General features: G+C 61.5%; 108 protein-coding genes and 1 pseudogene (1 of these 109 running past the window's edge). 60 read left to right on the forward strand and 49 right to left on the reverse strand.

Translation table 11 applies throughout. The features are described from left to right. Genes dnaA through gyrB form a run of 4 tightly spaced genes read left to right on the forward strand, consistent with a single transcriptional unit; the run spans position 1 to position 6206 of the window. The gene (gene dnaA, locus PverR02_RS00005; protein ID WP_026140277.1) at positions 1-1518 is read left to right on the forward strand and encodes a chromosomal replication initiator protein DnaA; all 1518 of its coding nucleotides are present in this window, start codon (positions 1-3) and stop codon (positions 1516-1518) included. Between the two features lie 38 nt (positions 1519-1556). Beyond that, entirely contained in the window at positions 1557-2660 is a 1104-nt protein-coding gene (gene dnaN, locus PverR02_RS00010; protein WP_017848945.1) for a DNA polymerase III subunit beta, read from the forward strand. A 20-nt stretch (positions 2661-2680) separates the two neighbouring features. Further along, complete coding sequence (gene recF, locus PverR02_RS00015; protein WP_010565854.1) at positions 2681-3784, forward strand: DNA replication/repair protein RecF; 1104 nt, start codon at positions 2681-2683, stop codon at positions 3782-3784. Positions 3785-3788: 4 nt separating this feature from the next. Further along, on the forward strand, positions 3789-6206 hold the full coding sequence (gyrB, locus tag PverR02_RS00020; RefSeq protein ID WP_017848946.1) for a DNA topoisomerase (ATP-hydrolyzing) subunit B: 2418 nt from the start codon (positions 3789-3791) through the stop codon (positions 6204-6206). A 139-nt stretch (positions 6207-6345) separates the two neighbouring features. Here the strand turns inward: gyrB and norW are convergent, their stop codons facing one another. Further along, positions 6346-7479, reverse strand: a complete 1134-nt coding sequence (gene norW / locus PverR02_RS00025) for an NADH:flavorubredoxin reductase NorW (RefSeq protein WP_079442531.1) — start codon at positions 7477-7479, stop codon at positions 6346-6348. Beyond that, positions 7476-8918: an anaerobic nitric oxide reductase flavorubredoxin gene (gene norV, locus PverR02_RS00030; RefSeq protein WP_079442532.1), complete on the reverse strand. Its 1443-nt coding sequence runs from the start codon at positions 8916-8918 to the stop codon at positions 7476-7478. The genes norW and norV overlap by 4 nt, the downstream gene beginning before the upstream one ends. A 160-nt stretch (positions 8919-9078) precedes the next feature. Between norV and norR the strand changes: the two genes are divergently transcribed. After that, positions 9079-10602, forward strand: coding sequence for a nitric oxide reductase transcriptional regulator NorR (norR, locus tag PverR02_RS00035; protein WP_079442533.1), 1524 nt, complete (start codon positions 9079-9081; stop codon positions 10600-10602). Positions 10603-10687: 85 nt separating this feature from the next. Here the strand turns inward: norR and PverR02_RS00040 are convergent, their stop codons facing one another. After that, on the reverse strand, positions 10688-11890 hold the full coding sequence (locus PverR02_RS00040; RefSeq protein ID WP_057004921.1) for a cytochrome P450: 1203 nt from the start codon (positions 11888-11890) through the stop codon (positions 10688-10690). A 200-nt stretch (positions 11891-12090) separates the two neighbouring features. On the opposite strand from PverR02_RS00040, the gene PverR02_RS00045 reads away from it, so the two are divergent. From PverR02_RS00045 to PverR02_RS00060, 4 genes are all read left to right on the forward strand, one after another. Continuing rightward, complete coding sequence (locus PverR02_RS00045) at positions 12091-12438, forward strand: hypothetical protein (RefSeq protein WP_017848951.1); 348 nt, start codon at positions 12091-12093, stop codon at positions 12436-12438. A gap of 414 nt (positions 12439-12852) precedes the next feature. Then, entirely contained in the window at positions 12853-13203 is a 351-nt protein-coding gene (locus PverR02_RS00050; RefSeq protein WP_046381569.1) for a hypothetical protein, read from the forward strand. Between the two features lie 283 nt (positions 13204-13486). Then, positions 13487-14260, forward strand: coding sequence for an SDR family oxidoreductase (locus tag PverR02_RS00055; RefSeq protein ID WP_057004922.1), 774 nt, complete (start codon positions 13487-13489; stop codon positions 14258-14260). Between the two features lie 115 nt (positions 14261-14375). Then, positions 14376-15305, forward strand: coding sequence for a LysR family transcriptional regulator (locus tag PverR02_RS00060; RefSeq protein ID WP_079442534.1), 930 nt, complete (start codon positions 14376-14378; stop codon positions 15303-15305). A 32-nt stretch (positions 15306-15337) separates the two neighbouring features. Here the strand turns inward: PverR02_RS00060 and PverR02_RS00065 are convergent, their stop codons facing one another. Next, complete coding sequence (locus tag PverR02_RS00065; protein WP_017848955.1) at positions 15338-16060, reverse strand: response regulator transcription factor; 723 nt, start codon at positions 16058-16060, stop codon at positions 15338-15340. A gap of 437 nt (positions 16061-16497) precedes the next feature. Between PverR02_RS00065 and PverR02_RS00070 the strand changes: the two genes are divergently transcribed. Next, positions 16498-18771: a CHASE2 domain-containing protein gene (locus PverR02_RS00070; RefSeq protein ID WP_079442535.1), complete on the forward strand. Its 2274-nt coding sequence runs from the start codon at positions 16498-16500 to the stop codon at positions 18769-18771. A gap of 182 nt (positions 18772-18953) precedes the next feature. On the opposite strand, the gene PverR02_RS00075 is transcribed toward PverR02_RS00070, so the two are convergent. The 4 genes from PverR02_RS00075 to glyQ all read right to left on the reverse strand — a co-directional run bounded on the left by PverR02_RS00075 (position 18954) and on the right by glyQ (position 23350). Beyond that, positions 18954-19724, reverse strand: coding sequence for a lysophospholipid acyltransferase family protein (locus tag PverR02_RS00075; protein ID WP_046381565.1), 771 nt, complete (start codon positions 19722-19724; stop codon positions 18954-18956). Positions 19725-19806: 82 nt separating this feature from the next. After that, the gene (gene gmhB / locus PverR02_RS00080) at positions 19807-20346 is read right to left on the reverse strand and encodes a D-glycero-beta-D-manno-heptose 1,7-bisphosphate 7-phosphatase (RefSeq protein ID WP_174630492.1); all 540 of its coding nucleotides are present in this window, start codon (positions 20344-20346) and stop codon (positions 19807-19809) included. Then, on the reverse strand, positions 20346-22400 hold the full coding sequence (glyS, locus tag PverR02_RS00085) for a glycine--tRNA ligase subunit beta (RefSeq protein WP_079442536.1): 2055 nt from the start codon (positions 22398-22400) through the stop codon (positions 20346-20348). The genes gmhB and glyS overlap by 1 nt, the downstream gene beginning before the upstream one ends. Further along, positions 22397-23350: a glycine--tRNA ligase subunit alpha gene (gene glyQ, locus PverR02_RS00090; protein ID WP_003213601.1), complete on the reverse strand. Its 954-nt coding sequence runs from the start codon at positions 23348-23350 to the stop codon at positions 22397-22399. Before glyQ ends, glyS begins: the two co-directional genes overlap by 4 nt. A gap of 81 nt (positions 23351-23431) precedes the next feature. Here glyQ and PverR02_RS00095 point away from each other — a divergent pair, with 81 nt between their 5' ends. Both PverR02_RS00095 and PverR02_RS00100 read left to right on the forward strand, forming a co-directional pair. Beyond that, positions 23432-23989, forward strand: a complete 558-nt coding sequence (locus PverR02_RS00095; protein WP_017848961.1) for a DNA-3-methyladenine glycosylase I — start codon at positions 23432-23434, stop codon at positions 23987-23989. Positions 23990-24029: 40 nt separating this feature from the next. Then, positions 24030-24917 (forward strand): lysophospholipid acyltransferase, encoded by an 888-nt coding sequence (locus PverR02_RS00100; protein WP_079442537.1) that lies wholly within the window; start codon positions 24030-24032, stop codon positions 24915-24917. Positions 24918-25040: 123 nt separating this feature from the next. Here the strand turns inward: PverR02_RS00100 and PverR02_RS00105 are convergent, their stop codons facing one another. The 5 genes from PverR02_RS00105 to def all read right to left on the reverse strand — a co-directional run bounded on the left by PverR02_RS00105 (position 25041) and on the right by def (position 29604). After that, complete coding sequence (locus PverR02_RS00105; RefSeq protein WP_079442538.1) at positions 25041-25352, reverse strand: tetratricopeptide repeat protein; 312 nt, start codon at positions 25350-25352, stop codon at positions 25041-25043. 19 nt (positions 25353-25371) lie between these two features. Then, positions 25372-26745, reverse strand: coding sequence for a Trk system potassium transporter TrkA (gene trkA, locus PverR02_RS00110; protein ID WP_017848964.1), 1374 nt, complete (start codon positions 26743-26745; stop codon positions 25372-25374). A gap of 22 nt (positions 26746-26767) precedes the next feature. Next, positions 26768-28078: a 16S rRNA (cytosine(967)-C(5))-methyltransferase RsmB gene (rsmB, locus tag PverR02_RS00115; RefSeq protein WP_079442539.1), complete on the reverse strand. Its 1311-nt coding sequence runs from the start codon at positions 28076-28078 to the stop codon at positions 26768-26770. Next, on the reverse strand, positions 28075-29028 hold the full coding sequence (fmt, locus tag PverR02_RS00120) for a methionyl-tRNA formyltransferase (RefSeq protein ID WP_079442540.1): 954 nt from the start codon (positions 29026-29028) through the stop codon (positions 28075-28077). The genes rsmB and fmt overlap by 4 nt, the downstream gene beginning before the upstream one ends. Before the next feature lie 69 nt (positions 29029-29097). Then, positions 29098-29604 (reverse strand): peptide deformylase, encoded by a 507-nt coding sequence (gene def, locus PverR02_RS00125; protein WP_017848967.1) that lies wholly within the window; start codon positions 29602-29604, stop codon positions 29098-29100. Between the two features lie 135 nt (positions 29605-29739). Here def and PverR02_RS00130 point away from each other — a divergent pair, with 135 nt between their 5' ends. The 3 genes from PverR02_RS00130 (at position 29740) to PverR02_RS00140 (ending at position 32286) form a co-directional block, all read left to right on the forward strand. Then, positions 29740-30516 (forward strand): hypothetical protein, encoded by a 777-nt coding sequence (locus PverR02_RS00130; RefSeq protein WP_057004926.1) that lies wholly within the window; start codon positions 29740-29742, stop codon positions 30514-30516. A gap of 63 nt (positions 30517-30579) precedes the next feature. Then, positions 30580-31674 carry a DNA-processing protein DprA gene (gene dprA, locus PverR02_RS00135; RefSeq protein ID WP_057004927.1) on the forward strand — a complete coding sequence of 365 codons (1095 nt, stop codon included), beginning with the start codon at positions 30580-30582 and terminating at the stop codon, positions 31672-31674. A 54-nt stretch (positions 31675-31728) separates the two neighbouring features. Then, positions 31729-32286 carry an L-threonylcarbamoyladenylate synthase gene (locus PverR02_RS00140; protein WP_079442541.1) on the forward strand — a complete coding sequence of 186 codons (558 nt, stop codon included), beginning with the start codon at positions 31729-31731 and terminating at the stop codon, positions 32284-32286. Positions 32287-32339: 53 nt separating this feature from the next. On the opposite strand, the gene PverR02_RS00145 is transcribed toward PverR02_RS00140, so the two are convergent. Next, a complete protein-coding gene (locus PverR02_RS00145; RefSeq protein WP_079442542.1) occupies positions 32340-33317 on the reverse strand; it encodes an NADPH:quinone reductase in 978 nt (325 codons plus the stop codon). 160 nt (positions 33318-33477) lie between these two features. On the opposite strand from PverR02_RS00145, the gene hemF reads away from it, so the two are divergent. Beyond that, on the forward strand, positions 33478-34410 hold the full coding sequence (gene hemF, locus PverR02_RS00150) for an oxygen-dependent coproporphyrinogen oxidase (protein WP_079442543.1): 933 nt from the start codon (positions 33478-33480) through the stop codon (positions 34408-34410). Further along, positions 34410-35228, forward strand: coding sequence for a shikimate dehydrogenase (gene aroE, locus PverR02_RS00155; RefSeq protein ID WP_079442544.1), 819 nt, complete (start codon positions 34410-34412; stop codon positions 35226-35228). The genes hemF and aroE overlap by 1 nt, the downstream gene beginning before the upstream one ends. Positions 35229-35280: 52 nt before the next feature. Here aroE and PverR02_RS00160 read toward each other — a convergent pair whose 3' ends face one another. From PverR02_RS00160 to betC, 3 genes are all read right to left on the reverse strand, one after another. Then, positions 35281-36849 (reverse strand): SulP family inorganic anion transporter, encoded by a 1569-nt coding sequence (locus PverR02_RS00160; protein WP_057004929.1) that lies wholly within the window; start codon positions 36847-36849, stop codon positions 35281-35283. A gap of 160 nt (positions 36850-37009) precedes the next feature. Continuing rightward, positions 37010-37933: a choline ABC transporter substrate-binding protein gene (choX, locus tag PverR02_RS00165; protein WP_079442545.1), complete on the reverse strand. Its 924-nt coding sequence runs from the start codon at positions 37931-37933 to the stop codon at positions 37010-37012. Between the two features lie 15 nt (positions 37934-37948). Continuing rightward, entirely contained in the window at positions 37949-39463 is a 1515-nt protein-coding gene (gene betC / locus PverR02_RS00170) for a choline-sulfatase (RefSeq protein ID WP_079442546.1), read from the reverse strand. A 103-nt stretch (positions 39464-39566) separates the two neighbouring features. Between betC and PverR02_RS00175 the strand changes: the two genes are divergently transcribed. The 6 genes and pseudogenes from PverR02_RS00175 to PverR02_RS00200 all read left to right on the forward strand — a co-directional run bounded on the left by PverR02_RS00175 (position 39567) and on the right by PverR02_RS00200 (position 45033). Continuing rightward, positions 39567-40517, forward strand: a complete 951-nt coding sequence (locus PverR02_RS00175) for a choline sulfate utilization transcriptional regulator (protein WP_079442547.1) — start codon at positions 39567-39569, stop codon at positions 40515-40517. Between the two features lie 3 nt (positions 40518-40520). Continuing rightward, positions 40521-40598: pseudogene (locus PverR02_RS00180) on the forward strand (DOPA 4,5-dioxygenase family protein); the annotation flags it as partial. A gap of 176 nt (positions 40599-40774) precedes the next feature. After that, positions 40775-41734 (forward strand): 2-dehydro-3-deoxygalactonokinase, encoded by a 960-nt coding sequence (locus PverR02_RS00185; RefSeq protein WP_079442548.1) that lies wholly within the window; start codon positions 40775-40777, stop codon positions 41732-41734. Between the two features lies 1 nt (position 41735). Next, a complete protein-coding gene (locus PverR02_RS00190; protein ID WP_017848979.1) occupies positions 41736-42356 on the forward strand; it encodes a 2-dehydro-3-deoxy-6-phosphogalactonate aldolase in 621 nt (206 codons plus the stop codon). Between the two features lie 48 nt (positions 42357-42404). Next, positions 42405-43553, forward strand: a complete 1149-nt coding sequence (gene dgoD, locus PverR02_RS00195) for a galactonate dehydratase (RefSeq protein ID WP_003170741.1) — start codon at positions 42405-42407, stop codon at positions 43551-43553. 175 nt (positions 43554-43728) lie between these two features. Continuing rightward, on the forward strand, positions 43729-45033 hold the full coding sequence (locus PverR02_RS00200; protein WP_046381554.1) for an MFS transporter: 1305 nt from the start codon (positions 43729-43731) through the stop codon (positions 45031-45033). Positions 45034-45074: 41 nt separating this feature from the next. Here the strand turns inward: PverR02_RS00200 and PverR02_RS00205 are convergent, their stop codons facing one another. The 4 genes from PverR02_RS00205 to trpB all read right to left on the reverse strand — a co-directional run bounded on the left by PverR02_RS00205 (position 45075) and on the right by trpB (position 49522). Beyond that, entirely contained in the window at positions 45075-46733 is a 1659-nt protein-coding gene (locus PverR02_RS00205) for a BBE domain-containing protein (protein ID WP_079442549.1), read from the reverse strand. Between the two features lie 174 nt (positions 46734-46907). Further along, a complete protein-coding gene (locus PverR02_RS00210; protein WP_057004935.1) occupies positions 46908-47348 on the reverse strand; it encodes an anti-virulence regulator CigR family protein in 441 nt (146 codons plus the stop codon). A 137-nt stretch (positions 47349-47485) separates the two neighbouring features. After that, positions 47486-48295, reverse strand: coding sequence for a tryptophan synthase subunit alpha (gene trpA / locus PverR02_RS00215; protein ID WP_046381551.1), 810 nt, complete (start codon positions 48293-48295; stop codon positions 47486-47488). Next, the gene (gene trpB, locus PverR02_RS00220) at positions 48296-49522 is read right to left on the reverse strand and encodes a tryptophan synthase subunit beta (RefSeq protein ID WP_017848984.1); all 1227 of its coding nucleotides are present in this window, start codon (positions 49520-49522) and stop codon (positions 48296-48298) included. It lies immediately after the preceding gene. Between the two features lie 111 nt (positions 49523-49633). Here trpB and PverR02_RS00225 point away from each other — a divergent pair, with 111 nt between their 5' ends. Then, positions 49634-50530, forward strand: coding sequence for a LysR family transcriptional regulator (locus PverR02_RS00225; protein ID WP_017848985.1), 897 nt, complete (start codon positions 49634-49636; stop codon positions 50528-50530). An 8-nt stretch (positions 50531-50538) separates the two neighbouring features. On the opposite strand, the gene PverR02_RS00230 is transcribed toward PverR02_RS00225, so the two are convergent. Next, complete coding sequence (locus tag PverR02_RS00230) at positions 50539-50865, reverse strand: DUF883 family protein (RefSeq protein WP_010565821.1); 327 nt, start codon at positions 50863-50865, stop codon at positions 50539-50541. Between the two features lie 156 nt (positions 50866-51021). Between PverR02_RS00230 and PverR02_RS00235 the strand changes: the two genes are divergently transcribed. Both PverR02_RS00235 and PverR02_RS00240 read left to right on the forward strand, forming a co-directional pair. Further along, positions 51022-51237, forward strand: coding sequence for a dodecin (locus PverR02_RS00235; protein ID WP_017848986.1), 216 nt, complete (start codon positions 51022-51024; stop codon positions 51235-51237). Positions 51238-51352: 115 nt separating this feature from the next. Next, a complete protein-coding gene (locus tag PverR02_RS00240; RefSeq protein WP_017848987.1) occupies positions 51353-51577 on the forward strand; it encodes a DUF1161 domain-containing protein in 225 nt (74 codons plus the stop codon). 61 nt (positions 51578-51638) lie between these two features. On the opposite strand, the gene PverR02_RS00245 is transcribed toward PverR02_RS00240, so the two are convergent. Beyond that, positions 51639-52640, reverse strand: coding sequence for an LLM class flavin-dependent oxidoreductase (locus PverR02_RS00245; protein WP_017848988.1), 1002 nt, complete (start codon positions 52638-52640; stop codon positions 51639-51641). A 216-nt stretch (positions 52641-52856) separates the two neighbouring features. Here PverR02_RS00245 and PverR02_RS00250 point away from each other — a divergent pair, with 216 nt between their 5' ends. Together PverR02_RS00250 and PverR02_RS00255 are read left to right on the forward strand one after the other, a co-directional pair. Continuing rightward, positions 52857-53288: an OsmC family protein gene (locus PverR02_RS00250; RefSeq protein ID WP_017848989.1), complete on the forward strand. Its 432-nt coding sequence runs from the start codon at positions 52857-52859 to the stop codon at positions 53286-53288. A gap of 142 nt (positions 53289-53430) precedes the next feature. Next, the gene (locus PverR02_RS00255; RefSeq protein WP_017848990.1) at positions 53431-53670 is read left to right on the forward strand and encodes a DUF1161 domain-containing protein; all 240 of its coding nucleotides are present in this window, start codon (positions 53431-53433) and stop codon (positions 53668-53670) included. Here PverR02_RS00255 and PverR02_RS00260 read toward each other — a convergent pair whose 3' ends face one another. Next, positions 53671-54093 (reverse strand): PA0061/PA0062 family lipoprotein, encoded by a 423-nt coding sequence (locus PverR02_RS00260; RefSeq protein ID WP_017848991.1) that lies wholly within the window; start codon positions 54091-54093, stop codon positions 53671-53673. It lies immediately after the preceding gene. Positions 54094-54203: 110 nt separating this feature from the next. Between PverR02_RS00260 and PverR02_RS00265 the strand changes: the two genes are divergently transcribed. Further along, positions 54204-55247, forward strand: coding sequence for an aminopeptidase (locus PverR02_RS00265; protein ID WP_057004936.1), 1044 nt, complete (start codon positions 54204-54206; stop codon positions 55245-55247). Positions 55248-55333: 86 nt separating this feature from the next. On the opposite strand, the gene PverR02_RS00270 is transcribed toward PverR02_RS00265, so the two are convergent. Together PverR02_RS00270 and PverR02_RS00275 are read right to left on the reverse strand one after the other, a co-directional pair. Then, positions 55334-55993 (reverse strand): HAD family hydrolase, encoded by a 660-nt coding sequence (locus PverR02_RS00270; RefSeq protein WP_079442550.1) that lies wholly within the window; start codon positions 55991-55993, stop codon positions 55334-55336. Next, the gene (locus PverR02_RS00275) at positions 55990-56532 is read right to left on the reverse strand and encodes a gamma carbonic anhydrase family protein (protein WP_017848994.1); all 543 of its coding nucleotides are present in this window, start codon (positions 56530-56532) and stop codon (positions 55990-55992) included. The genes PverR02_RS00270 and PverR02_RS00275 overlap by 4 nt, the downstream gene beginning before the upstream one ends. Before the next feature lie 54 nt (positions 56533-56586). Between PverR02_RS00275 and prlC the strand changes: the two genes are divergently transcribed. Both prlC and PverR02_RS00285 read left to right on the forward strand, forming a co-directional pair. Then, positions 56587-58686, forward strand: a complete 2100-nt coding sequence (prlC, locus tag PverR02_RS00280; RefSeq protein WP_169881584.1) for an oligopeptidase A — start codon at positions 56587-56589, stop codon at positions 58684-58686. Beyond that, the gene (locus PverR02_RS00285) at positions 58683-58955 is read left to right on the forward strand and encodes a YheV family putative zinc ribbon protein (protein ID WP_046381548.1); all 273 of its coding nucleotides are present in this window, start codon (positions 58683-58685) and stop codon (positions 58953-58955) included. Before prlC ends, PverR02_RS00285 begins: the two co-directional genes overlap by 4 nt. A gap of 7 nt (positions 58956-58962) precedes the next feature. Here PverR02_RS00285 and PverR02_RS00290 read toward each other — a convergent pair whose 3' ends face one another. After that, positions 58963-59649: a tyrosine-protein phosphatase gene (locus PverR02_RS00290; protein WP_046381547.1), complete on the reverse strand. Its 687-nt coding sequence runs from the start codon at positions 59647-59649 to the stop codon at positions 58963-58965. Between the two features lie 281 nt (positions 59650-59930). On the opposite strand from PverR02_RS00290, the gene PverR02_RS00295 reads away from it, so the two are divergent. The 6 genes from PverR02_RS00295 (at position 59931) to PverR02_RS00320 (ending at position 67514) form a co-directional block, all read left to right on the forward strand. Then, complete coding sequence (locus PverR02_RS00295; RefSeq protein WP_079442551.1) at positions 59931-60683, forward strand: gluconate 2-dehydrogenase subunit 3 family protein; 753 nt, start codon at positions 59931-59933, stop codon at positions 60681-60683. Positions 60684-60685: 2 nt separating this feature from the next. Further along, positions 60686-62470 (forward strand): GMC family oxidoreductase, encoded by a 1785-nt coding sequence (locus tag PverR02_RS00300; RefSeq protein WP_026140283.1) that lies wholly within the window; start codon positions 60686-60688, stop codon positions 62468-62470. A gap of 12 nt (positions 62471-62482) precedes the next feature. Next, positions 62483-63793 carry a c-type cytochrome gene (locus PverR02_RS00305; RefSeq protein WP_079442552.1) on the forward strand — a complete coding sequence of 437 codons (1311 nt, stop codon included), beginning with the start codon at positions 62483-62485 and terminating at the stop codon, positions 63791-63793. A gap of 70 nt (positions 63794-63863) precedes the next feature. Further along, a complete protein-coding gene (locus PverR02_RS00310; RefSeq protein WP_079442553.1) occupies positions 63864-64922 on the forward strand; it encodes a PA0069 family radical SAM protein in 1059 nt (352 codons plus the stop codon). Positions 64923-65149: 227 nt separating this feature from the next. Further along, entirely contained in the window at positions 65150-65881 is a 732-nt protein-coding gene (locus tag PverR02_RS00315; protein WP_017849002.1) for a carbonic anhydrase, read from the forward strand. Positions 65882-65966: 85 nt separating this feature from the next. Beyond that, the gene (locus tag PverR02_RS00320; protein WP_079442554.1) at positions 65967-67514 is read left to right on the forward strand and encodes a SulP family inorganic anion transporter; all 1548 of its coding nucleotides are present in this window, start codon (positions 65967-65969) and stop codon (positions 67512-67514) included. A gap of 69 nt (positions 67515-67583) precedes the next feature. On the opposite strand, the gene PverR02_RS00325 is transcribed toward PverR02_RS00320, so the two are convergent. After that, on the reverse strand, positions 67584-68231 hold the full coding sequence (locus tag PverR02_RS00325; protein ID WP_057004942.1) for a hypothetical protein: 648 nt from the start codon (positions 68229-68231) through the stop codon (positions 67584-67586). Positions 68232-68599: 368 nt separating this feature from the next. Between PverR02_RS00325 and coxB the strand changes: the two genes are divergently transcribed. The 4 genes from coxB to PverR02_RS00345 are packed head-to-tail and all read left to right on the forward strand — an operon-like array spanning position 68600 to position 72893. Beyond that, positions 68600-69727 (forward strand): cytochrome c oxidase subunit II, encoded by a 1128-nt coding sequence (gene coxB / locus PverR02_RS00330; RefSeq protein WP_026140284.1) that lies wholly within the window; start codon positions 68600-68602, stop codon positions 69725-69727. Positions 69728-69785: 58 nt separating this feature from the next. After that, positions 69786-71375 (forward strand): cytochrome c oxidase subunit I, encoded by a 1590-nt coding sequence (gene ctaD / locus PverR02_RS00335; protein ID WP_017849006.1) that lies wholly within the window; start codon positions 69786-69788, stop codon positions 71373-71375. A gap of 43 nt (positions 71376-71418) precedes the next feature. Next, positions 71419-71970 (forward strand): cytochrome c oxidase assembly protein, encoded by a 552-nt coding sequence (locus PverR02_RS00340; protein WP_026140285.1) that lies wholly within the window; start codon positions 71419-71421, stop codon positions 71968-71970. A 35-nt stretch (positions 71971-72005) separates the two neighbouring features. Then, a complete protein-coding gene (locus PverR02_RS00345; protein ID WP_079442555.1) occupies positions 72006-72893 on the forward strand; it encodes a cytochrome c oxidase subunit 3 in 888 nt (295 codons plus the stop codon). A gap of 6 nt (positions 72894-72899) precedes the next feature. On the opposite strand, the gene PverR02_RS00350 is transcribed toward PverR02_RS00345, so the two are convergent. Next, complete coding sequence (locus PverR02_RS00350; RefSeq protein ID WP_079442556.1) at positions 72900-73103, reverse strand: twin transmembrane helix small protein; 204 nt, start codon at positions 73101-73103, stop codon at positions 72900-72902. A gap of 32 nt (positions 73104-73135) precedes the next feature. Here PverR02_RS00350 and PverR02_RS00355 point away from each other — a divergent pair, with 32 nt between their 5' ends. From PverR02_RS00355 to PverR02_RS00375, 5 genes are read left to right on the forward strand one after another with little or no spacing between them, the layout of a single operon-like run. After that, on the forward strand, positions 73136-73900 hold the full coding sequence (locus tag PverR02_RS00355) for an SURF1 family protein (RefSeq protein WP_017849010.1): 765 nt from the start codon (positions 73136-73138) through the stop codon (positions 73898-73900). After that, on the forward strand, positions 73866-74459 hold the full coding sequence (locus PverR02_RS00360; protein WP_026140286.1) for a hypothetical protein: 594 nt from the start codon (positions 73866-73868) through the stop codon (positions 74457-74459). The genes PverR02_RS00355 and PverR02_RS00360 overlap by 35 nt, the downstream gene beginning before the upstream one ends. A 10-nt stretch (positions 74460-74469) precedes the next feature. Beyond that, positions 74470-75549: a COX15/CtaA family protein gene (locus PverR02_RS00365; protein ID WP_017849012.1), complete on the forward strand. Its 1080-nt coding sequence runs from the start codon at positions 74470-74472 to the stop codon at positions 75547-75549. Then, positions 75537-76436: a heme o synthase gene (gene cyoE / locus PverR02_RS00370; protein WP_046381540.1), complete on the forward strand. Its 900-nt coding sequence runs from the start codon at positions 75537-75539 to the stop codon at positions 76434-76436. Before PverR02_RS00365 ends, cyoE begins: the two co-directional genes overlap by 13 nt. Then, complete coding sequence (locus PverR02_RS00375; RefSeq protein ID WP_017849014.1) at positions 76433-77068, forward strand: SCO family protein; 636 nt, start codon at positions 76433-76435, stop codon at positions 77066-77068. Before cyoE ends, PverR02_RS00375 begins: the two co-directional genes overlap by 4 nt. A 144-nt stretch (positions 77069-77212) precedes the next feature. Here the strand turns inward: PverR02_RS00375 and PverR02_RS00380 are convergent, their stop codons facing one another. The 3 genes from PverR02_RS00380 to PverR02_RS00390 are packed head-to-tail and all read right to left on the reverse strand — an operon-like array spanning position 77213 to position 79716. Next, complete coding sequence (locus PverR02_RS00380) at positions 77213-77983, reverse strand: MetQ/NlpA family ABC transporter substrate-binding protein (protein ID WP_017849015.1); 771 nt, start codon at positions 77981-77983, stop codon at positions 77213-77215. Between the two features lie 51 nt (positions 77984-78034). Beyond that, positions 78035-78709, reverse strand: coding sequence for a methionine ABC transporter permease (locus PverR02_RS00385; protein WP_017849016.1), 675 nt, complete (start codon positions 78707-78709; stop codon positions 78035-78037). Then, positions 78709-79716, reverse strand: coding sequence for a methionine ABC transporter ATP-binding protein (locus tag PverR02_RS00390; RefSeq protein ID WP_017849017.1), 1008 nt, complete (start codon positions 79714-79716; stop codon positions 78709-78711). The genes PverR02_RS00385 and PverR02_RS00390 overlap by 1 nt, the downstream gene beginning before the upstream one ends. A 244-nt stretch (positions 79717-79960) precedes the next feature. Here PverR02_RS00390 and katE point away from each other — a divergent pair, with 244 nt between their 5' ends. Beyond that, positions 79961-82123, forward strand: a complete 2163-nt coding sequence (gene katE / locus PverR02_RS00395) for a catalase HPII (RefSeq protein ID WP_265332179.1) — start codon at positions 79961-79963, stop codon at positions 82121-82123. A gap of 102 nt (positions 82124-82225) precedes the next feature. Here katE and PverR02_RS00400 read toward each other — a convergent pair whose 3' ends face one another. Genes PverR02_RS00400 through zur form a run of 4 tightly spaced genes read right to left on the reverse strand, consistent with a single transcriptional unit; the run spans position 82226 to position 85031 of the window. Beyond that, the gene (locus PverR02_RS00400) at positions 82226-82945 is read right to left on the reverse strand and encodes a PA5502 family lipoprotein (RefSeq protein ID WP_017849019.1); all 720 of its coding nucleotides are present in this window, start codon (positions 82943-82945) and stop codon (positions 82226-82228) included. Between the two features lie 37 nt (positions 82946-82982). Continuing rightward, positions 82983-83771, reverse strand: a complete 789-nt coding sequence (znuB, locus tag PverR02_RS00405; protein ID WP_079442557.1) for a zinc ABC transporter permease subunit ZnuB — start codon at positions 83769-83771, stop codon at positions 82983-82985. Further along, positions 83764-84549, reverse strand: a complete 786-nt coding sequence (gene znuC / locus PverR02_RS00410) for a zinc ABC transporter ATP-binding protein ZnuC (RefSeq protein ID WP_017849021.1) — start codon at positions 84547-84549, stop codon at positions 83764-83766. Before znuC ends, znuB begins: the two co-directional genes overlap by 8 nt. Beyond that, positions 84549-85031, reverse strand: a complete 483-nt coding sequence (gene zur / locus PverR02_RS00415; RefSeq protein ID WP_026140288.1) for a zinc uptake transcriptional repressor Zur — start codon at positions 85029-85031, stop codon at positions 84549-84551. Before zur ends, znuC begins: the two co-directional genes overlap by 1 nt. A gap of 58 nt (positions 85032-85089) precedes the next feature. On the opposite strand from zur, the gene PverR02_RS00420 reads away from it, so the two are divergent. Next, positions 85090-86019 carry a zinc ABC transporter substrate-binding protein gene (locus PverR02_RS00420; protein ID WP_017849023.1) on the forward strand — a complete coding sequence of 310 codons (930 nt, stop codon included), beginning with the start codon at positions 85090-85092 and terminating at the stop codon, positions 86017-86019. A gap of 51 nt (positions 86020-86070) precedes the next feature. Here the strand turns inward: PverR02_RS00420 and PverR02_RS00425 are convergent, their stop codons facing one another. Both PverR02_RS00425 and PverR02_RS00430 read right to left on the reverse strand, forming a co-directional pair. Further along, positions 86071-87024, reverse strand: a complete 954-nt coding sequence (locus PverR02_RS00425; protein WP_017849024.1) for a homoserine kinase — start codon at positions 87022-87024, stop codon at positions 86071-86073. Between the two features lie 56 nt (positions 87025-87080). Continuing rightward, complete coding sequence (locus tag PverR02_RS00430; RefSeq protein ID WP_079442558.1) at positions 87081-87371, reverse strand: DUF2782 domain-containing protein; 291 nt, start codon at positions 87369-87371, stop codon at positions 87081-87083. Between the two features lie 74 nt (positions 87372-87445). On the opposite strand from PverR02_RS00430, the gene polA reads away from it, so the two are divergent. Continuing rightward, positions 87446-90220, forward strand: coding sequence for a DNA polymerase I (gene polA, locus PverR02_RS00435; protein ID WP_079442559.1), 2775 nt, complete (start codon positions 87446-87448; stop codon positions 90218-90220). A 269-nt stretch (positions 90221-90489) separates the two neighbouring features. Here the strand turns inward: polA and yihA are convergent, their stop codons facing one another. Beyond that, entirely contained in the window at positions 90490-91131 is a 642-nt protein-coding gene (gene yihA, locus PverR02_RS00440; protein ID WP_017849027.1) for a ribosome biogenesis GTP-binding protein YihA/YsxC, read from the reverse strand. Between the two features lie 192 nt (positions 91132-91323). Here yihA and PverR02_RS00445 point away from each other — a divergent pair, with 192 nt between their 5' ends. From PverR02_RS00445 to PverR02_RS00470, 6 genes are all read left to right on the forward strand, one after another. Beyond that, a complete protein-coding gene (locus tag PverR02_RS00445) occupies positions 91324-91623 on the forward strand; it encodes a c-type cytochrome (protein ID WP_017849028.1) in 300 nt (99 codons plus the stop codon). A gap of 37 nt (positions 91624-91660) precedes the next feature. Further along, entirely contained in the window at positions 91661-92266 is a 606-nt protein-coding gene (locus PverR02_RS00450) for a c-type cytochrome (protein ID WP_079442560.1), read from the forward strand. 167 nt (positions 92267-92433) lie between these two features. Beyond that, complete coding sequence (gene dsbA / locus PverR02_RS00455; RefSeq protein WP_017849030.1) at positions 92434-93069, forward strand: thiol:disulfide interchange protein DsbA; 636 nt, start codon at positions 92434-92436, stop codon at positions 93067-93069. Between the two features lie 10 nt (positions 93070-93079). Further along, positions 93080-93958 (forward strand): endonuclease/exonuclease/phosphatase family protein, encoded by an 879-nt coding sequence (locus PverR02_RS00460; protein ID WP_046381537.1) that lies wholly within the window; start codon positions 93080-93082, stop codon positions 93956-93958. After that, entirely contained in the window at positions 93955-96039 is a 2085-nt protein-coding gene (locus PverR02_RS00465; protein ID WP_079442561.1) for a GGDEF domain-containing protein, read from the forward strand. Before PverR02_RS00460 ends, PverR02_RS00465 begins: the two co-directional genes overlap by 4 nt. Positions 96040-96127: 88 nt before the next feature. Continuing rightward, positions 96128-96904: an N-acetylmuramoyl-L-alanine amidase gene (locus PverR02_RS00470; protein WP_017849033.1), complete on the forward strand. Its 777-nt coding sequence runs from the start codon at positions 96128-96130 to the stop codon at positions 96902-96904. A 3-nt stretch (positions 96905-96907) separates the two neighbouring features. On the opposite strand, the gene PverR02_RS00475 is transcribed toward PverR02_RS00470, so the two are convergent. Together PverR02_RS00475 and algB are read right to left on the reverse strand one after the other, a co-directional pair. Next, positions 96908-98695 carry an ATP-binding protein gene (locus PverR02_RS00475; RefSeq protein ID WP_079442562.1) on the reverse strand — a complete coding sequence of 596 codons (1788 nt, stop codon included), beginning with the start codon at positions 98693-98695 and terminating at the stop codon, positions 96908-96910. Between the two features lie 10 nt (positions 98696-98705). Next, the gene (algB, locus tag PverR02_RS00480) at positions 98706-100052 is read right to left on the reverse strand and encodes a sigma-54-dependent response regulator transcription factor AlgB (RefSeq protein ID WP_017849035.1); all 1347 of its coding nucleotides are present in this window, start codon (positions 100050-100052) and stop codon (positions 98706-98708) included. A gap of 376 nt (positions 100053-100428) precedes the next feature. On the opposite strand from algB, the gene PverR02_RS00485 reads away from it, so the two are divergent. The 5 genes from PverR02_RS00485 (at position 100429) to PverR02_RS00505 (ending at position 104827) form a co-directional block, all read left to right on the forward strand. Continuing rightward, on the forward strand, positions 100429-100728 hold the full coding sequence (locus PverR02_RS00485) for a hypothetical protein (RefSeq protein WP_017849036.1): 300 nt from the start codon (positions 100429-100431) through the stop codon (positions 100726-100728). Between the two features lie 79 nt (positions 100729-100807). After that, on the forward strand, positions 100808-100972 hold the full coding sequence (locus tag PverR02_RS00490) for a DUF1328 domain-containing protein (RefSeq protein WP_003170804.1): 165 nt from the start codon (positions 100808-100810) through the stop codon (positions 100970-100972). A gap of 2 nt (positions 100973-100974) precedes the next feature. Next, a complete protein-coding gene (locus tag PverR02_RS00495; protein WP_079442563.1) occupies positions 100975-101442 on the forward strand; it encodes an inhibitor of vertebrate lysozyme family protein in 468 nt (155 codons plus the stop codon). A 728-nt stretch (positions 101443-102170) separates the two neighbouring features. Next, positions 102171-103502 carry a glutamate/aspartate:proton symporter GltP gene (gene gltP, locus PverR02_RS00500; RefSeq protein WP_046381531.1) on the forward strand — a complete coding sequence of 444 codons (1332 nt, stop codon included), beginning with the start codon at positions 102171-102173 and terminating at the stop codon, positions 103500-103502. 95 nt (positions 103503-103597) lie between these two features. Next, positions 103598-104827 carry a nucleoside recognition domain-containing protein gene (locus PverR02_RS00505; protein ID WP_017849039.1) on the forward strand — a complete coding sequence of 410 codons (1230 nt, stop codon included), beginning with the start codon at positions 103598-103600 and terminating at the stop codon, positions 104825-104827. Between the two features lie 103 nt (positions 104828-104930). Here PverR02_RS00505 and PverR02_RS00510 read toward each other — a convergent pair whose 3' ends face one another. From PverR02_RS00510 to PverR02_RS00545, 8 genes are all read right to left on the reverse strand, one after another. Further along, complete coding sequence (locus tag PverR02_RS00510; RefSeq protein ID WP_057004949.1) at positions 104931-105542, reverse strand: ABC-type transport auxiliary lipoprotein family protein; 612 nt, start codon at positions 105540-105542, stop codon at positions 104931-104933. Then, entirely contained in the window at positions 105539-106477 is a 939-nt protein-coding gene (locus PverR02_RS00515; protein ID WP_046381529.1) for an MlaD family protein, read from the reverse strand. The genes PverR02_RS00510 and PverR02_RS00515 overlap by 4 nt, the downstream gene beginning before the upstream one ends. Position 106478: 1 nt before the next feature. Continuing rightward, positions 106479-107282: an ABC transporter ATP-binding protein gene (locus tag PverR02_RS00520; RefSeq protein ID WP_079442564.1), complete on the reverse strand. Its 804-nt coding sequence runs from the start codon at positions 107280-107282 to the stop codon at positions 106479-106481. Continuing rightward, entirely contained in the window at positions 107279-108427 is a 1149-nt protein-coding gene (locus PverR02_RS00525) for an ABC transporter permease (protein WP_017849043.1), read from the reverse strand. The genes PverR02_RS00520 and PverR02_RS00525 overlap by 4 nt, the downstream gene beginning before the upstream one ends. 54 nt (positions 108428-108481) lie before the next feature. Next, complete coding sequence (locus tag PverR02_RS00530) at positions 108482-109513, reverse strand: DUF5924 family protein (protein WP_017849044.1); 1032 nt, start codon at positions 109511-109513, stop codon at positions 108482-108484. Positions 109514-109583: 70 nt separating this feature from the next. Continuing rightward, positions 109584-110966: a M16 family metallopeptidase gene (locus PverR02_RS00535; RefSeq protein ID WP_079442565.1), complete on the reverse strand. Its 1383-nt coding sequence runs from the start codon at positions 110964-110966 to the stop codon at positions 109584-109586. A gap of 57 nt (positions 110967-111023) precedes the next feature. Beyond that, positions 111024-112682, reverse strand: a complete 1659-nt coding sequence (locus PverR02_RS00540) for a Na/Pi cotransporter family protein (protein WP_079442566.1) — start codon at positions 112680-112682, stop codon at positions 111024-111026. A 211-nt stretch (positions 112683-112893) separates the two neighbouring features. After that, positions 112894-113252, reverse strand: the final stretch of a protein-coding gene (locus tag PverR02_RS00545) for a TerC family protein (protein WP_017849047.1). The gene runs 409 nt beyond the window's last position; only the last 359 of its 768 coding nucleotides appear in the window; its start codon lies off the right edge, out of view; the stop codon is at positions 112894-112896.

The raw sequence follows: 113252 nt of genomic DNA on the forward strand, positions 1-113252 counted from the left end.
GTGTCAGTGGAACTTTGGCAGCAGTGCGTAGAGCTTTTGCGCGATGAGCTGCCTGCCCAGCAATTCAACACCTGGATCCGTCCGCTACAGGTCGAAGCCGAAGGCGACGAGTTGCGCGTCTACGCACCCAACCGTTTTGTTCTCGACTGGGTCAACGAGAAGTACCTGAGCCGCGTTCTCGAATTGCTCGATGAACATGGCAACGGCCTCGCGCCCGTGCTCTCCTTATTAATAGGCAGCAAACGTAGCTCCGCGCCTCGCGCTGCGCCGAATGCGCCATTGGCGGCTGCCGCGTCGCAAGCCCAGGCGGTGACGGCTCCGGTCAACCACGCGCCGGCTCCCGCGCCGACGCCTTCGAAATCGTCGGCCCAGAAAAACGCGCCGGCCAATGAAGAGCCGTCCCGCGACAGCTTCGATCCGATGGCGGGTGCCAGTTCCCAGCAAGCACCGGTTCGCGCCGAGCAGCGCACCGTGCAGGTCGAAGGCGCGCTCAAGCACACCAGCTACCTGAACCGCACCTTTACCTTTGAGAACTTCGTCGAGGGTAAATCCAACCAGCTGGCCCGCGCGGCCGCCTGGCAAGTCGCCGACAACCCCAAGCACGGTTACAACCCGCTGTTCCTTTATGGTGGCGTTGGCCTGGGTAAGACGCACTTGATGCACGCGGTGGGTAACCATCTATTAAAGAAGAACCCGAATGCCAAGGTCGTGTACCTGCACTCGGAGCGCTTCGTGGCTGACATGGTCAAGGCCCTGCAGCTCAACGCTATCAACGAGTTCAAGCGGTTCTACCGTTCCGTGGATGCCTTGCTGATCGATGACATTCAATTCTTCGCGCGCAAGGAACGTTCCCAGGAAGAGTTTTTCCACACCTTCAACGCCCTGCTCGAAGGCGGCCAGCAGGTCATCTTGACCAGCGACCGCTACCCGAAGGAAATCGAAGGCCTGGAAGAGCGCTTGAAGTCGCGCTTCGGCTGGGGCCTGACCGTGGCGGTCGAGCCACCGGAGCTGGAAACCCGCGTGGCGATCCTGATGAAAAAGGCCGATCAGGCCAAAGTCGATCTGCCCCACGATGCCGCGTTCTTCATCGCCCAACGCATTCGCTCCAACGTGCGTGAGCTGGAAGGCGCGCTCAAGCGGGTCATCGCGCACTCGCACTTCATGGGCCGCGACATCACCATCGAGCTGATTCGCGAATCCCTGAAAGACCTGCTGGCTCTGCAGGACAAACTGGTGAGTGTGGATAACATCCAACGCACCGTGGCCGAGTACTACAAGATCAAGATTTCCGATCTGCTGTCCAAGCGCCGTTCGCGCTCGGTGGCACGTCCGCGTCAGGTGGCCATGGCACTCTCCAAAGAGTTGACCAACCACAGCCTGCCGGAAATCGGCGATGTCTTCGGTGGTCGCGACCACACCACGGTCTTGCACGCATGCCGCAAGATCAACGAGCTTAAGGAATCCGACGCGGATATTCGCGAGGACTACAAGAACCTGCTGCGTACACTGACTACTTGATGACACCAGCGCAGCTTATTAAGGCAAGGGACTAGACCATGCACTTCACCATTCAACGCGAAGCCCTGTTGAAACCCCTGCAACTGGTCGCAGGCGTCGTCGAGCGCCGACAGACCTTGCCGGTGCTTTCCAACGTATTGCTGGTTGTCGAGGGCCAGCAATTGTCCTTGACCGGCACCGACCTGGAAGTCGAACTGGTGGGTCGCGTTCAGCTGGAAGAGCCCGCTGAACCTGGCGAGATCACCGTGCCCGCGCGCAAGCTGATGGATATCTGCAAAAGCTTGCCCAACGACGCGCTGATCGACATCAAGGTCGATGAGCAGAAGCTGGTGGTCAAGGCCGGCCGCAGTCGCTTCACCTTGTCGACGTTGCCGGCCAATGACTTCCCGACTGTGGAAGAAGGCCCGGGTTCGCTGACCTGCAGCCTGGAGCAAAGCAAACTGCGTCGTTTGATCGAGCGCACCAGCTTCGCCATGGCCCAGCAGGACGTGCGCTATTACCTCAACGGTATGTTGCTGGAAGTGTCGGAAGGCATTATTCGCGCCGTGGCTACCGACGGTCACCGCCTGGCCATGTGTTCGATGAAGGCCGATATCGGTCAGCCGGACCGTCATCAGGTGATCGTGCCGCGCAAAGGTATCCTTGAACTGGCGCGTTTGCTCACCGAGCCGGACGGTATCGTCAGCATCGTCCTGGGCCAGCATCACATCCGCGCCACCACCGGCGAGTTCACCTTCACCTCCAAGCTGGTTGACGGCAAGTTCCCGGATTACGAGCGTGTACTGCCTAAGGGTGGCGACAAGCTGGTGGTTGGTGATCGTCAGGCCCTGCGTGAGGCGTTCAGCCGTACTGCGATTCTGTCCAACGAAAAGTACCGGGGTATTCGCCTGCAATTGGCCAACGGCCAACTGAAGATCCAGGCCAACAACCCGGAACAGGAAGAAGCGGAAGAAGAAGTGGGCGTCGACTACAACGGCGGTTCGCTGGAAATCGGCTTCAACGTGAGCTACTTGCTCGACGTGCTGGGTGTGATGACCACCGAACAGGTTCGCCTGATTCTGTCCGACTCCAACAGCAGTGCGCTGGTGCAAGAATCCGACAACGATGACTCGGCTTACGTTGTTATGCCGATGCGTCTGTAATCATGCTCAGCAGAAGCTAGATGTCCCTCAGTCGCGTCTCGGTCACCGCGGTGCGCAATCTGCACCCGGTGACCTTCTCCCCCTCCCCCCGCATCAATATCCTCCATGGCGCCAACGGCAGTGGAAAAACCAGCGTGCTGGAAGCCATCCATTTGTTGGGGCTTGCCCGGTCTTTCCGCAGTGCCCGCCTGTTGCCGGTGATTCAGTACGAACAACTGGCGTGTACGGTGTTTGGCCAGGTCGAGTTGGCTGAAGGTGGCCATAGCAGCCTGGGGATATCCCGTGATCGCGGGGGCGAGTTTCAGATCCGCATCGACGGGCAAAATGCTCGCAGCGCGGCGCAGTTGGCGGAAATCCTGCCGCTGCAACTGATCAACCCCGACAGTTTCCGTTTGCTCGAAGGCGCGCCGAAAATCCGCCGGCAGTTCCTCGATTGGGGAGTGTTCCACGTGGAACCGCGCTTCATGGCCACTTGGCAGCGCCTGCAGAAGGCCTTGCGGCAGCGGAACTCATGGCTGCGGCATGGTACACTTGACGCCGCGTCGCAAGCAGCCTGGGACCGGGAACTGTGCCTGGCCAGCGACGAAATAGATGAATACCGCCGCGCCTATATCAAAGCCTTGAAACCAGTCTTTGAGCAGACCTTGAGTGAGTTGTTGGACCTCGAAGGGCTGACGCTGAGCTACTACCGCGGTTGGGACAAAGAGCGTGAACTGAGTGCAGTGCTCGCCACGTCCTTGCAGCGGGATCAGCAAATCGGCCACACCCAGGCCGGCCCCCAGCGCGCTGATTTGCGTCTTAGGTTAGGCGCACATAATGCCGCGGATATCTTGTCCCGCGGCCAGCAGAAACTGGTGGTATGTGCATTGCGTATCGCCCAAGGGCATTTGGTTAGCCAGGCCCGGCGCGGTCAATGTATTTATCTGGTGGATGATTTGCCGTCAGAACTCGACGAGCAACACCGCCGAGCGTTATGCCGCTTGTTGGAAGACTTACGCTGCCAGGTGTTTATCACCTGTGTAGACCACGAATTATTGAGGGAAGGCTGGCAGACGGAAACGCCAGTCGCTTTGTTCCACGTGGAACAAGGCCGTATCACCCAGACCCACGACCATCGGGAGTGAAGGCATGAGCGAAGAAAACACGTACGACTCGACCAGCATTAAAGTGCTGAAAGGTTTGGATGCCGTACGCAAACGTCCCGGTATGTACATTGGCGACACCGATGATGGTAGCGGTCTGCACCACATGGTGTTCGAGGTGGTCGACAACTCCATCGACGAAGCTCTCGCCGGTCACTGCGACGACATCAGCATTATCATTCACCCGGATGAGTCCATCACCGTGCGCGACAACGGTCGTGGCATTCCGGTAGACGTGCATAAAGAAGAAGGCGTTTCGGCGGCAGAGGTCATCATGACCGTGCTCCACGCCGGCGGTAAGTTCGACGACAACTCGTACAAAGTATCCGGTGGTTTGCACGGCGTAGGTGTTTCCGTAGTAAACGCCCTCTCCGAATTGCTGGTGCTGACTGTGCGTCGCAGCGGAAAGATTTGGGAGCAGACCTACGTTCACGGTGTTCCGCAGGAACCGATGAAGGTTGTTGGCGAAAGCGAAACTACCGGTACCCAGATTCACTTCCGTCCTTCTGACGAAACCTTCAAGAACATCCACTTCAGCTGGGACATCCTGGCCAAGCGGATTCGTGAACTGTCCTTCCTCAACTCCGGTGTCGGCATCGTCCTCAAGGATGAGCGCAGCGGCAAGGAAGAGCTGTTCAAGTACGAAGGCGGCCTGCGTGCGTTCGTTGAATACCTGAACACCAACAAGACTCCGGTCAACCAGGTGTTCCACTTCAACGTCCAGCGTGAAGACGGCATCGGCGTGGAAATCGCCCTGCAGTGGAACGACAGCTTCAACGAGAACCTGTTGTGCTTCACCAACAACATTCCGCAGCGCGACGGCGGTACTCACCTGGTGGGTTTCCGTTCCGCACTGACGCGTAACCTGAACACCTACATCGAAGCCGAAGGCCTGGCCAAGAAGCACAAAGTTGCCACCACCGGTGACGATGCGCGTGAAGGTCTGACTGCGATTATTTCGGTGAAAGTACCGGACCCTAAGTTCAGCTCCCAGACCAAAGACAAGCTGGTGTCTTCCGAAGTGAAGACCGCCGTGGAACAGGAGATGGGCAAGTACTTCTCCGACTTCCTACTGGAAAACCCGAACGAAGCCAAGCTGGTTGTCGGCAAGATGATCGACGCAGCGCGTGCCCGTGAAGCCGCGCGTAAAGCCCGTGAGATGACCCGCCGCAAAGGCGCGCTGGACATCGCCGGCCTGCCGGGCAAACTGGCTGACTGCCAGGAGAAGGACCCTGCCCTCTCCGAGCTGTATCTGGTGGAAGGTGACTCTGCTGGCGGTTCCGCCAAGCAGGGTCGTAACCGTCGCACCCAGGCCATCCTGCCGTTGAAGGGTAAGATCCTCAACGTCGAGAAAGCACGCTTCGACAAGATGATTTCCTCCCAGGAAGTCGGCACGTTGATCACGGCGTTGGGCTGCGGTATCGGCCGCGACGAATACAACATCGACAAGCTGCGCTATCACAACATCATCATCATGACCGATGCTGACGTCGACGGTTCGCACATCCGTACCCTGCTGCTGACCTTCTTCTTCCGTCAGTTGCCGGAGCTGATCGAGCGCGGCTACATCTACATCGCCCAGCCGCCGTTGTACAAAGTCAAAAAGGGCAAGCAAGAGCAATACATCAAAGACGACGACGCCATGGAAGAATACATGACGCAGTCGGCCCTGGAAGACGCCAGCCTGCACTTGAACGAAGAAGCACCGGGCATTTCCGGTGAGGCGCTGGAGCGTCTGGTCAACGACTTCCGCATGGTCATGAAGACGCTCAAGCGTCTGTCGCGCCTGTACCCTCAGGAGCTGACCGAGCACTTCATCTACCTGCCGGCCGTGAGCCTGGAGCAGTTGGGCGATCACGCAGCGATGCAGGATTGGCTGGCCCAGTACGAAGTGCGTCTGCGCACCGTCGAGAAATCCGGCCTGGTGTACAAAGCCAGCCTGCGCGAAGACCGTGAACGTAACGTGTGGCTGCCCGAGGTCGAATTGATCTCCCACGGCCTGTCCAACTACGTCACCTTCAACCGCGACTTCTTCGGCAGCAACGACTACAAAACCGTGGTCACCCTGGGCGCACAACTGAGCACCCTGCTGGACGATGGCGCTTATATCCAACGTGGCGAACGCAAGAAGCAGGTCAGGGAATTCAAGGAAGCCCTTGACTGGCTGATGGCCGAAAGCACCAAGCGTCACACCATCCAGCGCTACAAAGGTCTGGGCGAGATGAACCCGGATCAACTGTGGGAAACCACCATGGACCCCGCTCAGCGCCGTATGCTGCGCGTGACCATCGAAGACGCCATCGGCGCAGATCAGATCTTCAACACCCTGATGGGTGATGCGGTCGAGCCTCGCCGTGACTTCATCGAGAGTAATGCTTTGGCGGTGTCTAACCTGGATTTCTGATCGGGTGTAGGAACTCACAAAAGCAGCTGACGTTCACACTATGCTGCTTTCGCCGCGCTACAAAAAAAGGCCAACCCCTGCGGGTTGGCCTTTTTTTGCCCGTATGTCCAGGAACGCGCGAGAGCTCTGCCAATTGGATTCACAACGAGAGTTGCCGTAGTAACGTAAAGGCCTGCTTCATTTGGTCTTCACTGACGACGAACGCACGTAACTGCCCTGCCATATCCATGCCTCTTGCTATCAGCCCCTGTGCCTCAAGGCTGATCTGCCATTGCAAGTCCTTGCGGCTGGTTTCTCCGGCCAGGTGCAGCGGCATTTCCGGAGTCTTGACCTTCACCAGCATCACCGGGAACTTAACTTCCTCATTCCCACCCAGCACATTACGCGCGAGGGTCATGGCGCTTACCTGGATAGGTTGCAGAAACGGCAGTAGCTTGCCCTGGATTTGCGCGCAATCGCCAACGGCGAATATGCGTGGGTCAGAGGTACACATGCGTTCATCAACTTCAATGCCGCGGTCCACTCGTAAGCCAGCCTGTGTGGCTAACGTCGTATCGGGTTTCAACCCAATTGAGGCAACGATCACATCGGCGCTGATGTGTCGGCCGTTGGACAACGTCGCCAACAGGCCATCGTTTCTCTTTTCAATGGATACCAACGCCTGGTTAAACAGCATCTCCACACCCATCTGGCATAACCGGTGCTGCAGGCGGCTGCTCACCTCAACAGGAAGCAACGATGCGAGCAGGCTGCAGGACTTGTCCATCAGCACCACCTGCTTTCCGGCACGATTGATGTCCATGGCCAGTTCACTGCCAATCAAGCCGGCCCCGAGGATCAGTACGCGCTGTGCAGCCCGCAGTGCATGTTGTGCGTGACGGTATTCCTGCTGGCTGTTCAGAGTCACCATCCACTCCCGCCCGGGAATCGGCGGAACCATGGCTTGCGCCCCCGTGGCGAGAATCAGTTGGTCGTAGCTGAATGCCTCATTCCCGGTGCTAACACGCTGGTTTTCGCGATCAATCGCAGTGAGCTGGCAGCACGAGTTCAGGGTCAACCGATACATCTCGGCAAACTCTGCCGCAGGCTGGCGAGTCATGTCATCGGCAGTCTGATTGAGACTGACGACGTGACTCAGGTCGGGCTTGTTGTACTCATCGCAACTGTCTGCAGCGATCAATCGAATGGGCACCGCCGCATCGAGCCGGCGCAAGTTCTTGACCACCTGACGAGCCGCGAAGCCGGAGCCCACAATGACGATTTCCCGGTTCATGTCGCCTCCGAAGGCAGCTCATCGAATACCGATTTACCCATTGAACATTCAGGGCACAGGAAGTAATCAGGCACATCACACCAGGCCGTACCGGCCTGCACATCCTGCATCGGCTCGCCGATCGCGGGGTCGTAAATCCATTGGCAGACACTGCACCGCATGCGCAGGCCGTTGTCCGCGATGGGGTCTGCCTGGGCAGTTGCGGTGGCTGCAGCGGGTGCGACATGTGCAGCCGTCGATGGATGCAGCGCCCATTGCCGAGCGATTTCGCGGCCATGAGCCCGGCAAACCTCAAGCGCCTCGCCGTCCGGCCGCCACTTGGCTTTGAGCGCCAATGTGGTTTCAAAACCGGCGTCCATCAAGCGCGTCTGGATACGGTCTACCGCCCCGCCATTCCAGCCGTAACTGCCAAACGCCGAAGCCTTTTTGTCACGAAAACGCAGCCCGGTTATTTCCTCCAGCAGCGCGGCGACTTTCGGCATCATCACGTTGTTCATGGTGGACGAGCCCACCAAAACGCCTTTTGAGCGGAACACGTTGGTCAGAATCTCATTCTTGTCGTGGCGCGCGACGTTGAAAATCTTCACCGCCACACCTGGATCGACTTCGTGAATACCCTGCGCGATGGCATCGGCCATCATGCGGGTGTTGTTCGACATGGTGTCGTAGAACAGGGTGATTCGATCCTCCTGATAGTCCGCCGCCCATTCCAGATAGCGGTGCACGATCTGCGTCGGATTATCACGCCACACCACGCCATGAGCGGTGGCAATCATATCGACCGGCAGGTTGAAACCGAGGATCTCGGTAATCTTGGCAATGACCAGGCGGCTGAATGGGGTGAGGATATTGGCGTAGTAGCGTTGGCACTGTTCGAACAGTTCGTTTTGATCCACTTCATCATTAAACAGGTGTTCGTCGCAGTAATGCTGGCCAAAGGCGTCGTTACTGAACAGAACGGCATCGCCGGTCATGTACGTCATCATGCTGTCCGGCCAATGCAGCATCGGGGTTTCCACGAAAACCAGCTGTTTGTCATTGCCGACATCCAGGGTGTCGCCGGTATGGACGACGTGGAAATTCCACTCGGGATGATGGTGATGACCGTTGATCGAGTCCACGCCATTGGCGGTGCAATAGATCGGCGTATTCGGGATCAGCGACATCAACTCTGTCAGCGCTCCTGCATGGTCCTCTTCCGCATGGTTGATGACGATACAGTCCAGCGTGTTCAGGTCGATTTCCATCGCCAGGTTCTGTATGAACTCCCGACTGAACCTGTGATCAACCGTATCAATCAGTACGGTCTTTTCTTCACGGATCAGGTAGCTGTTATAGCTGCTACCTTTGTGGCATTTGTATTCTGTGCCATGAAAGTCCCGCACTTCCCAATCGCGCTGACCGACCCAATGAATGTTGTTTTTGACGTGAATTGACATGACCTACCTCGGTATAGAAATGATGTTCTACACCGAAGATGGCAACCTTCGTGCCACATAATAAATCATTGATTTTAAAGGAAAAATAAAACAGAGATTGTCAATATGACATTGCCCGACTATTGTCTTTATGACTAATTCATTGTCAAAGTGACAAACCATGAGTCTCTCCGTTGAATCCCTGGCACGCATCGCTATTGAGCTGCAAAGCGGCATTTCCCATCAGGACCGCTTTCAACGTCTGATCAATACCCTGCGCCAATTGCTGGGTTGCGACGCCTCTGCCTTGTTACGTTATGAACAGCGACTGTTCCGTCCGCTGGCGATCGATGGCCTGGCACCGGATGTTCTGGGGCGCCGCTTCAGCCTTGATGCCCATCCGCGTCTGGAAGCCATCGCCCGCGCCGGTGACGTGGTGCGCTTTCCGGCAGAGAGTCATTTGCCTGATCCCTATGACGGCCTGATCCCCAGCCGGCAGGACCTCAAAGTACATGCCTGCATCGGGTTACCGTTGTTCGCGGACCAGACACTGATTGGCGCGCTGACGATCGATGGCATGGACCCGGCACAGTTTGATCACTTCAGCGACGAAGAGCTGCGACTGGTGGGCGCCCTCGCTTCTGCTGCCTTGACCAATGCGTTGCTGGTCGAGCAACTCGAGAGTCAGACCATTACACCTCTCTCCATCAGTCATGTCCCGGCGGGCAAACCCGGCACCGAAATGGTCGGGCTCAGCGAGGTCATGCAACAGTTGAAAAGAGAGATCGAAATGGTGGCAGGTTCCGACCTGAACGTTTTGATCACTGGAGAAACCGGGGTTGGCAAGGAACTGGTCGCCAAGGCGATACATGAAGGTTCATCACGCGCCAGTCACCCTGTGGTCTATCTAAACTGCGCTGCGCTGCCGGAGTCAGTGGCTGAAAGTGAGTTGTTCGGCCATGTCAAAGGTGCCTTCACCGGGGCGATCCATCATCGCACCGGGAAGTTCGAAATGGCCGATAACGGCACACTGTTCCTCGACGAAATCGGTGAACTGTCGCTGAGCCTGCAAGCAAAACTGCTGCGGGTATTGCAATACGGCGACCTGCAACGGGTCGGTGACGATACCGTCTTGCGGGTCAACGTAAGGGTGCTTGCCGCGACCAATCGTGACCTGAAGCAGGAGGTGCTGAACAATCGCTTCCGGGTCGACCTGTTCCACCGTTTAAGCGTGTTCCCTGTGCATGTGCCGCCACTGCGTGAGCGTGGGCAGGACATCACATTGCTAGCGGGTTTTTTCTGCGAGCAGAGCCGGGTACGCATGGGATTGCAACGGGTGGCGCTGGCTGCCGGTTGCCTGTCGTTGCTCAAGCAGTACTCGTGGCCAGGAAACGTTCGCGAACTGGAACATGCTGTTTATCGAGCGACAATCCTTGCTCGTGCGACCCAGCAAAGTGAAGAGCTGCTGCTGGAAGCACAGCATTTCAATCAAGTCCCCGAACAGCTGGCGATACTGCCTGTTGCTGTGGATGTTCCTTCCAGCAGCGTTGGCCAATGCCTACGGGACGCGACGGATAGCTTCCAGCGTCAGCTGATTGAAAACACGCTGAAAAATTGCGCAGATAACTGGTCTGCCTGTGCGCGAATGCTCGATATGGATGTGGCCAACCTGCACCGACTGGCGAAGCGGCTCGGTTTGAAATAACACTCGCGGCCGATCAGGGCTCAATGCAGGTCAGTCATGCTGACCCACATGTCGAGCTCGCCGCTAAGCTGTCCAGCATAAAACGCTATCGGATCTCGGGGGGAAGGCCGGCGCCCAGCGGTTGAGACGGCGGTTTCTGAATCTGCAGGTGTAGAGAAGAAAACCCGCCGGCAGGGAAAAACGCGTTCACTGGTTCTTTATCCGGCGCCAGCGTAATCCGGCTGGTGCGTCCAAGCAGTTCCTCCATCACGATCCGTAGCTCCAGTCTGGCAAGCGGCGCACCGGGGCAGACATGAATGCCGGCGCCATAGAGCAGGTTCAGCTCGGGATCGCGATCGAGGCGCAATTCATCGGGATCTCCAAAGACCGCTTCGTCCCGATTGGCAGACGCCCAGTTGAGGGCAATACGCGAACCCTTCGCCAGCGTGCGCCCGCCCAGCGTGACCTCTTTCGTAGTCACCCGACGGTTCATGATCAGTGGTGCGTGAATACGCAGTATTTCATCAATGGCGACGGGTAACAGCGCGGGTTGTTCGCGCAATCGCTGCTGCCACCCGAAGTTGGTCGCCAGATAGTGCGCAAGAATGCCGACCGAGGCGGAAATGGTTCCGAGTTCGCCGACTGTCCAGTTACGTAGAATGCTGACGATCTCGTCGTCCGTCAGGGGCCTTCCCAAGGACTGGTCGCGTAGCAAGAGGGTCGTGATGTCATGCGACGCAGCAGCGCCAGCGGTACGGCGCACGTCCAGCAGATCCTTGATGTAACCGTCAAACTCAAGGGCCACGGCACTCAGGGCCGCCTCGTCTCTGGACAGCGTGGCCGAGTGATTCTTCAGCGTCCACAGGCGCAGCGGTTCATGAAAATCCGCCGGCCAACCCAGCCAGGCACACTGGATCTGCAACGCAAAAATCTGGGCAAATTCGCCGATCAGTTCTGCACGGCCTTCATCCGGTAACGCCTGCACCAGACGAACCGCTATGTCACGGCACGTCGGCGCAAAGGCATCCATATGCTCCGGGCTGAAATAACGCTCGATGAGGTTCCGGTACGCCGTATGTTCGGGCGGATCCATTCCGTTGGGGACCGCGGGGAAACGCGAGACGGCATTACTGAAGGTTTCATGATCGTTAAGTACGCGCAGCACATCCGCATGCCTGAATAACGACGTATAGCCATATTGACTGTGTGCGACCGGGCAACGGTGGCGCATGTCGTCATAGGCTGTCGTCTGATCCTTTAATACGGCTTCAGACCTGGGATCCCAATCCGGTAGCGATTTCTTGTCCATCGTTTACTCCATAAACCCGTCCCGCTGAGAACCCGGAAACAAGGAAGCAAGGTTTGTCGGCCTACTTGTACTCGGTCGGGACATGTAGGAAATACCCGCTAGACTGAAACCATGCACGACGTCCCTACGTCGGCATCACTTGGGTGAAGTCTGTACGGGCTTATAGGGAAAATCGGCTATTAGCTAGCCAGGGGGTTGTGATGAGTAAGCTTCAGCAGTGGGTAAACTCGCAGGGCAGCACTGCGCTGTGGGTGGTGTTCTGGCTCTACGGGGTGGTGCTCAGCAATGTACTGTTTGGCCTGATTCTGGTCGCATTCAACAAAGTTGCACCCTCCCTGTTTGGTCTAATGCTGCTGGGTTTTGTGGCCTACACCGCGTGCATGCTCAATGCGGTATGGCGCAATGCGGATAATGTCAGTGACCCCCTCTACGGTCAGATCGCTCGTTTCCTCACGGTGGCCTGGTCGATCAACGCGGTATTGGTTTCGGGCTTTCTCTTCCTGGGCCATCTGAATGCCGTTGCCCTCCCCCTGCCGCTGCCTTTTTGATTCCAGATAACCTGGGCCCTCAATGTGGGGTTTGAACGTTAGAGCCCAGGTCATTGCGCCGCTGCGATTATCGCGCCAATTGATTGTCTGCATAGTTGATCAATATCAATTCCATTATTTCTGTCGATCGCCATCACCGTTTCAACGCTATCTCAAGTGCAACAACTCGATCTTCGCTCATGACGCAAAGCGGCTCTGTAGAGCGTTGAGCACTGTTCAACCCCTCCCTTCAACAAATTGCCTCAACTGGCGATAGGAAGTCATATTGACTATTCCTTTGTCATTATGACTTTTTTGGAGTTAGGTCATAATGACAGTGTTGTTATTTAACTAGTTGATATTAAACAATAAAATTGTTGGCCCGGTTTGTGTATTGAGTCATGAACTTAACGCAAACCCCAAAGGGACAATCTCATGACTCGTACCATCGCGCTCAGTTTCACCCTGTGTACACTGCTGTCTCCGCTATGCCAGGCAGACCAGATAATCCGTGTAGTCCCCGACACAACCGCCGGCAAGGGGGTCGGCGTTCTGACCGGAATGATGGTTGGCGCGGTAGGCGGCCCGATTGGAGCATTAGTCGGCGCAGCTGGCGGTTTTTTTGCCGGCAGCGCGGTGCAAGGAGGCATTGGCAAGTCTGAAACCGCTTATGAAGTGAAAAACGCGCAAGGCGAGATTAGTACGGTGCGCTCACCCAATGGGCGTTTTGAAGTCGGGCAACAGGTCACCCGTAAAGGTGTGCGACTGGTGGCATCTGAGGAGTAAGAGCCTCCCGTCTGCGTCTTCCCAAGCATTCCAGGCCCTCCGTGGAGTTGCACACATAGATGGTTCGGCTAATCCTCACCGATTAGCTGAACATCACGAAAAGAGCCCGCCAAATCGCGGGCTTTTTTTGCATTCGATCCGGGTTTTTATTACGTGACCTTCCCCACTCCAATCTGCCTGATTGGGGTGTTTTTCTGGACTATTCATCCAGTCATCCACGGTTTATCGCCGCGTTGAAGCGGCCTAATCTCGATTCTCCATCGATTCGTGAAGGAGATTCTCCATGGCAGACCATTCCATTAAAGGCAAAGTCGTTCTCATCGCGGGTGGCGCGAAGAACCTTGGCGGTCTCATCGCCCGTGATATGGCCGCACAGGGTGCCAAGGCTGTCGCGATCCATTACAACAGCGCCGCGTCCAAGGTTGATGCCGATGCCACGGTTGCCGCCGTTCAGGCCAGCGGCGCACAGGCCGTCGCGCTGCAGGGGGATCTGACGACGGCCGGCGCCATTGAGAGGTTGTTCGCCGATACCATCGCCGCGGTCGGCAAACCCGACATCGCCATCAACACCGTTGGCAAGGTGCTCAAGAAACCGATGGCCGAGGTGAGTGAAGCCGAATACGACGAGATGAGCGCGGTCAACTCCAAGACCGCTTTCTTCTTCCTCAAGGAGGCGGGCAAGCACCTCAACGACCATGGCAAGATCTGCACGATAGTGACGTCGCTGCTGGGCGCCTTCACGCCGTTCTATGCCGCTTATGCCGGCACCAAGGCGCCGGTCGAACACTACACCCGAGCGGCCTCCAAGGAATTGGGCGCCCGCGGCATTTCGGTGACAGCGGTCGGTCCGGGGCCGATGGATACGCCGTTCTTCTACCCGGCCGAAGGCGCCGACGCGGTGGCCTATCACAAGACCGCCGCCGCGCTCTCGCCGTTCAGCAAAACAGGCCTGACCGACATCGAGGATGTGGTGCCTTTTATTCGCCATCTGGTCAGTGACGGCTGGTGGATCACCGGCCAGACCATTCTCATCAATGGCGGGTACACCACCAAGTAAATCCATTATCCGCAGTGTGATCTTCGTCGCCATCCGCTGCTGGGGCGCCGTACAATCGACGCAGAGCAGGCGCCCCTGGGCAGGCTGACGTCGGGACCATCGGCAGGGCAGATACATGGACAGATTCGACCAGTACCGCGTATTCGCCAAAGTGGCCGAGATGGGCAGCTTCATCAAAGCTGCCAACGCGCTGGAGATGCCACGAGCGTCGGTGTCTGCGGCCATCCAGCAGTTAGAGGCTCAACTGGGCGTGCGCCTGCTGCATCGCACGACGCGGCAGGTACGGCTGACACCCGATGGGGAGCAATTGCTCAGCCGTGTGCGCCCGGTGTTGTGCAACGTCGAAGACATCGACCAGTTATTCCAGGCCAGCCAGCGGCAAGTTTCCGGCCGGCTGATCATCGATGTGCCCAGCCGCATTGCCCGCCGCGTCATCGCGCCAGCGCTGCCCGGCCTGTTGCGTTGTCATCCCCTGCTTCAATTGATTTTGGGTTCGACCGACCGGGCCATCGATCTGGTGCAGGAAGGTGTGGACTGCGCGGTGCGCGTTGGCGCGCTGCATGACAGCAGTCTTGTGGTGCGGTCGCTGGGTCAGATTGCCTTGATCAATTGTGCGAGCCCGGCCTATCTGCTTGAGCATGGAGAGCCTCAGCAACCTGCGCAGCTACTCGACGGACATTGGACCATCGGCTATGCGTCGCCGAAGTCGGGCAAGGAACTGCCTTGGGAATACCTGTCCGGCGACGGCAGCGTGCAGCGGTTCGACGTACCGAGCCGGGTGATCGTGAACAATGCCGAAAGCTATATCGCTTGCTGCCTTGCAGGGTTGGGGTTGATCCAGATCCCGCGCTTCGACGTCCAACACCTGCTGGACTCACGACAACTGGTGGAGGTCATGTCGAGTTACTGTGCCGCTTCGATGCCGGTATCCCTGCTCTACCCGCACCGCCGGCAGCGTTCGCAGCGACTGGATGTGTTCCACGAGTGGTTCGAGGCATTGATGCGGCCGTATTTGGATAGCCGCCACGTCTCTCTGCATCAATAAAGCCAAATGCTCCACGTGGAACATCGGCATTTTTAACCCGCTGAAGCGGCCGCCACACTCTCCAACCGGTAGCCGTATCCATAGATCGTCAACAACTGCCAACCCCGATCCGCGGTTAACCCCAGCTTGTTCCGCAGCCGATAGATATGTGTGTCTAGCGGCCGCGACGAGACCATTTCTTCATGGCTCCAGAACCGCTCATACAGATACTCGCGAGACAACGGCCGCGCCAGGTTGGCGAACAGGCAACTGGCCAGGCGGTATTCGCGTTCGGTCAGGTTGATCGGTTTGCCCGCACGGGTGACGGTCAGTTCGGCGTCGTCAAAGGTCAGGTCGTTGAAACTTTGCACTTCAGACGTCGCCGACTTTTGCAGACCGTGGCGGCGCAGGACGGCGTTGACCCGGGCTTTGAGTTCATTCGGGCGAAAGGGTTTACTGACGTAATCGTCGGCGCCGCTGTTCAGGGCGGTGACGATATCGCTTTCGGCATCGCGGCTGGTAAGCATGATCACGGCCGGGGGCGATTCCATGTGTTCACGGGTCCAGCGCAACAAGGCGATGCCGCTGATGTCGGGCAGCTGCCAGTCGAGGATCAGCAGGTCGAAGGTTTCCCGGCGCAGTTGGCGCAGCAGGTCCTCACCGCGTTCGAAGCAATGCACAGACCAAGGCTGTTCCAGGTTGCTGGGGATCTGTCGCAGTGTCTGTTCCACCCGCTGCAATTCAGCGGGTTCGTCATCCAGTATTGCGACACGCATGGGTGGGTCCTTTCTACTTGGAAATATTTCAGCTGTCGGCCGGTCGAAGAGCGGGCGTCCTTGCTGCGCAGATGCCAGTCATTGAATCTGAAGAATTGTGCTCAGATTCAACGACCCTTTGGATCTCTCGGTACGCTGATATCAAAGGGCCGTTAACGCTTTGAAAAACCATGCGACTCAGGGGGAAAGATACCGACTCCCGTGCGTAAGGAAAAGGATCAGTGCCGCTGGCATTGCATAGCCGTGCGGGTAGCTGATACTGCGCCCCGATGTACGGTATGTTTCAACGAACGCATTCAGGAAAAACCCCGGGGCGATCAAAATGAGCTTCACTGGGTTCAGCACCACACCGCGCACCACCTGGAGGGAGAAACCGGGTCTATGACATCTTCAACTGTCCATTTTCAGCAGCGGTGCGGGTTCCTGGCGGTCGCCCTGTGATGCTGTGGCGCAAGGCCGAAAAACGCCAGCCCACCCAGGCGCAGTTGTTGTTCCATGGCCTGTTTCGGGAGTGGCTGTGGATTGGCCTGGTGTTGCTGCCCTTTACTGCATATTTGTCCTCAAGTGCGGGCCTGGCCTTCAATAACCCGCTGTATGACGGCCTGCGCCGCCTGACCCCTCTGCCGGTCGATCCGCGCATTTTGCTGGTGACCATCGATGACCAGAGCCTGAAAAAGCTCGGCCAATGGCCATGGCCGCGCAGCCTGCATGCCGACGTCATCAACCGTCTGAGCGCTGCCCAACCCGCGGGTATCTTGTTCGATGTGATCTTCAGTGAGCCGCGCAACGCCACGGATGACCAGCGCCTGGCCAATGCCGTGTGCAACGCCGGGAATGTTTTGCTTCCCCTGGAACGTGATGGCGGCGCGAGCCAGCCGGGCGAACAGCTGTTGCCGCTGCTCAATTGCGCCAAGGGGCTGGGCCATATCAACGTCGAAGCAGACAGCGACGGTGCCGTCCGCGGCCTGTATCTGCGTGAAGGCCCGCCTGGGAACACCCTGCCGCAGTTGGCATGGCTGGCGTATATGTTGAGCGGGCAAACCGCGCAAATGCCGGGACGCAGCGAACAACCCAACAGTCAGCGCTGGCATCGGGAATATAGAGTTCGCGTCCCGTCCACGTCTGAGCCGCATGGGTTTCCCAGTGTGTCCTACGCCAGCGTATTGCACGGCGAAGTGCCGGCCGAATTGCTGCGCGACCGCCTGATCCTGGTGGGCGCCAGCGCCTATGGGCTGGGGGACCGTTTTGTGACGCCGCTCTCCTCCACTCCGGATACCACCGCCGGTGTGGAAATCCAGGCCAATGTGCTCAACGGCTTGCTGCAGGAGCGCAGCATCGTCGACCTCCCCGGCTGGCTCGCGGCACTGATCGCCACGGCCTGGGTGGCGTTGTTGCTCGGCCTTTTGCTGTACCGCCCACGTTACGCGCTGTGGATGACCTTGGGTTGCATGGCCGGCGCGTTGCTCGGCGCGTGGGCGCTGTTACGCCTTGGCCATTGGTGGTCGCCCGCGGCCTGCCTGATCGGTATGTTGCTTAGCTACCTGATCTGGAACTGGCGCCGCCTGAGCGTGATCCTTGCCTACTTTGGCTGGGAACTGGCGCGCCTGGACAACGAACCCAAGGTGCTGCCCGAACGCCGCCGAGCGCCCGCGAACAAAGGCGATGTGTTGCAAGGGCGCATCTTTGCCCTGGAGCAGGCCGTCAGCCGCACCCGTGACACCCGACGCTTCATGGCCGATGGCCTCGAATGCCTGCCGGTGGCGACCCTGATCACCGACCCGCGGGGCAACATCCTGTTGGCCAACCGTATTGCCCGCGACGTATTCGGCAATGATCTGGTCAACCAAAACCTGCTCGAGCAGCTCGCCGACCTGGGTTATCCACCCCTGCATAACGGCGTGCGCCCTGCCTTGTCCGCCCTGGAAATCGTCGAGTTCCGGGACATCCACCAACGCAGCCTGCGCATGGAAATCGCACCCTTGCTGCCCGCCGAAGGCGATGTCGCCCTCGGCTGGCTGCTCAGCCTGACCGACTTGAGCAAGGAGCGCGAAGCCCAGCAACACCGCGAAACCATGCTGCGCTTCCTGTCCCACGACCTGCGCGCGCCGCACTCGGCGATCCTCGCGTTGCTGGATGTGCATAACGCGGAGTCGCCGGTGTTTGCCCAGATCGAGCAGCAGGTTCGACGCGCCTTGAGCCTCACCGAATCATTCGTACAACTGGCGAAAGCCGAGGCTGACGGCTATCACTTCCAGCCAAGCCTGTTTGCCATGCTGGTGATGGATGCGTTCGATCAGGTGGCGGTGATTGCGCAGCTCAAGGGCATCCAGTTGATCCACGACCTGGATGAAGCGGATGAAGGCATGGTGTCGGCCGATCAATCCCTGCTCACCCGCGCGTTGTTCAACGTGCTGGAGAACGCGATCAAATACTCGCCGGCCGGCACCACCGTGAGGTTGAGCCACGGCAGCGCGCAAGGTTGGCTGGAGTGTCGCATCAGCGACCAGGGCCCGGGCATTGCGGCAAAGGACTTGCCGGAACTGTTCAGCCAGTACCGCCGCTTCGATTCCGCCCAGGGCAGCGAAGGCCTTGGGTTGGGCCTGACCATGGTCAAGGCCGTTGTGGAGCGGCACGGTGGCCGTATCTGCTGCGAAAGCGTGGTGGGCAAGGGCACCACATTCACCCTGCAGCTGCCCCAGTTGGAAGACTGACAACACGTGCTTTTGCGCTGTGTATAAAAAACCGGTCTCAAGGACCGGTTTTTTTATCCAAAAAAAACTTATGCACGTTTTTAGTATTTTTATGAGTTCAGGAAATATCTAATAAAATCATCTTGTTATGAAGAGAAAATGCCATTTTGCCAACAAACCGTACACAGGTTATCCACAGATGCTCAGGCCACCGGCGTGTCCACCGCCACCGGCTCCGGCGGCAGCGAACCCATGGCGCGTTGCTGGGCTTCATTCCAGGCGGCGGCGCGGTCATTCAGTGCGGCAATTGCACGCGGCCCTTCACCTTCGGCGTACATCGGTTCCCCGATCACCACGGTGATGGTGCCTGCACGTTTTGCCCAACCGGTTTTTGGCCAGTACTTGCCGGCATTATGTGCAATCGGCAACACAGGCAGGTGGGCGTTGACGGCCAATGCCGTGCCGCCACGTGAGAACTTGCCGACGGTGCCGTAGGGCACACGCGTACCTTCCGGAAAGATCAGCACCCAGACGCCGTCCTTGAGCAGCTCGTCGCCCTTTTTGGCCACGTGCTTGAGTGCCGCCTTGGGGTTGTCGCGGTCGATGGCGATCGGGCGCAGCATCGCCATCGCCCAGCCGAAGAACGGCACATACAGCAGCTCGCGCTTGAGCACTTGGCTCAGGGGCGAGAAGTACGCCGAGAGGAAGAACGTCTCCCACGTGCTCTGGTGGTTCGACAGAATCACGCAGGGCTGATCCGGGACGTTTTCCGCGCCCTTGACCTCGAAGCGGATGTTCAGGAACACCTTGCTCAGCCACAGCGCGCAGCGGCACCAATAGACGTTGATGAAGCGATAGCGCGCCTTGAACGGCAGAAAAGGCGCGATAAAAAAGCTCAGGGTGCACCAGAGAAACGAACTGGTGCCCAACAGCAGGTAAAAGAAGAAGGTTCTGATGGCCTGCAAAATCGACATGGCGGCATTTACCGTTGCGGGACACAGCCCGCCTGTTGAAGGCGCACTCCCGAACAGTCCTTGGTCAGGCAGTCGAGGGCGGCTAGTTGTTGATAAGTTCTGCGGCAACCGCCGCCAGATCGTCAAAAATCAAGGTGCCTACCGGCAGGTTTTTCGCCTGGGTCTTTTCGCCTTTCCCGGTCTTTACCAAAACTGGCTGAGAGTCGACGGCTTTGGCCGCCTCCAGGTCACCGAGGCTGTCCCCGACGAACCATAGCCCAGCCAGGGGCACGTTGTAATGTTCTGAAATGATTTTCAACATGCCAGGCTTGGGTTTGCGGCAATCGCAGCCCTCATCCGGCCCGTGGGGGCAGTACACCACCAGCCCCACCTCACCGCCCTGCTCCGCCACCAACGTGCGCAAGCGCGCGTGCATGGCGTCCAGGGTAGCGATGTCGTAGTAGCCGCGGGCGATGCCGGACTGGTTGGTGGCGACGGCCACCGTCCAGCCGGCTTTGCTCAACTGCGCGATGGCCTCGATCGCGCCGGGCAGTGGGATCCATTCCTCCACCGACTTGATGTAAGCGTCGGAGTCGTAATTGATCACCCCGTCCCGATCGAGAATCAGCAGTTTCAACATGATCAGCCCAATACGGAAATGTCAGCGATGTTGATGAACAGACCGCGCAGACGCGCCAGCATGGCGTAGCGGTTTTTCCGCACGCCGGCATCTTCGGCATTGATCATCACCGCTTCGAAGAACGCATCCACCGGCTCGCGCAAGGTGGCCAGGCGCGCCAGTGCTTCGGCGTAGTTGCGTTCGGCGATCAACGGTTTCACCGCATTTTCCGCCTTGGCGATGGCCGAGTTCAGCGAGAACTCCTTGGCATCGGCGAACAGGCCTGGGTCGACATCGGCATTGCCAAGGTTGTCGGCCTTGCTCAACAGGTTCGACACGCGCTTGTTCACGGCGGCCAGGGCGTCGGCTTCCGGCAGTTTGCGGAAGGCCTGCACGGCTTGCACGCGTTGGTCGAAGTCCAGCGCCGAACCCGGTTGCAGGGCACGTACCGACAGGTACACCGAAACGTCCACGCCTTCGTCTTCGTAACGCGCACGCAGGCGGTCGAACACGAACTCCAGCACTTGCTCGGCCAGGCCGGTTTGCTTGACCTTGCCGCCGAACTGGCCGACCGCGAACACCACGGCCTGGGTCAGGTCGAGGTCGAGCTTCTTGTCGATCAGGATCCGCAGTACGCCCAGGGCCGCACGGCGCAGGGCATACGGGTCTTTACTGCCGGTAGGCAGCATGCCGATGCCGAAGATCCCGACGAGGGTATCCAGCTTGTCGGCAATGGCCACGGCCGCACCGGTCAGGGTGCTCGGCAACTCGGCGCCGGCACCGCGCGGCATGTACTGCTCGTTCAGGGCCAGGGCGACATCGTCCGGCTCGCCGTCGTTGAGGGCGTAGTAGTAACCGGCAACGCCTTGCATTTCCGGGAACTCGCCGACCATCTCGGTGGCCAGGTCGCACTTGGACAGCAGGCCTGCGCGCGCAGCCCAGGCAGCGTCACCGCCAATGCGCGGGGCAATGTAGGCGGCCAGTTTGGAAACGCGCACAGCCTTGTCGTAGACGCTGCCGAGTTTTTCCTGGAACACCACGTTTTGCAGGCGCAGGTTGAAGTCTTCGAGCTTCTGCTTCTTGTCTTGCTTGAAGAAGAACTCGGCGTCGGTCAGGCGCGGGCGCACGACTTTTTCGTTACCGGCGATGATCTGCTGCGGGTCCTTGCTTTCGATGTTGGCCACGGTGATGAAGCGCGGCAGCAACTTACCGTCCACGTCCAGCAGGCAGAAGTACTTCTGGTTGTCCTGCATCGTGGTGATCAGCGCTTCTTGCGGCACATCGAGGAAGCGTTCTTCGAACGAGCACACCAGCGGCACCGGCCATTCAACCAGGGCGGTCACTTCGTCCAACAGGCTTGGCGGCACGATGGCGGTGCCTTCCTGCAGGCGGGCCAGCTCTTCGGTGCGCTTGCTGATCAGCTCGCGACGCTCGTTGGCGTCGGCCAGCACATAGGCGGCGCGCAGGTCGTTGAGGTAGTTGGCCGGCGCGGTGATACGCACGCTTTGCGGGTGGTGGAAGCGGTGACCACGGGAATCGCGGCCGGCTTTCTGGGCAAGGATGGTGCAATCGATGACCTGGTCACCGAGCAGCATCACCAGCCACTGGGTCGGACGCACGAACTCTTCCTTGCGCGCACCCCAGCGCATGCGCTTGGGGATCGGCAGGTCGTTCAGGGAGTCTTCGACGATGGTCGGCAACAGGCTGGCGGTCGGCTTGCCTTTGATGACCTGGCTGAAACGCAGTTTCGGGCCGCTTTGGTCGATCTCGCTCAGATCGACGCCACACTTCTTGGCAAAGCCCAGCGCTGCTTGGGTCGGGTTGCCTTCGGCGTCGAAGGCGGCCTGGCGTGGCGGGCCGTCGAGGTTGATGCTGCGGTCCGGCTGCTGGGTTTCCAGCGCGGTCAGCAACACCGCCAGGCGACGCGGCGCGGCGTAGACTTTTTTCGCCTCGAACTTCAGGCCGGCGCTTTGCAGGCCTTTTTCGATACCGGCCAGGAACGCATCGGCCAGGGTGTTCAGTGCCTTGGGTGGCAGCTCTTCGGTGCCCAGTTCAACCAGAAAATCTTGAGCACTCATTGTGCAGCCTCCAGCTTAGCCAACACTTCATCACGCAGGTCCGGGGTTGCCATCGGGAAGCCCAGCTTGGCGCGAGCCAGCAGGTAGGCTTGGGCGACGGAACGCGCCAGGGTGCGAACACGCAGAATATATTGCTGGCGCGCGGTCACCGAGATGGCGCGGCGGGCGTCCAGCAGGTTGAAGGTATGGGACGCCTTCAACACCATTTCATAGCTCGGCAACGGCAGCGGCTGGTCCAGTTCGATCAGGCGCTTGGCTTCGCTTTCATAGAAGTCGAACAGTTCGAACAGCTTCTCGACGTTGGCGTGTTCGAAGTTATAGGTCGACTGCTCCACTTCGTTCTGGTGGAACACATCGCCGTAGGTCACTTTGCCGAACGGGCCGTCTGCCCACACCAGGTCGTAGACCGAATCCACGCCTTGCAGGTACATGGCCAGGCGCTCGAGACCGTAGGTGATCTCGCCGGTCACCGGGTAGCACTCGATGCCGCCCGCTTGCTGGAAGTAGGTGAACTGCGTGACTTCCATGCCGTTCAGCCAGACTTCCCAGCCCAGGCCCCAGGCGCCCAGGGTCGGCGATTCCCAGTTGTCTTCGACGAAACGGATGTCGTGGACCAACGGGTCGAGGCCGACATGTTTCAGCGAGCCGAGGTACAGCTCCTGGAAGTTGTCCGGGTTCGGCTTCAATACCACCTGGAACTGGTAGTAATGCTGCAGACGGTTCGGGTTTTCGCCGTAGCGGCCGTCAGTCGGGCGCCGACTGGGCTGCACATAAGCGGCGTTCCAGGTTTCCGGGCCGATGGCCCGCAGGAATGTAGCGGTGTGGAAAGTGCCGGCGCCTACTTCCATATCGTAGGGCTGAAGTACCACACAACCTTGCTCGGCCCAGTACTGCTGGAGGGCGAGGATCAAGTCTTGGAAGGTACGCACGGCTGGCGTAGGCTGGCTCACGAAATTCACCTGTTACTTGGGCTGCGATTTAAAGAGCGGGAGTATACCCGATTCGGCCGCGCCACCATCCCCTGGAGCCTTATGCCACGCTGCTTTTGGTGTTCTGAAGATCCGCTGTACATGGCTTATCACGATCAGGAGTGGGGAACGCCGCTGCGCGATGCGCAGGGTTTGTTCGAGTTACTTTTGCTCGAAGGGTTCCAGGCGGGCCTGTCCTGGATCACCGTTTTACGCAAACGCGAGCATTATCGAAAGGTCTTGTTCGGTTTTGATGCACAGCGCCTGGCGCGGCTGAGCGATGCCGAGATCGAAGCGTTGATGCTCGACCCAGGCATCGTGCGCAATCGTCTGAAGCTCAACGCCACCCGCCGCAACGCCGCGGCCTGGTTGGCGCTGGAGGACCCGGTGGGGCTGCTGTGGTCGTTTGTCGGCGGCGTGCCCAAGGTCAATCACTTCAAGGACCGCAGCGAAGTCCCGGCGATTACCGCCGAAGCCGAGGCCATGAGCCGCGCGCTGAAAAAAGCCGGTTTCACCTTCGTCGGGCCGACCATTTGCTACGCGTTCATGCAGGCCTCGGGCATGGTCATGGACCACACTCAGGACTGCGACCGTTACGCGGACTTGGCCAACGCCGGTTAGAATGCGTGCTTTGCGCACCACACACGATCAGGAGTGACCTGTGGAAAAGTTTAAAGGCGCCTTGCTGGTAGGCGCTCTCCGGTTGTTTGCCCTGCTGCCCTGGCGCGCCGTGCAAACCGTAGGTTCGGCGATTGGCTGGATCATGTGGAAAACCCCCAACCGCTCCCGCGACACGGTGCGGATCAACCTCTCAAAGTGCTTCCCGGACATGGACCCGGCCGAGCGCGAGCGCCTGGTGGGCCGCAGCCTGATGGACATCGGCAAGTCCCTGACCGAAAGCGCCTGCGCCTGGATCTGGCCGGCCCAGCGCTCCATCGACCTGGTGCGCGAAGTCGAAGGCCTGGAAGTCCTCCACGAAGCCCTGGCCTCGGGCAAAGGCGTGGTCGGTATCACCAGCCACCTGGGCAACTGGGAGGTGTTGAACCACTTCTATTGCAGCCAGTGCAAACCGATCATTTTCTACCGCCCGCCGAAGCTCAAGGCGGTGGATGACCTGCTGCGCAAGCAACGCGTGCAACTGGGTAACCGCGTGGCGGCGTCCACCAAGGAAGGCATCCTCAGTGTCATCAAGGAAGTGCGCAAGGGCGGCCAGGTGGGCATTCCAGCCGACCCGGAGCCGGCTGAATCGGCGGGGATCTTCGTGCCGTTCTTCGCCACCCAGGCGCTGACCAGCAAGTTCGTGCCGAACATGCTCGCGGGCCACAAGGCGGTCGGCGTATTCCTGCATGCCCTGCGCCTGCCGGACGGTTCAGGCTACAAAGTGATCTTGGAAGCAGCGCCGGAAGACATGTACAGCACCGACACCGCCACCTCCTGCGCGGCGATGAGCAAGGTGGTGGAGCGTTATGTCGGCGCCTACCCGAGCCAGTACATGTGGAGCATGAAGCGCTTCAAGAAACGCCCGCCGGGTGAGGCGCGGTGGTACTGACTCAAAGGCAACCCAAAACCAATGTGGGAGGGGGCTTGCCCCCGATAGCAGTGTGTCAGCCAATGCATATTTGACTGAACCTCCGCTATCGGGGGCAAGCCCCCTCCCACATTTGAGTTCCGCTTAGGCCTTGCGGTCGAGTTTTTTCAGGAACACCGTCATTTCTTTCTCGGCCTGCTTGTCGCCATGGGCCTGAGCCGCCGCAATCCCCTTCTCCCAGGCCTGTCGCGCAGCGGGACGGTCACCCAATCCTACGTGCGCCTTCCCCAACAACTTCCACGCCGCCGAATACTTCGGATCAAACTCGACACACTTGTGCAGATGCTCGGCGGCCTTGGCGTTGTCCTTCAGGTCCAGATAACCCTTGCCCAGCCCAAAGCGCAGCAGGGCGTTATCCACACCCTTGGCCAGCATTTTCTCCAGGGATTCGAGCATGTCGGTGTACTCCGTTTGATCAGAAAAAGCTCAACCCCACGTGGAACAGCTTCTCCACATCGCGGATATGTTTTTTATCCACCAGGAACAGGATCACATGGTCGCCGGTGGCAATTACCGTGTCGTCGTGGGCAATGATCACTTCTTCATCGCGAATGATCGCACCGATGGTGGTACCCGGCGGCAAGCCGATGTCGCGGATGGCCTTGCCGATCACCTTGCTCGACTTCGAGTCGCCATGGGCGATCGCCTCGATGGCTTCCGCCGCGCCGCGGCGCAGGGAGTGGACGCTGACGATATCGCCACGGCGCACGTGGGTGAGCAAGGTGCCGATAGTCGCCAACTGCGGGCTGATGGCGATGTCGATATCGCCGCCCTGGATCAGGTCGACATACGCCGGGTTATTGATGATGGTCATCACCTTCTTCGCCCCCAGCCGCTTGGCCAGCAGCGATGACATGATGTTGGCTTCGTCATCATTGGTCAGGGCCAGGAAGATATCGGCGTCGGCGATGTTTTCTTCCATCAACAGGTCGCGGTCCGAGGCGCTGCCTTGCAGGACTACAGTGCTGTCGAGGGTGTCGGACAGATGCCGGCAGCGCGCCGGGCTCATCTCGATGATCTTCACTTGGTAGCGGCTTTCGATGGCCTCGGCCAAGCGTTCGCCGATCTGCCCGCCGCCGGCGATGACGATGCGTTTATACGTCTCATCGAGACGGCGCATTTCGCTCATCACGGCACGAATATTCGCTTTGGCGGCGATGAAGAAGACTTCGTCGTCAGCCTCGATCACCGTGTCGCCCTGGGGCAGGATCGGCCGGTCACGCCGGAAAATCGCCGCGACGCGGGTTTCCACATTCGGCATGTGTTCGCGCAGTTGGCGCAGTTGCTGGCCGACCAACGGCCCGCCGTAATAGGCCTTCACGGCGACCAGTTGCGCTTTGCCGTCGGCGAAGTCGATCACCTGCAACGCGCCGGGAATCTCGATCAGGCGCTTGATGTAATGGGTGACCACCTGCTCCGGGCTGATCAGCACGTCCACCGGGATCGCGTCGTTGTCGAACAGGCCGGCGCGGGTCAGGTAGGCGGCTTCACGCACCCGGGCGATCTTGGTCGGGGTGTGGAACAGCGTGTGGGCGACCTGGCACGCGACCATATTGGTCTCGTCGCTGTTGGTTACGGCCACCAGCATGTCGGCATCGTCGGCACCCGCCTGACGCAGCACCGTAGGAAACGACGCACGACCCTGCACGGTACGAATGTCCAGGCGGTCGCCCAGGTTGCGCAGGCGCTCGGCATCGGTGTCGACCACGGTGATGTCGTTGGCTTCGCTGGCCAAATGCTCGGCCAGCGTGCCACCGACCTGCCCTGCCCCGAGGATGATGATTTTCATCCGGTCACTCCCTTTGAACCGTTCAGCCGCGTGCGGCGGCGATCTTGATCAGTTTGGCGTAGTAGAAGCCATCGTGTCCGCCTTCCTGTGCCAGCAATTGGCGCCCGTGGGGCTGCTTGATGCCGGCTGCGGTGGCGAGGTCCAGCTCGCGCGCGCCGCTGGTACGGGCGAGGAAGGCTTCGATGACCTCGGTGTTCTCGGTGGGCAAGGTGGAACAGGTGGCGTAGAGCAGGATGCCGCCGACTTCCAGGGTCGGCCACAACGCGTCGAGCAGTTCGCCTTGCAGCACGGCCAGGGCGGCGATGTCGTCGGGTTGGCGGGTCAGCTTGATGTCCGGGTGGCGACGGATCACGCCGGTGGCGGAGCACGGCGCGTCGAGCAGGATGCGCTGGAACGGCGTGCCGTCCCACCAGGTGGCGGTGTCGCGGCCATCGGCGGCGATCAGCTCGGCGCTCAGGCCCAGGCGTGCGAGGTTTTCCCGCACGCGCACCAGGCGCTTGGCTTCCAGGTCGACGGCGACGACGCCGGCCAGGTCTTTTTCGACCTCCAGGATGTGACACGTCTTACCGCCGGGGGCGCAGCAGGCGTCCAGCACCCGCTGGCCTGGGGCCAGGTCGAGCAGGTCGGCCGCCAGTTGCGCGGCTTCATCCTGCACGCTGATCCAGCCCTCGGCGAAGCCCGGCAGGCTGCGCACGTCGGTGGCGGCTTCGAGCACGATGCCATCGGTGCTGTACACGCACGGCGTGGCCGCGATGCCCGCATCGGTCAGCAATTGCAGATAAGCATCGCGGCGATGATGGCGACGGTTGACCCGCAGGATCATCGGCGGGTGTGCATTGTTGGCCGCGCAGATGGCTTCCCATTGCTCGGGCCAGAAGGCTTTCAGGGATTTTTGCAGCCAGCGCGGGTGAGCGGTACGCACCACCGGGTCATGTTCCAGCTCGGCCAGCAGCGCTTCGCTTTCGCGCTGGGCGCGGCGCAGCACGGCGTTGAGCAGGGCTTTGGCCCAGGGCTTTTTCAGCTTTTCGGCGCAGCCGACGGTTTCACCGATGGCGGCGTGGGCCGGCACGCGGGTGTAGAGCAATTGATAGAGGCCTACCAGCAGCAGCGCTTCTACATCGGCATCGGCCGCCTTGAACGGCTTTTGCAGCAGCTTGGCTGCCAGCGCCGACAGCCGTGGCTGCCAGCGCGCAGTGCCGAAGGCCAGGTCCTGGGTGAAACCGCGATCACGGTCTTCGACCTTATCCAACTGGGTCGGCAGCGAACTGTTCAGCGAAGCCTTGCCGTTGAGCACGGCGGCCAGGGCCTTGGCGGCGGCCAGACGCGGGTTCATTGGGCGGCCACCCCGAGAAGCGTGCCTACGGCAAATTTCTCACGACGGCTGTTGAACAAATCGCTGAAATTCAGCGCCTTGCCACCGGGCAATTGCAGACGCGTCAGACACAGCGCCTGTTCACCGCAGGCGACCAGCAGGCCGTCCTTGCTGGCACCGATGATTTCACCGGGGGCGCCCTTGCCGTCGGCCAGGGTGGCAGCCAACACCTTCAAGGCTTCGCCGTTGAGGGTGCTGTGGCAGATCGGCCACGGGTTGAACGCGCGCACCAGGCGCTCCAGTTCCACGGCCGGGCGGCTCCAGTCGAGGCGCGCTTCGTCCTTGTTCAGTTTGTGCGCGTAGGTCGCCAGGCTGTCGTCCTGCTCCTCGCCTTCGAGGGTGCCGGCAGCGAGCCCGGCAATCGCCTGGATCACGGCCGGCGGGCCCATCTCGGCCAAGCGATCGTGCAGGCTGCCGCCGGTGTCTTCGGCGGTGATCGGGGTGCTGACTTTCAACAGCATCGGGCCGGTATCCAGGCCCGCTTCCATACGCATCACGGTCACGCCGCTTTCGCTGTCGCCCGCTTCCACGGCGCGTTGGATCGGCGCCGCACCGCGCCAGCGTGGCAGCAGCGAGGCATGGCTGTTGATGCAACCCAGGCGCGGGATGTCCAGGACGACTTGGGGCAGGATCAAGCCGTAGGCCACCACCACCAGCAGGTCCGGTTTCAGCGCGGCCAACTCGGCCTGGGCCTCGGCGTTGCGCAGGGTCGGCGGTTGCAGCACGGGAATGTGGTGCTCCAGCGCCAGTTGCTTGACCGGGCTCGGCATCAGTTTTTGCCCGCGACCGGCCGGGCGATCCGGCTGGGTGTACACCGCGACGATGTCATAAGGGCTGGCGAGCAGGGCCTTGAGGTGTTCGGCGGCAAATTCGGGTGTGCCGGCAAAAACAATGCGCAGTGGCTCGGTCATGGGCGTTCTCGGTTAAAAGCAGTCACAAAAGAAAAAGGCTTGCCGCAGCAAGCCTTTGGAAGAAGGGCATCAAGCTTGCTGGCGGTGCTTTTTTTCCAGCTTCTTCTTGATCCGGTCACGTTTGAGCGTGGACAGGTAATCGACAAACAGCTTGCCGTTGAGGTGGTCGCATTCGTGCTGGATACACACCGCCAGCAGGCCTTCGGCAACCTGCTCGAAGGGCTTGCCGTCGCGGTCCAGGGCCCTGATCTTCACGCGCACCGGGCGCTCGACGTTCTCGTAGAACTCCGGCACCGACAGGCAGCCTTCCTGGTATTCGCCCATTTCGTCGGTCAGCGCTTCGAACTCGGGGTTGATGAACACCCGTGGCTCGCTGCGATCTTCGGACAGGTCCATCACCACGACACGCTGATGCACGTTGACCTGGGTCGCGGCGAGGCCGATGCCCGGGGCTTCATACATTGTTTCAAACATGTCATCGACCAACTGACGAACCTTATCGTCCACTACGGCCACCGGTTTGGCGATCGTGCGCAGGCGCGAGTCGGGGAATTCGAGGATGTTCAAAATAGCCATAAGCGTAATTGCTGCACATGTGAGGTAAAGGCAAATCGGCGTAGGGATGGACCCGCACGGCCGGTGTGGAACGCTCGGAAGCCGCGAAGGCTATGGCGTTTCACGCGAACGTACATAATAAAGGAGATTCACCCCATGAGGAAATCGCTACTCGTCTTGCTGCTCTGGGCGCCGTTCGCCCAGGCCCTGCTTCCATCGCCCGGCCCGCGCCTGGATCAACCGACGCAACAGGCCATCCAGCGATTTTTGTTACACAATCGCATCCTCGATTCGCCCCTCGATCTCGATAACGCGCCCTACGTTGTCGCGGCAGAGGCCGGGCGCGTGCTGGGGGCCAATGGCGAGCGCGTGCATGCCCGCGGCGTCCTGGACCCGGCCCAGCCAAGCTATGGGATTTTCCGCCGAGGCAAGGTCTACACCGACCCCAAAACCCAGGAGTTACTGGGTATCCACGCCGACGACATCGGCACCGCGCACTGGGTGATGGCCGGCGACCTGACCACCCTTGCCGTACAACGGGTTACCCAGGAAGTGCGCCCCGGCGACCGCTTGCTGCGTGCCGAACCGCCGGTTGCGCTGGCCAGCCTGGAAGGCCCGCAGGCCGCGCCGTTTATCGAAGGGCGCATCATCGACGTGCCCAAGGGCGTGACGCAGATCGGCGTGCTGGATGCCGTGACCCTGAATAAAGGCCGCCGCGACGGCCTGGTCGACGGCCAACGGCTGAATGTGATCAAGACCGGCGCCACGGTACGCGACGCTCTCAGCGGCGCTCCGGTGAAGCTGGCCGATGAGTACGGCGGCATGCTGCTGGTGTTTCGCACCTACGAAAAACTCAGTTACGGCCTGGTCCTCAATGCCTCGCGGCCACTGGCGGTGATGGACCGTTTCGAGACGGCCCGTCAAACGCAATAAATAGGCTGCTAAATAAGTTACCAACAGAGTTATCCACAGCTTGTTCCGGTCAAGGATGATCAGATGTATCCGATAAACAGCAGTGAAATTTCCCCGGCAGAACTGGAAGCCCGGCTACGCTTGCACAGGCTGCCGGAACTGGGCCCGAAGCGTTTTCGCCGGTTGATCGACGCGTTCGGCTGCGCCTCGAAAGCGCTCAGCGCGCCGGCCAGCGCTTGGCGTTCGCTCGGCTTGCCCGCCGTCAGCGCCGAGGCCCGGCGCAGCCATGAAGTCCGCGAGGGCGCGAGTGTCGCATTGGCCTGGCTGGCGCGTCCGGCCCAGCATTTGCTGATGTGGGACCAGCCTGAGTACCCCGCACTGCTGGCCCAGATCGATGACGCACCGCCGTTGTTATTCGTCGCCGGCGACCCTGCGATCCTGGAAAAACCCCAGTTGGCCATGGTCGGCAGCCGTCGCGCATCGCGCCCCGGCATGGACACCGCCGCCGCCTTTTCCCGCAGCCTGGCGAGTGCTGGGTTTGTCATCACCAGCGGCCTGGCCCTGGGCATTGACGGCGCGGCGCATCAAGCGGCCCTGGAGGTCGGCGGGCAGACCATCGGCGTACTCGGCACCGGCCTGGAAAAGTTTTATCCACAGCGCCACCGACGCCTCGCGGCCGCGATGATTGCCCAGGGCAGCGCGGTGGTTTCCGAGTTTCCGCTGGACGCCGCGCCCCAGGCCGGCAATTTCCCCCGGCGCAACCGCATCATCAGTGGTCTGTCGCTGGGCGTGCTGGTGGTGGAAGCCGGCATCGCCAGCGGTTCGCTGATCACCGCGCGGCTCGCCGCCGAGCAAGGGCGCGAGGTGTACGCGATTCCCGGCTCGATCCATCATCCCGCAGCCAAGGGTTGTCATCAGCTGATCCGCGACGGCGCGGTGTTGGTGGAAACCATCGAGCACATTCTTGAAGGCTTGCGCGGCTGGCAGGCGCTGCCGTGTCCGGTGCCGCTGCCGGCGACTCATCCACTGGTCGCACTGCTGCATGCGGCGCCCCACACCAGCGAAGCCCTGGCGATTGCCAGCGGGCGGCCGTTGTCCCAGGTGCTGGCGAGCCTCACTGAATTGGAGCTGGAAGGCCAGGTGATCTGCGAAAGCGGGCGTTGGCTCGCGCGCTGCTAGGTTTTGCAGGGAAGATCGGTAAACTGCGCAGAGCTTTAGTCCGGAGAGTGAGTAATGGTCAACAGGTGGCGTGTGCTGGAAGCCGCACGAGAAATTCGCGCAGGCGCGGTGATTGCCTATCCGACCGAGGCGGTCTGGGGCCTGGGCTGTGACCCGTGGAACGAAGCGGCGGTGGACCGGCTGCTGGCGATCAAGAACCGCTCGGTGGATAAGGGCCTGATCCTGGTCGCGGATACTGTCCGCCAGTTCGATTTTCTCTTCGAAGACTTCCCGCAGGATTGGATCGACCGCATGGCCAGTACCTGGCCGGGGCCGAACACCTGGCTGGTGCCTCATCAGGACCTGTTGCCGGAATGGGTCACGGGGGAGCATGACACCGTGGCGCTGCGGGTCAGCGACCATCCGCTGGTGCGTGACTTGTGCTCATTGGTCGGGCCATTGATTTCCACCTCGGCCAACCCCCAGGGCCGCCCGGCCGCCCGCACGCGGATTCGCGTCGAGCAGTACTTCCGTGGCCAGGTCGATCTGGTGTTGGGTGGCGCCCTCGGTGGGCGCAAGAACCCGAGCCTGATTCGCGATCTGGTGACGGGTGAGGTTGTGCGGCCGTCCTGAGACCGCGGCGTGGCTATCGCGGGCAAGCCTTAGCCACGCCGAAATCCCAAGCCTTACGGCAACAGAATGGTCGACCCGGTCGTGCGCCGCGCCGACAGCTCGGTCTGCGCCTTGGCCGCTTCCGCCAGCGAGAAGCGCTGGTTGATATCGATGCGTACCTTGCCACTCTGGATCATCGAGAACAGATCATCGGCCATGGCCTGCAAGTTCTTGGGGTTGCTGGCGTAGGTCGCCAGGGTCGGCCGGGTGACGTACAGCGAGCCCTTGGCCGCCAGAATCCCCAGGTTCACCCCGTCCACCGCGCCCGAGGCGTTACCGAAACTCACCACCAACCCCCGGGGCGCTGCGCAGTCCAGCGAGGTCAGCCAGGTGTCCTTGCCGACGCCGTCGTACACCACCGGGCATTTCTTGCCGTCGGTCAATTCCAGCACGCGCTGTGCGACGTTTTCCTTGCTGTAGTCGATGGTTGCCCAGGCGCCGTGGGATTTGGCCACGGCGGCTTTTTCCGGCGAACTGACCGTGCCGATCAGCTTCACGCCCAGGGCCTTGGCCCACTGGCAGGCCAGGGAGCCCACGCCACCGGCTGCGGCGTGGAACAGGATGGTTTCGCCGCCCTTCAACTCATAGGTCTGGCGCAGCAGGTATTGCACGGTCAGGCCCTTGAGCATCGCGCCGGCGGCTTGTTCGAAGCTGATGTCGTCCGGCAGGTGAACCAGGTTGGCTGCGGGCAACACGTGCAGTTCGCTGTAGGCACCCAACGGCCCGCTGCCGTAGGCCACGCGGTCGCCGACCTTGAATTGGCTGACCTCGCTGCCCACGGCGTCGACCACACCGGCACCTTCGGCGCCCAGGCCCGACGGCAAGGCCGGCGGCGCGTACAAGCCGCTGCGATAGTAGGTGTCGATGAAGTTCAGGCCGATGGCCGCGTTGCGCACCCGAACCTGCTGTGGGCCAGGTTCTGCTGGCGTGTAGTCCACATACTCAAGCACCTCGGGGCCGCCATGGGCGCTGAACTGGATACGTTTGGCCATCTGCACTTCTCCTGGGTTCGAATTCGGGTAGCGCCCTATCGGACTCCTAAGCTTGATCTTCGTCAACTGCGACGGAGTTGAGTGCGGTGGTATCCTGTGCGCCCATTTGCCGCCGACGCCCAATGGCCTCGCGTAGCTTTGCCCGATTCAAGGTGATGCCATGACTACCCGCACCGAGGCTGTTAAAGCCTATCTGCTTGATCTGCAAGACCGTATTTGCAGCGCCCTGGAAACCTTCGAGACGGACACTCGCTTTATCGAAGACGCCTGGACCCGGCCAGCCGGCGGCGGCGGTCGCACCCGTGTGATTGAAAACGGTACGGTGATCGAAAAAGGCGGCGTCAACTTTTCCCACGTGTTTGGCAGCGGCCTGCCGCCGTCCGCCAGCGCGCATCGCCCCGAGCTGGCCGGGCGCGGGTTTGAAGCGCTGGGGGTGTCGCTGGTGATTCACCCGCACAACCCGCATGTACCGACTTCCCACGCCAACGTGCGCTTTTTCATCGCTGAAAAAGAAGGTGAAGAGCCGGTGTGGTGGTTCGGCGGCGGCTTCGACCTCACGCCCTATTACGCCAACGAAGAAGACTGCATCCACTGGCACCGCGTGGCCGAACAGGCCTGTGCGCCGTTCGGCGCCGACGTTTATGCGCGCTACAAGGCCTGGTGCGACACCTACTTCTACATCAGGCATCGCAACGAACCGCGCGGCATCGGCGGCCTGTTCTTCGATGACTTGAACGAGTGGGACTTCGACACCTGCTTCGCCTTCATCCGTGCCATCGGCGATGCGTACATCGACGCCTACCTGCCGATCGTGCAGCGCCGCAAGGCCCAGGCCTATACCGAACAGCAGCGCGAATTCCAGGAATTCCGCCGTGGTCGCTACGTTGAATTCAACCTGGTCTACGACCGTGGCACCTTGTTCGGCCTGCAGTCGGGCGGGCGTACCGAGTCGATCCTGATGTCGCTGCCGCCCCAGGTGCGCTGGAGCTACGACTGGAAAGCCGAGGCCGGCAGCGAAGAAGCGCGCCTCACCGACTACTTCCTGCAAGACCGCGACTGGCTCGGCGTGGCTGCGCCCAAGGCGGCGGTCTGATGGACCGTTATGTGGTGTTCGGCAACCCCATCGGCCACAGCAAGTCGCCGTTGATCCACCGCATGTTCGCCGAGCAGACCGGCGAGCAACTGGACTACAGCGCTCTGCTTGCGCCGCTCGAGGATTTCATCGGGTTTGCCCGTGAGTTTTTTCAACAAGGCCGTGGCGCCAACGTCACGGTGCCGTTCAAGGAAGACGCCTACCGCCTGGCCGACACCCTCACCGCACGCGCCGAGCGCGCCGGGGCGGTGAACACCCTGAGCAAGCTGGCCGATGGCAGCCTGCTGGGCGATAACACCGACGGCGCCGGCCTGGTGCGCGACCTGACGGTGAATGCCGGGCTGCACCTGCAAGGGCAACGCATCCTCTTGCTCGGCGCTGGCGGCGCAGTGCGCGGGGCGTTAGAGCCGTTGCTGGCCGAGCGGCCGGCGTCGCTGATCATCGCCAACCGCACCGTGGAAAAAGCCGAAATGCTCGCCGAGTTGTTCGACGATTTGGGCCCGGTGTCTGCCAGTAGTTTCGACTGGCTGTGTGAGCCGGTGGACGTGATCATCAATGCCACCTCCGCCAGCCTGTCAGGCGATGTACCGCCGATTGCAGGCAGCTTGATCGCGCCGGGCAAAACGTTTTGCTACGACATGATGTATGCCAAGGAACCGACCGCATTCTGCCGCTGGGCCACGGAACACGGCGCGGTGGTGGCGATGGATGGTCTGGGCATGCTGGTGGAGCAGGCGGCGGAAGCGTTCTTCCTGTGGCGCGGCGTGCGTCCGGATTCGGCGCCGGTGTTGGCTGAACTGCGCCGCCAATTGGCTTGAAGCAACTCGAAAGGTGGGAGGAGCAAGCCCCCTCCCACCTGTTTGACCGCATTCAGTCTTCGAAATGGATGGGGCAATTGTCGGCGCCTTCCAGCTTTTTCAACTCCTCGACGACCTGCGGCCTGGCCCGGCGCAAGGTCAGGCTACGGCCCATCGCCCTTAATCGCCGCGCTTCCTGGTGCAGCATCTCCACCCCGGAATAGTCGATAAAGTTGATCTGCTGCGCTTCGATTACCACCCGCTCACTCTGCAGGCTTTGCAGGCGAACCTGCAGGTAATGGCTGGCGCCGAAAAAGATCGAGCCACCGACCCGCAACACCTCTTCCTCGCCGTCGCGCCATTGCTGAACCCGCGGCTGCGAGGTGCGCTTGAGGTAGAAAAACAGCGAGGCCAGCACTCCGGCGTAAATCGCGGTTTGCAGCTCCAGCAGCAACGTGGCGATGCAGGTCAGGCTCATCACCACAAACTCGGCGCGACTGACCCGGAACAACGCGCGAATGCCCCGATGATCCACCAGGCCCCAACTGATCAGCAGGATGCTCGCGGCCATGCTCGGGATCGGTATATGTGCGATCAGCGCTGCACCAAACAGTGCGAACAACGCCACCCACAGGGCGGAAAACACCCCCGCCAGCGGCGAGCAGGCGCCTGCTTCATAGCTGAGGCCGGAGCGCGTAAAGGAACCGGCCGACAGGTAGCCGGAGAAAAATCCGCCGACGATATTGGACAAACCCTGCGCTCGAACTTCCTGGTTGGCGTCGAGCAATTGCTGTGAGCGCGCCGCCAGCGAGCGCGCGATCGACAGGCTGGTCACCAGCCCGAGCATACCCACCGCCACGGCGCTGGGCAGCAGGCGCAAGAGCATGTCCAGGTCCAGCGGCAACGGGCTGAATGGCGGCAGCTTGCCGATAAACGCACTGACCAGCGCCACCTGCCCGAATATCGCCGGCCACAGCCAGGCGGCCAGGCTGCCCAGCGCCAGCGTGATCAACAGCGTCGGCCAGCGCGGCAGCAGGTACTTGAGCAGCGCGCCCGCCAGCAAGGTGCCGAGCCCCAGGGCGAGTGAGGCGCGGTCCCACTCGCCGCCGTGCTCGATCAGTGTCATCAGACTGTTGATCGCCGTGGCCTGGCTCGGCAAATCCAGGCCCAACAGGTTGGGCAGTTGGCCGAGGGCAATCACCACGGCGGCGCCGAGGGTGAACCCCAGCACCACCGAATGGGAGATGAAATTCACCAGCGCGCCGAAGCGCAGCAGGCCGAGCAACCACTGGAACACCCCGGCGAGGAAGGTCAGCAGCAGGATCAAGGTGATGTAGTCCTGTGAACCCGGCACGGCCAGGGGGCTGACGCTGGCGTAGAGTACGATGGAAATCGCCGCCGTGGGGCCGCAGATCAGGTGCCAGGACGAACCCCAGAGGCACGCGATCAGCACCGGGATGATCGCGGCGTACAGGCCGTATTCCGGTGGGAGACCGGCGATGAGCGCGTAGGCAATCGACTGCGGCAAGGCCAGCACCGCGCCGCTGAGGCCGACGATCGCGTCCCGGCCGACGCTGGCGCGGGTTTGGCGCGGCAGCCAACTGAGGAAGGGGAAGAGTGTGTGGCGGTTGGGCCGGGGCATCGCAAACTCGGGTTGAAAGGTTTGGCTCAGGGTATCAGTACACACCGGCTTTTTGTGGGAGGGGGCTTGCTCCCGATCGCGGACTGACAGTCAATGATGTAGTGACTGATCCGCCGCTATCGGGAGCAAGCTCCCTCCCACATTTGGATAGTGGTGGGCTTTAGAGCTTGGCTTTTACGGCCGCCAATGCATCCTGGCCGTCCACGGTTTTCACGCCGTCGAGCCACTGCTCCAGTACCGCAGGGTTGGCCTTGATCCACGCCTTCGCCGCATCCGCGTTGCTGACCTTGTTGTTGACCACCGCGGCCATGATGCTGTTCTCCATCGCCTGGGTGAAACTCAGGTTGGTCAGCAGTTTTCCTACGTTCGGGCAGGCTTGTGCATAACCCTTGCGCGTCAGGGTATACACGCTGCCGGTGTCGCCGAAGTACTTCTCGCCGCCCTTGAGGTAATGCATTTTCAACTGCACGTTCATCGGGTGCGGGGTCCAGCCGAGGAAGGTGATGAAGCGCTGTTTCTTCACCGCCCGTGAGACTTCGGCGAGCATCGCCTGTTCGCTGGACTCGATCAGCTTCCATTGGCCCAGGTCGAAGTCGTTCTTCTTGATGATCTCCTGCAGCGAGAGGTTCGCTGGCGCGCCGGAGCCGATGCCGTAGATCTTCTTGTCGAACTTGTCGGCGAATGGGTTGAGGTCGGCAAAGTCATGCACCCCGGCGTCCCACACATAGTCCGGCACAGCCAGGGTGAATTCGGTGCCGTCGAGGTTTTTCGCCAACTGCACCACATCGCCGTTGGCCACGAATTTGTCGTAGAAACCTTGCTGCGCCGGCATCCAGTTACCCAGGAACACATCCACCTGGCCGTCCTTGAGCCCGCCGAAGGTGATCGGCACCGCCAGGGTGTCGACCTTGGGCTTGTAACCCATGCCCGTCAGCAGAAAACCGGCGACGGCATTGGTGGCGGCGATATCGCTCCAGCCGGGATCGGCCATCCTCACCGTCTCACAACCGGCGTCTGCGTACACGGTGGCGCTGCTCAACGCCGCCATGCCCATTACGCCCAGCACCACAGTCAATTTTTGCATGGCCTTCCCTCTGTTTTATTGGTTTTGGCAGGGTTGTGGATAACGTGCCTTGCGCTCCAGGTCGTCGAGGTCGATATGGTTGCGCATGTATTGCTGACTGGCGTCCACCAGCGGCTGGTGATCCCAGCTCTTCAGCTTGCCCTGGGTCAGCGCTTGGTAGACCAGGCGGCGACGGCGTTGACTGGCGAGCACCTGCTGGTGGATCGCCGGGATGTCCCATTTGGCCCGCGCCTCAAGCAGAAAGGCGGCAAACAGCGCCCGATGCTGCGGCGATTGGCTGAGTTCTTCCTGCTCGCGCGGGTCGTTGTGTATGTCGAACAGTAGGCAGGGGTCGTCTTCGCTGTAGATGAATTTGTAGGCGCCACGGCGAATCATCATCAGCGGGCTGAGGGTGCCTTCGGCCATGTATTCGCCGAACACTTCGTCGTGCCCGCCCTGTCCTTGCAGGTGCGGGACCAGCGAGCGGCCGTCCATGGGCAAGAGCGGTTCGAGTTCGCCGCCGGCCAGTTCCACCAGGGTCGGCAACAGGTCGGCGGTGGAGACCGCCTGGGTCACACGGCCTGCCGCGAACTGCCCCGGCGCGCTGATCAGCAGCGGCACGCGGGCGGCCATTTCGAACCAGTGCATTTTGTACCAGAGGCCGCGCTCGCCGAGCATGTCGCCATGGTCGCCGGAGAAAATGATCAGGGTGTCGTCGGCCAGGCCGGTGTCTTCCAGGGTCTGCAGCAGCTTGCCGACATTGCTGTCGATGTAACTGCAGGCACCGAAGTAGGCGCGGCGCGCATCGCGGATCTTGTCCACTGGCAGCGGCTTGTCCCACAGGTCGTAGACCTTGAGCAGGCGCTGGGAGTGCGGGTCGAGATCGCCCTGGGCCGGGGTTGTGGGCAATGGGATGTCGCTGTCGTCGTACAGATCCCAGAACGGTTTGGGAATGGTGTACGGGTCGTGGGGATGGGTCATCGACACGGTGAGGCAGAACGGCTGGTCGCCGCCCTCGCGAATGTGGTCGAACAGGTACTGCTGGGCCTTGAACACCACCTCTTCGTCGAAATCCAGTTGGTTGGTCCGCACGCACGGCCCGGCTTGCAGCACCGAGGACATGTTGTGGTACCAGGTGGGGCGCACGTCCGGCTCATCCCAGTTCACCGCCCAGCCATAGTCGGCGGGGTAGATGTCGCTGGTCAGGCGCTCTTCGTAACCGTGCAACTGGTCTGGCCCGCAGAAATGCATCTTGCCCGACAGCGCGGTGCGGTAGCCGAGACGACGCAGGTAGTGGGCATACGTCGGCACATCGGCGGGGAAATCTGCCGCGTTGTCGTAGGCGCCGATCTTGCTCGGCAACTGGCCGCTGACCAGGGTAAAGCGCGACGGCGCACACAGTGGGCTGTTGCAGTAGGCGGCGTCGAACACCACGCCTTGTGCGGCGAGGCGACTGAGATTCGGCAACTTGATCGGGGAAGGTCCGTAGAACGGCAGCATCGGCGCGGCCATTTGATCGGCCATGATGAAAAGAATGTTCTTGCGCTTCATGGGTCTTCGGCATTCCATAGGCGGTGTTTATGCGAATGAGCATGCAGCCCATGGAAAATGGGGTAAAGCCCATGAAAGGCAATGTCTAGGATAAGTACAGCTTATGTATAAAGCCTTCGGCGATGTATCCCTCGATTTGCTCCGGGCGTTCGAAGCGGCGGCGCGCCACCGCAGTTTTACCGCTGCGGCGATGGAGCTGGGCACCACCCAACCGGCCATCAGCCAGCAGATCAAGCGCCTCGAAGAGCAATTGGCGATCCGCCTGTTTGATCGCATCTACCGTGGCATCGAGCTGACCGACGCCGGCGCGCTGCTGTTCGAACATGTCCAGGGCGGTTTGCAGACCATCAACCAGGGCCTGAGCGCGATCACCCAGCAGGACCAGCACGAAGTGCTGCAAGTGGCCACCGACTTCGCCTTCGCCGCCTACTGGCTGATGCCGCGCCTGCATCGCTTCCATGCGGCCAACCCCCAGGTCGACGTCAGCCTGGTGACCAGCGAGCGCAATCACGCCACGTTGCGCAGCGATATCGACGTGGCGGTGCTGTTTGGCGACGGCCGTTTCAAGCAGGGCGACAGCCTGTGGCTGTTCAATGAAGAAGTGTTCCCGGTGTGCAGCCCGCAATGGCTCAAGGACCAGGCCACGCCGCTGACCGTGCAGACCTTGCCCGACTGCCCCTTGCTGCACCTGCGCCAGGAACACACCAGCCAGTGGTTCGACTGGAGCGGCGTGTTCCGCGAACTGGGCATTACCAGCGCACCGACCCCCGGCCAACTGCGCTTCGATAACTACACCCTGTTGATCCAGGCCGCGATTGCCGGCCAGGGCGTGGCCATCGGCTGGCGCCACTTGGTGGACAACCTGCTGGAACAGAAGTGGCTGTGCCGGCCGATCGGCGACACGGTGATCTCACGCTTCGGCTACTACGTGGTGCAGCCGCAGCGCAAACGGCGGGGGCAGTTGGTCGAGCGGTTCGTCGACTGGCTGGTGGCGGAGCAGGCGCGCAGTGCACAGTCGCTGACCGGGCTGGCCCTGCCGTCGATTGCGGTCTAGGGGGGCGATGACCTGAAGGACCACACCGAGTACGCGATCTGGATGGGTGCGATGCGCGAACTGAATCTGTCGGCTTTTTAACCTCTCTTATCAGATAAAGCCTGGCCGTTCCCGCAGTAAAAGGCGGAGTGGTTGTAGGATTTATCTCGATTCATTCCAATATATGGGATTGATATTTATATATTGAGATATCGCCGAGCATAGGTTTATATTCGCCCATCTGCTTTTTTCAGCACCCACTCATTTCAGGTGAAGCGATGCCGGCGCAATTGATCGCGCTCGATTGGGGAACCAGTTCCCTTCGTGCTTATAAACTCGGCCCCGCAGGCGTGGTGCTGGAACAACGTGCGTTGGCGTCGGGGATCATGCACCTGCCCAGCCAGCCCCGGGAGATTGCCGGCGTTTGCTGCAGCGATGGCTTCGAGTTGGCGTTCGACGCGGCCTGTGGCGATTGGCTCGACGCGCAACCGGGCTTGCCGGTGATCGCCTGCGGCATGGTCGGCAGCGCCCAGGGCTGGAGCGAAGCGGCCTACCGCAACACCCCGGTCGACGTCGCCAGCCTCGGCCAAGCGTTGCACCGCGTACGCAGTCTGCGCGGCGTCGATGTGCATATCGTGCCCGGCGTGATCGAGCAGGTCGGCTTGCCCAACGTGATGCGCGGCGAAGAAACCCAGGTACTCGGCGTGCTGCAAGGCCTTGGCGCCGAGGTCTTGATCGGCCTGCCCGGCAGCCATTCCAAATGGGTCGAGGTGGTCGATGGCTGTATCACCCATTTCGACACCTTCATGACCGGCGAGCTGTTCGCGGTGCTGAGCAAGCACAGCCTGCTCGGGCGCACCCAACAACCCGCCGAACACTTCCAGGCGGCGGCTTTCGACCGCGGCGTGCGCGTGGCGCTGTCGGCAGACGGCCAGCGCGGCGTGCTGTCGACGCTGTTCAGCGCACGCACCCTGGGCTTGACCGGCGAACTCGCCCCGGACCAGCAGCCCGACTACCTTTCCGGTCTGTTGATCGGCCATGAACTCGCCGGCTTGCCCGGTGCCGCCGAACATAAGCCGATCATCCTGGTCGGCGCCGCACCGCTCTGTACACGTTACCAGCGTGCCCTCGGCCTCTGCGGCTTCGCCCACGTCAGCCTGGCGCAAGAGGCCAGCGAACGCGGCCTCTGGCAGTTGGCCCTGGCCGCCGGGCTCATTCAACCAGCAATGGAGGCCTGACATGCTCAAGCAAGCACTCACGCAAAACGGTTTGATCGCGATCCTGCGCGGCGTGCGCCCGGACGAAGCCGAGGCGATTGGCCAGGTGCTGTACCGCGCCGGTTTTCGCGTGATCGAAGTCCCGCTCAATTCGCCGGACCCTTACACCAGCATCCGCACCCTGCGTGACAGCCTGCCCGCCGATTGCCTGATCGGCGCCGGCACGGTGTTGACGCCGGCGCAGGTCGAGCAGGTCAAGGCCGCCGGTGGCCAGGTGATCGTGATGCCCCACAGCGACGCCAAGGTCTTGCGTGCCGCGAAAGCCGCCGGCCTGTACCTGTCGCCAGGTGTGGCCACCCCGACCGAGGCGTTCGCCGCGCTGGCCGAAGGCGCCGACGTATTGAAACTGTTCCCCGCCGAGCAAATGGGCCCGGCGGTGATCAAGGCGTGGCTGGCGGTATTGCCGGCGGGCACGCTGTTGCTGCCGGTCGGCGGCGTGAGCCCGGCCAACATGCAGGTGTATTTCGACGCCGGCGCCAGAGGCTTTGGCCTGGGGTCCGGATTGTTCAAGCCGGGCATGTCCGTGGCCGAGGTGGCGAGCAGTGCCCAGGCGTATGTCGCGGCCTGGAACGCCCTGAACTGATCGCAAGCTTGGCGCCTTGGGCGCTGCATCGACAAGAGAGATAAGAAGATGAAAATCACCAAACTGACTACCTTCATCGTCCCACCGCGCTGGTGCTTCCTCAAAGTGGAGACCGACCAGGGCGTCACCGGCTGGGGCGAACCCGTGGTCGAAGGCCGCGCCCACACGGTGGCGGCTGCGGTCGAGGAACTGTCCGACTACCTGATCGGCAAAGACCCACGCAATATCGAAGACATCTGGACCGTGCTCTATCGCGGCGGTTTCTATCGCGGCGGCGCCGTGCATATGAGCGCGCTGGCCGGCATCGACCAGGCGCTGTGGGATATCAAGGGCAAGGCCCTGGGCGTGTCGGTCAGCGACCTGCTGGGCGGCCAGGTGCGTGACAAGATTCGCGTGTATTCGTGGATCGGCGGCGATCGCCCCGCCGACACCGCCCGCGCCGCCAAAGAGGCCGTGGCCCGTGGCTTCACTGCGGTGAAAATGAACGGCACGGAAGAATTGCAGTTCGTCGACAGCTTCGAAAAAGTCGACCTGGCGCTGGCCAACGTCGCCGCCGTGCGCGATGCCGTCGGCCCCAACGTGGGCATCGGCGTCGACTTCCATGGCCGCGTACACAAGCCCATGGCCAAGGTGCTGATGAAAGAGCTGGACCCGTACAAACTGATGTTCATCGAAGAGCCGGTACTCAGCGAAAACTACGAAGCGCTGAAAGAACTCGCACCGCTGACCAGCACCCCGATTGCCCTGGGCGAGCGCCTGTTTTCGCGTTGGGACTTCAAACGCGTGCTCAGCGAAGGCTACGTCGACATCATCCAGCCGGACGCTTCCCACGCTGGCGGTATCACCGAAACCCGCAAGATCGCCAACATGGCCGAAGCCTACGACGTGGCCCTGGCGCTGCACTGCCCGCTGGGCCCGATCGCGCTGGCCGCCTGCCTGCAGCTGGACGCGGTCTGCTACAACGCGTTTATCCAGGAGCAAAGCCTGGGCATTCACTACAACGAGAGCAACGACCTGCTCGACTACGTGCGCGACCCGGGCGTGTTCGACTATGACCAGGGCTTCGTGAAGATCCCCAACGGGCCGGGCCTGGGCATCGAGATCAACGAGGAATACGTGATCGAACGCGCGGCCATCGGCCATCGCTGGCGCAACCCGATCTGGCGCCATGCCGACGGCAGTTTTGCCGAGTGGTGATGTCTGCCTGAAAAAATGTGGCAAAAAATGTGGGAGGGGGCTTGCCCCCGATAGCTGAGTGTCAGTCGACATCTTCGGCGGCTGGTTCACCGCTATCGGGGGCAAGCCCCCTCCCACATTTGAGCTGGTTTGGTCAGTAAGTCCGTCCTCAATAAACATAAGAAGAGACAACCCCATGCACCCTGAATCCCTCACCGGGCAGGCTTCTTTAGTCACGCCTAGCAGAAAGCGCTACTTCATCATGGTGCTGCTGTTTATCACCGTGGTGATCAACTACCTCGACCGCAGCAACCTGTCGATCGCGGCCCCGGCCCTGACCAGCGACCTGGGCATCGACCCGGTGCATGTCGGGCTGATTTTCTCGGCGTTCGGCTGGACCTACGCCGCCATGCAAATCCCCGGCGGCTGGCTGGTCGACCGGGTGCCGCCGCGCATCCTCTACACCGTGGCCCTGCTGCTGTGGTCCATCGCCACTGTGATGCTCGGCTTTGCGGCCAGCTTCATCGCGCTGTTTGTCCTGCGCATGGCGGTGGGCGCCCTGGAAGCGCCGGCCTATCCGATCAACAGCCGCGTGGTCACCACGTGGTTCCCCGAGCGTGAGCGCGCCACGGCGATTGGCTTCTACACCTCCGGCCAGTTCGTCGGGCTGGCGTTTCTCACCCCGGTGCTGGCCTGGTTACAGCACCACTACGGCTGGCACATGGTGTTTGTCACCACCGGCGGCGTCGGCATCCTCTGGGCGCTGATCTGGTACGCGGTGTACCGCGAGCCGAAGGACTTCAAAGGCGCCAACGCCGCTGAAATCGAACTGATCCGTGCCGGCGGCGGGCTGGTGGACATGCAGGCGCAAACCACCAAGGCACCGTTCAGTTGGGTCGACCTGGGCATCGTGCTGAGCAAGCGCAAACTCTGGGGCATCTACCTGGGGCAGTTCTGCCTGAACTCCACGCTGTGGTTCTTCCTGACATGGTTCCCGACCTATCTGGTGAAATATCGCGGGATGGACTTCATCAAATCCGGCCTGCTCGCTTCCCTGCCCTTCCTCGCGGCGTTTGTCGGCGTGCTGTGCTCCGGGATTTTTTCCGACTGGTTGATTCGCCGCGGCGCATCAGTGGGCTTTGCGCGCAAGTTGCCGATCATTGGCGGGCTGTTGATTTCCACCGCGATCATTGGCGCCAACTACGTGGATTCGACGGCCTGGGTGATTGCGTTCCTGGCGGTGGCGTTCTTCGGCAATGGCCTGGCGTCGATCACCTGGTCGCTGGTGTCGACCTTGGCACCCGCTCGCTTGCTCGGCTTGACCGGTGGCGTGTTCAACTTCATCGGCAACCTGGCGGCGATTGCCACGCCGATCGTGATTGGCTTCCTGGCCAGCGGCGATTCGTTCGCACCGGCAATCACCTATATCGCAGTGCTGGCGTTGCTCGGGGCGCTTTCCTACATCTTGTTGGTGGGCAAGGTCGAACGGATCGAGTTGTAAAAAAACGGGCGACCTTGGGGTCGCCCGTTTTTATTTGCGGCTTACGGCACCGACATTTCGTTGCGGAATATATTCAGCGGGTCCCAGCGCTGCTTGGTACGCCGCAGGCGGCTTTCGATGATCAGGTCGGGGAAGAAAACCGTGTACCACTGGGGGTTCTTGGCGTTCGCCGGGTTGCCGCCGAGGTGTGTCATGTCGAGGTCGGGGTAATTGATGTAGCAGCCCTCGAACTCCGCGTTGAGCGGCACGCCTTGATCGTTGGCGAAGGCGTTGAAAAACAGCCCCTGAATCCAATCGGCATGTGCCTGGTCGGTGGCGGCACTGGCATCGCGCCAATAACACTGCGGTTGCCACTTGAGGAAAGAGCCGCGCTGGGCCGCGGATGATTCGCGCCGAACCGCCGGATCTGGCTGGTTGATGCGCCCGCCGAACGACTGGATCTGTATGAGACTTTGGGTCAACACGTTCGCCGGGTCGGGCCAGGTCAGTGTGGTCCAGATCGCGGATAACACCTGCGGCGTGAAAATGCCTTTCTGATAGGCCGACTTATAGCGCCCGCGCTGGTTGTCGCCGGAGCCGTTGAGGGTTTGCTGGCACGGCAGCCAGTCGAGGCGGCGCACGACGGCCCGCGCCGTGCTCAAGGAGTTGATGACACGCCCGGTGGGGTTGCTTCGCGGCAGGTGGATCACGTGAAACGGTGTCACCGATTCGCTGGCGGCAATGCCGATGGCGTCCAGCATCGTCGTGACAAAATCGTCGAAGGGCGCCTGATCGTTCAACTCGCCGTCTTTGTCCACGTAGTGAATGCCCAGCGTGACGTTGCCGGTGTGCTGGTGGCGCATTTCCAGCTTGGTCGCCAGGCCCCAGGTGTCCGGGTCGGCCTGATGTTGGGCGAACCAGGCTTGATAGGCCACCAGCAATCGCTCGAGCGCCGGTTTGGTCAGCATCGCCCAGTCCCATTCCAGTACCAGCCAAAGCACCTCCTTGGGGGCGTCCGGCAGGTCCTTGAAGTAATAACTGGTGATGATCCCGAACTGCCCGCCGCCGGCACCGCAGCACGCGGCAAACAGGTCCAGTTCGTCCGGGTCGGTGCTCTCCCGGCAGACATGACGCGCTGTCAGGCCGTTGCCTTGGGCGTTGGGCACCAGAATATCGACACCGGACAGCCAGTCGCACACCAGGCCGTGTTTGCGCGAGAGCAAGCCATAGCCGCCACCGCAGATGTGCCCGCCCAGGCCCACCGAATAACACGAACCACCGGGCAGGGTCTTGTTGGCCAACGTGTACAGTGCGACGTAGGCGTCCCAGTTCTGCCCGCCGGCCTCCAGGCGAAAGCGGTAGCGATAGGGCAAGGTCGGCATCAACTGGGAGTGCAGTTGGCCGTCGGCGTCGTAGTCCAGTTGCTTCATTTGCCCGATATCCAGAATCGCCAATACCTCATTGGGGTTGTTGGGCATCTTGTTGGCGACGAAACCTTCGTAACAGTGGCCGCCGCTGCGCACGGTAATCCGGCCATTGGCAACGGCCAGGGCCTGCGCCGCGGCGTCGATGATGTCCTGGGGGCTGTAACAGAGGTAAATCAGGTTGGCGCCGTTGGGCGAGGATTGGCCCTGCACGTTGCCCAACGGCCAGCGCAGGTTGAAGCCTTTTTGCAAGGTGGCGTGACGGCGGTCCGATTCGGTGATGAGATCAAATGCCATGATGTACTCCATAGAGCCAAGAATGACTTCTGATGCGGCTAACTTAACGACCGGGAGCGCAAGAAATACCGGGGCTTGCTGAGGTGGTTAGACGGCAATAGGCATGAAGTGGATTAAGGGGGAACGAACGGTTCGCCCCTTAAGCCTAGCGGAAGAAATCGCGGAACCGTGGCGTCAGTTCAACACGCCTTCCAGAATCTCGTAGACGATACCGGTGCCCACTGCGATCAGCACCACGTCCGGGCCCGAACGGCGCCATTCGTAACCCTCGTAGTACGGCAGGCGTGCCAGGGCGCGGTTGTCGAGGCGTTCGCCGTAGTAGCCGTGGGGCAGCGGCCGGCCACGGACCAGGCGCACATTCGGCGGCGGCGGCGCGCCACGGCCGAATTGGCCGTGGTTGTCGTGGATGATCTGGCGCACCGGGCCGAAGTCCTGGGGTGGGCCGCCGCGATGGTTGTCCTGCGGGCCGCGATGGTCGTCGCCACGTTGCTCGTGCTGGTCTTGTGGGCCGCCACGGTCGTCACCGCGCTGGTCAGGCGGCGCGGCTTGCACCAGGGCGCTGGCGGCAAGCACCAGGACGCCACAACCAGCAATCACGGATTTGCGCATTTTCATCGGGAATTCCTCGGGGCACACATACAAAAAAAGGGATTGCGAACACGGTTCGAAATCCCTTGGTCTTGTTGTTTAGGCCACGGTGTTGCCGGTTGATTCCTGTGTATCAGGAACTTTACCTACTGCATACGAGGCGCTTACTTACGTGCGTTACGGACACCTTCCGACAGCGCCGCGCACAGGCTCAGCACGCCGTCGATGGCTTGCTGGTCGTTGCTGGCGTTGGCGATGTGATCGATCAGCGCCGAACCCACCACCACACCATCGGCCAAGCGCGCGATGGCGGCCGCTTGTTCCGGCGTGCGGATACCGAAACCGATGCTGATCGGCAGGTCGGTATGGCGACGCAGGCGGGCCACGGCTTCTTCGACATGTTCCAGGGTGGCGGCACCGGCACCGGTCACACCGGCTACCGACACGTAGTACACAAAGCCCGAGCTGCCGTTGAGCACGGTCGGCAGGCGCACGTCGTCGGTGGTCGGCGTGGTCAGGCGGATAAAGTCGATGCCTGCCGCCTGGGCCGGGTCGCACAGCTCGCCGTTATGTTCGGGCGGCAGGTCGACCACGATCAGGCCGTCGACCCCGGCTTGCTTGGCGTCGGCAATAAAGGCCGGCACGCCGTATTTGTGGATCGGGTTGAAGTAACCCATCAGCACCAGCGGGGTGTCGCTGTTGTCCTTGCGGAACTCGCGCACCATCTGCAGGGTTTTCGCCAGGTTCTGCTTGGCGCTCAGCGCGCGGATGTTGGCCAGTTGAATGGCCGGGCCGTCGGCCATCGGGTCGGTGAAGGGCATGCCCAGCTCGATCACGTCGGCACCGGCAGCGGGCAAGCCCTTGAGGATCGCCAGCGAGGTGTCGTAACCGGGGTCGCCGGCGGTGACGAAGGTCACCAGGGCGGCGCGGTTTTGTTGCTTGAGTTGCGCAAAGCGGGTTTGCAGGCGGCTCATTTAGTGTTTCTCCTGCTGGGACTGTTCCATGTGGTGCATAACGGTCTGCATGTCTTTGTCGCCACGGCCGGACAGGTTGACCACCATCAGGTGTTCCTTCGGCAGGGTCGGTGCGCGTTTGAACACTTCGGCCAGGGCGTGGGCGCTTTCCAGTGCAGGAATAATCCCTTCCAGGCGGCAGCATTTGTGAAAGGCGTCGAGCGCTTCGTGGTCGGTCACCGAGGTGTACTGGACGCGGCCGATATCGTGCAACCAGGCGTGCTCAGGGCCGATGCCGGGGTAGTCGAGGCCGGCGGAAATCGAGTGGGCGTCGATGATCTGGCCATCGTCGTCCTGCAGCAGGAAGGTGCGGTTGCCGTGCAGTACGCCCGGTACGCCGCCGTTGAGGCTGGCGGCGTGCTTGCCGGTTTCGATGCCAAAGCCCGCGGCTTCGACGCCGATGATCTCGACGCTGCTGTCATCCAGGAACGGGTGGAACAGGCCCATGGCGTTGGACCCTCCGCCGATGCACGCCACCAGGCTGTCCGGCAGGCGGCCTTCCTGGGCTTGCAGCTGGGTGCGGGTTTCCTTGCCGATCACGGACTGGAAGTCGCGCACCATTGCAGGATAAGGGTGCGGGCCGGCAACGGTGCCGATCAGGTAGAACGTGTCGTCGACGTTGGTCACCCAGTCGCGCAGGGCTTCGTTCATCGCGTCTTTCAGAGTGCCGGTGCCGGCGACCACCGGGATCACTTCAGCGCCCAGCAGCTTCATGCGAAATACGTTGGCCTGTTGGCGCTCGATGTCGGTGGTGCCCATGTAGATCACGCATTGCAGGCCGAAACGCGCGGCCACGGTGGCGGTGGCCACACCGTGCATGCCGGCGCCGGTCTCGGCGATGATGCGTTTCTTGCCCATGCGCCGCGCCAGCAGGATCTGGCCGATGCAGTTGTTGATCTTGTGCGCGCCGGTGTGGTTCAGCTCTTCGCGCTTGAGGTAAATCTTGGCGCCGCCGCAGAACTCCGTCAGGCGCTCAGCGAAATACAGCGGGCTTGGTCGACCGACGTAGTCGCGCTGGAAGTAGGCTAATTCCTCGTTGAACGCAGGATCAATCTTGGCCGCTTCGTACTCGCGGGCCAGGTCGAGGATCAACGGCATCAGGGTTTCGGCGACGTAGCGGCCGCCGAATGCGCCGAACAGGCCGTTGGCGTCAGGGCCGTTGCGTAGATCGGTCTGGGACTGAGTCATGGGACGCTCCAGGAAAAGAATTCGGGTGGGAAGCAATGACGCTCACTCTACCCCTGACGCTCAGGGCTGAAAACCGATAAGATCGCTGCAACCTGTCAGGAAAACTCACAGATGAGCCGAGACCTCCCGCCCCTTAATGCCCTGCGCGCCTTTGAAGCCACGGCCCGCCTCAACAGCGTGAGCCAGGCGGCTGAGCAGTTGCACGTCACCCACGGCGCCGTGAGCCGCCAACTTAAAGTGCTGGAAGAACATTTGGGGGTCAGCCTGTTCGTCAAGGAAGGGCGCGGCCTCAAACTCACAGATGCCGGCGTGCGTCTGCGCGATGCGAGTGCCGAGGCGTTCGAGCGGTTAAGGGAGGTGTGCGCGCAAATTACCCAAAGCAGCGCCGATGCACCGTTCGTCCTCGGCTGTTCGGGCAGTTTGCTGGCGCGCTGGTTCATTCCGCGCCTGGGCCGCTTGAATGCCGACCTGCCCGATCTGCGCTTGCACCTGTCGGCCGGTGAAGGTGATCTGGACCCGCGCCGCCCCGGCCTGGATGCCCTGCTGTTGTTCGCCGAACCGCCGTGGCCGGCGGATATGCAGGTGTACGAGCTGGCCAGCGAACGCATCGGCCCGGTCATGAGCCCGCGTTTCGCCGGTTACGAACGCCTGCGCGACGCCCCGGCCACGGCGCTGTGCGGCGAAGCGCTGTTGCACACCACGTCTCGCCCGCAGGCCTGGCCCAGCTGGGCGCAGCAACACGGGATCGAACCCGGTGCGTTAAAACTCGGCCAGGGGTTTGAGCATTTGTATTACTTGCTGGAAGCGGCGGTTGCGGGGCTGGGTGTGGCGATCGCGCCGGAGCCGCTGGTGGCGGAGGACGTGCGCGCCGGTCGCCTGGTGGCGCCGTGGGGTTTCACGCAAACCCCGGCGCACCTGGCGTTGTGGCTACCCAAGCGCGCCGCGGACGGGCGCGCTCGGCAATTGGCGCAATGGCTCAAGGCTGAGCTGTCGCGCCAGCCGGTATAGCCGGCAGATCAGTTACCGCGTTTGCACAAAAGGTAAGCCGCCAGCAGGCCCAGCGCGCCAACGGCAACGCCGGCGGTAGTCCATGGGTGTTCTTGTGCGTAGTCCCGGGTCGCCACGCCGGTTTCGCGGATTTTGACTTTGCTTTCTTCGTAGGCGTCGCTGATCAGGTGACGAGAATGCTTGAGCGCGTTCTCGGCATTGCTTTTCAGGGCCTTCAGAGTCTTGAGCGACTCATCGGATGCGTCGTCCTTGAGGCTCTCTAGGGACTTGAGCAGGCTCGAAATCTCGGCTTCCATGCTTTCCAGCGACGCTTTGCGTAAAGAGGTGTTGGCCATGTGGACTCTCCTGAAGTGATTAGGTGGCGTGTGTAGATACCGACTACGGCCGTTTCAGAAAGTGCAGTAAATCTGAACTTTCGAGTAGGAACGGTCGCCAGAAGCAGTATGAGCTTTGACTGCTAGGCTTTATTGACGACCCTCAGGAGAAACGCCATGTCTGATCATCACACTTACAAGAAAGTCGAATTGGTGGGTTCGTCCACCACCAGCATCGAAGAGGCGATCAACAACGCCCTGGCTGAAGCCAGCAAGAGCATCAAGCATTTGGAGTGGTTCGAGGTGACCGAAACCCGTGGCCATATCAAGGACGGCAAGGCTGCGCACTTCCAGGTTACGTTGAAGGTGGGGTTCCGAATTGCCAGTAGTTGATCGAAACCGTTGAACTTGCCGGCTGGCCGATTGCCATAACCTGCGCTACAACCAATGGGGGCCGATGCGACCAGCGTCGGCACGCTCGTTTCGATCAGCGCAAGGGAAGTGACGGATGAAGAAGTTCTTGTTAGCAGTAGGTTTGTTGAGCATGGCGGGCACCGTGCTGGCGGCGGGCAAGCCGTGTGAAGAGCTGAAAAGCGAAATTGCCGCGAAAATCGACGCCAAGGGTGCTTCGGGTTATTCGCTGGAAGTGGTGGCTAAAGGCGCTGCGGCTGACGGCAAGGTGGTTGGCACCTGCGAAGGCGGCACCAAGGAAATCGTCTACAAGCGCGGTTAATCGCGCGTTGCAGACATAAAAAACCGACGCGCGCGCGTCGGTTTTTTTTCGCCTGCCAGATTTAGCCCTTCATCAACTGCGCGAGCAGTTCGTAGGAATGAATCCGGTCGGCGTGTTCGTACAGGTCGCAGGTAAAGATCAACTCGTCGGCGCCGGTCTGTTCGACCAGTACTTCCAGTTTGGCGCGGATCTTCGCCGGACTGCCGACCATCGCCAGGCCGAGGAAGCTGCCCACCGCGTCTTTTTCATGGGGTAGCCACAGGCCGTCCATGCTTTCCACCGGCGGACGCTGCACCAGGCTCTGCCCGCGCATCAGCGCCAGGATGCGTTGGTAGACGGAAGTGGCCAGGTAATCGGCCTGTTCGTCGGTATCCGCCGCGACCAACGGAAGGCCGAGCATTACGTAAGGCTTGTCCAGAACGGCCGAAGGCTTGAAGTGATTGCGGTACACGCGAATCGCCTCATGCATCAAGCGCGGTGCGAAATGCGAGGCAAAGGCGTAGGGCAAGCCGCGCTCCCCCGCCAACTGCGCGCTGAACAGGCTGGACCCGAGCAGCCACACCGGGACGTTGGTGCCGGTGCCGGGAACCGCGATCACCCGCTGGTCGGGCGTGCGCGGGCCGAGGTAGGCCATCAATTCGGCCACGTCTTCGGGGAAGTCGTCGGCGCTGCCGGAGCGCTCACGGCGCAGGGCGCGGGCGGTCATCTGGTCGGAACCGGGCGCACGGCCCAGGCCCAGGTCGATCCGGCCGGGGTACAGGCTTTCCAGAGTGCCGAATTGTTCGGCGATCACCAGCGGTGCATGGTTGGGCAGCATCACGCCGCCGGAGCCGACGCGGATGGTCGAGGTGCCGCCGGCCAGGTAACCGAGCAATACCGAGGTGGCCGAGCTGGCGATGCCGTCCATGTTGTGGTGTTCCGCCACCCAGAAGCGGTTGTAGCCAAACTTTTCCACATGCTGGGCCAGGTCCAGGGAATTGCGCAACGACTGCGCGGCGCTGCCGTTGGCCCGCACGGGCACCAGGTCGAGGGTCGAGAACTTCACGTCGGACAGCGATTTCATAAGCCTGCTTCTCCAATAAGGGCGCAGGTTTCTTAGACGAACCAAAACCTGCCGCTTCATGTGCATGTTCTATGCAATGAGGGCATATACCCGAGATTCAATAGGTCGTGCGAAATTTCCTACTTTGTTGCTAGGTTTCTCTTACAAGTGAACTTTGCCAAAGCATCTATCCTCAGAACCCTTACTGACGCAAAACCATCGTTTGAGGAGACTGCTATGAGTATCGTTAAAAAAGCATCCGCGCATTGGGAAGGTGATCTGAAGACAGGCCTGGGTTCCATCTCCACGGAAACCGGCGTGCTGCGCGAAGCGCCCTACGGCTTCAAGGCCCGTTTCGAGGGCGGCAAGGGCACCAACCCTGAAGAGTTGATCGGTGCGGCCCACGCTGGCTGTTTCTCCATGGCGTTTTCCATGATTCTCGGCGACGCCGGGCTCAAGGCTGACAGCATCGACACCCAGGCCGAAGTGACCCTGGACCAGGTCGACGGTGGTTTTGCGATCACCGCTGTACACCTGATCCTCAACGCCAAGATTCCCGGCGCGAGCCAGGCGCAGTTCGATGAGCTGAGCAAAAAGGCCAAGGAAGGGTGCCCAGTGTCCAAGGTGCTGAACGCGAAAATCAGCCTGGACGCCACCCTCGTCGACTGACACAGCCTTAGGTGAGAGGGGGCTTGCTCCCTCCCACATTCAGTTGTGCGTTAAATCAGAACTCGTGTTTCCCCGATGTGGTCCTATAGCCTATGCAGCCATAGGCGCACATTCGTGCGCGTGCATTCAGGGAGCTTCACACATGAAACGTTTTGTCTTGGCGATCATCTGCGGTGTATTGGCCACATCGGCTGTGGCCGCGCCCAAAGACTGCGAAGAACTCAGGAAAGAGATCGAAGTGAAGATCCAGGCCAAGGCGATTCCGTCCTACACCCTGGAAATCGTCAGCAAGGAAGAAGCCGACAAGCACGATGTCGCCATGGTCGTAGGCACGTGTGAGAACGGTACCAAGGCAATCATCTACCAGAAGAACAATGACTGATCAGATGCAGTTCACGCTGCGCTCCTGCGCCAATAACTGACGCGCGGCGTTGTACAGCCGGATATTCGGTGTGTAGGACAACGAGCGCCCCTCCAGGCGATAACGCTGGCCTGCCTCGAAGTGGTCGTACTGCAAGGTCATGAAACAGGTCCGGTCCTGGGTCTGCGACAACCCGCCAAAGCTGCCGCCGGTCGGCACTTCGAAATCAAACCGCACCATCAACTCGTGACTGCCAGGCGGGACCTGGAAGAAGCGCCCGTCGTTGAGGTTTTTCCCATCCAGACGTTGGGCCATCACCAGCTTGGCCCCCGGTGTCGGGGTGGCGAAATCGACCCAGGCCTGTTGCGCGTCCATCGGCGGGATGGGTGGTAAAGCACAGGCGCTGAGCAACAGGGCGGCGATGGGAAGCACTAGCTGGCGCATGGCGGGCACTCAACACAAGGAGAGCCTTGAGTATAAACGCGCTACGCCATGGAAAAACGCCGGGCAGTCACGATAGGCTGGCGAGCCAATTACCCAGGAGCAGTCGCGGCATGATCAGGCGTTTTCTTCCAGGGTTGTGGTGGGTGCTGCTCAGCGGTTGTTCCAGCGTCGATTACTACGGCCAATTGGCCAGCGGCCAGTGGCAGTTGCTGCAGGCTCGGGAGCCGGTGGCCAAGGTGATTGCCGACCCGGCGCGGCCGCAGCAGTTACGTGAGCACTTGGTGCAATCGCAAAAGGCGCGCACGTTCGCCAGCGAGCAGTTGCACCTGCCTGACAATCAGAGTTACCGGTTGTACGCCGATATTGGCCGGCCTTATGTGGTCTGGAATGTTTTTGCCACGCAGGAATTTTCCTTGTCGGCGCAAAATCACTGCTTTCCCATCGCTGGCTGTGTCGCCTATCGCGGTTATTACAGCCAGGGCGCGGCGCGGGGTGAGGCGGCGTTGCTCAAGCAACAAGGCATGGACGTGTCGATTGGCGGCGTCGAGGCCTATTCCACCTTGGGTTGGTTCAATGACCCGATCATGAGTTCGATGCTGGGCTGGGGCGATGAGCGCCTGGCCACGTTGATTTTTCACGAGCTGGCGCACCAACGCTTTTACGTGAAGGACGACACCGAGTTCAACGAATCCTTTGCCACCTTTGTCGAGCAGGAAGGCACGCGCCAATGGCGCGCCGCCCGTGGCCTGGCGCCGATCGGCAGCGCGGCGCTGCAGCAGCGTGACCAATTTACCCAGTTGCTCCTCGATACTCGCAAACGTCTGGAAACACTCTACGCCCAGCCCTTGGCGGCCGATGCGATGCGGCGGGCCAAGGCGGCTGAATTCGAGCGTTTGCGCAGCGACTACCGGCGGGTGCGGGACAGTCAGTGGGGCGGCGACAAGCGTTATGACGCCTGGATGAACCTGCCGATGAACAATGCGCGGCTTTTACCGTTCGGGCTGTATGACCAGTGGGTGCCGGCGTTTGCGGCGTTGTTCCGGCAGGAAGGCGGGGATTGGCTGAAGTTCTATGCGGCAGTGGAGCGGATGGGCCAACTGCCGGTGGCGCAGCGTAAGGCGGCGTTGAGGCAGTTGGAAGGTGTTGGCCGGTAGGGCCTCATCGGGAGCAAGCCCCCTCCCACATTTGGCCTGCGTACACGGATCAAAATGTGGGAGGGAGCTTGCTCCCGATAGCGCCCTCAAGGCCGCTGCAAAAACGCCTGATGCATCTGCGCCAGCGTCTCGAAATGCCAGGTCGGCGCTTCGGCACTCAGCTCTTCGAAACTGCCGAACCCATACCCGACCGCCGCCGAATCCAGCCCATTGCTGCGCGCCCCGATCAAGTCATGCTTGCGGTCGCCGATCATCAAGGTGGTAGCCGGGTCCAGGCGTTCTTCGCGCATCAAGTGGGCGATCAGCTCGACCTTGTTGGTGCGCGTGCCGTCCAGTTCGCTGCCGTAGATCACCTTGAAGTGCTTGGCAAAATCGAAATGACGGGCGATCTCGCGGGCAAATTCCCACGGCTTGGAGGTGGCCACGTACAGCTGGCGCCCCTGGCTGTTGAGGGCTTCGAGCAGCGGCATCACCCCGTCGAACACGCGGTTTTCATACAAACCGGTGACTTTGAAGCGTTCACGGTAGAAATTCACCGCTTCCCAGGCCTTGGCTTCGTCGAAGTCGTAGAACTGCATGAAGGCTTGCAGCAACGGGGGGCCGATGAAATGTTCCAGTTGGGTGATGTCCGGCTCGTCGATACCGAGTTTGCCCAGCGCGTACTGGATCGAACGGGTAATGCCCTCGCGCGGGTCGGTCAGGGTGCCGTCCAGATCGAACAGTACGGTTTGATGGTGCAGAGTCATTGATCGAATCCCTCGGCCAGGTGCAGGTCTTTGAGCTTCACGTAGTTCGCTGCGCTGTAGGTGAAAAACGCGCGTTCCTTGTCAGTCAGTTCGCGGATCTGTTTAACCGGGCTGCCGACGTACAAGAAGCCGCTTTCAAGTCTCTTGCCCGGCGGCACCAGGCTGCCGGCGCCGATGATCACGTCGTCTTCGACCACGGCGCCGTCCATCACGATGCTGCCCATGCCGATCAGGATGCGATTGCCGACGGTGCAGCCGTGCAGCATGACTTTGTGGGCGATGGTCACGTCGTCGCCGATCAGCAGCGCAAAACCATCGGGATTGAACGGCCCGGCGTGGGTAATGTGCAGCACGCAGCCGTCCTGCACGCTGGTGCGCGCGCCGATGCGGATGCGGTGCATGTCGCCGCGGATCACCGTCAGCGGCCAAACCGAGCTGTCGTCGCCGATTTCGACATCGCCGATCACCACCGCCGAAATATCGACAAAAGCCCCGGCGCCCAGGGTTGGCGTGTGGTTCTGATAGGTGCGAAGGGTCACGATAGCCTCTCTCTCTTCTGCTGATAGCTGCGGTGGACGTTGATTGTAATTAAGATGGCCCCATCTTTGTTCTTACATGTTTCTTCAGCCAAGGTGCCAACCGTGAGCGCGAACAACCCTCTTCTGCAGCCCTACGACCTGCCGCCGTTCTCGGCGATCCGTGCCGAGCACGTTCAGCCGGCCATCGAACAGATCCTCGCCGACAACCGGCTTGCCATCGAAGGCATCCTGCAAAGCCAGGGGAAAAATCCGACGTGGGCCGGCCTGGTCCTCGCCATGGATGAGCTGAATGATCGCCTGGGTGCCGCCTGGAGCCCGGTCAGCCACCTCAATGCCGTGTGCAACAGCGCCGAACTGCGCGAAGCCTACGAGGCATGCCTGCCGGCGTTGAGCGCCTATTCCACCGAGATGGGCCAGAACCGCGAACTGTTCCAGGCCTTCGAAGCCCTGGCCAGCAGCCCGGAAGCCGGCGGTTTCGACGTGGCGCAAAAAACCATCCTGGAACACTCGCTGCGTGATTTCCGCCTGTCGGGTATCGACCTGCCGCCCGAACAGCAAAAACGCTACGCCGAAGTGCAAAGCAAGCTCTCCGAACTGGGCAGCAAGTTCTCCAACCAGTTGCTGGACGCGACCCAGGCCTGGACCAAACACGTCACCGATGAAGCCACCCTCGCCGGCCTGACCGACTCGGCCAAGGCGCAAATGGCCGCCGCGGCCCAGGCCAAAGGCCTCGACGGTTGGCTGATCACCCTGGAATTCCCCAGCTACTACGCGGTGATGACCTACGCCCAGGACCGCGCCCTGCGCGAAGAAATCTACGCAGCCTATTGCACCCGAGCGTCGGACCAAGGCCCGAATGCCGGTCAGAACGATAACGGCCCGGTCATGGAACAGATCCTCGACCTGCGTCAGGAACTCGCCCAACTGCTGGGCTATGCGTCCTTCTCGGAATTGAGCCTGGCCACGAAAATGGCCGACTCCAGCGACCAGGTGCTGAGCTTCCTGCGCGACCTGGCCAAGCGCAGCAAGCCGTTTGCCGCCCAGGACCTGCAGCAGCTCAAAGCCTACGCCGCCGAACAAGGCTGCGCCGACCTGCAAAGCTGGGACAGCGGTTTCTACGGTGAAAAACTGCGTGAGCAGCGCTACAGCGTGTCCCAGGAAGCCTTGCGCGCCTACTTCCCGATCGACAAGGTGCTTGGCGGCCTGTTCGCCATCGTGCAGCGTCTGTATGGCATCGAGATCGCCGAGCAGAAGGGCTTCGACACCTGGCACCCAGACGTGCGCCTGTTCGAAATCAAGGAAAACGGCCAGCACGTCGGCCGCTTCTTCTTCGACCTGTACGCCCGCGCCAACAAGCGTGGCGGCGCCTGGATGGACGGCGCCCGCGACCGTCGCCGCACCATCGACGGCGTGCTGCAAAGCCCGGTGGCCAACCTGGTGTGCAACTTCACCCCGGCCGACAGCGGCAAGCCTGCCCTGCTGACCCACGACGAAGTGACGACGCTGTTCCACGAATTCGGCCACGGCCTGCATCACCTGCTGACTCGTGTCGAGCATGCCGGCGTGTCCGGCATCAACGGCGTGGCCTGGGATGCGGTGGAATTGCCGAGCCAGTTCATGGAGAACTGGTGCTGGGAGCCGGAAGGCCTGGCGCTGATCTCCGGCCATTACGAAACCGGCGAGCCGCTGCCCCAGGACCTGCTGGAAAAAATGCTCGCGGCGAAGAACTTCCAGTCCGGCCTGATGATGGTGCGCCAGTTGGAGTTCTCGCTGTTCGACTTTGAATTGCATGCCACCCATGGCGATGGCCGCAGTGTGGCGCAGGTACTCGAAAGCGTGCGCGACGAGGTGTCGGTGATGCGTCCGCCGGCCTATAACCGCTTCCCCAACAGCTTCGCGCATATCTTCGCCGGTGGTTACGCCGCGGGTTACTACAGCTACAAGTGGGCTGAAGTGCTGTCGGCCGATGCGTTCTCCAAGTTCGAAGAAGACGGCGTGCTCAATGCCGAAACCGGACGTGCTTTCCGCGAGGCGATCCTGGCCCGTGGCGGTTCCCAGGCGCCGATGGTGTTGTTTGTCGATTTCCGCGGGCGTGCGCCGTCGATTGACGCACTCTTGCGCCACAGCGGCCTGAGTGAGGACGCAGCAGCATGAGTGACGTACCAGTGATTACCAAAAAGCAATTCATCGCCGGGGCTGTCTGCCCGGCGTGCAGCGAGCCGGACAAGTTGAAGATGTGGACCGAGGACAGCGTGCCGCATCGCGAATGCGTGGCCTGCGGCTATACCGACACCTTGAATGATCAAGGTTTGTCAGTGCCCAAGGAATTGGGCACGCGGGTCAACACCTCGGCGCTCAAAGCGCCGGACCCGACGGTGCAGTCGGTACAGTTTTTTCCTAATCCCAAGCTGAAGAAAGACTGAGACTCTGTCAGGGGGTTGTCAGCGTCAGCGTGCTTTTCTGAGGTTCGACATGGCTGTTGCCGGCTGTGTTGAACCAGCTTTTCACCGAGCACAGGGCAAACGCGCTGGTGCTGCAATCGCCATTGGCCAAGGCTGTGCGCAATTTGTCGATATCGGCCTTCATCATGTAGCGAACGCCGTCCTTGAAGCCCTTGCTGCTGCCGAAGCCGCCCAGGGTCATTTCGTTCAACGCCTCTTCCTTGCTCCACCCCTGAACCACCACGCGATACATCGCCGCCATCAGGCCGGTGCGGTCTGAGCCATGCTTGCAGTGCATCAATACTGCACCGTTGGCTTCGGAGTCGCGGATCGCCCTCAGTGCGGCCAGCACGTCAGCGTCATCGACATGATTTGTGCGATAAATCAGCTGGATCTGTCGGATATCAGAATTTTTTAGCCAGCTGTCGTCGGACTCCGGCAGAAAGTTGATCACCGTGCCGACCTTGAGCTTTTCCAGCAGGGGCACGGCATTGCTGTCCGGCAGCGCGCTGCGGTAGAGGGTGGGCGTCATCTGGTGCAGGTTGTATTGATTGCCGACCGGCTGCGCCCATTCGGGGGAACGCAGGGATGTGCTGTCGTCCGCCCAGGTGTGAGCGCTGGTGAACAGTGCCAGGAACGCAAGGCCGAGGGCCGGTAGCCATTGATGATTGAACATGGGCGACGTAACCGATAGGGGGTTGGCGGGTGATGCCAAGAGTCGGCCAGGCGCGGTCAATGGGGTGTGAGGGGCGCGTCAAAGAAATGTGAATCACCGTCGATGGTGCAGTTTTGACGCTGAATCGATTCTCTTTATACTTAGCCTGCTATCATTTGTAACTATTGATTGCCGCTACGTTCTATCTGCTTGGATCGGTGGGGTCCACCTTGCTGCTGCCAAACCACAAGCTGCTCCTAGAAGCGGCTGATAAACCCGTGACCACATGATGAGGTACACCCATGTCTGATCAAGATCAAGACAACCCCCGGCGTGACTTTTTGCGCAAATCCTTGACCTTGATCCCGGTGGTCACGGTTGCCAGCACCGGCCTTGGCGGTTCGATGCTGATGGCCGCGCCCGCACCGGCCCAAGCCAGCCCCGCTCCGCCGCCGGTCAGCGACAAGGCGTATGAGCCGAGCTATTTCAGCGCCGAAGAATGGGCATTCATCAACGCCGCCGTGGCGCGCCTGATCCCGGCCGATGCCCAAGGCCCTGGCGCCCTGGAAGCCGGTGCGGCGGAATACATCGACCGCCAGATGAACACGCCCTACGCCAGTGGCGCGCTGTGGTTCATGCAAGGTCCGTTCAACGCCGACGCCGCGCCGGAAATGGGCTGGCAGAGCAAGTTGGTACCCAAGGTCATCTATCGCCTGGGCATTGCCGCGACGGATGCCTGGTCGAAAGCGTTCAACGGCAAGGCTTTTGCTGCGCAAGACAGCGCTACCCAGGATGACATGCTGCGCCGCCTGGAGGCTGGCGGTAGTGAGGTGAGTGCCCATTTCGAGGCGGTGCCGCCGAAGATGTTCTTCAATTTGCTGCTGCAAAACACCAAGGAAGGCTTCTTCTGCGATCCGATCCACGGCGGCAATAAAGGCCTGGTCGGCTGGACCATGATCGGCTTCCCCGGCGCCCGCGCCGACTTCATGGATTGGGTGGAGCGCAACGAGCAATACCCCTTCCCGGCGGTTTCCATTCGCGGCGAGAGGGCATAAATGTGGCGACCATCATGAAAAAAGTGGATGCGGTGATCGTCGGCTTCGGCTGGACTGGCGCGATCATGGCCAAGGAACTGACGGAAGCGGGCCTCAACGTGGTAGCGCTAGAGCGCGGCCCGATGCAGGACACTTACCCGGACGGCAACTATCCCCAGGTCATCGACGAATTGACCTACAGCGTGCGTAAAAAACTCTTCCAGGACATCTCCAAGGAGACGGTGACAATTCGCCATAGCGTGAATGACGTCGCCCTGCCCAACCGTCAGCTCGGCGCCTTTTTGCCGGGCAATGGCGTCGGCGGCGCAGGGCTGCACTGGTCGGGTGTGCATTTTCGCGTCGACCCTATCGAGTTGCGCATGCGCAGCCACTACGAAGAGCGCTACGGCAAACATTTCATTCCCAAGGACATGACTATCCAGGACTTCGGCGTCAGCTATGAAGAGCTGGAGCCGTTTTTCGACTACGCCGAAAAAGTCTTCGGCACCTCCGGCCAGGCCTGGACCGTCAACGGTCAGTTGGTCGGCGAAGGCCGTGGCGGCAACCCGTATGCGCCGGATCGTTCCAACCCGTTCCCGTTGGAGGCGCAGAAGAACACGGTGTCGGCGCAGCTGTTTCAGAAAGCAGCCACGGCAGTCGGTTACAAACCCTACAACCTGCCATCAGCCAATACCTCGGGGCCATACACCAACCCCTACGGCGCGCAGATGGGCCCGTGCAACTTCTGCGGTTTTTGCAGTGGCTACGTGTGCTACATGTACTCCAAGGCGTCGCCGAACGTGAACATCCTGCCAGCGTTGCGCCAGGTGCCGAACTTCGAGCTGCGGCCGAATTCCCACGTACTCAAGGTCAACCTCGACAGCACCAAGAGCAAGGCGACCGGCGTGACCTATATCGACGCCCAGGGGCGGGAATGCGAGCAGCCGGCCGATTTGGTGATTCTCGGCGCGTTCCAGTTCCATAACGTGCGCTTGATGCTGCTGTCGGGGATCGGCAAGCCCTACGACCCGATCAGCGGCGAAGGCGTGGTAGGCAAGAACTTCGCCTACCAGAACATGGCGACCATCAAGGCCTTCTTCGACAAGGACACCCACACCAATAACTTTATCGGTGCTGGCGGCAATGGCGTGGCCATCGATGACTTCAACGCCGACAACTTCGACCACGGGCCCCATGGCTTCGTCGGGGGCTCGCCGATGTGGGTCAACCAGGCCGGCAGTCGGCCGATCGCCGGCACCTCCAACCCACCCGGTACTCCGGCGTGGGGCAGCGCCTGGAAGCGTGCCACCGCTGATTACTACACCCATCAGGTGTCGATGGATGCCCACGGCGCGCATCAATCCTACCGCGGCAACTACCTCGATCTGGACCCGGTGTACCACGATGCCTACGGCCTGCCGCTGCTGCGCATGACCTTCGACTGGCAGGAAAACGACATCAAGATGAACCGCTTCATGGTCGAGAAAATGGGCAAGATCGCCGAAGCGATGAACCCCAAGGCCATTGCCGTGCTGGGCAAGAAGGTCGGTGAGCATTTCAATACCGCGTCCTATCAGACCACCCACCTCAACGGCGGCGCGATCATGGGCACCGACCCGAAAACCAGTGCGTTGAACCGCTACCTGCAGTGCTGGGATGTACACAACGTGTTTGTCCCCGGCGCGTCCGCTTTCCCACAAGGTCTAGGTTACAACCCTACCGGCCTGGTGGCGGCGTTGACCTACTGGTCGGCGCGAGCGATTCGCGAGCAGTACCTGAAAAATCCCGGCCCACTGGTTCAGGCATAAGGAACGATGACCATGAAAGCACGTGTTATCGCCTCCTTCGCGGCGTCCCTGGCGTTGCTCGGCAACTGCTCGGTGAGCGCCGCCGACGCCGACCTGATCAAGCAAGGCGAATACCTGGCCCGCGCCGGCGACTGCGTCGCCTGCCACACTGCCAAGGGCGGCAAGCCGTTCGCCGGCGGCCTGCCGATGGAGACCCCCATCGGCGTGATCTATTCCACCAACATCACCCCGGACAAGACCGGCCTGGGCGCCTACAGCTTCGCGGACTTCGACAAGGCCGTGCGCCATGGCGTCGCCAAGAGTGGCAGTACGCTTTACCCAGCGATGCCCTATCCGTCTTACGCCCGCGTCAGTGAAAGCGACATGCAGGCGCTGTATGCGTACTTCATGAAGGGCGTGGAACCGGTCGCCCAGGAAAACCGGGCCAGTGACATTCCCTGGCCCTTGAGCATGCGTTGGCCGTTGGCGGCGTGGCGCTGGATGTTTGCCCCGCCCGTGGCGGATACCCCGGAAGTGGCGGGCGCCGATCCGGTGATCAGCCGTGGCGCTTACTTGGTCGAGGGCCTCGGCCACTGTGGCGCGTGCCATACGCCGCGGGCGCTGACCATGCAGGAAAAAGCCTTGAGTGCGGCCGACGGCAGCGCTTTTTTGTCCGGCAGTGCGCCGCTGGAAGGTTGGATCGCGAAAAGCCTGCGTGGCGACCACAAGGACGGCCTCGGCAGTTGGAGCGAAGAGCAACTGGTGCAATTCCTCAAGACCGGCCGCAGTGATCGCAGCGCGGTGTTCGGCGGCATGAGCGATGTGGTCGTCCACAGCATGCAGTACATGTCCCAGGACGACCTGACCGCGATCGCCCGCTACCTCAAGAGCCTGCCGGCGGTGGACCCTCAAAACCCGCCGCACCAGTACGACAAGCAGGTGGCCGAAGCGCTGTGGAAAGGCGATGACAGCCGGCCGGGCGCGTCGGTGTATATCGACAACTGCGCCGCCTGCCATCGCACCGACGGTCATGGCTACACGCGGGTGTTCCCGGCGCTGGCGGGCAACCCGGTGGTGCAGACGGCGGATGCCACGTCGCTGATCAACATCGTGTTGAACGGCGGCACTTTGCCGGCCACCCACACTGCGCCGTCCACCTTCGCCATGCCGGCGTTTGCCTGGCGTCTGTCGGACCAGGAAGTGGCGGATGTCGTCAGCTTTGTGCGCGGTAGCTGGGGTAATAAAGGTGCTGCGGTGAAGGCCAGTGACGTGGCCGACCTGCGCAAGAACGACATGCACACGACGTCAGGCGACGACCTGGGGCAAGTCACGCAACCGCACTGACCGCCAAACGGCACTGGTCATCCAGCTTGCGCCCCTATACTGTATATAAAAACAGTATAGGGGCGTTTTCATGTCTGCACCTCTGCCGCCCCGTGGCCGGGGCACGGCGACCAACCTGCACAATCGTTTCGCGCCCACCGTCAGCGTGGTCGAGGACGACGGGTGGTACCAGGAGGTGCCGCCGACCCAGGGCACCGAAGTGCGTATCGAAACGGCCAAGACCATCATTACGCGCAACAACTCGCCGGACTTGCCGTTCGATCGCTCGATCAATCCTTATCGCGGGTGTGAGCATGGCTGCATCTACTGCTATGCGCGGCCCAGCCATGCCTATTGGGACCTGTCGCCGGGGCTGGATTTCGAAACCAAGCTGATCGCCAAGACCAACGCCGCCGACGTGCTCGCACAGCAGCTGTCCAAGCCCGGCTACGTGTGTGCGCCGATCAACCTGGGTTCCAACACCGATCCGTACCAGCCGATCGAGCGCGAGTACAAGATCACCCGGCAAACCCTCGAAGTGCTGCTGCGCTATCGGCACCCGGTGACCATCATCACCAAGGGCTCGCTGATCCTGCGCGATCTCGACCTGCTCACCGAACTGGCGCGCCAGCGGTTGGTGGCGGTGATGATCAGCCTCACCAGCCTCGACGACGAACTCAAGCGCATCCTGGAGCCGCGCACGGCGGCGCCCAAGGCGCGGTTGCGGGCGATCCGGGTGATGCGCGAGGCCGGTATCCCGGTGGGGGTGCTGTGTTCGCCGATGATCCCGATGATCAACGACAGCGAGCTGGAGAGCCTGCTCACCGAAGCCCATGCAGCCGGTGCACAAAGTGCGGCGTATATGATGCTGCGCCTGCCGCTGGAGGTGGCGCCGCTGTTCGAGGAGTGGCTGGCGGCGCATTACCCGCAGCGCGCCGCCCATGTGATGAGCCTGGTACGCCAGGTGCGGGGTGGGGGCGTGTATGACAGTCGCTTCGGCGTGCGTATGCGCGGAGAGGGGCCGTTTGCCGATCTGCTGGCGCAGCGCTTCAGCAAGGCAATCAAGCGCCTTGGGCTCGACCGTCGGGAAGGCTTCAATCTGGATTGCACGGCGTTCTGCCCACCGGGCAGGCAGATGGCGTTGTTGTAGACTATTGGGCAAATACGCACTGTGATCGTAGAGGTGGTCGCGTTTTGACATCACTGAAACCCGCGATCTAGAGCGGTTGATTCAGTTTGAGTTAAGTTTCGACGGCTACTTTGTTCAGCGAGTGACTGACGAGTTGGCACCCGGCTTTGCGGCGTTCTAAAACTATTCCATCGGCCCGGCGTCGAATTGACCTGAACCCTCCCCTGCATTAATCAAGAGGATGAATCATGAGTGACAAGGATAAACAGCCGTTGGCTGCGTCGGCTTCAGCCGCTCAAGTGGCGGAGTCCGCCGATGCAGCGCTAAAGCACATCGTTGACGGCTTTTTGCATTTCCATCACGACGTCTTCCCTCAGCAAGAAGAACTCTTCAAGAAACTCGCCACGGCCCAGAACCCTCGGGCGATGTTCATCACCTGCGCCGACTCGCGCATCGTGCCCGAGCTGATTACCCAGAGCTCGCCCGGCGACCTGTTCGTGACCCGTAACGTCGGTAACGTGGTGCCACCCTACGGGCAGATGAACGGCGGCGTTTCCACGGCCATCGAATACGCGGTCCTTGCCCTGGGCGTGCAGCACATCATCGTGTGCGGGCACTCCGACTGCGGCGCGATGCGCGCGGTGCTCAACCCTGCGAGCCTGGAGAAGATGCCGACGGTCAAGGCCTGGCTGCGGCACGCCGAAGTCGCCAAGACCATGGTTCACGACAACTGCGACTGCGCCAATGAAGGCGAGAGCATGAAGATGCTGACCGAAGAAAACGTCATCGCCCAGTTGCAGCATTTGCGCACCCACCCGTCCGTGGCCTCGCGCATGGCCAATGGTCATTTGTTTATCCATGGCTGGATCTACAACATCGAGACCAGTGAAATCCGCGCCTACGATGCGGAAAAGGCGGCGTTTCGACCGCTGAACGGCACCGAACCAATCCCCTCCGCGACGCCTAAAGCGCGCTTCTAACACACTTCCCTGCCGGGTAGAGCGGTGGCTGCCATGGATGCAGCCAGGCTTTGCCGCGCCCGGCGAATGCCTCGGGAGAGTCATCATGCGTGCTGCTCAATTAAAAGCTGTGTTGCCTCGGGAGCTGCTGGCCTCCGTGGTAGTGTTTCTGGTCGCCCTGCCCTTGTGCATGGGGATCGCGATCGCTTCCGGCATGCCGCCGGCCAAGGGCCTGATCACCGGGATCATCGGGGGCCTGGTGGTGGGCTGGATGGCGGGGTCGCCGTTGCAAGTCAGCGGGCCGGCGGCGGGGTTGGCGGTGTTGGTGTTCGAACTGGTGCGCCAGCACGGCATGCCGATGCTCGGGCCGATCCTGCTGCTGGCCGGCTTGCTGCAACTGCTGGCCGGGCGTTTGCGCCTGGGCTGCTGGTTTCGTGTCACGGCGCCGGCGGTGGTCTACGGCATGTTGGCGGGGATCGGCGTGCTGATTGTGCTGTCGCAGGTCCATGTGATGCTCGACGGTGCGCCCCAGCCATCAGGGCTGGACAACCTGGCGGGCTTCCCGGCCGCGTTGGCAGCGGCGGTGCCTACCCTGGGCGGCGGCCTTGGCTGGCAGGCCGGTTTGCTGGGGCTGTCGACCATGTTGGTGATGTACCTGTGGGATAAGTTCCGCCCGCAACCGCTGCGGTTTGTGCCGGGTGCCTTGTTGGGTGTGGGCCTGGCAACGCTGGCCAGCTTGGTACTGGCGTTGCAGGTCAAGCGCGTGGAGGTGCCGGAAAACCTCGCCGACGCCATCGATTGGCTGCGTCCCAGCGACTTGCTGAACCTGGCCGATCCCCAATTGTTGATCGCCGCGTTCGCCGTGGCGTTTATCGCCAGTGCCGAAACCCTGCTTTCGGCCGCCGCAGTCGACCGCATGCACAGTGGCCAGCGTTCTGACTTTGATAAGGAATTGTCCGCGCAAGGCGTGGGCAACATGCTCTGCGGCCTGGTCGGCGCCTTGCCGATGACGGGTGTGATCGTGCGTAGCTCGGCCAACGTGCAGGCCGGCGCCACCACGCGCTTGTCGGCGATGTTCCATGGCGTGTGGCTGCTGGGGTTCGTGCTGTTGCTGTCGAGCGTGCTGCAAAGCATTCCGGTGGCGAGCCTGGCGGGCGTGCTGGTGTACACCGGGATCAAGCTGGTGGACGTCAAGGCGTTCCGCGCGTTGGGCCGCTACGGGCGGATGCCGATGTTTACCTACGCGGCCACGGCGCTGGCGATCGTCTTTACCGACCTGCTGACCGGCGTGTTGGTGGGTTTCGGGCTGACGTTGCTGAAACTGGCGTTCAAGGCTTCGCGCCTGAAAATCAGCCTGATCGATTTGCCCGGCCACGGTGAAATGGAATTGCGTTTGAGCGGCGCGGCGACTTTTCTGAAAGTGCCGGCATTAACCCGCGTGCTGTCGACGGTGCCGGCGGGAAACACCCTGCATGTACCGCTGAACAACCTCAGTTACATCGACCATTCTTGCCTGGAGTTGCTGGAGGAGTGGGGTCGGGCCAATGCGGCCAAGGGCGCGAAGCTGGTGATCGAGGCGCGGGGGTTGAAGCGTCGCTTGGAAGGTCGGGTGCGGACCACGACGAGGATCGGTTCGGCGCCGTTTACCAACTGACGGAACCGGATCAAAAATGCGGGAGGGGGCTTGCCCTCTCCCGCATGTGTTTAGCGTCAGGTCGAAGACTCAGGCCTGCTGATCCAGTTCCAACTCAATGCCCAACTTGCGCGACAGGCACGGCCAGCGCTTCCACGCTGCTTCCGTTGCCAGGCTTTTGAGCTGCTCGCGGTAGGCCTCGACCGATTCCAGCGCAAAGCTGTCTTCGCTGAGCATTTCATCTACCGCATGGTGTACGGCTTCGTCCAACTGGTTGGCAAAGGTTTCACCGATCAGTTGATGGGCAATCAGATTGGCCACGGTGGTGTCCGCTGGAATCAACGGTTGGCCGAAATGCTTGATATACAGGTCATTGACCTCTTCGACCAGGCGATGGGCCAGGTAGGCCTCGTCCAGCAGGCCGTCGAGACCGATATGGCCCGCCAGAATCGCGGGCGGTTGCAGGAAAAACTGCTCGGCAATCTTCAGTACCGGCTTGACCTGGCTTTCGATACCGGCCTCGCGGGCTACGTCGTTGGCGGCGTCCAGCAGGTCTGGGACGAGGTCGACGTAGGCAGTGACAAAGCGTGTCATGACGAGGTTACGATCACCCTCCGCCAGGGTAATGGCCGAATGCAGGTGCGGTAATTGTTTCTCGAGTTGCTGGGCCAGTTGGCCGGTGCTGGCTTCGTGTTGATGGGCAAGGGAAATCTGCTCGCGCAATGCGGCGGTGTTCATGAAAGCTCCAGTGAAGCAGGCGTAGGAAAAGGGAAAGGACAAGGTAGTTCGTTTATACAAGCGTCTAAGACGCATTTGTCATAATTATTTCATGGTTATGCGCCGCTGTTATATCGAATTGCCATCGTTCGTCGGATAAACGATTCCGCCCCCCGGTCTTATGGGCCCCGTCCGTCTGTTTCAGCTCATTTGCCCCTGCACATTGCGGGGTGGCAGGTGCTGTCTATACTCGGTTTTGTACGCGATTAGCTGATGACGCCAGACTGCATAAGCAGGTGAGGCTAAGCGGTTGTAAGCAGTAAGGAAGCCGCTCCCTTCGACGCAGGTGCACACCGGCGGGATAACAAGAACGATAAGGGGAACCCGCAATGACGCGACATCCACATGTTTGGATGGGCCTCCTGTTGTGGTCAGTATTCGGTCAGGCGCATGCCGCCTGGACAACGAATATGGCGCCAGGGGCGACAGAAGTCAGTCACGCCGTGTTCGACCTGCACATGACCATTTTCTGGATCTGTGTAGTGATCGGCATTGTCGTATTTGGCGCGATGTTCTGGTCGATGATCCTTCACCGCCGGTCTACGGGCCAGGTGGCCGCCAAGTTCCACGAAAGCACCACCGTGGAAATCCTCTGGACCGTAGTGCCCTTGCTGATCCTGGTGGCGATGGCCATTCCGGCGACCAAGACTCTGATCAACATCTACGACAGCACGGAATCGGACATCGATATCCAGATCACCGGCTATCAGTGGAAGTGGCATTACAAATACCTCGGCCAGGATGTGGAGTTCTTCAGCAACCTGGCTACTCCCGCCGAGCAGATCCACAACAAGGCCACCAAAGGCGAACATTACCTGCTGGAAGTCGACCAGCCGCTGGTGCTGCCGGTGGGCGCCAAGGTGCGTTTTCTGGTGACCGCCGCGGACGTGATCCACTCCTGGTGGGTGCCGGCCTTTGCGGTCAAGCGCGATGCCATCCCCGGTTTCATCAACGAGGCCTGGACCCGTATCGAGAAGCCCGGCATCTACCGGGGCCAGTGCGCCGAACTGTGCGGCAAGGACCACGGCTTCATGCCCATCGTGGTCGAGGTCAAGTCCAAGGCCGACTACGACACCTGGCTCGGCGAGCGCAAGGCTGAGGCCGCCCAGCTCAAGGAGCTGACCTCCAAGGAGTGGACGCTGGACGAACTGGTCGCCCGTGGCGACAAGGTCTACCACACCAGCTGTGTGGCCTGTCACCAGGCCGAAGGCCAGGGCCTGCCGCCGATGTTCCCGGCGCTCAAGGGTTCGCCGATCGCCACCGGAAGCAAGGAAGACCACCTGCACCGCGTCTACTTCGGCAAGCCCGGCACCGCCATGGCCGCCTTTGGCAAGCAACTCTCGGAAGTGGATATCGCCGCGGTGGTGACCTACGAGCGCAACGCCTGGGGCAACAACAAAGGCGACATGGTCACGCCCAAAGACGTGCTGGCTCTGAAACAGGCGGAAAGCAAATGACTCACTTCATTGCGAATGCGCTGAACCGCCCCGCCCACTCGTTTGCAGGAGAACGGCCATGAGCGCTGTGATCGATGACCATGGCCACGCCAGTGACCATGCCCACGGCCCCGCCAAGGGTTTGATGCGCTGGGTGCTGACCACCAACCACAAAGACATCGGCACGATGTACCTGTGGTTCGCCTTCACCATGTTCCTGCTCGGCGGCTCGTTCGCCATGGTGATCCGCGCCGAGCTGTTCCAGCCCGGCCTGCAGATCGTCGAGCCGGCGTTCTTCAACCAGATGACCACCATGCACGGCTTGATCATGGTGTTCGGCGCGGTGATGCCGGCGTTCGTCGGCCTGGCCAACTGGATGATCCCGCTGATGATCGGCGCGCCGGACATGGCCCTGCCGCGCATGAACAACTTCAGCTTCTGGCTGCTGCCGGCGGCGTTCCTGCTGCTGGTCTCGACCCTGTTCACCCCGGGTGGCGGGCCGAATTTCGGCTGGACCTTCTACGCCCCGCTCTCCACCACCTACGCCCCGGAAAGCGTGACGTTCTTCATCTTCGCCATCCACCTGATGGGCATCAGTTCGATCATGGGCGCGATCAACGTGGTCGCCACCATTCTCAACCTGCGCGCACCGGGCATGACCCTGATGAAAATGCCGCTGTTCGTGTGGACCTGGCTGATCACCGCCTTCCTGCTGATCGCGGTGATGCCGGTGCTGGCCGGCTGCGTGACGATGATGCTGATGGACATCCACTTCGGCACCAGCTTCTTCAGTGCCGCCGGCGGCGGTGATCCGGTGTTGTTCCAGCATGTGTTCTGGTTCTTCGGCCATCCCGAGGTGTACATCATGATCCTGCCGGCCTTCGGCGCCGTCAGCTCGATCATCCCGACCTTTTCGCGCAAACCGCTGTTTGGCTACACCTCGATGGTCTACGCCACGGCGAGTATCGCGTTCCTGTCGTTCATCGTGTGGGCGCACCACATGTTCGTGGTCGGCATTCCGCTGGTGGGCGAGTTGTTCTTCATGTACGCCACCCTGCTGATCGCCGTCCCGACGGGGGTGAAGGTGTTCAACTGGGTCAGCACCATGTGGCAAGGCTCGCTGACGTTCGAGACGCCGATGCTGTTTGCGGTGGCGTTCGTGATCCTGTTCACCATCGGCGGTTTCTCCGGCTTGATGCTGGCCATCGCGCCGGCAGACTTCCAGTACCACGACACCTACTTCGTGGTGGCGCACTTCCATTACGTACTGGTGCCCGGCGCAATCTTCGGCATCTTCGCCTCGGCTTACTACTGGCTGCCGAAATGGACCGGCCACATGTACGACGAAACCCTGGGCAAGCTGCACTTCTGGCTGTCTTTCGTGGGCATGAACATGGCGTTCTTCCCGATGCACTTCGTCGGGTTGGCCGGCATGCCGCGTCGGGTGCCGGACTACAACCTGCAGTTCGCCGACTTCAACATGGTCTCGTCCATCGGCGCGTTCATGTTCGGTGCCACGCAGATCTTCTTCCTGTTTATCGTGATCAAGTGCATCCGCGGCGGCCCGCCAGCACCGGCCAAGCCGTGGGACGGCGCTGAAGGCCTGGAGTGGAGCGTGCCCTCGCCCGCGCCGTACCACACCTTCACCACGCCACCGGAGGTCAAATGAACCGGCTTCCACAAATCCCCTCCCACACTGTCGGGTGATCGCCATGGCTGACTCCGTGCCACTCAAGCGCCTGGTCACCCGTCTGTTGATCCTGGTGCTGGCGATGTTCGCCTTCGGCTTTGCCCTGGTGCCGATCTACGACGTGATGTGCAAGGCGTTCGGCATCAACGGCAAGACGGCCGGGCAGTATGAGGGCGAGCAGATCGTCGATCCGTCGCGCCAGGTGCGGGTGCAGTTCCTGTCCACCAATGCCATCGACATGGTCTGGGAGTTCCATTCCAAGGCCGACGAGATCGTGGTCAACCCCGGCGCGGTCAACGAGATGCTCTTCGTGGCCTACAACCCCAGCGACAAGCCGATGACCGCCCAGGCGATCCCGAGCATTTCCCCGGCTGAAGCGGCGATGTACTTCCACAAGACCGAGTGTTTTTGCTTCACCCAGCAAGTGCTGCAACCCGGTGAGCGCATCGAAATGCCGGTGCGCTTCATTGTCGATCGCGACATGCCCAAGGATGTGAAGCATTTGACCCTGGCGTACACGCTGTTTGATATCACCGCGCGCCAACCGCCCGTGGCTGTCCATAGCGGCGGCTAGCTACTGTTTGCCCGCTCAATCAGGAGAGCGAATACATGTCGACTCATGATACGTACTACGTACCAGCGCAAAGCAAATGGCCGATAATTGCTACGGTTGGCCTGCTGATCACCGTGTATGGCCTGGGCGTGTGGTTCAACGACCTGAAGGCTGCGCGCCCGGAATCCCACGGGCCGTGGATCTTTTTCGTCGGTGGCCTGTTGCTGGCCTACATGCTGTTCGGCTGGTTCGGCGCGGTGATCAAGGAAAGCCGCGCCGGGTTGTACAGCGCGCAGATGGACCGCTCGTTCCGCTGGGGCATGACCTGGTTCATCTTTTCCGAAGTGATGTTCTTCATCGCGTTCTTCGGTGCGCTGTTTTATGTGCGGCATATGTCGGCGCCGTGGTTGGCGGGCGAAGGCTCCAAAGGCATCGCGCATATGCTGTGGCCGAATTTCGAGTTTATCTGGCCGCTGCTCAACAACCCCGATCCCAAGCTGTTTCCCGCGCCCGAAGGCACCATCAGCCCGTGGGGCCTGCCGTTGGTCAACACCATCCTGCTGGTGAGTTCCAGCGTGACCATCACCATCGCCCACCATGCGCTGCGCAAAGGCCATCGCGGTGCGCTGAAGCTCTGGCTGGCGATCACGGTGCTGCTGGGCCTGGGGTTTCTTGGGTTCCAGGCCGAGGAATACATCCACGCCTACAAAGAGCTGGGCCTGACATTGGGCTCCGGCGTGTACGGCGCGACCTTCTTCATGCTCACCGGTTTTCACGGGGCCCACGTGACCATCGGCACGATTATTTTGTTCGTGATGCTGATGCGTATCTTGCGCGGGCACTTCAATGCCGAGCACCAGTTCGGTTTCGAGGCGGCCAGTTGGTATTGGCACTTTGTGGATGTGGTCTGGATCGGCCTGTTTTTCTTCGTGTATGTGCTGTGAGGCGCGCTACCAAGGCGCATGCGACACCAACTGGCCGCTGAAAAAGCCGCAGGCGATCAACGCCACGGTGATCACGGCCAGTACGACACGCACGGTCAAGGCGGTGACGAGGCGGTTGGAGTGGCCCTCGTCCTTGACCAGAAAGAACAAGCCACTGAACAGGCTCGCGACGGTCGCGATGAGCATCAGGGCAATGGCGGCTTTGAGCATGGTCTGGCTCCAGGGCTTATAGGGGAGGGGCGATGAAATCCAGTATAGCCAGTGCCATCCAGCGCTTTCGCCCCGGTATCGCGCCGACGCTGGTGGTGCTCGTGTTGCTGCCGCTGATGGTGGGCCTGGGGTTCTGGCAACTGTCGCGCGGCCATGAAAAACAGCTGATGGTGGACAGCTATGCCGAGCGCCGCGCCGCTGAGCCGGTGGGCAGTGCCCAACTCGACAGCATGGCTGATCCGGCCTTCCGTCGCGTGCATCTGCGCGGTCAATTCGACGGCGAGCACAGTGTGTTGCTCGACAACCGCATGCGTAATGGCAAGGCCGGCGTCGAGCTGCTGCAACCGTTTCACGACCAGGCCAGCGGCCTGTGGCTGCTGCTCAATCGCGGCTGGTTGCCCTGGCCGGATCGGCGCGCGCCGCCCGTCTTCAGCACGCCGGAACAGCCGGTGAATCTTGACGCCTGGGTGTATGTCGCGCCCGGCGAAACCTTCCAGTTGCACGCCGACCCGGCGACCGCGCACTGGCCGCGCCTGCTCACCGCGCTGCATCCGGCCACGCTGTGGGCCGAGCTGGGGCGCAGCGGTTTTGCCTACGAACTGCGCGCCGAAGCCGGCCCCGGCACCTACGACACCACCTGGCCCATCGTTGCCATGGGCCCGGAAAAACACCTGGCCTATGCGGTGCAATGGTTCGCCATGGCGTTGGCGCTGCTCAGCCTTTACCTCTACCTCGGATGGCACAACGCAAAGGAGAAGCACCATGGGAGCGGCCATGAATCCACTCAACATGTCTGATGCGCCAGCGACGCCCGACCGGCGCAAAGGCCGCTGGCAACTGATCCTGATCCTGCTGATGGTGATCGGCCCGATGGCGCTCGCCACCTTTATGTACAAGCTGCAGTTCTGGGTGCCGGACAGTCGCAGTTACCACGGCGAACTGATCGGCAACGGCCAGACCCGCGCCGATATCGGCGTGCAGGCGGACGAACAGCGCTGGCAGTTGCTCGTCACCGCGCCCAGCGCCTGCGCCGCCGAGTGCCGGCAACTGGTGTACCTGGCGCGGCAGCTGCAGATTGGCCTCGGCCGCGATGCGTCCCGGGCCAGTCATGCCCTGGCCAGTGCGCAGCCGGTCGGCGCCGATTACGAGGCCAGGCTCAAGGCCGAATACCCGCAATTGCAACGCTACCCGCTGGACTTGACGACCTTCGGCAAAGCCGCCGCCGCACCGGGCGAGGCGCAACTGTGGATCGTCGATCCCCACGGCAACCTGGTGCTGCGCTACGACACGACGGTCAAGGGCAAGGACTTGCTCAACGACCTGCGCCACCTGCTGAAACTGTCGAACATCGGATAAGGGCATCGTCATGGCCAAACCTGGATTTCGCCTCGCGCTGTTTGCCACCTTGCTGGCGCTGATTGTCGTATTGCTCGGCGCCTATACGCGCCTGACCCACGCCGGCCTGGGTTGTCCGGATTGGCCAGGGTGCTACGGCTTTATCAGCGTGCCGCAAAGCGACGCCCAGTTGGCCCATGCCGAGTTGCATTTCCCGGACACGCCGGTGGAGGCCGACAAAGGCTGGAGCGAGATGGTTCATCGTTACTTTGCCGGCACCCTGGGCCTGCTGATCGTGTTGCTGGCAGCGCGCTCGTGGCGGCATCGGCGCGACCCCGGCCAGCCGGTGAAGTTGCCGCTGTTCCTGTTGGCGGTGGTGTTCGCCCAGGCGGCGTTCGGTATGTGGACGGTGACGCTCAAGCTCTGGCCGCAAGTGGTGACCGGGCATCTGTTGGGCGGCTTTGCGACCTTGAGCCTGTTGTTTCTGCTGACCCTGCGCCTGTCCGGTGTGCTGCCCGCGCTGATCGTGCCCAAGCGCCTGCAATATTGGGCCACCGCCGGCCTGGTGCTGGTGATCGGCCAGATCGCACTGGGCGGCTGGGTGAGTTCCAACTACGCGGCGGTGGCCTGTATCGATTTGCCCACCTGCCATGGCCAGTGGTGGCCGGCGGCGGACTTTGCCAATGGCTTCCACCTGACCCAGCACATCGGCCCCAATTACCTCGGCGGCCAGCTCGACAGCGACGCGCGCACGGCCATTCACCTGACCCACCGCATCGGCGCGCTGCTGGTCACCCTGGTGTTACTGGGCCTGGCCTGGCAGCTGCGCGCGGTGGGCATGACCCGGCTCGCGGGCCTGCTGCTGATCGCCCTGGCGGCACAGATCGGCCTGGGCCTGAGCAACGTGTATTTCCACCTGCCGCTGCCGGTGGCGGTCGGTCACAACGCCGGTGGCGCAGCCTTGTTGCTGACCCTGGTACTGGTCAATTACCACGCCCGTACCAGCCTGGTCCGGGTGCGCCGCCAGATGCCGTTCGGCTGGCGTTTCAGCCCGCGTAAACACGTATCGGGCCTTATCACCCTCAAAGGAGAGATGCCATGGCGACCTTGATCGGCGCGCGTCACGGCCAGGCGATCTGGCGTGACTACCTGGAGCTGACCAAGCCGAAAGTGGTGGTGCTGATGCTCATCACCTCGCTGGTGGGCATGTTCCTCGCCACCCGCGCCGGGGTGCCGTGGGCGGTGCTGATCTTCGGCAACCTGGGGATCGCCCTGTGTGCCGGTGGCGCGGCGGTGGTCAACCACGTCGTCGATCGGCGCATCGATACGCTGATGGCACGCACGCAAAAGCGCCCGATCGCACAGGGGCGTGTATCGCCCGGGGCGGCGCTGGCCTTTGCTTTGTTTCTGGCTGTTGCCGGGTTGGCGCTGCTGCTAGCGTTCACCAACCCGCTGGCGGCCTGGCTGACGCTGGCTTCGTTGCTCGGTTATGCGGTGATCTACACCGGCTTTCTCAAGCGCGCGACGCCGCAGAACATCGTCATCGGTGGCCTGGCTGGCGCGGCGCCGCCGCTGTTGGGCTGGGTTGCGGTCACCGGGCATGTCAGCGCCGAGCCGCTGCTGCTGGTGCTGATCATCTTCGCCTGGACCCCGCCGCACTTCTGGGCCCTGGCCATTCACCGCAAGGAGGAATACGCCAAGGCCGATATTCCGATGCTGCCGGTCACCCATGGCGAGCACTACACCAAGGTGCATATCCTGCTCTACACCTGCGTCCTGCTGGCGGTGAGTCTGATGCCCTACGTCATCCATATGAGCGGCCTGCTGTACCTCGGATCTGCGCTGGTGTTGGGCGCACGCTTTCTGCAATGGGCCTGGGTGCTGTACCGTGGCGCTCAGCCGCACGCGGCGATCAACACGTTCAAGTACTCTATCTGGTACCTGTTCCTGCTGTTTATCGCCCTGCTTGTAGACCACTACTTATTGTTGAACCTATGACCCGAACCCAAAAAACTGTCTTCATTCTGGTGGCCATTGTCGCGTTGATCATGGGCCTGACCGTCAACAAAGTGCTCTCGGGCAAGGGCCAGGGCGACCCGACCGCCTTGATCGATGCCGGCATCATCCTGCTGCCGCAAAGCCGCCAATTGCCGCCGGTGACCATGACCAACCAGGACGGCCAGCCGGTGCTGGTCAACGAGTTGAAGGGCAAGTGGAGCCTGCTGTTCTTCGGCTACACCTTCTGCCCGGACATCTGCCCCACCACCCTCGCCCAACTGCGCCAGATCAAGAGCGAGTTGCCCAAAGAGGCTGTGGATAAGTTGCAGGTGATCCTGGTCAGCGTCGACCCGAACCGCGACACGCCGACTCAGCTCAAGCAATACCTGGGCTATTTCGACCCGCAATTCGAAGGCCTGACCGGCGCGAATGTGGACGATGTGCAGAAGGTGTCGAACGCGGTGAGCATCCCGTTCATTCCGGCGGACACGACCAAGCCGAACTACACGGTCGACCACAGCGGCAACCTCGCGCTGATCGGCCCGGATGGCACCCAGCGTGGGTTCATTCGTGCGCCGCTGAACAACCAGAAGCTGGTGGCGCAGTTGCCAGGGCTGTTGCAGCGCAAATAACAGGCAACACAAAACACAGGTGGGAGGGGGCTTGCTCCCGATGGCGGTGGGTCAGTCAACGTATGCATCGACTGAACTGCCGCTATCGGGAGCAAGCCCCCTCCCACATTGTTTGATCTGCGGTGTGTTGGGGAGCGAGTCGGATCAGAACGCCGGCTTGATCGCGCCTTTGTACTTCTCTTCGATGAACTTCTTCACTTCAGGCGTGTGCAGGGCTGCGACCAGCTTCTTCACGGCGTCCGAGTCTTTGTTGTCTTCGCGGGTCACCAGGATGTTCACGTAAGGCGAGTCGCTGCCTTCGATGACCAGGGCGTCTTTGGACGGGTCCAGTTTGGCTTCCAGCGCGTAGTTGGTGTTGATCAGCGCCAGGTCGACCTGGGTCAGCACGCGCGGCAACGTGGCGGCTTCCAGTTCGCGGAACTTGAGTTTTTTCGGGTTGGCGGTGATGTCCTTGATGGTCGACAGGATGTTGGTCGGGTCCTTCAGGGTGATCAGGTTGTGCTTGGCCAGCAGCAACAGCGCACGGCCGCCGTTGGTGGCGTCGTTCGGGATCACGACGTTGGCGCCGTCAGGCAGGTCGGCCAGGGTCTTGTACTTGCTGGAGTAAGCGCCCAGGGGTTCGAGGTGGACCGCGCCGACGCTCACCAGGTGCGTGCCCTTGGCTTTGTTGAACTCATCCAGGTACGGCTGGTGCTGGAAGAAGTTGGCGTCCAGGCGCTTTTCGGCCACTTGTACGTTGGGCTGCACGTAGTCGGTGAAGACTTTGACCTGCAAGTCCACGCCCTCTTTGGCGAGTGCCGGCTTCACGAATTCGAGGATTTCCGCGTGGGGCACCGGCGAGGCGGCAACCGTGATGGTCTCGGCGTGGGCCGAAAACGCGGCGACGGCGGCGAAAGCAACCAGTAGTTTTTTCATCCAGCAAGCTCCTTGTTCGGGCATTTATCGGCGTATAGCCGGCAATAGTCGTTATTTTCGAGAAAAATGCACCACCAGCTTGTCGCCGACGGTTTGCAGAATTTGCACCAGGATCAACAACAGCACCACCGTGACGACCATCACATCGGTCTGGAAGCGCTGGTAGCCGAAACGGATGGCCAGGTCGCCCAGGCCGCCGGCACCGACGACGCCGGCCATGGCGGTGTAGGACACCAGTGTAATCGCCGTCACCGTAATCGCCGCGAAAATGCCGGGGCGGGCCTCAGGCAATAAAGCATGGGTGATGATCTGGCGCGTGCTGGCTCCCATGGACTGGGTGGCTTCGATGATGCCGCGGTCCACTTCACGCAGCGCGGTCTCCACCAGGCGCGCAAAGAACGGCGTTGCGCCCACGACCAGCGGCGGAATCGCACCGGCCACACCCAGCGAAGTGCCGGTGATCAGCACGGTGAACGGGATCATCACGATCAACAGGATGATGAACGGCAGCGAGCGCAGGATGTTCACGCTCAGCGACAGCAACGCGTACAGGCCTTTTTGCTCGAACAGCTGGCGCGGGCTGCACAGAAACAGCAGCACGCCCAAGGGCAAGCCGAGCAGCACGGTGAAGAACAGCGAACCGAACAGCATGGTCATGGTGTCGCCGGTGGCGAGCCAGATTTCGGACCAGTCGATATTGGCGAAGAAACTCATCAGGACTTCCATTAGCGCAGCACCTCCATGTGGACGTCGGCGGCGGTGAAGCGTGCAAAGGCCGCTTCCATGTCACCGCCGGTGATGGCGAGGGTCAGTTGCCCGTAGGGGATGTCTTTGATGCGGTCGATACGCCCGGCGAGGATGCTGTAGTCCACACCCGTTTCGCGGGCGATGTTACCCAGCAGTGGTGCGTAGGTCGCTTCGCCCTGGAACGTCAGGCGCACGATGCGGCCCGGTACATGGGCGAAGTCATCGCGCTGCTCGCTTTCGTCGACCTGATCGGCTTCCTGGACAAAGCGCTTGGTGGTCGGGTGCTTGGGGTGCAGGAACACGTCGGCCACCGAGCCTTGCTCGACGATCACGCCGGCATCCATCACGGCCACCTGGTCGCATACGCGGCGGATCACGTCCATTTCGTGGGTGATCAGTACGATGGTGAGCTTCAACTCGCGGTTGATCTCGGCCAGCAGTTGCAACACCGAGGCGGTGGTCTGCGGGTCAAGGGCGCTGGTGGCTTCGTCGCACAGCAGGATTTTCGGCTTGGTCGCCAGGGCGCGGGCAATGCCGACGCGCTGCTTCTGACCGCCGGACAGTTGCGCCGGGTACTTCTTGGCGTGGTCCGACAGGCCGACGCGCGCCAGCAGTTCGGCGACGCGCTGGTCGATGGCCTTGCGCGACAATTCGCCGGCCAGTGTCAGCGGCAGCGCCACGTTGTCGGCGACGGTCTTGGAGGCCAGCAGGTTGAAGTGCTGGAAAATCATCCCGACCTGCTGGCGGAAACGGCGCAGGCCGTTGGCATCCAGGGCCGTGACTTCTTCGCCATCGACGTTGATCTGGCCGCCGCTGGGTTGCTCGAGGCGATTGATCAGGCGCAACAAGGTACTTTTTCCCGCACCGGAGTGGCCAATCAGACCAAACACCTGGCCGTTCTCGACGCGCAGGTTGGTGGGGTGAAGCGCGGGGATTTCCTTACCGGCGACGCGGTAGGTTTTATGGACGTTATGAAACTCGATCACGTAGCGAACCTTGTGGGGCGCATGGAAAAGGGATCAGCGGTTAGCCGGGCGCGCATTTTAGCCTGTCCGTATAGCGGTTCTTAGCATTTATTTCGCATTCAACCAGTGATTTGGCAATAACGCGATCAAAGGTCATAAAAAAGGAACGGTGCAAATTCGTGTCAGTCACTACTTCAGCAACTCGATTTCCCGGGTGCCGTGCCTGGGGTTTTGCTCAAACGAGCCGGGGACCGCTCTGGCCACTTTGAATAAGGAGTTTTGTCTGATGAGTACCCACAAGCCAGCCATCCCGCCGAAGAGTGAACTGGCGGGCACCGATACCCTGGACCGTGGCAACACCAACGCCAAGCTGCAGGCCCTGGAGGCATTCCGTAGCGACGCGACCGGCCAGGCACTGCGTACCAACCAAGGCGTGAAGATTTCCGATAACCAGAACACCTTGAAAGTCGGTGTCCGCGGCCCCTCGCTGCTGGAAGACTTCATCATGCGTGAAAAAATCACGCATTTTGACCATGAACGTATCCCGGAGCGCATCGTGCATGCGCGCGGTACGGGCGCGCATGGCTATTTTCAGACCTATGAGAACCATTCGGCGCTGAGCAAGGCCGGTTTCCTGCGTAACCCCGAGCATAAAACCCCGGTGTTCGTGCGTTTTTCCACCGTGCAAGGCCCGCGTGGTTCGGGCGATACGGTGCGCGACGTGCGCGGTTTTGCCGTGAAGTTCTTCACCGAGGAAGGCAACTTCGACCTGGTGGGCAACAACATGCCGGTATTTTTCATTCAGGATGCGATCAAGTTTCCCGACTTTGTGCATGCGGTAAAGCCTGAGCCGCACAATGAAATGCCTACCGGAGGCTCGGCCCACGATACGTTCTGGGATTTTGTCTCGCTGCAGCCGGAATCGGCGCACATGGTGATCTGGGCCATGTCTGACCGGGCTATTCCGAAAAGCCTGCGTGCCATGCAGGGGTTCGGTATTCACACCTTTCGCTTGATCAATACCGAAGGTAAATCGAGCTTCGTGAAATTCCACTGGCATCCAACAGTCGGCACCTGTTCCCTGGTGTGGGACGAAGCGCAAAAGCTTGCCGGTAAAGATACCGATTACCACCGTCGCGACCTGTGGGAAGCGATTGAGGGCGGTGACTACCCTGAGTGGGAGTTGGGTGTACAGATCGTTGCGCAAGAAGACGAGCATAAGTTCGACTTCGACCTGCTCGATCCGACCAAGATCATCCCCGAAGAGTTGGTGCCGATTACGCCGCTGGGCAAGATGGTGCTTAACCGCAACCCCGACAACTTCTTTGCCGAAGTCGAGCAAGTCGCCTTTTGCCCTGGCCATATCGTGCCGGGTATCGACTTCACCAACGACCCGCTACTGCAAGGCCGCCTGTTTTCCTACACGGATACCCAGATCAGCCGACTCGGTGGGCCGAACTTTCATGAGCTGCCGATCAATCGGCCTGTAGTGCCTTTCCATAATGGTCAGCGGGATGCCCAGCATCGCACTGTGATCGATAAGGGCCGGGCTGCGTATGAGCCGAATTCGATCGATGGCGGTTGGCCGAAAGAAACGCCGCCCGCGGCTCAGGAGGGTGGTTTCGAAACCTATTACGAGCGCGTCGATGCCAACAAGGTGCGCGAGCGCAGTGAGTCGTTTGGCGATCACTTCTCCCAGGTCACGCTGTTTTTTAACAGCATGAGCCACCATGAGAAAGAGCACATCATTGCGGCCTACAGTTTTGAGTTGGGCAAGGTGGAGCGCGAGGTTATCCGTGTCCGTCAGGTCAATGAGATTCTGGCCAACATCGACCTGGAACTGGCCAGGCGCGTTGCACAGAACCTGGGTCTGCCCGCACCGACCAAAGGCACGGTGCCGCCGCGCAAGGCGTCGGTGAAAGCGTCGCCGGCGTTGAGCCAGGTGAACCTGCTGTCGGGCGATATCAAAACGCGCAAAGTGGCGATTCTGGCGGCCGATGGTGTCGACGGCGCGGCAATTGCCGCATTGAAAAAAGCGCTGCAAGCCGAGGGCGCACACGCCAAGTTGCTCGGGCCGACCTCGGCGCCGGTCACCACGGCCGATGGCAAGCATCTGGCGGTGGATGCGTCGATGGCAGGCCTGCCCTCGATTGCGTTTGATGCGGTGTTCGTGCCCGGCGGTAAGGCGTCGATCAAGGCGTTGAGTGGGGACGGCGTGGCGTTGCACTACCTGCTGGAGGCCTACAAGCACCTGAAGGCGATTGCCGTGGCCAGTGACGCGCAGCCCTTGCTCGACCTGCTCAAGCTCGAGGCGGATGGGGGGTTGATCGTGGGGGCGGATGCCAAGGCGTTCAAGGCGTTCTTTAAAGCGATTGCCCAGCATCGGGTCTGGGAGCGTGAGCCGAAGGCCAAGGCGGTTCCGGCTTAAGTCATCTGTTGTTGGTTAGATTGCCATCGGGGGCAAGCCCCCTCCCACACTTTGAATGTATTCACCGTTCAAAATGTGGGAGGGGGCTTGCCCCCGATGGCTTTATTCCGCCTTGCGCGGAATCAGCACAACCTGCGCCGGAATAGTCTTCAGGATCTGCCGGTGAATCGTCAGGTCGTAGCCCGAATCAATGCGCTTGACCCGTTTGCTCAGCAAGGTCGCCAGCCACGGGTAATCCTGGGTGCGCGGTGCCTGGATGGTCACATCGCACTGGTAATTCACCACGTCGGTGGCGATGGCATCCAGCTGATGGCGCAGCTCTTCGATGTCTGTGAGGTTCAGCGCCACGGTGGTGCTCTGCGCGGCCGGGTCGATGACCTTGGCGACGGGCTTGGTTTCGGCGGCCTTGAGGGCGGCCTCGGCTTTGTCCAGCTCGGCTTTGCGCGCGTGGGTGATGGCGCTGTTGACGCCACCGGTCAGCGCCGGAGCCTTGGGCATCAATGCGCGGGCGCGGCTGAGGGCGGTAGCGGCGGCGTTGACATCACCTTTTTGCAACACGATCTGACTGCGTTGCAGGTAGGCCTCGGCCAGTTGACGCTGGTAAGCCTCGAGCGCCGGATCGTTGGGCGACTGGGCCTGCAGCGCGGCCAGTTGGTCTTCGGCGGTGGCCAGCTCGCTGCTGGCCAGGTTTTGCTCCAGTTGCGCGATGGCGACCGCGCGTGCGTCCGGGGCCTCGGGGGCGGCGGGCGGGGTACTTTGACAAGCGCCCAGCAGCAGGGAAAATGCGGCAAGGAGCAGATAACGGGAGGTGAACGGCTTCATTCCTGCGACTCTCTATTTGCGCAAAAAGCGAGCAAGTCTACACCCCTCGACGGGGCAGGACAAAACTCAGCAGAAACAGGGCGGCCGCCGTGACCACAATCGACGGCCCTGCCGGCGTGTCCTTGAACCAGGACAGCGCCAGGCCCCCACACACTGCCAGCATCCCCAGTACGCTGGCGCCGATCGCCATCTGTTCCGGCGAGCGGGCGTGGCGCTGGGCGGCGGCTGCGGGAATGATCAGCAGTGACGTGATCAACAATACGCCGACAATCTTCATCGCGACAGCGATCACCACGGCGATCAACAACATCAAGGTCATGCGCAGCGCGGGCACGGGCAAGCCTTCCACCGTGGCCAGTTCTTCATGCACGGTGATTGCCAGCAGCGGGCGCCACAGCGTCACCAGCAGCACCAGCACGGCTGCGCTGCCGCCGAGAATCCACGCAAGGTCCGTGGGGCTGATCGCCAGCAGGTCGCCGAACAGGTAAGCCATCAGGTCGATGCGTACTTCATGCATGAAGCTCAGCACCACCAGGCCCAGGGACAGGGTGCTGGGCGCCAGGATGCCCAGCAACGTGTCGGAGGCCAGCGGCTGGCGCTGTTGCAGGGTCACCAGCAGCACCGCCAGCAGCAGGCAGCCGACGGTCACGGCGATGGTCGGGCTCACATCCAGCAGAAAGCCCAGGGCCACGCCCAGCAATGCGGCGTGGGACAAGGTGTCGCCGAAATAGGCCATGCGCCGCCAGACCACGAACGAGCCCAGCGGGCCCGCCACCAGCGCCAGAGCCAAGCCTGCCAGCAGGGCGTAGAGCAGAAAATCAGCCATGCTTGCAGCTATCTCCATGAACGTGAGTGTGGGGTGTGGCGGGATCGTCGACCACGGCGCCATGCAGGTCATGGGCGTGGTCGTGATGGTGGTGATAAATCGCCAGGCTCTGCGCGTTCTTGCCGAACAGCTCGACGAACGCCGGGTCGCCGCTGACTTGCTCCGGATGGCCGGAGCAGCACACGTGGCGGTTGAGGCACACCACTTGGTCGGTGGTGCTCATCACCAGGTGCAGGTCGTGGGAGACCATCAGCACGCCGCAGCCAAGGCGGTCGCGCAGGCGGGTGATCAAGCTGTACAACTCGGCCTGGCCGGCGACGTCGACGCCCTGCACCGGTTCGTCGAGCACCAGCAGTTCCGGCTCGCGCAACAGGGCGCGGGCCAGCAACACGCGCTGCATTTCACCGCCGGAGATGCTTTGCACCGGGCTGTCGATGACCTGTTCGGCACCGACCTCCTTGAGCGCGGCTTGCGCGCGGGCGCGGTCCACGCCCGGCACCAGGCGCAGGAAGCGCAGCACCGACAAGGGCAGCGTCGGGTCCACGAAGAGTTTTTGCGGCATATAACCGACACGCAGCTTGGGCTTGCGCCACACACTGCCGGTGTCGGGCTTGAGCAGGCCGAGTACGGCGCGCACCAGGGTGGTCTTGCCGGCGCCATTGGGGCCGATCAGCGTGACGATCTGCCCCGGTTCGACGCTCAGCGCGATGTTATCCAGCACGTTTTGCCCGGCGAACGTGACCCCGACCTGCTCCAGGCGGATTAACGCGTTGCTCATCAAGCCCCCTGGCAACCGGCGCAGAGCCCGACGACTTCGACGGTTTGCCCTTCCACCTTGAAGCCGACGTCGGCGGCGCTCTGGATGATGGCGTCGCTGATGCTGCTTTGCTCAAGCTCAATGGCGGCGTGGCACTTGCGACAGATCAGGAACTGACCCTGGTGCGCGTGTTCCGGGTGGTTGCAGCCGACGAAGGCGTTGAGTGACGCGATGCGGTGTACCAGGCCGTTGTCCAGCAGGAAATCCAGCGCGCGGTACACCGTGGGCGGCGCGGCGCGGCGACCGTCCTGCTCGCTGAGCACGCCGAGGATGTCGTAGGCGCCCAGCGGCTTGTGGCTCTGCCAGACCAGTTCCAGCACGCGCCGACGCAGGGCGGTCAGGCGCAGACCCTGCCGTGCGCAGAGGGTGTCGGCCTCCGACAGCGCGGTATGCACGCAGTGAGAGTGGTCGTGGGGACGGCTGGCAAGCGGTGTTATAGGCATGAGCGGCGACAGATATTTGATAGAGACGTTATTATGTTACCCGTTCCTACGCCATTGAGTGGTCATCGTGTCCCGACTTTTTCCCGTTTTTGTCGTATTTGTCGCCAGTTTGCTCACCGCGGGTGCCGCTCAGGCGGAGGTCAAGGTGCTGACCAGCATCAAGCCGCTGCAGTTGATTGCCGCGGCTGTGCAGGACGGCGTGGCGGTTCCCGAGGTGTTGTTGCCGCCGGGGGCCTCGCCGCATAACTATGCGTTGCGCCCATCCGACGTGCGGCGCGTGCAGTCGGTAGACCTGCTGTATTGGATCGGCCCGGACATGGAAGGCTTCCTGCCCCGCGTCCTCAAGGGGCGCAGCCTGCCGACGGTGGCCGTGCAGGATCTTCCGGGCATGAAACTCCGCCGTTTCGCCGAAGATAGCCATTCCCACGCCGACGATGCCGACGAACATGACCACGATCATCGCCCAGGCACTTTGGATGCACATCTTTGGTTGTCGACGCTCAACGCCCGGGTGATTGCCGCACGCATGGGCGCCGACCTCAGCGCCGCGGACCCGGCCAATGCCGAGCGCTACCAGCTCAACGTGAAGGCGTTCGTGAGCCGACTGGATGCGTTGGACGCGCGCTTGAAAGCGCGGATGGCCGGCATCCACGACAAGCCTTACTTTGTGTTCCACGAAGCCTTTGATTATTTCGAAGAGGCCTACGGCCTCAAGCACGCCGGTGTGTTCAGCGTGGCCGCCGAAGTGCAGCCCGGTGCCCAGCATGTGGCGGCGATGCGTACACGTTTGCAGGAAGTCGGCAAGACCTGCGTGTTCAGTGAGCCGCCGCTGCGTCCGCGCCTGGCGGAAACGCTGGTGGCCGGTTTGCCGGTGAAATTGGCGGAGCTGGATGCGTTGGGCGGGTACACCCCGGCTTCCGCTCAAGGTTACGAACAGGTGCTGGACAAGCTGGGCAATGACTTGGCGGGCTGCCTGGAGTCGCTCTGAAAGCCCAGGCATAACGTCTGTAGGAGGGAGCAAGAAGCTCCCTCCCGCATTTTAGAGCGCGAACGGCAGCTGGATCGCGACCTGCTGGCGCTGCGCCAGCCGATGCTCGAACTCCGCCGGGTCATGAATCAACACATCCTGCCCGGCAAACGACTCCGCCGCGATCAGGCGTGACAACCAGAACCGCACGCACGCCACGCGCAACATCGTCGGCCACAACTCGGCTTCTTTCGCGGTAAACGGGCGCAACCCCGCATAAGCCCCGAGCAGTGCGCGGGCGCGCTGGCCGTCGAGTACGCCGTCGGCGTCCGAGCACCAGTCATTCAGGGCGATCGCCACGTCGTACAGCATCGGGCCCGAGCAGGCGTTGTAAAAGTCGATCAAGCCCGTCAGGTGCGTGCCTTCAAACATCGCGTTGTCGCGAAACAGATCCGCGTGAATATTCGCGCGCGGCAGGGCGAGGATCTGCGCCTTGTGGGCCTCGATCTCATCCAGTGCGTCGCGCAGCAGGCGTTGCGGCGCTGCGTCCAGGTGCGAAATCAACTGCGCTCCTTCGCTGAGCATCCAGTCCAGCCCGCGATCGGTCTTGCGCTCCAGCACCTTGTCGCCCTGGGTCGCCAGGTGCAGATGGCCAAGCAGGTCGCCGACCTGGGCGCAGTGCTGGGCATTGGCGTCCTTGATGTGCTTGCCGGCCAGGCGCGGTTGCAGCAGCGCCGGTTTGCCGGCCAATTCGCGCAGGGCCACGCCGTCGGTGGTGCGCAGGGCGTAAGGCACCGGCAAGTCGGCGTCGTGGAGCACGTCGAGCAGTTCGATGAAGAACGGCATTTCCTGCACCGGGCCGCGCTCGACCAGGGTCAGGACGAACTCACCCTGTTCCAGGCTGATGAAGAAATTGGTGTTTTCGCTACCCGCGGCGATCCCCTGGAAATCAAGCAGGCGGCCGAGCCCGTAAGGGGCAAGAAAGGTTTCCAGCTCGGGCCGAGCCAGGGGGGTGAACACAGACATGGTTAAAACTGCCAGTACGGGCGCCGCGGTGTGCGGCGCCAATTGAAGTTAAGAAATCATTTCCATTCGAAGATCTTCCATGACGGGATCAGCATATCCGGTTGGTCAGAGCGGATGTAGTTCCCATCGGATCCGTCTGCGCGCACCAGGAAATACGGTGGGAAGCCTTTCTTCGTTATCTTGATTGCGTACAGGAAACCGTTTTGACGGTACTCCTGAATGGTTCTGTCGCCCTCTGTGCGAATGGTAACTTCCGGATCACCCGGAGGTGCACTGTCTGCCGCCATGGCAACCATCGGAGCGAATGCAAACAAGCCGGTCAACAGCAGGCGATTGAATGAGCGCATGATAACCTTGTCCTTTTGTTGTCTGTGGTCCGGCTATTCTAGCGCCTGACCCGCCGAAAAGGTTGATCCTGCTCATGAGCCAAGCCCCCCTCGTCCTGGTGGACGGTTCTTCATATCTGTACCGCGCCTTCCACGCGCTGCCACCGCTGACCACTTCCAAAGGCCTGCCGACCGGTGCGGTCAAGGGCGTGTTGAACATGCTCAAGAGCCTGCGCAAGCAGTACCCGGACAGCCCGTTCGCGGTCGTGTTCGACGCCAAGGGTGGGACCTTTCGCGACGAAATGTACGCCGAATACAAGGCCAACCGCCCAAGCATGCCCGACGACATGCGCCTGCAGATCGAGCCCCTGCACCAGAGCGTGATCGCCCTGGGTTTCCCGCTGTTGTGCGTCGAAGGCGTCGAAGCCGATGACGTGATCGGCACCCTGGCCCGCAGCAGCGCAGCCGCGGACCGCCCGGTGGTGATCTCGACCGGCGACAAAGACATGGCGCAGCTGGTGGACGGGCACATTACCCTGGTCAACACCATGACCGGTAGCGCCATGGATGTGGAGGGCGTAAAGGAGAAATTTGGCGTCGCTCCGGAGCAGATTATCGACTATCTGGCGTTGATGGGCGATTCGTCCGACAACATCCCTGGCGTTCCGGGCATTGGTCCGAAGACCGCTTCTGGCTTGCTGGTGGGCGTCAATGGCGGCCTGAAAGAGCTGTATGAAAATCTGGATATTGTGCCGAGCCTGCCTATCCGTGGGGCCAAGACCCTGCCGGCCAGGCTGCAAGAGCATAAGGACATGGCCTTCCTCTCCTATCAACTGGCGACGATCAAGATCGACGTGCCGCTGGACGTGGGCCTGGATGATCTGCACCTGATCGAGCCGGATCGCGAAAAACTCCTGGAGCTGTACACCCTCCTGGAGTTCAAAAGCTGGTTCGAGGAAGTGCAGCGCGACGCCAAGCGCACCGGCTTGGAGGTGGCGGCTCCGGTCGCCGAGAATGCGCCGGTCGTCAGCACCGAGCTCAAGTACGAGACCATCCTCGATCAGGCGCGTTTCGATGTGTGGCTGAAGAAGCTCGGCGAGGCCAAGCTGTTCGCCTTCGATACCGAGACCACCGGCATCGATGCACAGCAAGCGCAGCTGGTTGGGTTGTCGTTCGCGGTGCAGCCCTACGAAGCGGCCTACATCCCGCTGACCCATTCCTACATGGGCGTGCCGGAGCAGCTGGACCGCGACACGGTGCTGCGCGCGCTCAAGCCGATCCTCGAAGACCCGAGCAAGCTCAAGGTGGGCCAGCACGCCAAGTTCGATATGAATATCCTGGCCAACTGTGCCATCGGTGGCGATCAGAATTGTGGCATCACGGTGCAGGGCGTTGCCTACGACACCATGCTCGAATCCTATGTCCTCGACTCCACCGCCACACGGCATGACATGGACAGCCTGGCTCAGAAATACCTGGGTCACACCACGGTGAGCTTCCAGGATATTGCGGGTAAAGGCGCCAAACAGCTGACCTTTGACCAGATCTCCCTCGAACAGGCCGGCCCTTACGCGGCTGAAGATGCCGACGTCACCCTGCGCCTGCACCAGACCTTGTTCGAAAAACTCCAGGCGATCCCCAGCCTGGTCAGCGTGCTGACCGATATCGAGATGCCGCTGGTGCCGGTACTGGCGCGTATCGAGCGCCAGGGCGCACTGGTGGATGCCAAGTTGCTCGGCGTGCAGAGCGTTGAGCTGGGTGAGAAGATGGTCGAGCTGGAGCGTGAGGCATTTGCCATCGCCGGTGAGGAATTCAACCTCGGCTCGCCCAAGCAATTGGGCGCGATCCTCTACGAAAAACTCGGCCACCCGGTTCTCAGCAAGACCGCCAAGGGCCAGGCGTCGACCGCCGAAGCGGTGCTTGCCGAACTGGCCGAGCAGGATTTCCCGCTGCCCAAGGTGCTGATGCAGTACCGCTCCATGAGCAAGCTGAAAAGCACCTACACCGACCGCTTGCCTGAGCAGATCAACCCGCGCACCGGGCGCATCCATACCTCGTATCACCAGGCGGTGGCGGCCACCGGGCGTTTGTCGTCGAGTGATCCGAACCTGCAGAACATTCCGATCCGCACCGCTGAAGGCCGGCGGATTCGTCAGGCGTTCGTCGCGCCAAAAGGCTACAAGCTGCTGGCGGCGGACTACTCGCAGATCGAGCTGCGGATCATGGCGCACCTGGCCAAGGACGAAGGCTTGCTGCACGCCTTCCGCAATGACCTGGACGTACACAAGGCCACCGCCGCCGAAGTATTTGGCGTGGAGCTGGGCGCGGTCACCACCGACCAGCGTCGCAGCGCCAAGGCGATCAACTTCGGCCTGATCTACGGCATGAGCGCGTTTGGCCTGGCCAAGCAGATCGGTGTCGATCGTAAACAGTCCCAGGCCTATATCGACCGTTATTTCGCCCGCTATCCGGGCGTGCTGGCCTATATGGAGCGCACCCGCGCCCAGGCGGCCGAGCAGGGTTATGTCGAGACGATCTTCGGTCGCCGCCTGTACCTGCCGGACATCAACGCGAAGAACCCGGCGCTGCGCAAAGGCGCCGAGCGCACGGCGATCAACGCGCCGATGCAGGGCACGGCGGCGGATATCATCAAGAAAGCCATGGTGGCGGTGGATAACTGGCTGACCGCGTCAGGCCTGGATGCCAAAGTCATCCTGCAGGTACACGATGAACTGGTGCTGGAGGTTCGCGAGGATCTGGTCGATCAAGTGCGTGACGAGATCCGCCAGCACATGAGCCATGCGGCGACGCTGGATGTGCCGTTGCTGGTAGAAGTGGGCGTGGGTGATAACTGGGACGAAGCGCACTGATAGCGCGGTTCTGCCACCGCCGAGGGTGGTGGCAGAACGCTTTAGACCCGAAAACGCCGTCGCTTATTGCAAATAGTTTTTTGTACCTGCCGGAACTTAACTCATGAAATGCCACTCAGAGTTACTGAATGGGTGGTGAAGCCCTTCAATGCTCCTATGTTGTGTTAAGTGTTGGCAGATATCTGGACCCCGCCCTAGCGGTCCGGAGCTTGAACCCCGAACTTCCCCTCCCCATACGAAGTCCGGGGTTTTTTTTGCCTGCGCAAAAGTCACTCCGCGGTTTCTGCGCCCTTGTCGGCCAATTCCATCCAGTCGGCCAGCACGGTGTAGGCTTCTTCCAGGCCCAGGCGCTTTGGCGCCGAGAACAGCTGGATGGTGATGGTGTCACCCCAACCTTTGCGGATTTCCGCCTGCACCTTCAACAGCGTGTTCTTGGCGGCGCCATAGGTCAGTTTGTCGGCTTTGGTCAGCAGGATATGCATCGGCATGCCGCTGGCGACTGCCCAGTCGAGCATCAGCAGGTCGAAGTCGGTCATTGGATGACGGATGTCCATCATCAGAATCAAACCCTTCAAACTCTCCCGGCCACCCAGGTAAGCCTCGAGGTGACGCTGCCAGTGCAGCTTCAGCGGGATAGGTACTTTTGCATAACCGTAGCCCGGAAGGTCGACCAGACGCCGATCATCGTCTAGCTTGAAGAAGTTGAGCAACTGCGTGCGGCCCGGGGTTTTCGAGGTGCGCGCCAGGCTGGCATGGGTCAAGGTGTTCAGGGCGCTGGATTTGCCCGCGTTGGAACGGCCGGCAAAGGCGACTTCAAAGCCCTCGTCATCGGGGCATTGGTCCACTTTGGCGGCGCTGAGCATGAAGGTGGACTGTTGGCACAGGCCGAGGATGGGGTTCTTGAGTTGCATGAGATTTCCGATATGGGCGGTGCCGAAAAAGGGTGCGGCAAGCGGTGTCGTTTCCGTTTCAGTAGCGCCAGTATATAATGCCGCAGATTTTGTGTGTGCTTTGTCCCAGCGAAGGATGAAGTTCACGGGAGCGATAGACCTTTATTGCGCATTAGAACGCAAAACGCTCCCAAACCCTGAAAAGGTCGATGTATGACCAGATGGTTGCTTGCTGTCGGTGTCTTGATGCCGCTTTACGGCGCTCAGGCTACACAGGAACCGGAAGCGGTGTACAACCGAGTTTGCGTGGCTTGCCATGCCGGCCAACTGCCGAACGCCCCGAAGCGGGGTGACCAGGCAGCCTGGGCGCCCAGACTGGCGCAAGGCATGGACACGCTGGTGCAACACGTGACCCAGGGTTTCAAGGCAATGCCGCCGCGTGGTTTGTGCATGGACTGCAGTACCGAGGATTACCAGGCCATCATTGAGTGGATGGTGAGTAAACCCGGTTAGATAACTCTTAAACCCTTAGCCGTAGTTGGATTAGCTGATGAACAAACTGATCGTGAGTCTGCTGTTGACCTTGGGCATCACCGGTGTTGCCCATGCTGCAGGCGACGCTGCTGCGGGTCAGGCGAAAGCCGCCGTGTGTGGTGCTTGCCATGGACCGGATGGTAATAGCCCGGCGCCGAACTTCCCTAAACTGGCCGGCCAGGGTGAGCGTTACCTGACCAAGCAGATGCACGACATCAAGGACGGCAAGCGCACGGTCCTGGAAATGACCGGCTTGCTGACCAACCTCAGCGATCAGGACCTGGCCGATATCGCGGCCTATTTTTCCAGCCAGAAAGGCAGTGTGGGAGCTGCTGATCCGAAGCAAGTGGCCCGTGGCGAAGAACTGTTCCGTGGCGGCAACCTCGACAAAGGCATGCCTTCCTGCATCGGTTGCCACTCGCCTGACGGCGTGGGCAACGCCGCTGCGGGCTTCCCGCATGTGGGTGGCCAGCATGCGCAGTACGTCGCCAAGCAACTGACGGACTTCCGTGAAGGTAATCGCACCAACGACGGCGATACCAAAATCATGCAGAGCATTGCCGCCAAGCTGAGCAACAAGGACATCGAAGCGGTTTCCCAATACATTCAGGGTCTGCACTGATCGAGGGCTGCGTTAACGCTCGATTAATCCGTTGATGCAAGCATAAAAAGGGTGGCCTAGGCCGCCCTTTTTTGTGGCCGGTGCCGTTACACTAACGAACTCATGCCCGCGCAGACCTGTCACAACAAAGGTCGCGTGAGGCGACTTTATTTGTCCAGGAGTAAAGCATGCGTAATCTGATCCTCAGCGCCGCTCTCGTCACCGCCAGCCTCTTCGGCATGACCGCACAAGCCGCCGATGTGCCGCTTGAAGCCGGTAAAACCTACGTGGAATTGGCCAACCCCGTGCCGGTTTCGGTGCCGGGCAAGATCGAAGTGGTGGAGCTGTTCTGGTACGGCTGCCCGCATTGCTACGCCTTCGAGCCAACCATCAACCCATGGGTTGAGAAACTGCCCAAGGACGTGAACTTCAAACGCATCCCTGCCATGTTCGGCGGCCCCTGGGATGCCCACGGCCAACTGTTCCTGACCCTGGAAGCCATGGGTGTCGAGCACAAGGTTCACAACGCTGTCTTCGAGGCGATCCAGAAACAAGGCAAGCGTCTGACCAAGCCTGAGGACATGGCTGATTTCGTCGCGACCCAAGGTGTCGACAAGGACAAGTTCCTGGCCACCTTCAATTCCTTCGCCATCAAGGGCCAGATCGAAGCCGCCAAGAAACTCGCCGTGGCTTATGGCGTGCAAGGCGTTCCGACCATGATCGTCAACGGCAAGTACCGTTTTGACCTGGGCACCACCGGCGGTCCTGAAGCGACCCTCAATGTGGCCGACCAGTTGATCGCCAAAGAACGCGCCGCCAAGTAAGGGGCCTGCCATGCGTCGCTGGGGTACCGAACGCGTTGTCGGTCTGCATGACCCGCAGGTCAACGAAGCTCACCTGGAATCCACGGGCCTGCCGGCGGACAGCCGCCTGCGGCTGCTCAGCTTCAATATCCAGGTGGGTATCAGTACCGAGAAGTACCGGCACTACCTCACCCGTGGCTGGCAGCACTTGCTGCCCCACAACGGGCGGGCCGGCAACCTGCAGAAGATCGGCGACCTGTTGGGCGACTTCGATCTGGTCGCCCTGCAGGAAGCCGACGGCGGCAGCATTCGCTCCGGCTACATCAACCAGGTGGAACACCTGGCCCAGTTGGGTGCATTTCCCTACTGGTATCAGCAACTCAATCGCAACCTCGGGCGTCTGGCGCAGCACAGCAACGGCGTGCTCAGTCGCCTGAAGCCATCGGCCATCGAAGATCACCCATTGCCGGGCCCCAAGGGTCGTGGCGCGATCCTCGTGCGTTTTGGCGAAGGTTCGGAAGCCCTGGTGGTGGTGATGATGCACCTGGCGCTCGGGGGGCGGACCCGCAACCTGCAGTTGGCCTACGTGCGTGAGTTGATTGGCGGCTACAAGCATCAGGTGTTGATGGGGGACATGAACACCCATGCCATCGACCTGCTGCAGAATTCCCCGTTGCGTGACCTTGGGTTGCTGGCGCCGCAAGTCGAAGCCACGTTCCCCAGCTGGCGCCCGCAACGCTGTCTTGACCACATCCTGCTCAGTCCGACCCTCACGCTTGAAAGTGTGCAGGTGCTGGCGCAGCCCATCTCCGATCACCTGCCGGTCGCGGTAGAGATTCGTCTGCCGGGTTCGCTCACGGTGGATGCATTGCCCGCGTTGAGCCCCGGCCCTCGCGGACCCCTTGCATGAGCGACGAAGCCCAGCGCTGGAAAGAGAAATACCTTAAAAGCATCGATCAACAAGACAAACTCGAACGCCGCTGGGCCGCCCGCCTCGACCTGCTGCGCCGAGGCTTGGTGCGCAGTACGTTGGCCGCTGAAGGTACCGACCGCGCGGTCGATCAATGCATGAAGGAAATGCGCGACGTGGTGCGCAGCGACGACATGGATGCCGCCCTCGCCGCATTGCTGCCGCGCCTGGAAAAAGCCGTACTGGATTCGGAGCAGCGTCGCGAAACCCGGATTGACCAGATGAGCAGCGCGCTCACGGCCCTGGTTGCGCAGTTGCAGAAACTGCCGCTGCCCCGCGAGGTGGCCCGCCCGTTGAAAACCTTCGCCAAGCAGCTGGATAGCCGCGTGGGTCAGGCGCGCGAGATCCCGCTGTTGCTCAGTGAGTTGAGTAACCTGCAAGGGCAGGCGTTGAATAACCTGGAACCGGACGGCGAAACCCCACGCCCCGGTCCCGGCCTGCTGCAGCGTCTGTTTGGTGCCAAGGAAGTTGCGAGTGAGGCGCCGACCGGCGAGCCCGCGCCGCCGCCTTCTGCGCCCTCTGCGCCCGCCGCCGCCAGGCCGGTGCCCGAACCCGTCGCCGAAGCGGCACCGCCGCCCCAGTCCGACGAGTTGGCCCAGGCCCTGCGGGCGTTCGCGCCGTTGCCGCAAGGCTCGGCCCCGCCCCCGCCGGAACCGCCGGAACCGGTGGCGGCAGCCAAGGTGGCCACGGCGGCCGAGGTCGTGAGCCCGGTCGTCGCCCCCGAAGCCGCGCCCCAGCCCGTGCCGATCGCCCGGCCCGTCGAAGTGGCGGCGCCTGCCGCGCTTCCAGCAGCGGCGCCAGAACCTGGCGCCGAAAGTGCACTCGCCGCGCTTATCGAACCACCGCCGGTTCAGGTCGATGCACCGCAACAAACCGTCATCGGCAGCCTGTCACTGCCGCCGGTGCTGGACGCGCCGGACCCGGACGAGCTGCTGGCGGACGCAATCTACGCCCTGCCCGATTCGCCGGAGCCGTCCTACAGCTCCGTGGCCAAACACATTGAAGACACCTTGCTTGGCCTGCTGGAAGACCTGTCCCTGCCCGAGCGCCACCGGCCCCAGGCCGAAGCCATGCGCGAGCGCCTGGCCCATGGTTTGAACTGGTACGAACTGCTGCCGATCCTCGATGACCTGGCCACGCTGATGCTGGCGATCACCGACAGCGGCCAGCATGAGTTCGAGGCCTACCTCAAGCAGCTCAACGAACGCCTCGAAGCATTCCAGGGCCATCTGCAGACGGCCAGCGAAGGCTATGCCGACAGTCGCTCGGCCGCCCGTGAGCTGGACACGCAAATCCGCGAACAGGTCGACGGCCTGCAAAACAGTGTGCAGGGCGCCGCCGACCTGGACAGCCTCAAGCAGGTATTGGAAAGCCACCTTGAAGGCCTGCTCGGCACCATGGACCAGCACCAGCAGCAGCGTGACCTGCGCGAGCAGGAAGTGGCGGAGCGCTTGAAAGGGCTCGCCGAACGCGTCGCCAATATGGAGCAGGAGGCCCAGGGTTATCGCGATCACCTCGAAGTGCAGCGCCAGAAAGCGCTGGTCGATCCGCTTACCGGCTTGCCCAACCGTGCCGCGTGGAGCGAGCGCCTGGACCATGAGGTCAACCTCTGGCATCAGCGCGGCAACAGCCTGTCGCTGGCGATGCTGGACCTCGATCACTTCAAGCGTATCAACGACGGTTACGGGCACCTGGCCGGGGACAAAGTGCTGAAAATCATTGCCAGCGTGCTGCGCAAGCGCCTGCGCCCCGGCGACTTCATTGCGCGCTTCGGCGGCGAAGAGTTTGTGTTGCTGATGCCCGACTCACCCCTGGCGAATGCCCTGAGCGCTGGCGAAGTGCTGCGCGCGGCGATTGAAGTCTGCCCGTTCCACTTCAAGGGCGAGCCGGTGACGATCACGGTGTCGATGGGCGTGGCGCAGTTCCAGCCCGGCGAGCGCAGCGACCTGGCGCTCAAGCGCGCCGACGAGGCGTTGTACCGGGCCAAGGCAGCGGGACGTAACCGGGTGCAGGCGGCCTAAAAGATGTTCCATTTTGTAATTTGACGTTCGGGCCACAAACGGTACGTTACACTGTTGCATTATCGTCTTCAGCGTAACGTTATCCGCCATGAAATCCGTGTACTTCGCCTTTGTGTTCCTCCTGCTCAGCGGCTGCGCCAGCGGCCCGCGCCTGGATACCAGCCACCCTTCGGTCAACCATGACAACCGCGTGCAGTTCGTGGTCGTCCATTACACCTCGACCAACCTCGAACGCTCCCTGGCGCTGCTGACCCATGGTCAGGTCAGCAGCCATTACCTGATCGGCGACGACGCTTCGGGCACCATCTACAAGCTGGTGGATGAAAGCCAGCGCGCCTGGCATGCTGGGGAAAGCGAGTGGATGGGCCGCACCTGGCTGAACTCCAGCTCCATCGGGATCGAGATCGTCAACCCAGGGTTCCGCGACACGCCGACGGGCCGCGTGTGGTACCCGTATTCCGAAGCGCAGGTGAAATCCCTGGAGGTGTTGCTCAAGGACATCAGCACGCGCAACGGCATCGACCCCCGAAACATCATCGGTCACAGCGACATCGCGCCGCTGCGCAAGCTGGACCCGGGGCCGTTGTTCCCATGGAAGCGCCTGGCCGAGAAAGGCCTGGGCGTCTGGCCCGACGCGCAGGCAGTGGCACGCTTCCAGGCGCAGTACGCCACGGACCTGCCGAGCATCACCTGGTTCCAGGAAGCGTTGGCGCACCTGGGCTACCAGACGCCGCAGACCGGTGAGCTGGACGTCGCCACGCGCCATGTGCTCGCCGCGTTCCAGATGCACTTCCGCCCTGCGCTGTTCGATGGCACGCCGGATGCCGAGAGTGCCGCGATCCTGCGTGCCCTCGACCGGCGTTAATCGCTACAGCGGCAACGCCATGTAGAACTGCGTGCCCTGCCCCGGCCGCGAATACACGCCCATGCGGCCACCGTGCAGTTGCACGATCTCCTTGCACAGCGCCAGCCCCAGGCCGGCGCCGCCTTTCTTGCGACCCACCTGCACGAAGGGTTCGAAGATGCGCCCTTGTTGGCCATAGGCGATACCTTCGCCGTTGTCCTCGACGCTGATGATCACCCGCTCGCCATGGCGCCGTGCCTGCAGACGGATCTGCCCGCCCTCGGCGGTATGGCGCAGGGCGTTGCCCAACAGGTTGTCGAGCACGCGTTCCAGTTGCGCCTGGTCGGCATACAGCCGAGGCAGGTCGGGCTGGGCTTCTACCAGCAGTTCGATGTGTTGTGCATTCGCCGGCTCGGCAAAGCGCGCCCGTGCGTGCTCCAGCAGGTCGGTGACATCGCACGCGGCCAGGGTGAGTTTCTGCAGGCCGTTCTGGTAGCGCGAAAAGTTGAGCAGGTCATTGATCAACTGCATCAGGCGCTGCATTTCTTCATTGACCGTATCCAGCAGGTCCGCTTCACGGGACTCCGCAGGAAACTTCGCGCGTTCGCGGAACAAACCGAAGGCCATGTGCATACCGGTCACCGGCGTGCGCAGTTCGTGGGAGGCGCGCAACACGAACTCGCTGCGTACCCGTTCAAAGGCGCGCTGTTCGGTGACGTCATGCAGCACCATCACGGCACCGAGGATATGCCCCTGGGTGTGGCTCACCGGCGTCAGGCTGTAGGTCAGCAGGCGCAGTTCGCCCTCGACTTCCACTTCCAAGTCGTCCGGCGCGCGCTCCAGGCTGCCGCCGCGCAGCACCAGTTGCAACTGATCGTCCATTTCCGGGCGACCCAGCGCCTCGCCCAGGCCCTGGCCGAGACGTTCCTCGTCCCAGCCCAACTGGCGCTGTGCCACTGGGTTGAGGTGCTCCAGGCGGCCTTGCCGGTCAATCATCAACAGGCCGTCGTCGATACTGTCGAGCACCGCCTGCAGGCGCTGCTGGCCGGCGAGCAACTCATCGATATTGGTTGCCTGATGCTGGCGCAAGGCTTCGGCCATGATGCCGAAGCGCCGGGTCAGTTGGTTCATTTCCGCTGCCGAAGAAATGGGCAGGGTCACTTCGAAATCGCCTTGCCCGATCTTGTCGGCGGCCTTGGCCAGTGCTTCGATCGGCCCGCCAAACCGTCGGGCGATGCCATGGGCGGTAACAAAACCGATGATCAACACCGCGAGGCCAACCAACCCCAGCAGCCCGGCGATCAACAAGGCGCGCTCGCGGGATTTATGTTCGCTGGCGCTGATGTTTTCCAAGGCCTGCTTGTGCTCGGCGATCAGGCCGTTGCGCAGGACATTGAAGGTTTCGGTGATTTTCTCTTTGCTGCCGGGCGGTGGGGACGCTTGTTGAGACTCGTCAAAAGCCGCCAGGAAGCGCTGATAGTCGGCCCGGGCCCGGCTGAAACCGCCGCTGTTCCCGTCGCGCTGTTCATGCGCAATGCCTTGGTCGAGCAGCTCGAAGTAACGCTGTTCGGACGCTTGCAGCGCCTCGGGATTGGGGCGCTGTTCGAGCATCATCATCAACTGATCGCCCAGGCTCTGGCGCAGTTTGAGTCCCAGGTCGAGGGTGATGAAGTTGCTGCGGATCGACGACTCCTGGGTCTTGGCCATCTGCATCACGCTTACCAGGCCCAGGATCAACCCCAGCAGGGCGACGGTGATCAGCGCTGAGATACTCAGGAATAACCGAGTGCGCAATGTCATCGCTAACTTCATAGGGTGCCGCTCACAGGTTGTACTGTTTGCGTTTGCGGTACAGCGTCGACGCGTCGATGCCCAGGGTGCGGGCCGCCTGATCCAGGGTGTCGCTGGTGGCAAGTACCGCGCCGATATGCGCTTTTTCCAGCTCGTCCAGGCTCAACGCTGCACCGATACGGGGGGCATTGTTGGTCGGCTGTTCGGCCATCCCGAGGTGGCTGATTTCGACTTTTTCCTGCGGGCAGATAATGCTCGCGCGCTCCACCACGTTGCGCAGCTCACGGATATTGCCCGGCCAGCGGTAGTTGAGCAGCGCTTCGCGTGCCTCATCGCTGAAGCCCCGCGCCGGTCGGGCGTATTCCTTGACGAAGCGGGCGAGGAAGCGGTCGGCCAAGGCCAAGATGTCTTCGCTGCGTTCGCGCAACGGCGGCAGGTGCAAGGTGATGACGTTGAGGCGGTACAGCAAGTCTTCGCGGAAGCGGCCGTCGCGCACCATGTCTTCGAGATTCAGGTTGGTGGCCGCGAGGATGCGTACATCGGCGCGCCGGGTGACCGGGTCGCCCACGCGCTCGTATTCCTTGTCCTGGATAAAACGCAGCAACTTGGGTTGCAGAGTGAGGGGAAAGTCGCCGATCTCGTCGAGAAACAGCGTGCCGCCATCCGCCTGGTTGACCCGGCCCAAGGTGCTTTCGCTGGCGCCGGTAAAGGCTCCGCGGCTATGGCCGAACAGTTCGCTTTCCATCAGCTCCGCCGTCAGCGACGGGCAGTTGATGGTGACGCAGGATTTCTTCGAGCGCTTGCTCCAGCCATGAATGGCCCGCGCCAGCTCGCCTTTACCGGTGCCGGACTCGCCGAGGATGAGGATGTTGGCGTCAGTCCCGGCCACTTGGCGCGCAGTTTCCAGCACCGCCATCATCGCCGGGCTGTGGGAGTCGAGACCGTCTTTCGGTTGGCGCACTTCGCCTTCCAGTGCTTCCAGGCGCGCGGAGAGCTGGCGCACTTCCAGCTGTTTGGCGGTGGCCAGGCGCAGTTGGTCGGGGCTGCACGGTTTGACCAGATAATCAGCCGCGCCGGCCTGGATGGCATCCACCGCGGTGTCGACGGCGGAATGCGCGGTCACAATCACCACGCGCATCCACGGCGCCTGGATACGCATCTGCGCCAACACATCCAGGCCGTTGTCCTCGCCCAGGCGCAGGTCGAGGAAGCACAGGTCGAACACCTGGCGTTGCATCAAGGCATCGGCCTGGGCGGCGCTGTTGGCGGTGGCTACGGTGTAGCCCTCATCTTCCAGGCAATAACGGAAGGTACGAAGGATTGCGGATTCGTCGTCCACCAAAAGAATGCGGCCTTGAAGTTCCTTGGCTGATTCCATCTGTCCCGCGCTCCTTAATATGAATGATGGTGTTTAGTCCCGGAATAATCGGGCAAGTTGCATGGTTCATTCTGATCGATAAAACGCAACGTCGTGCAGCTATCTGCCTGCATTCCTACAAAGCCTGCGCCCAATGGCGTTTTCATGCCTTCTTGCCACTTCGGCAACGCGCGATTGGTTTTCTATCCGTCGATCCGACCGCTGGCGATCGTGCATTTCGCACGGCGCCCAGGCGGCCATCGTGCAGGATGCTGGGCTTTGCTCCGGCCGTATATATCTAACTGATTGATTTAGTTGAATATTATTTTGTAAAAAAACTGGCATGCGCTCTGCAATAGCTCTCCTAACGAATAATCAAAATGCGGGAGAAAGCAGCATGACTCGCCCAAGCCTCAGCTCACTGCATGTATCGCCACTGCGCTTGCAACAAGGCCTGTTTGCCAGCCTGGCCTTGATGGTCACGTTGATTGGCGGCCAGCAGCTGCAGCATTGGCAGCAGAGTCAGCAGCAAACCCCGCATTTCGAACGTCCGGCGATGACCCAGACCCACTTTCGTTCCATTGATAGCCGTTCCGTTGGCAGCGTTTCTGCCGATGTAACCGTTCCCCAACTGCGGATGGTTGACCAGGCGTCTGCCCTGAATGAACTGCCATCCCAGGAACGTTGGGTGTTCTAGGCAATAAAAGGTCGCTTGAGTTGAGCGATTGCACGGCAGTACCGCTGTCACCCCCTATAAAAGCGTAAGGAGAATCACCATGTTGAGTTGGGCAATCACATTTCTGATCATCGCCATTGTGGCTGCAGTCCTGGGCTTCGGTGGTATCGCGGGCACCGCCACGGGTATCGCCAAGATCCTGTTTGTGGTCTTCCTGGTGATGTTCATCGCTTCGTTCTTCTTTGGTCGTCGTGGCCGAGGCTGAATATGACCCGTTTGTCCCTCAAAACCATGGCTGCCGTCCTGCTCTTGGGCGGTAGCGGCTTGGCGATGGCCGCTCACGACGGCCAGAGCCGCGCCAACGAATTGCTCGGCGCGGACCCGCAGTACCGTGAAACCTGGCAAAGCGTGGTGAAGAAAGAAGAGCGCCTGCCAGAATGGGTCATGAACCTGTCCGGCGCCGCCGAGCAAATGAATGCCGTCGAAGAAGGTGGCGACAAGTACTTGGTCGGGCCGCTCTGCGAAACCGCAGACACCTGCCGAAACAAGCGCCTGATCGTCGCCTTCAGTTACGACAAGGAAGATGCCTACGCCATGTTGGTGGAAGTCCCGGCCGGCCTGCCGGCGGACAAGTCCCCGACCCGGCACGCCGATTACCGGTTTATCGGTAAGCCGGACGCAGGCATGCAAAAGCTGCTGATGGAGCAGCTTAAGAACGATCCGAATTGGTACTAGGCTCCGTCTGATGCATTTGTCGTCTACGGGACTGGCGTCCATAGAAAGAAGCCTGTGCGCTTCTTTCTGTTTGCATCGCTCGCCAAGGGTGATGCATGACCAGGGGGCCGGGTTGCTCTGATCCTTCGCGATCGGCGCGACCTACGGGGACAGGAAGTGCCTGCGCAAGGGCCGGGTCAGGTGAAAAGCTGCGCCGCAAGTCCACCCGCTTTCGAGCTTGCTGGATTTGCGGCGCGCTTATGACGTTCATCCCCGCTTCTTATGCCGCTTATAGCCGAGAGTCTTCTTTTCGCCCGAGCCCAATCATTACTGGGTATGTCGGGGCGACCATCTATCGAGAAAATTTTGCCTGCGCTATAGGACATTTCAGACAACAGGCCCCTGAATACACAGGCATTTTCGCGAATGCCCTGAGGTCTCCTGAATCTCTGAGCGAGCCTGATTTGACCGGTTCACGGCATATTCACCGGGCAACATGTCGCATTTGAACTGACCGTTCGGACAGTTATTCTTAAAAAAAGCCATGCCGATTCGGCATGGGGTAGGCGTTTACGGCATTAGACGTCGCCCCCTTGCATGGGAATAGTTGCGCCTTTTTTCGCCTGCCAGTAAGCCATTTCGGCCATGCGGCGATGACTTTCTACGGAGGCAGATGCACACACTTTTTCGCTTCCGAGCGTTGCAGCTGGCGCATTTGCCTTAAGTTCACTTGAAGTAAGGGTAATGACATGAAGAAGGCAAAGCTAAGCCTCGCCTGGCAGATCCTCATCGGTTTGGTGCTAGGTATCGCAATCGGTGCCGTGCTCAACCATTTCAGTGCTGAAAAGGCCTGGTGGATCAGCAATGTGCTGCAGCCAGCGGGCGATATCTTTATCCGCCTGATCAAGATGATCGTGATCCCGATTGTGATTTCTTCGCTGATCGTCGGCATTGCCGGTGTCGGTGACGCGAAAAAGCTCGGGCGCATCGGTGTCAAAACCATCCTTTACTTCGAAATCGTCACCACCATCGCCATCGTGGTCGGCCTGTTGCTGGCCAACCTGTTCCACCCCGGTACGGGCATCGACATGAGTACCCTGGGTACCGTGGACATCTCCAAGTACCAGGCGACCGCAGCGGAAGTGCAGCATGAGCATGCGTTCGTCCAGACCATCCTCAACCTGATCCCGTCGAACATCTTTGCCGCCGTCGCGCGTGGCGAGATGCTGCCGATCATCTTCTTCTCCGTGCTGTTCGGCCTGGGCCTGTCGAGCCTCAAGCCTGAGCTGCGCGAACCGTTGGTGACGATGTTCCAGGGCGTGTCCGAGAGCATGTTCAAAGTCACCCACATGATCATGAAGTACGCGCCTATCGGTGTGTTCGCGCTGATCGCGGTGACCGTCGCCAACTTCGGCTTCGCTTCCCTGCTGCCATTGGCCAAGCTGGTGATCCTGGTTTACGTCGCCATCCTGTTCTTCGCCTTTGTGGTCCTGGGCCTGATCGCACGCCTGTTCGGCTTCTCGGTGATCAAGCTGATGCGTATCTTCAAGGATGAGCTGGTGCTGGCCTACTCCACCGCCAGTTCGGAAACCGTGCTGCCGCGTGTGATCGAGAAGATGGAAGCCTACGGCGCGCCGAAGGCCATCTGCAGCTTCGTGGTGCCGACCGGTTATTCGTTCAACCTCGATGGTTCGACCCTGTACCAGAGCATCGCGGCGATCTTTATCGCGCAGCTGTATGGCATTGATTTGTCGGTCGGCCAGCAACTGATGCTGGTGTTGACGCTGATGGTCACCTCCAAGGGCATCGCCGGTGTGCCGGGTGTGTCCTTCGTGGTGTTGCTGGCGACGCTGGGCAGCGTGGGCATTCCGTTGGAAGGCCTGGCGTTCATTGCCGGCGTCGACCGAATCATGGACATGGCGCGTACCGCGCTCAACGTGATCGGCAACGCCCTGGCGGTACTGGTTATCTCCCGTTGGGAAGGCATGTACGACGATGCCAAGGGCGAGCGCTACTGGAACTCCCTGCCGCACTGGCGCACCAAGCAAGTGCTGCCGGTCGGCGAGACCAGCCGCGGCTGAGGCCAGCCTGATGCGAACAAACCCCGGGAAATCCGGGGTTTGTCGTTTCTGCCAGCCCCGCTATCATTCGCCCCATCTTTCGGGGGATTCAACTGATGCTCAATGGCCTGTGGCTTGGCTTCTTTGTCGTGGCAATGGTGTCAGCACTGGCGCAATGGCTGGTGGGCGGTAACGCCGGGATTTTTGCGGCGATGGTGGAAAGCATTTTCGCCATGGCCAAATTGTCGGTGGAGGTCATGGTGTTGCTGTTCGGCACCCTGACGTTATGGCTGGGGTTTTTGCGCATCGCCGAAAAGGCCGGGATCGTCAATTGGTTGGCCAAGGCCCTGGGCCCCCTGTTCCGCCGGCTGATGCCGGAAGTGCCGGCCGGCCACCCGGCCATCGGCCTGATCACCCTCAACTTCGCCGCCAACGGCCTGGGCCTGGACAACGCCGCCACGCCCATCGGCCTGAAAGCCATGAAGGCGTTGCAGGAACTCAACCCGATCCCCAATACCGCGAGTAACGCGCAGATTCTGTTCCTGGTGCTCAACGCGTCCTCGTTGACGCTGTTGCCGGTGACCATCTTCATGTACCGCGCCCAGCAAGGCGCGGCCGACCCGACGCTGGTGTTCCTGCCGATCCTGCTGGCCACCAGCGCGTCGACCCTGACGGGCTTGCTCTCGGTGGCGGTGATGCAGCGCCTGCGGCTGTGGGACCCGGTGGTGCTGGCCTATTTGATCCCGGGCGCACTGCTGCTGGGCGGCTTCATGGCATTGCTGGCGACCTTGTCCGCCACGGCGCTGGCCGGGCTGTCGTCGATCCTCGGTAACCTGACGCTGTTTGGTCTGATCATGCTGTTCCTGCTGGTCGGCGCGTTGCGCAAGGTGAAGGTGTACGAGGCGTTTGTCGAAGGGGCCAAAGAAGGCTTCGACGTCGCCAAGAACCTGCTGCCATACCTGGTGGCGATGCTTTGCGCGGTGGGCGTGTTGCGTGCGTCCGGCGCGCTGGACTTTGGCCTGGAAGGCATTCGTCATGTGGTGGCCTGGACCGGCCTGGACACGCGCTTCGTCGACGCGCTGCCGACCGCGATGGTCAAGCCGTTCTCCGGCAGTGCCGCACGGGCGATGTTGATCGAGACCATGCAGACCCAGGGCGTCGACAGCTTCCCGGCGTTGGTGGCGGCGACGGTTCAGGGCAGTACCGAGACCACCTTCTATGTGTTGGCGGTGTATTTCGGCTCGGTGGGCATCCAGCGGGCAAGGCATGCGGTGGGTTGTGCATTGCTGGCGGAGTTTGCTGGTGTGGTGGCGGCGATTGCGGTGTGCTACTGGTTCTTTGGTTAAGGCTTAGAGGGCTATCGGGAGCAAGCTCCCTCCCACATTTAACCGTATTCATCCTGACAAAACGCGGTTAAATGTGGGAGGGGGCTTGCCCCCGATGAGGCCCTCAGCGTTTCGGCGCAGTGTTGCCCTGCGCCACCACCCAATCCACCACCTGCTTGTTCAACTGATCCCCCGCCAGCCCAAACCCGGCCACCACCGCCGGTACTTTGTTGTCGCCGACTGGCTGGCGCACTTCAAACCGGCGGCTGGCAATGATCCGCTGATCGCTGCCGCGCACCAGCCGCGCATCCAGGCGGATCACCACCTCCACCGCGTTGCCGCGGTATTCGCTCTGGAACGCCTGCAATTGCCCGCCCAACTCGTAGTCGGCCTGCAGGTTGGTCTCGTCGCTGCTCAGCAGTGTCACCCGGCCATCGCGCTGGAAGCCATCCATGAAGCGGTTACGCAGCAGCACCGGCGCCGGGTCGCTCCAGCGTGAGTTGGCGTAGCTGCTGATCAGATCACCCTGGGGCACCACGGCAATGCGCGAGCTGTCGAGGAACTCGCTGGTCTGCGGCTTGGTCACGCGCAGCGACCAGGCTACCGGCGCCGCTTGGGTGGTCGCCGGGGCCGAGGCCAGGCGATAGACGTCGGATGGGTTGGGGCTGGGCAGGATCGAGCACGCGCTGACCAGCGCCAGGGCCACGGGGGCGATCAGTTGGTAAGCACGCTTCATGGCGTGAACTCCTTGTTCTTGTCGCTGCCCAGCAGGTAACCGCTGGGGTTGGCTTCCAGGCGGCGGGAGATGGCGCGCAGCGAACCGAGGGTTTCGCGCAGTTCGCGCACGGCCGGCGCCAGTTCGTTGAGGCCCTGCATGCCGCTGTTCACCGAGTCCTTGTTATCGGTCAGCAAGGTATTGATGGTCGCGGTGCTTTGCTCAAGGGATTTCATCGCTTGTTCGGCGCTGCCGAAGACCTGCTTGCCTTGATCGTTGAGCAGGCCGTTGGCATTGCGCATCAGCGCAGTGGTCTGCTCCAGGGCGGCACCGGCCTGCTTGCTGACCTGCATCAGTTGCTGCATCACCACCTTGATATCACCGCGCTGCTCGGCAATCGCGCCGGTGGTTTGTTCCAGGTGGTCCAGGGTGTTGCTGATGCGCTCGACATTCTGCGCGGAGAACATTTCGTTGGCGTTGTGCAGCAGCAGGTTGATGCTGGTCATCAGGTCGTTGCTGTTGGTCAGCAACCGCGCGATTGGCGATGGCGAGGCAATGATCTCCGGCAGGTTGCCGTCCTTGCCCTTGAGTTTCGGGCTTTGCGGTGTGCCGCCGCTGAGCTGGATGATCGATGTGCCAGTGATGCCGGTCAGCGCCAGTTTGGCCTGGGTGTCTTCCTTGATCGGCGTCTGCCCGGAGAGGCGGATGCGCGCGAGCACGCGGCGCGGGTCTTTGGGGTCCAGGCGCAGGCTGATGACATCGCCCACCTTGATCCCGCTGTACTGCACCGAGCTGCCCTGGGACAGGCCGCTGACCGCCTCGTTGAAAATCACTTCGTAATCCTGGAACGCGGTGTCGACGCTGGACTTGGCCAGCCACAGGCCGAACAGCATCGCGCCGACTACCACAATCACGCTGAACAGACCGATCATCACATGATGGGCTCGGGTTTCCATGTCATACCTCGTTGAGCGGTTGAGCGGCATCCAATGCCGCGCGGCCCCGGGGGCCGTGGAAATATTCGTGAATCCAGGCGTCGTCGGTTTCCGAGACGACATCGATGGCATCGGCCACCAGCACTTTCTTCTGCGCCAGCACCGCCACGCGGTCGGTGATGGTGTACAGCGTGTCCAGGTCATGGGTGACCAGGAACACACTCAAGCCCAGCGCATCGCGCAGGGTCAGGATCAGTTGGTCGAATTGCGCGGCGCCGATCGGGTCGAGCCCGGCGGTGGGTTCGTCGAGGAACAGGATGTCCGGGTCCAGCGCCAGGGCACGGGCCAGGGCTGCACGCTTGATCATGCCGCCGGACAGCGACGCCGGGTATTTGTCGGCCGCCGACAACGGCAACCCGGCCAGGGCCAGTTTGACCGCAGCCAGGTGCTCGGCGTCGGCGCGGCTCAGGCCGGCGTGTTCGATCAGCGGCAGCGCGACGTTCTCGATCACCGTCAGCGAGGAAAACAGCGCGCCCTTCTGGAACAGTACGCCAAAGCGTCGTTCCACCAGGGAGCGCTCATGCTCTGGCAGGTTCGACAAGTCCTTGCCGAATACCCGTACCTCGCCTGCGCTGGGCTGGCGCAGGCCGACGATGCTGCGCAACAGCACCGACTTGCCGCTGCCGGAACCGCCGACCACGGCGAGGATTTCGCCCTTGTACAGATCCAGGTCGAGGTTTTCATGCACGCTCTGGCTGCCAAAGCGATTGCACAGCCCACGGACTTCGATCACCGCCTCGCTGGGCGCTCGGGGTCGGCGACTCACCAGCTCATCTCCATGAAGAACAGCGCGGCGACTGCATCGAGCACGATCACCACAAAAATCGATTGCACCACGCTGGAGGTGGTATGGGCGCCGACCGACTCGGCGCTGCCGCTGACCTTGAAGCCTTCCAGGCAACCGATGGCGGCGATCAGGAAGGCGAAGAACGGCGCTTTCACCATGCCCACCAGGAAATGCTTCACGCCAATGTCCGACTGCAGCAGCGAGAGGAACATCGCCGGTGAAATATCCAGGGTCAGCGCACACACCACCCCGCCGCCGACAATCCCCGAGAGCATCGCCAGGAACGTCAGCATCGGCAGCGACACCAGCAGTGCCAGTACCCGGGGCAATACCAGCAGCTCCATCGGGTCCAGGCCCAGGGTGCGGATTGCGTCGATTTCCTCGTTGGCCTTCATCGAGCCGATTTGTGCGGTAAAGGCACTGGCGGTGCGGCCGGCGATCAGGATCGCGGTGAGCAAGACGCCGAATTCCCGTAGGAAGGAGAACGCCACCAGGTCCACGGTGAAAATCGTCGCGCCAAAGCTCTTGAGTACCGTGGCGCCAAGGAATGCCACCACGGCGCCCACCAGAAACGTCAGCAAGGCGACGATGGGCGCGGCGTCGAGGCCGGTCTGTTCGATATGCGCAACCATCGGCGTCACGCGCCAGCGCTTGGGCCGGAAAATGCTGCGGGCGAAGGTTTCCAGGATCAGGCCGATAAAGCCCAGCAGTTGCTTGCTGTCCAGCCACACTGTGTCCACCGCGGCACCGATGCGCGCCAGCAACTGGATGCCGACGGCTTCTTCCGGCGCTTTTTCCGGTACGCAGAAATCGTTCAGGGAGCGGTAGACGGTCTTGAGCAGCGCGCGGTCGGCGGCGGACAGGCTGCAATCGGTCTGCTCGGCGGATTGCTCGATGCGGTCCGGGCCCAGCAGCTCCACCAACAGTGAGGCGCCGGCTGTGTCGAGGGCGCCGAGGCCATTGAGGTCGATGCGGGCGCCGGCGTCGTATTGGCCGTCGAGTTTGTCCGACAGCTTCTTCAGGTTTGTGTAGTGGGCAAGCGTCCAGTCCCCCGTAATCCTGAGTAACGGGGGGGCGGTGGACGTATCGAGGTGGGCTGTGCCGGCCGAGGTACGAGTGGTCATAAGCTCCGAGCTTGTCTGGCTATCCACAATGCCTACGTAATAGCACGATACAGCTTACTTTGGGTTGTCCGTTTGTGCTGTGTCAGTCACTTTGAAGCGCAGCACACCGATCACCTGCCCGTCCTCGGTCAGCACCCGGACTTGCCAGCGCCCCACGGAGTCGGCCGGGAAGTTCTGCTTGTGGGTCCAGGCGCGGTAGCCTTCCTTGCGCCCGCCGTGGATATCCAGGGCGATGCGGTCGACTTCCTGGCCGTTGAATTTCCACACATGGTAGATCCGCTCATCCAGCCCGCGCGGGGCATTGATCGCGGTATAGGCATACAGCCCGCCGCTGCGCAGTTGGGCGGCGCTGACCTCTTTGAGATCGTCGCCGGGTGTGCGGTCTTGCAACTGGGTGCTGATCGCCACTTCGGTCATCCACAAGGTGGCCGGTGGAACCCAACTGCGTAGGAACCATCCGGCGCAGCCAATCGCGGCCGTGACCCCGAGCAGCATCGCCCAGCCTTTGACGCTGCGCAGCGGCAGGCTTACGGCCAGGCTCGGGATCGACAGGACCATGGCCACGCCGAGGGCCAGCTTGTAACTCTCGGCGGTGGTCAGGTGCAGGATGATCGGCAGCGCGGTGAGCAGCGCGGCGAACAGGGTCAAGGTGTGCAAGGCGAGGAACAGCGAGCGTTTGGGCGCCAGCCACTTGTAATACAGCGGGTCGGTGATTGACACCAGCGCCGCCGCGCCGAGCAGCCCGGTGAAGATCGATTGGCCGCTGTTCCAGGTGGTGGTGATGAAAAAGAACGGCAGCACGAAAAACAGACTTTCCTGGTGGATCATCTGGGTGGCGTAGCGCAGCAGCGGTTCGGGGATCTCGCGCTTGAAGAGTTTGGTGAACAGCTGGGTAAAGCTGTTTTCCAGCATCAGCCACAGCCAGCTCACCAGCATGATCACCGCGATCCAGCTGGCCATGCCCTGCTGGCGGTCCACCAGGATGAAGCTGCTCACCCCCGAGATGAAACCGCCGAGTGCAATCACCCCTGGGTAGCGCTTCATCAGTTCGAGGATGCGCTGGATGTAGTGGTTCAGGTTCGGCATTCGGCGGTCACAGTCTTTGTAGGAAAAATCCCAGACAGAATAACGTCTTAGCCCAGGGTGCGGTGCCTCATTACGCGATCCGTTTGCGATAACTGCGCACGCCGATCACTCCAATCGCGATCAGCCCGAGCACACCGGCGCCGATCCAGTTCAGCATGTCGTAGCTCAGCAGTGGTTTCTCGATGCGCCAGTAGCCCGGCTGCTTGAAGAGTTGGCGCATGGCCTGGTTGGTCTGCGTCAGGCTCACGGCCTTGATGCGTTTGACCGGGTCGCTGAAGTGACCGTTGTCGTAGTCGCCCGAGGCGCTCCAGTAATAGTCGGCCAGCGCGCTGTTGCCCTGCACGGCCCAGGCCTGGCGTGCGATGGCGGCGTTTTGCAGGCGGGCGAATGCCGCCGGGTCGAGGCCGTCCTTGAGCAGTTGGGCCGTGAGGTCTTGCAACACCTGTTCGGCTTCGGCGAGGTTTTCCCGTTCGAGGTCGGCATTCAGGCTGAGGAAACCGACGCCGCCGAGCACTTCGCGTTCGCTCCACGGGCCGTAGGACAAAGCGTGCTTGAGGCGCAGTTGGCGATACAGCGCCCAGTCGAGGTAGTCCTTGAGCAGGTTGTAGGTTTCGTCATGCTGGTCGTCGAGCACCGGCTCGGGGAACAACCAGTGCAGTTTGGCGCCGTTGCCGACCCAGCCATGGATCAGATCGCGGCGGTTGGCGGCGGCGTGCTGGATTTCCGGCAGGGCCAGATGCTCGGTGGGCTCGACCGGGACAAGTTGGCCATAAGTGCGTTCCAGATAGGCCGGCAGCAGTTTGTCGAGGTCGCCGACGATGATCAGCGTCATGTTGTTGGGGGCGTACCAGTTTTTGCGCAGTTGCTCCAACTGGTCGCGGGTCAACTGGCCGGCCTCGGCGCGTTCGGCGCACTTGAGGCCCAGTTCGACCGCCAATTGGTTGCTGGCGGTGTGGCCCAGGTCCTGGCGGTCCAGCAGGCGTTGCAGGTGCGAGTAATGGCCACCGTCTTCGCGCTCGACCACCTGCTTGGCGGCATTGATATGGGCATCGGTCAGTTCGGTGCGGGTGAGGATCGCCCGCAGCAGGTCCAGGACCTTACGCTGGTTTTGCGCGGGCGCCTCGATCACGAAGGTGGTGTCGGCGTTGCTGGTGTAGGCGTTCCACTCGCCGCCCAGGGCTTGCATGCGTTCTTCGAGGTCGCCTTCGCCGCCGCCGTCGATACCGCTGAACAACAAGTGTTCGAGCAGGTGCGGTAGTTCCTTGTCTTCGCAACGGAAGTCATCCAGGCCCACGCCGACCACCAGGCGAATCGCCACATGCCCGCGTTCGGTGCCCGGTTTGAGCAGCAGCTGCAGGCCGTTGGGCAAGGTGTAACCCTCGACGTGCAGGCGGTCAAAGGCAAAGGCATGTGCAGAGCCCATGAGCAGGCAGGCGAGTAACAGGCGACGCATAACTGGCTTCCTGGCGAGTGAGGTCAGTGATAACTGACTTCAGCGGCCGTCTTACGTTCAGGGCGAATGTGTGATGTCGGCAATATCTTCGGCGGACAGCGCGCCGGTGTCGGACGTTTCCAAGACTACATAAGCACTGCTGCAAAACAATGAGTTCAAGCGTTTCATGTCGGCAATCAGTTCCAAATGCAGGGAACTGGTCTCCAGGCTCTGTACGATCTTGCGTTGCAGGCGACTGACGTGGGCATGGGCCAGGCGCCGCTCCTGGGCGCGGAAGCGGCGTTTCTCGCGCAGCAATTGGCGCGCGCTTTCCGGGTCGGCACTGAGGAATACCGACAGGCCCAGGCGCAGGTTGGCAATCAGTTGGCTGTGCAGGCCGGTGAGTTCTTCCAGGCCCACTTCGGAGAACTGGCGACGCTGGGACGTTTTCTGCTGCTGGACTTTGCGCAGCATGCGTTCGATCAGGTCGCCGGCCAGTTTCAGGTTGATCGACAGCTCGATGATCTCGGCCCAGCGGCGGTTGTCCTGTTCGCTGAGGTCTTCGCGGGGCATTTGCGCCAGGTAGAGTTTGATCGCGCTGTAGAGCGCCTCGACGTCGTCGCTGAGGCTGCGCATTTCCTGGGTGATGGCCGTCTGTTTGCCGCGCAGCACTTCGAGCATCGCGGTGAGCATGTTGTCGATCAGGTCGCCCAGGCGCAGGGTTTCCCGCACCGCGTTGGCCAGCGCCAGGCTTGGCGTGGCCAGGGCGGCGAGGTCCAGGTGGCGCGGCGTGGCCTTGCCGTTGGCCTCTTCCCGTTCGGGCAGCAACCACGCGCAGACCCGGGCCATCGGGCCGATGCTCGGTAGCAGGATCAGGCAGCGACTGACGTTGTAGAGCAGGTGGAAGCTGATGACCATGCCTTGGGCGCTGTAATCCAGGCCGTCCATCCACAACACGAGCGGGTCGAGCACCGGGATGATCAGCAACAGGCCGATCAATTTGTACAACAGGCTGCCCAGGGCCACCTGGCGTCCGGCGGCGTTCTGCATGTTGGTGCTGAGGAAGGCCAGCACGCCGCTGCCGATGTTGGCGCCGATCACCAGGCCGATGGCCACGTGCAAGCCGATCACTCCGGCGCCGGCCAGGGTGGCGGTCAGCAGTACGGCGGCGAGGCTGGAGTAGGAAATCATCGCGAACAACGCGCCGACCAGCGCATCGAGCAGGATGTCGCCGGTCAGTGAGGCGAACAGCACCTTCACGCCCTGTGCGTGGGTAATCGGCCCGGCGGCTTCGACGATCAACTGCAGGGCGAGGATGATCAGCCCGAGGCCGATCCCGACCCGACCCAATTGCCCGGCCCGTGTCTGCTTGCGCGAGAGGAAGAAGATCACCCCGAGAAAGATCAGCAGCGGCGACAGCCAGGACAGGTCCAGGGTGAGCACCCGGGCCATCAGCGCCGTCCCGACGTCGGCGCCGAGCATGGTCGCCAGGGCAGGCATCAGCCCCATCAGGCCCTGGCCGACAAACGATGTGACCAGCATGGCGGTGGCGTTGCTGCTCTGCACCATGGCCGTTACCAGGATACCGGCGACGAACGCCAGCCAGCGCTTGGACATGTTTTGCCCGATGACGTGGCGCAGGTTGGAACCGTAGACCCGCAGGATGCCGGTACGGACGATATGCGTGCCCCAGATCAACAGGGTCACGGCGGAAAGCAGATTGAGCAAGGTCAGCATGCTCGGCCCCCCGTGTGGGTGGGCTCCAACAGGAGCCAATGAGAATTGCCGCGTGCCGTTCTACGTCTTGTACTTAAGCTGTAGTTGGCGAAAGGGCTGTGCGCCAGCATCGCATAGCTAAAGTCGGGTTTGAAACAAAACTGTCATGAAGTCAGTTTTGTGCAGATGAAAAAATGGGGCGCGAACGCCCCATTTCAGCAGCGGATCAAGATTATTGACCCGGAATGTCCTTGCGCAGTTTCACAGGGTCCTGCTGTTTCTTCTTTTTCGCGATGGCGGTACGCATCTTGATGTTCACCGCTTCCACCGCCAGCGAGAACGCCATGGCGAAGTAGACGTAGCCTTTAGGCACATGCACGTCGAAGGATTCGGCGATCAGCACGGTACCCACCACTACCAGGAACGACAGCGCCAGCATCTTCAGCGACGGGTGCTTGTCGATGAAGTCACTGATGGTGCCGGCCGCTGCCATCATCACCAGCACCGCGACCACGATCGCCGCGATCATCACCGGTACGTGGGACACCATGCCGACGGCAGTGATCACCGAGTCCAGGGAGAACACGATGT

It is taken from the genome of Pseudomonas veronii, assembly GCF_002028325.1.
GTDB lineage: Bacteria > Pseudomonadota > Gammaproteobacteria > Pseudomonadales > Pseudomonadaceae > Aquipseudomonas > Aquipseudomonas veronii.

Coding starts and splice junctions, on each gene's coding strand:
- norW (WP_079442531.1), bottom strand. CDS start 7,479: ATGAACCGGGAAATCGTCATTGTGGGCTCCGGCTTCGCGGCTCGTCAG.
- choX (WP_079442545.1), bottom strand. CDS start 37,933: ATGCAAAAATTGACTGTGGTGCTGGGCGTAATGGGCATGGCGGCGTTG.
- PverR02_RS00130 (WP_057004926.1), top strand. CDS start 29,740: ATGAGGAAATCGCTACTCGTCTTGCTGCTCTGGGCGCCGTTCGCCCAG.
- recF (WP_010565854.1), top strand. CDS start 2,681: ATGTCCCTCAGTCGCGTCTCGGTCACCGCGGTGCGCAATCTGCACCCG.
- PverR02_RS00425 (WP_017849024.1), bottom strand. CDS start 87,024: ATGTCTGTGTTCACCCCCCTGGCTCGGCCCGAGCTGGAAACCTTTCTT.
- PverR02_RS00310 (WP_079442553.1), top strand. CDS start 63,864: ATGTCTGCACCTCTGCCGCCCCGTGGCCGGGGCACGGCGACCAACCTG.
- PverR02_RS00175 (WP_079442547.1), top strand. CDS start 39,567: ATGTATAAAGCCTTCGGCGATGTATCCCTCGATTTGCTCCGGGCGTTC.
- PverR02_RS00270 (WP_079442550.1), bottom strand. CDS start 55,993: ATGACTCTGCACCATCAAACCGTACTGTTCGATCTGGACGGCACCCTG.
- PverR02_RS00540 (WP_079442566.1), bottom strand. CDS start 112,682: ATGCTGACCTTGCTCAATCTGCTTTCCGCCGTGACCCTGTTGATCTGG.
- trpB (WP_017848984.1), bottom strand. CDS start 49,522: ATGACTCAGTCCCAGACCGATCTACGCAACGGCCCTGACGCCAACGGC.
- prlC (WP_169881584.1), top strand. CDS start 56,587: ATGGCCCCATCTTTGTTCTTACATGTTTCTTCAGCCAAGGTGCCAACC.
- PverR02_RS00305 (WP_079442552.1), top strand. CDS start 62,483: ATGAAAGCACGTGTTATCGCCTCCTTCGCGGCGTCCCTGGCGTTGCTC.
- PverR02_RS00535 (WP_079442565.1), bottom strand. CDS start 110,966: ATGCGTCGCCTGTTACTCGCCTGCCTGCTCATGGGCTCTGCACATGCC.
- norV (WP_079442532.1), bottom strand. CDS start 8,918: ATGTCAATTCACGTCAAAAACAACATTCATTGGGTCGGTCAGCGCGAT.
- PverR02_RS00385 (WP_017849016.1), bottom strand. CDS start 78,709: ATGGAAGTCCTGATGAGTTTCTTCGCCAATATCGACTGGTCCGAAATC.
- PverR02_RS00350 (WP_079442556.1), bottom strand. CDS start 73,103: ATGCTCAAAGCCGCCATTGCCCTGATGCTCATCGCGACCGTCGCGAGC.
- PverR02_RS00040 (WP_057004921.1), bottom strand. CDS start 11,890: ATGGACAAGAAATCGCTACCGGATTGGGATCCCAGGTCTGAAGCCGTA.
- dgoD (WP_003170741.1), top strand. CDS start 42,405: ATGAAAATCACCAAACTGACTACCTTCATCGTCCCACCGCGCTGGTGC.
- PverR02_RS00430 (WP_079442558.1), bottom strand. CDS start 87,371: ATGCGCTCATTCAATCGCCTGCTGTTGACCGGCTTGTTTGCATTCGCT.
- PverR02_RS00320 (WP_079442554.1), top strand. CDS start 65,967: ATGCGTGCTGCTCAATTAAAAGCTGTGTTGCCTCGGGAGCTGCTGGCC.
- PverR02_RS00200 (WP_046381554.1), top strand. CDS start 43,729: ATGCACCCTGAATCCCTCACCGGGCAGGCTTCTTTAGTCACGCCTAGC.
- gyrB (WP_017848946.1), top strand. CDS start 3,789: ATGAGCGAAGAAAACACGTACGACTCGACCAGCATTAAAGTGCTGAAA.
- PverR02_RS00400 (WP_017849019.1), bottom strand. CDS start 82,945: ATGAAGCCGTTCACCTCCCGTTATCTGCTCCTTGCCGCATTTTCCCTG.
- PverR02_RS00235 (WP_017848986.1), top strand. CDS start 51,022: ATGTCTGATCATCACACTTACAAGAAAGTCGAATTGGTGGGTTCGTCC.
- glyS (WP_079442536.1), bottom strand. CDS start 22,400: ATGAGTGCTCAAGATTTTCTGGTTGAACTGGGCACCGAAGAGCTGCCA.
- PverR02_RS00340 (WP_026140285.1), top strand. CDS start 71,419: ATGGCTGACTCCGTGCCACTCAAGCGCCTGGTCACCCGTCTGTTGATC.
- PverR02_RS00285 (WP_046381548.1), top strand. CDS start 58,683: ATGAGTGACGTACCAGTGATTACCAAAAAGCAATTCATCGCCGGGGCT.
- PverR02_RS00210 (WP_057004935.1), bottom strand. CDS start 47,348: ATGAAAATGCGCAAATCCGTGATTGCTGGTTGTGGCGTCCTGGTGCTT.
- PverR02_RS00225 (WP_017848985.1), top strand. CDS start 49,634: ATGAGCCGAGACCTCCCGCCCCTTAATGCCCTGCGCGCCTTTGAAGCC.
- ctaD (WP_017849006.1), top strand. CDS start 69,786: ATGAGCGCTGTGATCGATGACCATGGCCACGCCAGTGACCATGCCCAC.
- PverR02_RS00495 (WP_079442563.1), top strand. CDS start 100,975: ATGACCCGTTTGTCCCTCAAAACCATGGCTGCCGTCCTGCTCTTGGGC.
- PverR02_RS00360 (WP_026140286.1), top strand. CDS start 73,866: ATGGGAGCGGCCATGAATCCACTCAACATGTCTGATGCGCCAGCGACG.
- PverR02_RS00490 (WP_003170804.1), top strand. CDS start 100,808: ATGTTGAGTTGGGCAATCACATTTCTGATCATCGCCATTGTGGCTGCA.
- PverR02_RS00315 (WP_017849002.1), top strand. CDS start 65,150: ATGAGTGACAAGGATAAACAGCCGTTGGCTGCGTCGGCTTCAGCCGCT.
- PverR02_RS00530 (WP_017849044.1), bottom strand. CDS start 109,513: ATGCCGAACCTGAACCACTACATCCAGCGCATCCTCGAACTGATGAAG.
- PverR02_RS00160 (WP_057004929.1), bottom strand. CDS start 36,849: ATGCCCCGGCCCAACCGCCACACACTCTTCCCCTTCCTCAGTTGGCTG.
- PverR02_RS00470 (WP_017849033.1), top strand. CDS start 96,128: ATGAAATCCGTGTACTTCGCCTTTGTGTTCCTCCTGCTCAGCGGCTGC.
- PverR02_RS00295 (WP_079442551.1), top strand. CDS start 59,931: ATGTCTGATCAAGATCAAGACAACCCCCGGCGTGACTTTTTGCGCAAA.
- PverR02_RS00505 (WP_017849039.1), top strand. CDS start 103,598: ATGCTCAATGGCCTGTGGCTTGGCTTCTTTGTCGTGGCAATGGTGTCA.
- cyoE (WP_046381540.1), top strand. CDS start 75,537: ATGGCGACCTTGATCGGCGCGCGTCACGGCCAGGCGATCTGGCGTGAC.
- PverR02_RS00515 (WP_046381529.1), bottom strand. CDS start 106,477: ATGGAAACCCGAGCCCATCATGTGATGATCGGTCTGTTCAGCGTGATT.
- PverR02_RS00445 (WP_017849028.1), top strand. CDS start 91,324: ATGACCAGATGGTTGCTTGCTGTCGGTGTCTTGATGCCGCTTTACGGC.
- def (WP_017848967.1), bottom strand. CDS start 29,604: ATGGCTATTTTGAACATCCTCGAATTCCCCGACTCGCGCCTGCGCACG.
- PverR02_RS00105 (WP_079442538.1), bottom strand. CDS start 25,352: ATGCTCGAATCCCTGGAGAAAATGCTGGCCAAGGGTGTGGATAACGCC.
- PverR02_RS00355 (WP_017849010.1), top strand. CDS start 73,136: ATGAAATCCAGTATAGCCAGTGCCATCCAGCGCTTTCGCCCCGGTATC.
- PverR02_RS00055 (WP_057004922.1), top strand. CDS start 13,487: ATGGCAGACCATTCCATTAAAGGCAAAGTCGTTCTCATCGCGGGTGGC.
- PverR02_RS00185 (WP_079442548.1), top strand. CDS start 40,775: ATGCCGGCGCAATTGATCGCGCTCGATTGGGGAACCAGTTCCCTTCGT.
- PverR02_RS00245 (WP_017848988.1), bottom strand. CDS start 52,640: ATGAAATCGCTGTCCGACGTGAAGTTCTCGACCCTCGACCTGGTGCCC.
- PverR02_RS00380 (WP_017849015.1), bottom strand. CDS start 77,983: ATGAAAAAACTACTGGTTGCTTTCGCCGCCGTCGCCGCGTTTTCGGCC.
- PverR02_RS00230 (WP_010565821.1), bottom strand. CDS start 50,865: ATGGCCAACACCTCTTTACGCAAAGCGTCGCTGGAAAGCATGGAAGCC.
- PverR02_RS00205 (WP_079442549.1), bottom strand. CDS start 46,733: ATGGCATTTGATCTCATCACCGAATCGGACCGCCGTCACGCCACCTTG.
- PverR02_RS00060 (WP_079442534.1), top strand. CDS start 14,376: ATGGACAGATTCGACCAGTACCGCGTATTCGCCAAAGTGGCCGAGATG.
- PverR02_RS00140 (WP_079442541.1), top strand. CDS start 31,729: ATGGTCAACAGGTGGCGTGTGCTGGAAGCCGCACGAGAAATTCGCGCA.
- PverR02_RS00190 (WP_017848979.1), top strand. CDS start 41,736: ATGCTCAAGCAAGCACTCACGCAAAACGGTTTGATCGCGATCCTGCGC.
- PverR02_RS00525 (WP_017849043.1), bottom strand. CDS start 108,427: ATGACCACTCGTACCTCGGCCGGCACAGCCCACCTCGATACGTCCACC.
- trpA (WP_046381551.1), bottom strand. CDS start 48,295: ATGAGCCGCCTGCAAACCCGCTTTGCGCAACTCAAGCAACAAAACCGC.
- PverR02_RS00290 (WP_046381547.1), bottom strand. CDS start 59,649: ATGTTCAATCATCAATGGCTACCGGCCCTCGGCCTTGCGTTCCTGGCA.
- PverR02_RS00485 (WP_017849036.1), top strand. CDS start 100,429: ATGACTCGCCCAAGCCTCAGCTCACTGCATGTATCGCCACTGCGCTTG.
- hemF (WP_079442543.1), top strand. CDS start 33,478: ATGACTACCCGCACCGAGGCTGTTAAAGCCTATCTGCTTGATCTGCAA.
- PverR02_RS00460 (WP_046381537.1), top strand. CDS start 93,080: ATGCGTCGCTGGGGTACCGAACGCGTTGTCGGTCTGCATGACCCGCAG.
- fmt (WP_079442540.1), bottom strand. CDS start 29,028: ATGACCGAGCCACTGCGCATTGTTTTTGCCGGCACACCCGAATTTGCC.
- PverR02_RS00510 (WP_057004949.1), bottom strand. CDS start 105,542: ATGAAGCGTGCTTACCAACTGATCGCCCCCGTGGCCCTGGCGCTGGTC.
- PverR02_RS00250 (WP_017848989.1), top strand. CDS start 52,857: ATGAGTATCGTTAAAAAAGCATCCGCGCATTGGGAAGGTGATCTGAAG.
- PverR02_RS00050 (WP_046381569.1), top strand. CDS start 12,853: ATGACTCGTACCATCGCGCTCAGTTTCACCCTGTGTACACTGCTGTCT.
- PverR02_RS00345 (WP_079442555.1), top strand. CDS start 72,006: ATGTCGACTCATGATACGTACTACGTACCAGCGCAAAGCAAATGGCCG.
- dnaN (WP_017848945.1), top strand. CDS start 1,557: ATGCACTTCACCATTCAACGCGAAGCCCTGTTGAAACCCCTGCAACTG.
- PverR02_RS00095 (WP_017848961.1), top strand. CDS start 23,432: ATGCCACGCTGCTTTTGGTGTTCTGAAGATCCGCTGTACATGGCTTAT.
- PverR02_RS00260 (WP_017848991.1), bottom strand. CDS start 54,093: ATGCGCCAGCTAGTGCTTCCCATCGCCGCCCTGTTGCTCAGCGCCTGT.
- zur (WP_026140288.1), bottom strand. CDS start 85,031: ATGCCTATAACACCGCTTGCCAGCCGTCCCCACGACCACTCTCACTGC.
- PverR02_RS00045 (WP_017848951.1), top strand. CDS start 12,091: ATGAGTAAGCTTCAGCAGTGGGTAAACTCGCAGGGCAGCACTGCGCTG.
- PverR02_RS00145 (WP_079442542.1), bottom strand. CDS start 33,317: ATGGCCAAACGTATCCAGTTCAGCGCCCATGGCGGCCCCGAGGTGCTT.
- PverR02_RS00265 (WP_057004936.1), top strand. CDS start 54,204: ATGATCAGGCGTTTTCTTCCAGGGTTGTGGTGGGTGCTGCTCAGCGGT.
- polA (WP_079442559.1), top strand. CDS start 87,446: ATGAGCCAAGCCCCCCTCGTCCTGGTGGACGGTTCTTCATATCTGTAC.
- PverR02_RS00240 (WP_017848987.1), top strand. CDS start 51,353: ATGAAGAAGTTCTTGTTAGCAGTAGGTTTGTTGAGCATGGCGGGCACC.
- PverR02_RS00375 (WP_017849014.1), top strand. CDS start 76,433: ATGACCCGAACCCAAAAAACTGTCTTCATTCTGGTGGCCATTGTCGCG.
- norR (WP_079442533.1), top strand. CDS start 9,079: ATGAGTCTCTCCGTTGAATCCCTGGCACGCATCGCTATTGAGCTGCAA.
- algB (WP_017849035.1), bottom strand. CDS start 100,052: ATGGAATCAGCCAAGGAACTTCAAGGCCGCATTCTTTTGGTGGACGAC.
- dprA (WP_057004927.1), top strand. CDS start 30,580: ATGTATCCGATAAACAGCAGTGAAATTTCCCCGGCAGAACTGGAAGCC.
- znuB (WP_079442557.1), bottom strand. CDS start 83,771: ATGGCTGATTTTCTGCTCTACGCCCTGCTGGCAGGCTTGGCTCTGGCG.
- PverR02_RS00255 (WP_017848990.1), top strand. CDS start 53,431: ATGAAACGTTTTGTCTTGGCGATCATCTGCGGTGTATTGGCCACATCG.
- rsmB (WP_079442539.1), bottom strand. CDS start 28,078: ATGAACCCGCGTCTGGCCGCCGCCAAGGCCCTGGCCGCCGTGCTCAAC.
- PverR02_RS00365 (WP_017849012.1), top strand. CDS start 74,470: ATGGCCAAACCTGGATTTCGCCTCGCGCTGTTTGCCACCTTGCTGGCG.
- PverR02_RS00475 (WP_079442562.1), bottom strand. CDS start 98,695: ATGAAGTTAGCGATGACATTGCGCACTCGGTTATTCCTGAGTATCTCA.
- PverR02_RS00325 (WP_057004942.1), bottom strand. CDS start 68,231: ATGAACACCGCCGCATTGCGCGAGCAGATTTCCCTTGCCCATCAACAC.
- PverR02_RS00465 (WP_079442561.1), top strand. CDS start 93,955: ATGAGCGACGAAGCCCAGCGCTGGAAAGAGAAATACCTTAAAAGCATC.
- znuC (WP_017849021.1), bottom strand. CDS start 84,549: ATGAGCAACGCGTTAATCCGCCTGGAGCAGGTCGGGGTCACGTTCGCC.
- PverR02_RS00065 (WP_017848955.1), bottom strand. CDS start 16,060: ATGCGTGTCGCAATACTGGATGACGAACCCGCTGAATTGCAGCGGGTG.
- yihA (WP_017849027.1), bottom strand. CDS start 91,131: ATGCAACTCAAGAACCCCATCCTCGGCCTGTGCCAACAGTCCACCTTC.
- PverR02_RS00075 (WP_046381565.1), bottom strand. CDS start 19,724: ATGTCGATTTTGCAGGCCATCAGAACCTTCTTCTTTTACCTGCTGTTG.
- trkA (WP_017848964.1), bottom strand. CDS start 26,745: ATGAAAATCATCATCCTCGGGGCAGGGCAGGTCGGTGGCACGCTGGCC.
- aroE (WP_079442544.1), top strand. CDS start 34,410: ATGGACCGTTATGTGGTGTTCGGCAACCCCATCGGCCACAGCAAGTCG.
- betC (WP_079442546.1), bottom strand. CDS start 39,463: ATGAAGCGCAAGAACATTCTTTTCATCATGGCCGATCAAATGGCCGCG.
- gltP (WP_046381531.1), top strand. CDS start 102,171: ATGAAGAAGGCAAAGCTAAGCCTCGCCTGGCAGATCCTCATCGGTTTG.
- coxB (WP_026140284.1), top strand. CDS start 68,600: ATGACGCGACATCCACATGTTTGGATGGGCCTCCTGTTGTGGTCAGTA.
- PverR02_RS00450 (WP_079442560.1), top strand. CDS start 91,661: ATGAACAAACTGATCGTGAGTCTGCTGTTGACCTTGGGCATCACCGGT.
- dsbA (WP_017849030.1), top strand. CDS start 92,434: ATGCGTAATCTGATCCTCAGCGCCGCTCTCGTCACCGCCAGCCTCTTC.